Source organism: Hydrogenophaga taeniospiralis, from assembly GCF_020510445.1.
Taxonomy (GTDB): domain Bacteria; phylum Pseudomonadota; class Gammaproteobacteria; order Burkholderiales; family Burkholderiaceae_C; genus Hydrogenophaga.
Map to the genome: position 1 here is coordinate 2,344,289 of NZ_JAHBAG010000001.1, position 112,548 is coordinate 2,456,836.

The window sequence follows — 112,548 nt, forward strand, 5'->3', positions numbered from 1 at the left end:
GTGTCGGGCAACGGCCAGAGCGAGCTGCTGGTCTGTCTCTCGGGCGAAGACCGGCGCGCGCCGCCGGGCAGCATCCGCGTGGCCGGCAAGGACGCCTCGCGCTACGGGCCGGGCAAACGCCGCGCGCTCGGTTTGCATTTCGTGCCCGAAGAGCGCCTGGGCCGCGGCGCCGTGCCCACGCTTTCGCTGGCGCAGAACCTGCTGCTGTCCCGGCGCGACGCGCTGGGCGCGGGCGGCTGGATCAAGGTTGGCGCGCTCAGGGCCCAGGCGGCGGGGGTCATCGCGCGCTACAACGTCAAGGCCAACGGGCCGGACGCGGCCGCCAAGTCGCTCTCGGGCGGCAACCTGCAGAAGTTCATCGTCGGCCGCGAGATCGAAGCCAAGCCCAAACTGTTGATCGTGAGCCAGCCCACCTGGGGCGTGGACGTGGGCGCCTCGGCACAGATTCGCGGCGAAATCCTGGCGTTGCGCGACGCCGGTTGCGCGGTGCTGGTGGTGAGCGAAGAGCTCGACGAGTTGTTCGAGATCAGCGACCGCCTGCACGTGATCGCCAAAGGGCGGCTCTCGCCCAGCCTGGACCGTGCCGAGGCCACCATCGAGCACATCGGCGAGTGGATGTCGGGCCTGTGGGACGCCCAGGGCGCACCGAACAACAAGAACGAGGAGACCGCCCATGCTGCGGCTTGAAGTCCGTCCCCAGCCGTCCAAGGGCTGGGGCTACGCCTCGCCGCTGCTGGCGCTGGCCATCACGGTGGTGATCGGTGTGGTCCTGTTCGCCGTGCTCGGCAAGGACCCGGTGCGTGGCCTGCAGGTGTTTTTCTGGGAGCCCATCAAGAGCAGCTATGCCCTGTCGGAGCTGATGGTCAAGGCCACACCCTTGTTGATCATCGCGCTCGGGCTGGCCGTGTGTTTCCGCTCCAACGTGTGGAACATCGGCGCCGAGGGCCAGTACCTGATCGGCGCCATCTTCGCCGCCGGGGTGGCGCTCACGGCGGACAAGACCACCGGCCCCTGGATCGTGCCCGCCATCATCGCCGCCGGCGTGCTCGGCGGCATGGTCTGGGCCGGCATCACCGCGCTGCTGCGCGACCGCTTCAACGCCAACGAAATCCTGGTCAGCCTGATGCTGGTCTACGTGGCCGTGCAGGTGCTCAACTTCCTGGTCTACGGCCCCTGGAAAGACCCGCTGGGCTACAACTTCCCGCAGACCAAGACCTTCGAGGCCGTCACGCAGATCCCCAGGCTGATGCAGGGCTCGCGCGTCAACATCGGCCTGCTGCTGGCCCTGGCCGGCGTGGGCGCGGTCTGGGTGTTTCTGTTCCGCACCTACGCGGGCTACGGCCAGCTGGTGGGCGGGCTGGCGCCGGCCGCGGCGCGCTACGCCGGCTTTTCCTCGCGCAAGGCGCTGTGGATCGCGCTGCTGACCTCGGGTGGCATGGCCGGCCTGGCCGGTGCGCTGGAGGTGGCCGGCCCGATCGGCCAGCTCACGCCCTACGTGCCGGCGGGCTACGGTTTCGCTGCCATCATCGTGGCCTTCGTCGGGCGGTTGCACCCGGTGGGCATCGTGTTCTCGGCCATCCTCATGAGCATGTTCTACATCGGCGGCGAGCTGGCGCAGTCGCGCCTGGGCCTGCCGAAATCGATCACCGGCGTGTTCCAGGGCCTGCTGCTGTTCGCGCTGCTGGCCTGTGACACGCTCATCGCCTACCGGATCAGATACATCCCCGCCGCGCTGCGCGCGACCCCCTCCAGAGGTCGGAGCCTGCAGACCGGCCAAGCCGGTTCTGCGGCGCCTCTGGGTTCGGTTGCCGGCGCTCAGTCGCCAGTGGTGTCTGGTTCCGTTCAGGCTGGTCAGGAGTGAATATGGAATCCCTTGCCCTGCTCTTCGCTTCGTCGCTCAACGCCGGCACCGTGCTGGCCATCGCTTCGCTGGGCCTGCTCATCAACGAGAAGGCCGGCATCGTCAACCTGGGCGCCGAGGGCATGATGCTCTGCGCCGCGCTGGCCGGTTTCGCCACCGTGGTGCACACCGGCAGCACGCTGGCCGGTTTTGCCGCGGGCATGGCGGCGGGGGCTTTTCTGGCGGCCATCTTCGGCGGCCTGGTGATCTGGCTCAACACCAACCAGTACGCCACGGGGCTGGCGCTGTCGCTGTTCGGCGCGGGCTTCTCGGCCTTCGCGGGCACCCGCTACGTACAGGAAAAGCTGCCCGAGCAGATGCAGTTCAACATTCCCCTGCTGGGCGACATCCCGCTGCTGGGGCCGGCGCTGTTCCGCCACCACCCCATGGTCTACGTCTGCGTCGGCATCGTCTTCGGGCTGATCTGGTTCCTCTACCGCACGCGCGCCGGCCTGGTGCTGCGCAGCGTGGGCGAGAGCCCCGAGTCGGCCCACGCGCTGGGCTACCCGGTGCGGCGCATCCGGCTCATGGCGGTGATGGCCGGGGGCGCGCTCTGCGGGCTGGCCGGCGCCTATGTGTCCACCATCTACACGCCGCTGTGGGTCGAGGGCATGATCGCCGGCAAGGGCTGGATCGCGCTGGCGCTCACCACCTTCGCCACCTGGCGCCCGGCCCGGGTGCTGCTGGGGGCCTACCTGTTCGGCGGCGTCACCATGCTGCAGTTCCACCTGCAGGGTATTGGCGTGAATGTACCCAGCCAGTTCCTGACCATGATGCCTTACCTGGCCACCATCGTGGTGCTGGTGCTGATCTCGCGCAACCCAACCTGGATCCGCATCAACATGCCCAGCTCCATTGGGAAGCCCTTTTATCCCGGCGCATAATCTTTTTTCGGTTTTTGTCACTGTTTCCGTTACCACCAACTCTCCCAACAAAGAGGTTTCCATGACTGACCTGAGCAAACGTTCCCTGATGAAGCTCGCCGCGTTGACCGCGGTGGCCAGCGCCGTGCTGATCGGCTGCGGCAAGAAGGAAGAGGCGGCACCCGCGCCGGCTCCCGCACCCGCCGCGGTCGAGGCGCCCAAGGCCGAGCCGCTGAAGATCGCGTTTGCCTACGTCGGCCCGGTGGGCGACGGCGGCTGGACCTTTGCCCACGACAACGGCCGCAAGGCGGTCGAGGCCGAGTTCGGCGACAAGGTGGTGACCAGCTTCGTGGAAAACGTGCCCGAGAGCGCCGACGCCGAGCGCGTGCTGCGCGATCTGGCCGGCCAGGGCAACAAGCTGATCTTCGGCACCACCTTCGGCTACATGGAGCCCATGCTCAAGGTGGCGCCCGACTTCAAGGAGGTGAAGTTCGAACATGCCACCGGCTACAAGACGGCCGAGAACATGCGCACCTACGACAGCCGCACCTACGAAGGCGCCTACATGGCCGGCGTGATCGCGGGCAGCATGACCAAGACCAATACCTTGGGTGTGGTGGCCTCGATCCCAATTCCCGAGGTGATCCGAAACATCAACAGCTTCACGCTGGGTGCGCAGTCGGTCAACCCCAAGGTCAAGACCAAGGTGGTCTGGGTCAACGGCTGGTTCGACCCACCGAAGGAGACCGAAGCCGCCACCTCGCTGATCAACGGCGGCGCCGACGTGCTGATGCAGAACACCGACTCCTCGGCCGTGCTGCAGACCGCCGAAAAGCTGGGCAAGCGCGCCTTCGGCTGGGACTCCGACATGACCGCCTACGGCCCCAAGGCCCATCTGGGCTCGGCCGTGATCAACTGGGCGCCGTACTACATCAAGGCCACCAAGGACGCGCTGGAAGGCACCTGGACCACCGGTGGCGTGTGGTGGGGTCACAAGGAAGGCGCGATCGACATGGTGTCCATCGCCGAAGACGTGCCGGCCGAAACCAAGGCCAAGATCGACGCCGTCAAGGCCGGCCTGAAGGACGGCAGCTTTGCCATCTGGAAAGGCCCGATCGTGGACCAGAGCGGCAAGGAAGTGCTGGCCAAGGACACGGTCGCCGACGACGCGTTCCTGGGCGGCGTGAAGTTCTTTGTCAAGGGTGTTGAAGGCAAGGTGCCGAACTGACCCACCCCCGCCGCGCCGCTGGCGCGACCCCCTCAAGGGGGCGATGCGAGTGGACCGGCGGAGCCGGCTCCACCGCATCCTCGGGAAGGCCGTTCGCTCCGAATCGGGGTGGCCATCTCCGCCTGACCTGCGGGGCCCTCGGTCCAAGCCGCTGCACCCGCAGCGGCTTTTTTGCTTGAGGAGATTCGATGATCGAAAACCAGCTCTGGCACCCCGTGATCGCGTCCAACCAGGTGCGTGACACGCCGGTGTCGTGCATCCTGATGGGGGAGGCGCTGGTGCTGTGGCGCGAGCCGGGCCACGACGGTGCGCCAGGGGTGGTGCATGCCTGGGGCGACCGTTGCCCGCACCGCGGCGCGCGCCTCTCGCTCGGCCGGGTGCTCAACCACCTGCACGGTGCGCGGCTGGAGTGCCCGTACCACGGCTGGCAGTTTGGCGGCGATGCGGCGGCCGCGCAGGCGCAGGTGGCCAGCGGGCGCTGTGTGCATGTGCCGGCTGCGCCGGCTTTCGAGCCGCCCGCGTCCCATTGCGCCACGGTGTTCGAAGCCACCGAACGCCATGGCCTCGTGTGGGTGCGGCTGGAGTGCCCCGACCGCACCGAAGTGCCCGCCGCGCTGACCGAGCCGCCCGTGTTCGAGCCCTGGAGCGATCCGCTGTGGCGCCAGGTGCTCTGCGGGCCTTACGACGTGAACACCGGCGCGCCGCGCCTGGTGGAGAACTTCCTGGACCTGAGCCATTTCGGTTTCGTGCACGAAGGCTGGCTGGGCGCGCGCAGCCACGCACAGGTGGAGACCGGCAAGGTGCAGGAGGGGGCCGACGGCCTGGTGGCCGACGATTGCCGCGCCTGGCAACCGCGCGCCTACGCCGGCGCCAGCGAGGGCGGCTGGGTCGCCTACCACTACGCCGTGCCGCACCCGTTCGCCGCCATCCTGCGCAAGGACGGCAGCGTGGGCGATCCGGTGAGCAACGCGATCGCGCTGTTCATCCGGCCCGACACCACCGGCTCGTGCACCGCCTGGTTTGCCATGGCCACCCTGGGCGATCTGTCGGACGACGAAGAATTGCGTGCCTTCCAGGACGCGGTGTTCGCCCAGGACCGCCCGGTCGTGGAATCGCAACTGCCGCACGCCCTGCCGATTGGCCGGGACGGCCCCATCGCCGAGGTGCACAGCCCGGCCGACCGCATGTCCAGCGCCTACCGCCGCTACCTCGCGCGCCTGGGTGTGACGCTGGGCGTGTGCTGAGAGGAACCACCCCCGCCGCGCTTCGCGACCCCCTCTCAAGGGAGCGCCCTGCGGTGCCCAGGGCTTGGACCGTTCGGCGCTCCGGCGCCATGGAAAACTGATACCCTTTTTTATTTCCCTCGCTAGGAGTCAAAGCCATGAAAAACCCCGCCGTTGAACGCGCCGTGGCCCTGGCGCGTGCCATTCCCAAGGCCGAGCTGCACATCCACATCGAAGGCTCGCTGGAGCCCGAACTCATCTTCACCCTGGCCCAGCGCAACGGGGTCGTGCTGCCCTACGCCAGCGTGGAGGCGCTGCGCGCGGCCTACGCCTTCACCGACCTGCAGAGCTTTCTGGACATCTACTACGCGGGCGCCAGCGTGTTGCTGAAGGAAGCCGACTTCTACGACATGGCCTGGGCCTACTTCCTGCGGGCCAAGGCCGACCACGTGATCCACGCCGAGCTGTTCTTCGACCCGCAGACCCACACCGCGCGAGGCGTGCCCATGGGCACGGTGATCCAGGGCCTCTCACGCGCCTGCGCCGATGCCCGGTCGCAGCTGGGCATCAGCGCCTCGTTGATCCTGTGTTTCCTGCGCCACCTGAGCGAAGAGGACGCCGCCGCCACGCTCGAAGCCGCCTTGCCCTACCGCGAGCACTTCATCGGCGTGGGCCTGGATTCGAGCGAGGTCGACCACCCGCCCGAGAAGTTCATCCACGTCTTCGCGCGCTGCCGCGAGCTGGGCCTGCGCATCGTGGCGCATGCGGGCGAAGAGGGTCCGCCCGAGTACATCTGGGAGGCGCTGGAGCTGCTGCAGGCCGAGCGCATCGACCACGGCGTGCGTTGCCTGGAAGACCCGGTGCTGGTGGCCGAGCTGGCGAAGCGCCGCACGCCGCTGACGGTGTGCCCGCTGTCCAACCTGAAGCTCTGTGTGGTGGACGATCTGGCCGACCATCCCATGAAGCAGTTGCTCGACGCGGGCCTGTGCGCCACCGTCAACTCCGACGACCCGGCCTATTTCGGCGGCTACCTGAACGACAACTTCGAGCAGACCGTGCGCTCGCTCGCGCTGACCGAGGCCGAGGTGGTCACGCTGGCGAAAAACAGTTTCGAGGCGAGCTTTGTGAGCGACGCCGAGCGTGCCGCCTTGCTCGACGCGCTGGACCGGTCGATAGGACAAGCGGCGCTGGCCTGAACGGGCCACCCCCGCTGCGCTGTGCGCGGCTGCTAGGCGGTGGCGCGCAGCGCCCAGAAATGGGCAACCGCGTACAGGCCGCAGATCAGCGATGAACCCAGCATGAAAGGGGTGCGCATCGTCGCCATCCAGGGCGCCAGCCCCAACACCACGGCGGCGCGAGCGGCATAAACCCCGGCAATCCCCCACACCACCTCGCGGCGCCAGGGCAGTGCTTCGCAGCACCCGCCCAGCGACAGCGTGTAGAAGCCAAAGCCTGCCAGCGCCAATGCGATACCCGCTGTGAGCAAGGCGGGCCCGGGGTGGCCCTGCCCGGCCCGCCGCGCCATCCGCTCCCCCGCGCCAAAGAACCGGTACCAGGCCGGGCCGCCGACGATGATGGCGATGTGCAAGGCAGCGGCCAGAAAGTCCAGGCCAGCGGCCCATACCGGAGCGGTCACGGCGGCGTCCCCTGGGTCGGGAGCAGCAGCATGCACAGGGTGTGATCCATCTGCGCCGCGTCCTCGGGCGTGACCAGGGTCGGCAGGTGCTGGATGCCGATCAGTTGCGCGTAGCCCATCCTGGCGATCAAACGGGCCTGGGCCGGAGCCACCCCCATGCCTTGTGCGAGGTCCGTCAGGTAGGCGATGCGCTGGGCGTCAACGGCCTGCACCGTGGCGGCCACCTCGGCATGGCTGTTGCCCCACGCCCGCAAGGCCACTTCGGGCCTCATGTCCTTGCTGAACACCAACTGGCTCAGGCGCTCGCTGCGCAAGCGCGGGTCGTCGAACGCGGCCACCGCGTCAATGAGCTGCTGCGTGTAGGTGTTTTTCCAGTGGACGAGCAGGGCGCTCACGTAGGCGGGCTGACTGGCGAAGTGGTGATAGAACGACCCCTTGGTCACGCCCAGTGCGTTGCACAGGGTGTCGATCCGGAGTTGCTGCGGACCGCCATCGCCGAGCAGATGCAGGCCTTTTTCCAGCCAGTCGTTGCGGGTGAGGGGGGCGGCCATGTTTCAGGCGACGCGGCGGAGCTGGCGGGGCGGCCAGGCCATGCGCAGGCCCAGCGCGACAAACAGCCAGGCGCCCGAGACGGGCAGCACGTAGGCCACGAGCAGGCCCATGACCAACAGCGCCCAGCCCAGCGAGGCCGGTGCGGTGCCCAGGCGGTCCAGCCATTGCTGCGTCAGCCAGCCCAGCAACACCCAGGAAACGCCCGCCACCTGAAACCACAGGGCGGCGAACCGGTCCATGTGCATCACGCCCGGGCGCTCAATGCTGTGCCACCAGCCGGCTGCGCTCCACGCCGCCACGATGCCCCAGCTGAGCAGCAGGCCGATCGCACAATGGATCACGCCAATGGCCACGAGCAGCCAGCCACCACGTCGGTATGCCCACATGAAAACCTCCGGTTCAATGGTTTTTGGATGGCGAAACATACCATACCAAATGGTATGTTTCAATGTCATCAACGGCACAAGCCGGTGCCTGGGACGGGCCCGGCGGGTAGAATTCCAGTCTGCGAGCCGGTGCTTCCCCGGCTCGCTTTTTTTGTCCTTCGGAAGCCATGTAGAGGAACACCATGTACAAAAACCTCGTGGCCCGGCGCGTCTGCGTCCTGGCGGCCGCCAGTTTTTTCATCCCTTTTTCAACCCACGCCCAGACGCCCGCCCAGGCGCCGCTGAAGGCGGCCTTCGTGTACGTGGCGCCGCTCACCGAGGCCGGCTGGGTGCGTCAGCACGAGCAGGGGCGCCTGGCGGTGCAGGCCGCTCTGGGCAGCCGGGTGGAAACCCGTTTTGTCGAGAACGTGCCCGAGGGCCCGGACGCCGAACGCGTGATCCGCGACCTCGCTCAGCAAGGCCACAAGATCATCTTCACGCCCAGCTTCGGCTACATGGAACCCACGCTGAAGGTGGCGCGCGAGTTCCCGGACGTGAAGTTCGAGTCGATCACCGGCTACAAGACCGCGCCCAACGTGGCCACGGCCAACGCGCGGTACTACGAGGGCCGCTATCTGGCCGGCGTGGCCGCGGGGCGCATGGCCACGCAGGCCGGCTACGTCGCCGGTTTTCCGATCCCCGAGGTGGTGCAGGGCATCAACGCCTTCACGCTCGGCATGCGCTCGGTGAATCCGGCGGCCACGGTGCGCGTGGTGTTCCTCGGCGAGTGGTTCAACCCGCCGCGTGAGCGCGATGCCGCCATGACGCTCATGAACCAGGGCGCCGAGGTGCTGGCCTTCCACACCGGTTCCACCGCCGTCATGAGCGCGGCGCAGGAGCGCGGCAAGCTGGCCGTGGCCTACCACTCCGATATGCGCAAGTTCGCGCCCGACGCGCAGATCGCCGCCGTCACCCACCTCTGGGGCGAGTACTACACGCACCGCGTCAAGGCCGCGCTCGATGGCAGCTGGAAGAGCGGCAGCGTCTGGGGTGGCGTGAAGGACGGCATGATCCGCGTCGACGCCTACGGCAGCAAGGTGCCCGCCGCCGTGCGCGAGGAAGTGACGGCGCGCCAGGCCGACATGGCCGCCGGCAGGCTGCACGCCTTCGCCGCCAGCCACGGGGACGTGCGCGACAACGAAGGCCGGGTGGTGATCCCGGCGGGCAAGACGCTGGGCGACCCGGACATCCTGAACATGAACTGGCTGGCCGAGGGCGTGCTGGGCAAGCTGGCGCGCTGAAGGAGCGCCGCGGCCCGGCATCCGCATGGGCCTTATGGGCCTGGCGGTATGCCGGCGGCGCTGGAGCCCGGTAAGCTAGCGTCCATGCAAGCCTACCGCGCCGCCATCCTCCGTTTTTCCGACGACCACAGCCCGATCTACGACGAAGACGGGCTGCTGGTGACGGGGCCGGACGCCAGCGGCCGGCATGTGGTGCAGGCCGTGGGCGACCACCGGTCGCTGGCCGGCGCGTTCGCGGGCGTGCCGGTGGAAGACCTGCGCGGGCGCCTCATCGCCCCCGGTTTTGTGGACCTGCACATCCACTACCCACAGCTCGACGTGATCGGCGCGCCGGCCGACGGGCTGCTGCCCTGGCTGACGAACTACACCTTTCCGCACGAATCCCGTTTTTCCGATGGGGGCCACGCCAGCGAAGTGGCGGGTTTTTTCCTGGACGAGCTGCAGCGCCACGGGGTGACCACCGCGCTGAGCTTCGCCACCTCGCACCCCGCCTCGGTCAACGCCATCTTCGAGCAGGCGCACCAGCGCGGGCTGCGCTTCATCACCGGCAAGGTGCTGCAGGACCGCCACAGCCCCGACGGCGTGCGCGACGACACCGAACAGAGCCTGATCGACACCGAGGCGCTGATCCAGCGCTGGCACGGCGTGGACCGGCTGGGCTACGCGATCACGCCCCGTTTCGCGCCCACCAGCTCGCCCGAGCAGTTGCGCGGCGCGGGCGAACTGGCCGCGAAGTACCCGCAGGTGTGGATCCAGTCGCACGTGGCGGAAAACCTCGACGAAGTGCGCTGGGTGGCCGAACTGTTCCCGCACGCGCGCAGCTACCTGGGCGTGTACGGCGACCACGGCCTGCTGCGCGAGCGCGCCGTCTACGCCCACTGCATCCACTTCGACGCGGCCGATCGCGCGCTCATGGCCGAAACCGGTGCGGCCGCGGCCGTGAGCCCCACCAGCAACCTGTTTCTGGGCAGCGGCTTCTTCGACTTCGCCGCGGCCGAGGCTGCCGGCATGCGCCACGGCCTCGCCAGCGACGTGGGCGGCGGCACCAGCTTCTCGCCGTTCCACACCATGCTCGCGGCCTACTACGTGGGCCGCGAAGGCCACACCAAGACCGGCATGAGCCTCAGCCCAGGCCAGCTCTGGTGGCAACACACCGCGGGCGCGGCGCAGGCGCTGGGCCTGGGCGGTGTGGTGGGCAACCTGCGGCCCGGCAGCGAGGCCGACTTCGTGGTGCTCAACCCCAAGGCCACACCGCTGCTGGCGCGCAAGACCGATCAGGCGAACAGCCTGGACGAGCTGTTGTTTGCGCTGATCGTGTTGGGCGACGACCGGGTGGTCGAGCGAACCGTCATTTCCCAGGCCCTGTAGAGCGCGGGCCCCGCACTGATGGCGGCATGCCGCCAGGGCCTGTCTTTGGCAGACCCGTTCGCGTTCAATGAGCGTGCGCGGGCGCGACGGGAATCTCCAGGATGAACGATGCCCCTTGTCCGGGGCCGTCGCTGTGGACGTGCAGGCTGCCCCCCATTTCCTGGGCGGCCAGCACGCAACTGTGCAGACCAAAGCCATGCCCGTTCTTGCGTGTGGTGAAACCGTGGGAGAAAACGCGCGTCAGATTCTCCGGCGCGATGCCTTCTCCGTTGTCCGTCACGGTGATGCGCAGCACGGCCCCTTCCACCCCTTCCAGCAAAACAGCACTCAGTGTGATGAGCGGCCGCCTGTCTGAGACGCCGTGCAAGGCCTGCTTGGCGTTGCTGATCAGGTTCACCAGCACCTGCAACACACGATGCCGATCCAGCAGGAGAGCGGGCAAAGTCACGTGGCCTTTGTCAACGTCCACTTTGTGGCGTGTCAGCGCATCCGCGTGCATGCGCAGCGCGTCGTCCAGCAGCTCGTCCACATGGGCGGACTCGACCATACGCGGTGCGCCCGCGTAGGACTGCTGGGTGGCGATGACCTGTTTGATGTGGTCGACACTGCTGCACAGTGCACCGAGTTCCGTCGCCATGGCTTCGTGCTCGACCTCCAGCGCCCGGGCCAGTTCGCGCAGATAGGTGGGCAGCAGCTTGCCTTTGGGATCCTGCGTCAAGAACCCACCCAGATCCTCGGCATGTGCATCCATCAAGCCGATGGCGCGCGTGAGCCCCTTGAGTTTGGATGCCCGCAACTGGGCGGCCATCAGGTCGGCCGACACGTTGACGCTGTTGAGCACGTTGCCCACGTTGTGCAACACGTTGGTGGCGATCTCGGCCATGCCCGCCAGGCGCGCCGTGGTGAGCAGCTGGGCCCGAACCTCCTCGATTCGTCGCTCCGCTTCCTTCAGTTCGGAAATGTTTTTCGAGGTTCCAAAGGTCCCGATCAGGTTGCCGTTCCGGTCTCTCCAGGGGCCTTTGGTGGTGAGGTACCAGACGACACGCCCGTCCGGGTGAACGGTTTTTTCGCTCTTCTCGACAATGGGTTTCCCGGTCCGGATGATCTCTTTTTCATCGTTGCTGAATTCACCCGCCCGGTCTTCGCCATAGATATCCGCATCGGTTTTGCCGATCACAAATGTTTCAAAAGCGTCCTCGCTGGCCAGATGGGGCGGGAGGGCATCTTCACCGATGTCCGGATGCGCGGCACGGTAGCGGCTGATCGCCAGCCGCCGGAGGTTCTGAATTTCCGAACGGCTGGCCTTGACCAGGCGCGATTCCAGATCCTTGAAGAAGATGGAGTCCGGCGAGTTTTCCATCAACGTGCTCAACAGATCCTGCTCGTTGATCCGAGGCGTGTCCGCCAGAGCCTCCGTCTCTGGACCATGGTCGTTGTCTTCAATGGATCGTGTCTTCATGGGGGCGCCTTGCATGAAACGGCCTACACGGATCGGACCATGGCCCCGGCTTACGTGGGGGCCTGTCGAATGGGCAGCGTGACGCGGAATGTGGTGCCTTGATCGACCACACTGTCCACGTCAATCCGTCCATTGTGTTTTTGCACGATGCCGTAGGACAGCGACAGCCCCAGCCCCGTGCCTTTGCCGATGGGCTTGGTGGTGAAGAAGGGCTCGAAAATGCGTTTGAGCGTTTCAGGTGGTATGCCAGAGCCGGTGTCGCCCACCTCCAGCCACACGTGTTCCCCTTCGGTTCCCGTGCGAATGGTGATGCATCCACGCGTATCGCCCATGGCATGGGCCGCGTTGACCACCAGGTTCATGACCACCTGGTTGATCTGGGACGCCAGGCATTCGATGCTGGGAATGGCGCCGTACTCCTTCACCAGATCGGCCTTGTACTTGATTTCGCTGGCCACGATGTTCAGCGTCGAGTCGATGCCCTTGTGCAAATCGGCCCATTCCCACTCCTGCTTGGAGTCCACGCGGGAAAAATCCTTCAGATCCTGAACGATCTGACGCACCCGCACGATGCCTTGCTTGGATTCCCGCATGAGCACGGGAATGTCTTCTTTCAGGAAATCCAGTTCCACGCGTTCGCGCAAGGCCCGCAGGTGCTCGGCCACGTCGGGTGTGGGAATGCTGGACTCGGCATCTTCGTAGGCTGTGAGCAACTCAAACAATTGCTCGATATAGCCTTCCAACGTGCCGAAGTTTGAAAAGATATAGCCAATCGGGTTGTTGATCTCATGCGCAACACCGGCGGCCAGTTGGCCGATGGAGGCCAGTTTCTCCGACTGGACCAGTTGCCCTTCCAGGTGCTTGCGCTCGCCGATCTCGTTTTGCAAAGCTTCATTGACGGTGCGCAGCTCACGGGTGCGTTCCTGTACCGCGTCCTCCAAGCGCGTGCGTTGCGCCGCGGCATCGTGTGTCATTTGCCATTTGGTGGTGAGCGCCGTGGCCAGCTGGAAGACCTCAATCGCATCAAAGGGCTTTTTCAGGATGAGCAGCCGGTCACGTACCTCCAGTCGCGCCAAGATGTCGTCCCACGAACTGTCGGCATAGGCCGTGCAAATGACCACCTGCAAGCGCGGGTCGCTGCGCCACAGATGTTCAATGGTTTGCACGCCATCCCACCCCGGCGGCATGCGCATGTCCACGAAGGCCATGGCGTACGGCCGGTTTTCCTGGAGGGACGCCTCTATTTTTGACAGCCCTTCCTGCCCCTGGTAGGCCGAATCGAGTTCAAAGGCGGTCAGGTCGGGCGCTTGGGCATCATCGCCAAACAGGGCCGCCTCCACAGCGCTGAGTTCCCCATGTTCCAGCGCTTGGGGCATGAGGATTTTTCGAAAATCCTCATGGATGGCGGGCATGTCGTCAACCAGCAGGATGCGACGGTTTTGCGGAATCTTCATCGCGGGTCCTCCGGGGAGTCGACGGAATTCTTTTCAAAATTATTAGAGCAGATTTCTCCTGGTTGCCGGTCTTTTCGCTTTCAGCGGTGTGCGCCAAAACGTCAGTTGTACGTGAGCGCCCGCGCCTTGCCCCAGAACACGCGGTACATGAAAGCGGTGTAGACCACGATCACCGGCAGCGTGATCGCCACCCCGATGAACACCACCGTGAGCGACCCGGTGCCGATCGCCGCTTCCCACACCGTCATGCGGCCGATCACGATGTCCGGAAAGATGCTGTAGGCCAGCCCGAAGAAGGCCAGCACGAAGATCAGCACCGTGGCCACGAACACCACCCAGCCATGGCCCGCTTTCACCATGCCCGGGTGTGTCACCACCCAGCGCACCGCGAAAAAGGCCACGGCACAGCTCAGTGGGATCGGCATCAGCGCGAACACCTCGGGCACGCCGAACCACTTGTCCACCACCGCCGGGTTCACCAGCGGCGTGGCGGCCGAGATGGCCACCAGGGCCGCGCCCACGGGCCACAGCACGCGCCGTGCCCAGTGCACTGCACGCTCCTGCAAGGCGCCTTCGGTCTTCATGATCAGCCAGCCCGCGCCCAGCAGCACGTAGGCGGCGGGCAGCGTGAGCGCGATGCCCAGGCTGAAACCCAGCCCGAGCGGCCCGTTGTCGAAACCGGTGATGTAGCTGCCCAGCATCCAGCCCTGGGCCGCGCTGGCCAGCAGCGAGCCGCCGAAGAAGGCCCGGTTCCAGAACGGCTTCCAGACCAGCGGCGCCTTCACGCGGAAGTCGAACGCCACACCGCGCAGGATCAGCCCGATCAGCATCAGGGCCACTGGCAGGTACAGCGCCTGCAGCACCAGGCCATGGGCGAACGGGAACGCCACCAGCAACACGCCCACGCCCAGCACCAGCCAGGTCTCGTTGGCGTCCCAGAACGGGCCGATGCTGGCGATCATGATGTCCTTCTGCGCGTCGTCGGCCAGCGGCAGCAGCAGGCCCACGCCGAGGTCGTAGCCGTCGAGCACCACGTAGGCCAGCAGGGCCAGGCCCATCACGGCCAGAAAGATCAGCGGCAGCAGGTGGGCCCAGCTTGTGTCCATGGGATTCTCCGAAGGGGTGTCAGACGCCGGCCTTGCCGAGTTCGGCGCCGTGGGTGGGGGAGGGCGCGTGCTGGACGGGGTGCTCCGCCATGTACTTGAGCACGCCCACGTAGGTGACCAGCAGCAGGCCGTAGACCACCAGGTAGGCGGTGAGGGTGAGCGCGATCATGGGCGGCGCCGTGTGGGTGGCCAGCTCGCTGGTGCGCAGCAGGCCGTAGACCATGAAGGGCTGGCGGCCGATCTCGGTCACGTACCAGCCCGAGAGCGTGGCCAGCCAGCCCGAAAACGTCATGCCCGCGAGCACCCAGAGCCAGGGCCGGGGCCACGGGTGGTGGCCTTCTGCCGCGCCCTGGCGGCGCTGGCGCCAGAGCCGCCAGGCGCTGAACCAGGCCACCACCAGCATCAGGCTGCCCACACCCACCATCACGCGAAAACCCCAGAACACCGGCGCCACCGGTGGGTGTGCATCTTTGAAATCGTGGATGCCCTGGACCTCGCCATCGAGGTCGTGCGTGAGCACCAGGCTGGCCAGCCGGGGGATCTTGAGCGCGTGGTGGGTGGTGCCCGCGGCTTCGTCGGGGATGCCGAAGAGCGTGAGCGGCGCGCCCTTCTCGGTGTCCCAAATGCCTTCCATCGCGGCGATCTTGGCCGGCTGGTGCTCCAGGGTGTTGAGTCCGTGCAGATCGCCGGCCAGGAACTGCAGCGGCATGGCCACCGCGGCCGCCACGATGGCCGTGCGCATGGCCTTGTGGGTGCCGGCCGTGGCGCTGCCCTTGAGCAGTTGCCAGGCGCACAGGCCCGCGATCAGGAACGAGGCGGTCAGCGCCGAGGCCAGCAGCTTGTGCGCGAAGCGGTAGGGGAACGAGGGGTTGAACACCACCGCCCACCAGTCGGTGGGGATGAACTGGCCGTTGACGATCTCGAAGCCCGCGGGCGTCTGCAGCCAGGAGTTGAGGCTGAGGATCCAGAACGCCGACAGCGTCGTGCCCAGTGCCACCAGCGCGGTGGCGGTCAGGTGCACGCGCTCGGACACCCGGCCCCGGCCAAACAGCATGATGCCCAGGAAGCTGGCCTCCAGGAAAAACGCGGTCAGCACCTCGTAACCCAGCAGCGGCCCCGAGATGTTGCCGGTCTTCTCCATGAAGCCCTGCCAGTTGGTGCCGAACTGGAAGCTCATCACGATGCCCGAGACCACGCCCAGCGCGAAGCTGAGCGCGAACACCTTGGTCCAGAAGTAATACGCCTCCTCCCAGGCCGGGTCGCGGGTCTGGATGAAGCGCAGCCGGAAAAACAGCAGGAACCAGCACAACGCGATGGTGATGGTGGGGAACAGGATGTGGAAACTGATGTTGGCCGCGAACTGCATGCGCGACAGGATCAAGGCGTCCATGGGGGGTCCAGGTGGGGGGCGAAAAGGGCCGTCAGGCGGCGTCGGACAGCTTGTCGGAGCGGGCCGCGCGGGTGGCGCCCTTGCCGGTGAGCCGGTCCTTGAGTTCGAGCACGCGGGTCACGGTGGCGCCCATGCCCATGAGCTGCAGGGCGGTCTCGGGGGCGAGCTTCTGCACGTCGTCGAACCAGGTCATGAGCCGGTCGATCAGGTCGTGCATGTCGCGCATGCGGGCCTGGGCGTGGCGCTCCGCGTCGGTCGAGGGCGTCTCCAGCAGGGCCGTGCGCAGCATCGACAGCGTCGGCTCGATTTCGCGGCGGCGCCGCTCTTCGGCCAGCACGCGGAAGATCTCCCACACATCGGCGGGCGCTTCGAAATACTCGCGCCGGTCACCGGGCTGGTGGCGCAGCCGCACCAGGCGCCAGGACTGCAGCTCTTTCAGGCCCATGCTGACGTTGGAGCGCGAGAACTCCAGCTGCTCGGCGATCTCGTCGGCGTTGAGCGCCCGGGGCGAGATGAAGATCAGCGCGTAGATCTGGCCCACGGTGCGGTTGATGCCCCATTTGCTGCCCATCTCGCCAAAGTGGGCAACGAATTCGCGGTTCAGCGGGGGAAGGTGGTCTTGCAGCGGCATGGCCGGGAGTCTAGGTGGCCGTGTCTGAATTTTCAGGAAGTTCTGAAATTACATGAATGGCAACAGGGTCAATGGGGGGCCGCGGTGGGACGGCGCGCCCGGTGCGGTATGGGCGGGTGCCTACAATCGGACCCAACAACAGGACCCAACAACACCGCCCGGAGCACGCACGCATGAGCATCAAAAGCGACAAATGGATCCGCCGCATGGCCGAACAGCACGGCATGATCGATCCCTTCGAGCCGGGCCAGATCCGCCAGGACGCCGCCGGCCACAAGATCGTGAGCTACGGCACCAGCAGCTACGGCTACGACATCCGCTGCGCGCCCGAATTCAAGGTCTTCACCAACATCCACAGCACCGTGGTGGACCCGAAGAACTTCGACGAAAACAGCTTTGTGGACATCAACAAGGACGTCTGCATCATCCCGCCCAACAGCTTCGCGCTGGCGCGCACCATCGAGTACTTCCGCATCCCGCGCAACGTGCTTACCATCTGCTTGGGCAAGAGCACCTACGCGCGCTGCGGCATCATCGTCAACGTGACGCCCTTCGAGCCCGAGTGGGAAGGCTATGTGACGCTGGAGTTCAGCAACACCACGCCGCTGCCGGCCAAGATCTACGCCGGTGAAGGCTGCGCCCAGGTGCTGTTCTTCGAAAGCGACAAGGACGACGTCTGCGAGACCAGCTACAAGGACCGCGGCGGCAAGTACCAGGGCCAGGTCGGCGTGACGCTGCCCAAGACCTGAAACCTTCACCCCGCTCGCCACACAAGCGCTGCCCCACGGCAGCGTTTTTTGTTGGGGGCTTTGCATAATGGGTCTGGCTGTGTCGCCAGGCCCGAGGAGAATCCGCCATGAAATGGGAAAACAACCGCCAGTCGGACCAGGTGGAAGACCGCCGCTCCTCATCGGGGGGCGGCATGTTCGGTGGTGGTGGCGGCCGCCGCACCGGCGGACGGAACATCGGCCTGGGCACCATCGTGGTGGCGCTGATCGCCGGCTGGATCTTCGGCATCAACCCGATGACCATCCTCGGCTTCCTGGGCGGTACCGGTGAACTGGCCCCCAGTGCGCAGGTGGAGCCGGCCTCCACGCCGGCGAGTCTGCCCACCGACGACATGGGCCGGTTCGTGAGGGGCGTGCTGGGCGGCACGGAAGACGCGTGGGGCGAAGTGTTCCGCCAGGGCGGCGCCGAATACCACAAACCCACGCTCGTGCTGTTTCAGGGCTCGATGGCCACGGCCTGCGGCACCGGGCAGTCGGCCATGGGGCCGTTCTATTGCCCGGGCGATCAGAAGGTCTACATCGATCTGGGCTTCTACGACACGCTGCGCAGCCAGCTCGGCGCGCCCGGTGACTTTGCCCAGGCCTATGTGATCGCCCACGAGGTCGGCCACCACGTGCAGAACCTGCTCGGCACCACCGACAAGATGGAGCAGGCGCGCGGGCGCGTCAGCCAGCGCGAATACAACGCGCTGTCCGTGCGGCTGGAATTGCAGGCCGACTGTTTTGCCGGCATCTGGGCCAACCACAACCACCGGAGCAAGGCCATTCTGGAACCGGGCGACTTGGAGGAGGCGCTGAACGCGGCCGCCGCGATCGGCGACGACGCCCTGCAGCGCCGCAGCCAGGGGCAGGTCGTGCCCGACAGCTTCACCCACGGCACCAGCGAACAGCGCCAGCGCTGGTTCCACAAGGGGCTGGAGAGCGGCCGCGTCAAGGACTGTGATACCTTCAGCGCGCGCCAGATCTGAGGCCCCCGCGCGCCACCGCGGCGCGGCGCTTGGGTGAAAAGCGGTCAAAGTGAGACAATACCCGGCTATCGAGCCGTCCGCCGGGCCGCCCCAAGAACGACGGCACCCCTTGGGGGCCTGGCTCCGCCAGGGTCGGGGGCCCTTACCTGTACCGCAATGACGCAATCCTTTTCCCAACTCTCCCTCTCACCCTCGCTGGAGCGAGCCGTGGCCGAAATGGGCTACGAGAACATGACGCCGATCCAGGCGCAGGCCATTCCCGTGGTGCTGCAGGGACGTGACGTGATGGGCGCGGCCCAGACCGGCACCGGCAAGACGGCCGCTTTCACCCTGCCGCTACTGCAGCGCATGATGAAGCACGACAACACCTCCACTTCGCCCGCGCGCCACCCGGTGCGCGCGCTGGTGCTGTTGCCCACGCGCGAGCTGGCCGACCAGGTGGCCGAGCAGGTCAAGCTCTACGCCAAGTACACCAACCTGCGCAGCACCGTGGTGTTCGGCGGCATGGACATGAAGCCGCAGACCGCCGAGCTGAAAAAAGGTGTCGAGGTGCTGGTGGCCACGCCGGGCCGTCTGCTGGACCACATCGAGGCCAAGAACTGCGTGTTGAACCAGGTCGAGTACGTGGTGCTCGACGAGGCCGACCGCATGCTCGACATCGGCTTCCTGCCCGATCTGCAGCGCATCCTTTCGTATTTGCCCAAGCAGCGCACCACGCTGCTGTTCTCGGCCACCTTCTCGACCGAGATCAAGCGGCTGGCCAACAGCTACCTGCAGGACCCGGTGACGATCGAAGTGGCGCGCTCCAACGCCACCGCCTCCACCGTCGAGCAACACTTTTACCGGGTCGACGACGACGACAAGCGCGGCATGCTCAAGCAGATCCTGCGCGAACGTGGCCTCAAGCAGGCTTTCGTGTTCGTCAACAGCAAGCTCGGCTGTGCGCGTCTGGCGCGTTCGCTGGAGCGCGAGGGCCTGAACACCACGGCCCTGCACGGCGACAAGAGCCAGGACGAACGCCTGAAGGCGCTCGAAGCCTTCAAGAGCGGCGTGGTCGATCTGCTGGTGTGCACCGATGTGGCCGCGCGCGGCCTGGACATCAAGGACGTGCCGGCGGTGTTCAACTTCGACATCCCGTTCAACGCCGAAGACTATGTGCACCGCATCGGCCGCACCGGCCGCGCCGGCGCCTCGGGTCTGGCGGTGTCCTTCGTCAGCGGGCGCGACGCGCGCCTGATGGGCGATCTGGAAAAGCTGCTGGGCAAGAAGCTGGAGCTCGAAGCGCTGGAACTCGAAGCCGACCGCCGCCCGGCCGGCCGCTTCAACGACGGCCAGCGCGCCTGGCAGCAGCCCGAAGGCGAGGAAGCGCGCCGCGACAGCCGCCCGCCGCGCGAACCCCGGTCTGGCAGCCGCTACGAAGCGGACGGCCGCTCGGCCTCGGCCGGCCGCCCCGTGCGCGCTCCACGCGCCCCGGCCGATCCGTTGTTCGACAAGCCCTACGAGCCCAGCGCGCCCAGCGACGCCCCGCCGTCGTGGGAAGTGTCGCAACGGCCCGCGGTGCGCAGCGGTTCGCCCAACATCAAGACCCGCAAGAAAGTGCCGGCGCTGTTCAAGAGCGCCCCGGCCCCCACGCCGGACAACTGAGAGGCTGTCTCTCGCGTCGGTGTTTCAATCTTTGCCGGGTTTGCGCGCCTGGGCGCAGCGCACGGCGATGCGCTCGACGCGGCCCGCTGCATCGAGCATGCGCGCGGCCGTGAGACAACCGCCCCACACACAGCCCGTGTCCAGTGGCAACAGATCGTCGCGCCGCACCGTGCCCAGCGTGGACCAGTGGCCGAACGCCACCGGCACGCCGGCCGTGCGCCGTCCGGGCACGTCGAACCAAGGCATGAAGCCCGCGGGGGCGCTGTCCGCACTGTCCTTGGTGTCGAACTCCATCGCCCCCTGCGCCGTGCAGAAGCGCAGGCGCGTGAGCGCGTTGACGATCACACGCAGGCGCTCGGGGCCCTGCAGCGCGTCGCTCCAGCGGTCGGGCCGGTTGCCATACATGTCCTTGAGAAACACCGCCCAGTCCGGGCTGCGCAGCACCGACTGCAGTTCCTGCGCCAGCGCCAGCGTCTGCGCCACGTCCCACTGGGGCAGCACACCGGCGTGCACCATCAGCCAGCCGTGTTCGAACAGCGCCATGGGCCGCGCCCGCAGCCAGTCGAGCAGGGCGTCGCGGTCGGGCGCGTGCAGCACGTCGCCCACGGTGTCGCTGCGGTGGGGTTTGCGCACGCCGTGCGCGACCGCGAGCAGGTGCAGGTCGTGGTTGCCCAGCAGGCAATGCGCCGAGCCTTCGAACGCCATCAGCCGGCGCACCACCGCCAGCGACCCGGGCCCGCGGTTGACCAGGTCCCCCAGCAGGTACAGCGTGTCGCGGCTGGGTGAAAAACCGATTTCGTCGAGCAGACGGCCCAGGGCGTCGTCACAGCCCTGCACGTCACCGATCATGTAAAGTGCCATTCGCCGATTATGGACATCCTCATCATTGTTTTCCTCACGCTGCTCAATGGCGCTTTCGCCATGTCCGAGCTGGCGCTGGCTTCCAGCAAAAAGGCGCGTCTGGCGGCCATGGCGGAGTCCGGTGACAAGGGCGCGCAGACCGCCTTGAAGCTGCTGGAGGACCCGACCCGGTTCCTGTCGTCGGTGCAGGTCGGCATCACCTCCATCGGCATGCTCAACGGCATCGTGGGCGAGGCGGCCTTCAGCGATGGCCTGGCCGAGGGGCTGACCGGCCTGGGCATGGCCAGCACCACGGCCAGCATCACCGCCACCGCCGTGGTGGTGGTGGTCATCACCTTCATCACCATCGTGTTCGGTGAACTGGTGCCCAAGCGCATCGGCCAGCTCTACCCCGAAACCGTTTCGCGCTGGGTCTCGCGGCCCATGGCCTGGGTGGCGCGCATCGCGCGTCCGTTCGTGCTGCTGCTGTCGGTGACGACGCAGGGCACCTTGAAGCTGCTGCGCATCGACACCAACGCGGTCCAGCACGTGACCGAGGAAGAAATCAACGCCAGCCTGGAAGAGGGCGTGGACGCCGGCATCATCGAAGAGCACGAGCACCAGATGGTGCGCAACGTGTTCCAGCTCGACGACCGCCAGCTCACCTCGATCATGGTGCCGCACTCCGAGATCCAGTGGCTCAACGCCCAGGACACGATCAACGAGGCGGTGCAGAAGGCCTGGATCACCGGCCATTCCTGGTACCCGGTGTGCCGCGGCGGGCTGGAGGACGTGGTGGGGGTGATTCACCTGCCGCGCATGCTGGCGCTGCAGGCCGAAGGCCACAACGAGGTGCTGATGCGCCACGTGCAGCCGGCCGTGTTCGTGCCCGAAACGCTCAGCGGCATGGAGCTGCTGGAGCAGTTCCGCGAACGCTCCACGCGCATGGTGTTCGTGGTGGACGAATACGGCGTGGTGCAGGGCCTGCTGACCCCGCTGGACATGCTCGAAGCGATCACCGGCGAACTCTCGCCCCACGCGGCCACGAACGCCTGGGCCACGCAGCGCGAAGACGGCGCCTGGCTGGTCGACGGCGCCATGCCGGTGGCCGAGCTCAAGGCGCGGCTGGACATCGGGGAACTGCCCGACGAGGACAAGGGCCGCTACAACACCGTGGCCGGCCTGATGCAGACCGTGCAAGGCGATCTGCTGGAGCAGCACCAGCACGTGGACTGCGTGGGCTGGCGCTTCGAGGTGCTGGTGCTCGACGGCCGGCGCATCGACCAGGTGCTGATCTCGCGCCTGCCCGAAGACGAGGAAACGCTGGCCGAAGAGGCCCGCTGAGCGGGCGCCCGGGCCGGCTCAGGCGGTGGGCTGGGCGGGGCCCACGGGCCGGTGCTCGAACAGCCAGTCCTTGAACGCCAGCGCCGCGGCCGACAGCCGCTTGCCGCGCGGGTAGACCACGTGCCAGCGGCGGATCAGCGGGAAACCCACCACGTCCAGCATCACCAGCTCGCCCAGGGCGAGTTCGGACACCACCGTGGTGCTGGAGAGCACCGCCAGGCCCAGGCCGCCGGCCACGGTCTGCTTGATGGCTTCGTTGCTGCCCACTTCGAGCCGGTTCTTCAACGTCACACCCTGGCTGGCGAAGAACTTTTCGGCGGTCAGCCGCGTGCCCGAACCCGGCTCGCGCAGGATGAAGGGCTCGCTGGCGAGCCGCTTGGGCGCGATCTTCTTCTGGCCCACCAGCGGGTGGTCGGGCGGCGCCACCAGCACCAGCGGGTTGTCGGCGAAGTTCTCGCTGACCACGTCCATGCTCTCGGGCGGCTGGCCCATGATGTAGAGGTCGTCCTGGTTGGCGGCCAGGCGCTGCAGCAGGTTTTCGCGGTTGCCCACCAGCATCGCCACCTCGATGCCGGGGTGCGCCGCGCAGAAGCCGCCCAGCAGTTTGGGCACGGTGTATTTCACGGTCGTGAGGATCGCGAGCTTCAGGCTGCCGCGCTCCACGCCCTGCAGCGCGGCCAGGTCTTCCGACAGGCGCTCCATGCGGGTTTCGATGTCGTGACAGGCGTCGGCCAGGGTCTGGCCGGCGGCGGTGAGAAAGATCTTCTTGCCCAACTGCTCGAACAGCGGCTGGCCCACGGTTTCCGACAACTGCTTGACCTGCAACGACAGTGTGGGCGGCGACAGGTGCAGCGCCTCGGCGGCGCGCGCGAAACTGCCGTGGCGCGCCACCGCGTGAAAGATGCGCAGCTGGTGCAGGGTGGCGTGGCGCAGTTGCATGGCGTGCCTCATCTGTTGATTGATAAAACTCTACCGTAACAGTCTAAACATTTTACTTTTACTTATTCGTCCGCGGGCCAACAATCACCTCCATCAACAGCCCCTTATGGAGAGTCCCATGGACCAGAGCAACCGCTACGCCGACCTGAGCCTCAAAGAAGCCGACCTGATCGCCGGCGGCCAACACATCCTCGTGGCCTACAAGATGAAGCCCAAGGCCGGCCAAGGCTACCTGGAGGCCGCGGCCCACTTTGCGGCCGAGTCGTCCACCGGCACCAACGTCGAAGTGAGCACCACCGACGACTTCACCAAGGGCCTGGACGCGCTGGTGTATTACATCGACGAAGCCACGGAAGACATGCGCATCGCCTACCCGCTGGACCTGTTCGACCGCAACGTGACCGACGGCCGCATGATGATCGTCTCGTTCCTCACGCTGGTGATCGGCAACAACCAGGGCATGGGCGACATCCAGCACGCCAAGATCCACGACTTCTACATGCCCGAGCGCGCGATCCAGCTGTTCGACGGCCCGAGCAAGGACATCTCCGACCTGTGGCGCATCCTGGGCCGCCCGGTGAAAGACGGCGGCTACATCGCCGGCACCATCATCAAACCCAAGCTGGGCCTGCGTCCCGAGCCCTTCGCGGCGGCGGCCTACCAGTTCTGGCTCGGTGGCGACTTCATCAAGAACGACGAACCCCAGGGCAACCAGGTGTTTTCGCCGATGAAGAAGACGATTCCGCTGGTGGCCGACGCGATGAAGCGCGCCCAGGACGAAACCGGCCAGGCCAAACTGTTCTCGGCCAACATCACGGCCGACGACCATTACGAGATGTGCGCCCGCGCCGACTTCATCCTGGAGACCTTCGGCGCCGACGCCGACAAGGTGGCTTTCCTGGTGGACGGTTTCGTGGGCGGCCCGGGCATGATCACCACGGCGCGCCGCCAGTACCCCGGCCAATACCTGCACTACCACCGCGCCGGCCACGGCATGATCACCAGCCCGAGCGCCAAGCGCGGCTACACGGCCTTCGTGCTGGCGAAGATTTCCCGCTTGCAGGGCGCCTCGGGCATCCACGTGGGCACCATGGGCTACGGCAAGATGGAAGGTGAGAACGACGACCGCCTGATCGCCTACATGATTGAGCGCGACGAGTGCCAGGGGCCGGTCTACTTCCAGAAGTGGTACGGCATGAAGCCCACGACGCCGATCATTTCGGGCGGCATGAACGCGCTGCGTCTGCCGGGTTTCTTCCAGAACCTGGGCCACGGCAACGTGATCAACACCTCGGGTGGTGGCTCCTACGGCCACATCGATTCACCGGCCGCCGGCGCGATCTCGCTGCGCCAGTCCTACGAGTGCTGGAAGTCGGGCGCGGACCCGATCGAGTTCGCCAAGGACCACCAGGAATTCGCCCGGGCCTTTGCCTCGTTTCCGGGGGATGCGGACAAGCTGTATCCCGGCTGGCGCGAGAAGCTGGGGACTCACAGGTAATACCTGCTGCTTTCGTTGCCTTCGCTGCCTTCGGGCGGTGGCTGCTTCGGGATTGGGGCCGCTGGGCGCACTGCGACGCTCGTGTCCCCCGGCGGCGTTCCGCCGCCTCCTCCTTTACCTCGCTTTGCAGTACACCCATCGGCCCCAATCCCGAAGCAGCATGGGCGTGCAAAGGACAGATTGGAGCCCGGGTGCATGCGTTTGGAGCGCTGGGTGTCCGACGCAGCGAAGTAAAGGAGGAGGGCCGGGCGCAGCCCGGACCGGGGGACATGAGCGTAGTTGGATGCCCAGTGCTCCAAACGCGGAGCGAAGTGCCTTCATCACGGAGCCCAGCAAGGCCCCAGTCAATCGGAGACAAGAGATGACCACCGACTACCGCATCGACCAAGAACCCTACTACCAACCCCAGAGCAACGAAGTCGCGCTGTACGAAGCCGCCTACGCCGCGCGCTTGCCGGTCATGCTCAAAGGCCCCACCGGCTGCGGCAAATCGCGCTTCGTCGAATACATGGCCTGGAAACTCGACCGCCCGCTCATCACCGTCGCCTGCAACGAAGACATGACCGCGTCCGACCTCGTGGGCCGCTACCTGCTCGAAGCCGGTGGCACGCGCTGGCTCGACGGTCCGCTCACCATGGCCGCGCGGATGGGCGCCATCTGCTACCTCGATGAAATCGTCGAAGCGCGCCAGGACACCACCGTCGTGATCCACCCGCTCACCGACCACCGCCGCACCCTGCCGCTGGACAAAAAAGGCGAGCAGGTGCGTGCCCACCCCGACTTTCAGCTCGTCATCTCCTACAACCCCGGCTACCAGAACCTCATGAAGGACCTGAAGCCCTCCACCAAACAGCGCTTCGCCGCGTTCGATTTCGACTACCCGCCGCCCGAGCAGGAAGCGCGCATCGTGGCCAGCGAAACCGGCATCGACGTGGCGCTGGCCGAGCGGCTGGTGAAGATCGCCGTCGCCGCTCGCAACCTCAAGGGCCACGGCCTGGTCGAAGGCATCTCCACCCGCCTCATGGTCTACGCTGCCACGCTCATGCAGGGCGGCGTGGCGCCGCGCGACGCCTGCCGCATGGCGCTGGTGCGGCCGATCACCGACGACGCCGACATCCGCGAGACGCTGGACCACGCGATCGACGCCGTGTTCGAGACCGTGCCGGTCTGAGCCCGCCACGACACGGCGCCCACCCCACCCGACGCGATGACCGCCACCGAAACCGCGAGCTTCCTGGAGCGCCTGCCCGCGTGGCGCGCCCGGCTCGACACGCGTTTCCCCGAGGTGGACCCGGTGTTCGAGGCCTGCCTGGTCGATGCGGTGCGCGTGCTCAGCCCCGAGGGGCTGGACGCCTATCTCGATTACGCGCGCGTCCTCGGCAAGCTGGGCCGTGGCGTGGAGCCCATGTTGATCTTTCTGGCCGAGTGGCCGCAGGTCGCGCGCTCGCTGGGGGAAGACGCCTTGCCCGCCATCGCCGCCGCCATCCACACCCTCTACAAATCGCCCAACGGCAAAGCCATCACGCCGTTCCTGCAGAGCCTGGCTGCGGTGGCGCGGCGTCTGAGCCGCTCGCCGGGCCGCCCCAGGAACGACGGCGCGCCCCCTGGGGAGCTGGCGCAGCCGGGGTGGGGGGCGCTGTCCTCGCGCGAGCCGTTCCAGCGTTACCTCAGCCTCTCGCTCGACTTCATGGAGCGCACCACCGGCTCCATCCACGGCCACCACAAGACTTTTGCCAGCCCGGGGCTGCCGTTGTTCTTCGAGCGTGCGCCGCAGCTGCTGGGCCTGCTCAGCGTGGGCGGGCTGCAGCGCTGGGTGGAGTACGGCATTCGCAACCACCAGCACCACCCCGACCACCAGCGCGACTACTTCGGTCTGCGCAGCGCCGATGCCAAGGCCGTGCTGCAGCGCGAGCGCCGCGGCACCCTGCTGGCCGACCACAGCCGCGCGCTCGATCTGTACCTGCAGGCGCTGTGGCAACAGCAGGCGCTGCTCGTGCCCTACGCGACTGCCCAGCTGGGCGGCGACAGCGTGCCGGATGCGTCGGCGCAACTGCGCCCGTATGTCGACCACCTGGGCATGCGCCTGCCCGACGTGTACGACGACCGCGCCGGCGTGCGCGGCATCGACCGCTACCGCGCCGCGCTCGCCCACATGGCCGGTCACCGGCGCTGGAGTCAGCCGCAAGTGGCCGACAACTGGAGCCCGTTCCAGCGCCTGGCGGTGGAGACGTTTGAAGATGCGCGCATCGACACCCTGCTGCTGCGCGAATACCCCGGCCTGCGCGGCACGCTGCTGCGCCTGCACCCGCGCCCGACGGAGGGCGCCTGCGACCCGGCCAGGCACTCGTGCCTGCGGCACCGCCTGGCCATGCTCTCGCGCGCCATGCTCGACCCGCAGCACGGCTACACCGACCCGGACCTGCTTCATTTCCGCCAGCGCTTCCACCAGGCGCTGGCCACCGGCCCATCGAGCACACAAGAGATGGCCAGCCTCGCGCTCTCGTGCGTGGCGCGCATCCGCCGCCAGAGCGACCAGCTGCCCGATGTGTTTTTCACCGACACCGAGGTGGACTACCGCGACGACAACCGCCACCTGTGGATCTACATCGAGGCCGGCGACGAAGAAGAGAGTTTCCAGCCGCCGCGCCAGAGCGACACCCCGCCCGACGTGGCCGGCCTGCCGCCGCGCCACTACCCCGAGTGGGACCACCAGAGCCAGACCTGGCGGCCCGACTGGGTGAGCCTGTACGAGCGCCTGCAACCCAGCGGAAACCCGGCACAGATCCACGCCATCCTCGCGCGCCACGCCGGGCTGGCCAAGCAGCTCAAGCGCCTGCTCGATCTGCTCAAGCCGCAGGACAAGCAGCGCATCCGTTTCCAGGAAGAGGGCAGCGAGCTGGACCTGGACGTGGCGATCCGCTCGCTGATCGATTTCAAGAGCGGCGCCGCGCCCGACCCGCGCATCAACATGAGCCACCGCACCGACGGGCGCGACATCGCGGTGCTGCTGCTGCTCGACCTGTCGCAGTCGCTCAACGAACCGGCGGCAGGCAGTGAGCAGACCGTGCTCGACCTCAGCCGCGAAGCCGTCACCCTGCTGGCCTGGGCCATCGAACAGCTGGGCGATCCCTTCGCCATCGCGGGCTTTCACTCCAACACCCGGCACGACGTGCGCTACCAGCACATCAAGGGTTTTGACGAAGGTTTTGACGACGAGGTGAAGGGGCGGCTCGCAGGCATCGAGGCGGGGTACTCCACCCGCATGGGCGCGGCCCTGCGCCACGCCGGCCACTACCTGGGCGCGCGCCAGGCCGACAAGAAGCTGCTGCTCATCCTCACCGACGGCCAACCCAGCGACGTCGACACGCCCGACGAGCGAACGCTGATCGAAGACGCGCGCGAAGCCGTGCGCGAACTCGGGCGAGACGGCATCTACACCCACTGCATCAGCCTGGACCCGAAGGCCGACGCCTACGTGGGCGACATCTTCGGCGGGCGCCACACGGTGATCGAAAACGTGCAGCGCCTGCCCGAGCGGTTGCCGCAGCTGTTCATGTCGTTGACGCGCTAAGCACCGAATGGCTTATGGGGTTGGCGGCTCGCCACTGCGCACGTGCCACCACGCCGGCAGCAGCCGTCGCACCTCGGCGCGAGCGTAGCGGTCGTCGAGCAGCCAGACGGTGCCGTGGTCCTGCTCGCTGCGGATCACGCGGCCCGCGGCCTGCACCACCTTTTGCACGCCGGGGAACAGGTAGGTGTAGTCGTAGCCGCGGCCGAACTTCGCCTGCAGCCGGGCCTTGAGCTGTTCGTTCACGGGGTTCACCTGCGGCAGGCCCAGCGTGGCGATGAAGGCGCCGATGAGGCGGCGCCCGGGCAGGTCGATGCCTTCGCCGAACGCGCCGCCGAGCACGGCAAAGCCGATGCCCTGGCCACCCTCGGTGAAGCGGGCGATGAAGGCCTCGCGCTCGGGCTCGCCCATGCCGCGCGACTGCGACCACACCGGGATATCCGGATGGCGCTGCTGCAGCCGGTCGAGCGCCTGCGCCAGGTAGTCGAAGCTGCTGAAAAACGCGAGGTAGTTGCCGGGCTCGGCCGCGAACTGCGCCGCCAGGGTGTCGGCCATGGGCGTGAGCGAAGCGAGCCGGTCGGTCCAGCGGGTGGAGATGTGTGGCGCCACGCGCACCGCGAGTTGTTCGCCGGAAAACGGCGAGGGCACGTCCACGCGCAGCGCGTCGGCCGGCAGGCCCAGCAGGTCGGCCACGTAGTCCATGGGCGCGAGCGTGGCCGAGAACAGCGTGGCGCACCGCACGGCGCTCCAGCGGTCCTGCAGCAGCGGGCCGGGCACGAGGTTGCGCAGGCTGATCAGCGGTTGTGCCACGCGCGTGCCCGGGGCGGGGTGGGGCGTGCGCGTGAGGTCGCAGAGGCTGTGGTCACCGTGCAGCTCGGCCACGCGCTGGAAATGCAGCGCCTCGAAGAACCAGGCCTGCAGCGGGCCGCTGGCGGCGTCTTGCGGGTGCTGGGCCAGATGGTCGCCGATCTCGCCGCAGAGCTGCTGCAGCGCGGCGGTGAAGGCGCCCGGGGGCTCGGGCAGCACGGTGTAGTCCCCCGCCTGTTCCCGCGCCAGCGCGTTCCACTGGCGGTGCAACCGGTCGAGGCCTTTTTTCAGCGCGGCCGGCGCGCTGCGGCGCAGCGCCTGGAAGTCCGCCGGGTCGAGCCGGGCGCTGTACATGGCGCGGGCGCGTTCGATCAGGTTGTGCGCCTCGTCCACCAGCAGTGCGCTCTGCCAGCCGTGTTCGAGCGTGAGGCCGTGCCAGTGGGCGCCGAGGTCGAAGAAGTGGTTCACGTCGCCCACCGCCACATCGCTCCAGCGCAGCATCTCTTGCCCCAGGTAGTAGGGGCACACGCTGTGTTCCAGCGCCAGTTCGCGCAGCGCGGCTTTGTCCAGCCAGCCGGCCTGCGCCGCGGCGGCGCGGGCCGCGGGCAGGCGGTCGTAGAAACCGCGTGCGAGCGGGCAGGACTCGCCGTGGCAGGCCTTGTCCGGGTGTTCGCAAGCCTTGTCGCGCGCCACGCGTTCGAGCACGCGCAGCGGCAGCACCGGGCGCGCCGGCGCTTGGCCGGCGGCGCCGAGGCGGGCCAGCGCGTCCAGCGCGAGCTGGCGGCCGGTGGTGCGCGCGGTCAGGTAGAAGAGCTTGTCCAGCCCCTGCGCGGGCGCGGCCTTGAGCGCGGCGAACAGCGTGGCCGCCGTCTTGCCGATGCCGGTGGGCGCCTGCGCCATGAGCACGCGGCCGGCGGCGTGGGCGCGGTAGACCGACTCGGCCAGCGCCCGCTGGCCGGCGCGGAATTCGGGGAAGGGGAAGGCCAGGGCGCGCAGCGCGGCGTCGCGCGCGTTGCGGTGGGCGCGCTCCTGCCGGGCCCAGCCGCTGTAGCGTTCGCACAGGTCTTCAAAGTGCGCGCGCAGGGCGCTGGCGCTGTGGGTTTCCGTCAGCGGTGTCTCGTGGCCGGTGTCGATGTTGAAGTAGACCAGCACCAGCTCGATGCGCTCCAGCCCGAGCTGTTCGCACAGCATCCAGCCGTAGACCCGCGCCTGCGCCCAGTGCAGGGCGCGCGCGTTGTCCGCGATCAGCGCGGCGTCGCCCCGGTGGGTCTTGATCTCTTCCAGGCGCTGCGCGGCGGCGTCCCAGCCGTCGGCCCGGCCCTGCACGCGCAGGCCGCGCCACTGGCTGGACAGCGGCACCTCGCGCTGGTAGCCCGCGCCGCGCCGCGACGTCACCTCGCCATGGCCGGCCACGCCTTCGCTGCCGCTGGGCGAGGGCGTGAAGCGCAGATCGAGGTCGCCGCGGCGCGCCGCGAAATCGCACAGCGTGCGCACCGCCACGGCGCCCAGCGGGGCGTCGGCGGCGGCTTCGTCAACCAGTCGGGGTGTGGCGGTGTTCAAGGGTGGGCTCGGGTTGTGAGGGGCATCGTACTGGATATATAGTCAGTCCATGGAGCCCGCCCTGTCCCCCGAACCGCCCCCGCTCAACCGCCAGCACCACCGGCGCCTGCGCGACATCTACCGCTCGGCCGGCTGGCCTTGCGCCGACATGGTCGAGGTCGAGCTGCTGGCGGCCGGCTTGCTGGAGCGCCGCGTATCCGCCGATGGCCATGAAACCCTGCGCGTGACCGACGCCGGCATCCAGACGCTGGCGCGCGTGTTCGCCAGCAACAAGGCCGCGCGCACGCCGCACGAGGCGCTGGTGGAGCAGGTCGCGGTGGCCATGACACGCGCGGGCCGCCTGGCCTGGCGCGGGCTGATGCTGCGCGTGCCGCTGCCCCGGGCCCTGCTGACGGGCGAGGCCGAAACGCCCATGGCAGCGGAGCCAGCGCCCGGCTGGGCCGCGCAGATGGCGGCCTTTGAGTCCGAAGTGACCACCAACCCCACAGAACCCCAGCACGCCTGGTGCATGGCCTGCCCCGACGTGTTTTCCATCCGCCGCAGCTCGGTCGAGGCCTACCTGGAACCGGTGGTGCACGAGATCAAGGTCAGCCGCGCCGACCTGCTGGGCGACCTGAAGAAACCCGCCAAGCGCGCCGCCTACCTGGAGATGGCCAGCGCCTGCTGGTACGTGCTCGGCCACGACGCCAAGGGCCGGCCCATCGCCCAACCCGAAGAGGTGCCGCCCGAGTGCGGCGTGATGTACGCCCGCGACGGCGAGCTCAGCATCGCCCGCGAAGCGCCCCGCCGCGGCATTCAGCGCCTGCCGTTTCATGTGTGGATGACGCTGGCGCAGACCGAGCCGGCCGTGCGGCTGGAAGAGTCGGGCCAGGCGCGCTTTTGAACCATCCGGAATCACACCAGAAACACGGTGTATTCATGCGGGCGCTGAAGGTTTTTCGGAACGACTATTGCTTCAGAGCAAGGGGTTTCACAAATTCAATCACAGCACTGATAAATTCATCAACTTGGTCATGCATGATGAAGTGCCCACTGTCCCTGACAATGATATGACGTGAATTGCTGGATAGACGGGCCAGATCATTCTGCTCTGCCTGTTTGATTTGGGCAAGCGCCTTTTCTGCTTCAATATTCTTCCCCAATCTCTCCGCTTCTCGCTCGACCAGCTTCAGATCTATTGGATTACCGGCGGTCAAGGTCAATAAGGGAAGCGCTCCCAAACTGCCCGGTGGAGGTGTAGATGGATCAAGTCCGCGGCGCATGACAGTAATTTCATTGACAACCGCACGAGCGGTATCGGTGCGGTTCTGGACAGCCGTTTTCGCCATCACAACTTCCGCTGGTAGGGGCGAAGGTTGGCGATCGGCATTGGCAATCCCCATCAATCGAACGAGACCGACCCGTGCCAAGGGCTCGGCAGCTGCCATGAGCACGGCCTGTTTCTGATAGTCCCAAGCAGCATGGTGATACTGATGCATGGGACCTTGCTCATTAGCCGAATCGACAAGAACGATGCCCTGCGTCTCTTCAGGAAACTGATGATAGAAAGCGCGAACGTATATTCCACCACGGGAATGACCGACCAAGACATAAGGCGAAGGAATGTCCGCCTTATTCAACAATGCACGCAGGTTTTTGGCGACATGTTCAGGCTGGATAGGGGTGTCTATCAGATCGCTCCAGCCAAGCCCAGGACGGTCATAGGAGCAAACGCGCATGTTCTGCGCGAGCCTGGATTGAACCGGATGCCAACTCAAAGAATTTTCCCCAAGTCCCGCTTCAAGAATGAGCGTTGGAGAACCAGACCCCATGCAATTCAGGTGAAAATTGACGCCATTCACTGAGAACATGCGCCCTGGAGGTGGAAATTCAGCCAAATCTGCTGCAGTTCTTTTGGATTGATAGACTGCTCCTGCCAGCACGGCAAAGAACGCAATTCCAAAAACAAATACAACAAATCGGAATCGCCGCGATGAAGTGGGTTTCATGTCATCCAGTGTTTGACGTGATGGGTAGCCAAGGGCGATTGCCATGGGACATCTCTCTCGATGGATCTTGCACCGCATCCGCTCGTTGCTCTGCTCCGTGTTCTGAATGGGCACGGCAACCGTCTGGAGATCCCAGGTCCGCGACTGGGATCAAGCCATGCCCAGAACTGGTATTTACCAGCCTTCAGGGCCGCCGACCTCACGGCGTCAGGTTCTTGCAGGCCCGCCGCAGGCGCTGCTCCGCGTCCTGTGCGACAGCTTGCACCTCGGGCTTGTTGACCATCTCCATCATCACCAGCGGATCGATGAACGCCACCGTGACGCGGCCCTCGGCTTCCTGGCGGACGACCACGTTGCACGGCAGCAGCAGGCCGATGTCGGGCTCGGCCTGCAAGGCCTTGTGCGCCAGCGGCGGGTTGCAGGCACCCAGGTTGCGGTAGGGCGGCATGTCGACGCCGAGCTTTTCCTTCATCGCGCGCTGCACGTCGATATCGCTCAGGACACCGAAGCCCTCCTGCTTGAGCGCAGCCATGACGCGCTCAAGGGCGTCGTCGAACGACAGTTCGAGGGTGGCATTGAATCCGTACATCTGGCTTCTCCTGGGCGGTGGGTGGGCTGGTTCATTTGGCCGGTCCCTGTGTGGCGCCGTATTCGTTCGGCGCCGGCTGGTTGACCTCTGGCGCGGTGGGGTCCACCGGTGTCTTGTCACAGGCGCCCAACGTTGAGATCTCGGCTCCGGCGTCTGGACAATCGACCGAGCGCGCGGTCCAGGCCTACGGTTGCGAGATGCCGACCAGGGCGTCAGCGGTGGGCTGGATGTCGTCGGCTTCGACGGCGAAGTCGCCGAGCGAAACGATGCCCACCAGGCGCTTCTCGCGGTTCACGACCGGCAGGCGCCTGACCTGATACCGGCTCATCTTGTCGGCACCCGCCTCCACGGTGTCGTCCTCATAGCACCAGATCACATCTTCCGACATCACGTCGCGCACCAGCGTGTCGCCGCCCTTGCCTTCGGCGACGGCACGCACGGCGATGTCGCGGTCGGTCACCGCGCCGATCATCCGGTCGTTCTCGCCCACGGGCAGCATTCCGAAGCCTTCGTCCCGCATGCGGGCGGCGGCGTCCCGGAGCGTCGCGTCGGGGCTGATCACTTGCACGTCGGGGCTCATCACATCTTTGAGTCGTTGCATGTTCGTCTCCTGGTCAGGGTTTGTCGTGTGTGTGGCCACAGGGTTCGCGGGCTGGCCCGAATCCTCCGGGCTCGCCATGGCGCCTGCCGCTCCGCCGCCCAGTGCGCCGGCAACGGCACCCACCGTGCCACCCACCACCGCACCCACGGGGCCACCTACCACGCTGCCGATGGCGGCACCTGCTGCCGCACCGACCACAACGCCGCCTCCGGTCAGCACCGAGTTGGCCTCGCGCTCGGCCTCCTTGGGTTCCAGCAACGACTGGGCTGCGGGGTTCGGGTCCTGCGACGGAATGCCGTGGCCAGGACGGGCTTGCTCGGCGAGGTCGCCGTCAACCGGTGCCGACTTCGCCTGGGGAAAAGTAGATGGATTCATGATGGCTCCTTTGCGTCAGTGACGCGCTGGGGGTGAAAGGCGCGTGTCGGCGCTGAGGGGGGAATGAGGGCGCCTGGAGGGTGGTATCCGACGCTGGAAAAGTGATCATTCACTCGCTGTTGTCCCCGGTCTGTGCGGTTGCGCACGCCAGCGCGCGGAGGGAACGCATGAACGTTCATGAGGTTTCCTTTCTCAGGCAGGTGGGCTGGCTGGGCTTAATCGTTCGCTGGCGAACAGACAGACCGCCTCAAACCTGACCCCATGAGGGCTCTGCGATTGGCAGCCAAACGTTCCGCCCCCCAACCGAAAGGAAACACCATGACTCGCGAGAAAACGGCCCACATTGAGCCATCCAAGCACTCAACCGACGAAGTTGATGAATTTCTGGAGATGGTGGAGGCCAACGTCGATGACGCTCCAGGCGCCGGTTCGCCGGCCATCAAGCCGAACACGAATCTGGATGCCGACGGCAAGCCCACCACGGACACACCGAAGAACCCCAAAATCTGAACCAGCACATCGCCCCAGAGCACCAGCGCATCGCGACGGGCCACAGAAACCGGCAGAATGGCCCGGGTCAGACAGACCGGGGTGTGCCCGGTTTGAAAACGCGACGACGTCGAAGAAGGTGAGTGCTCATGAGACTGGTGGCTGTGTTGTTGGCGCTTCTGGTGGTGGGGCTTCTCGTGGCCCGTCAATTGGGCGGCGGCGCGCCGGCCCAGGTTCAAAAGCCGGAGGCCATTTCGGATGTGGCGGTTCCCGGCATGCCCACTGTTCCCACCAAGCCCCAGGACTTGCCCCAGTTCGAAAAGCAGGTCGAGGGCTACGTCAACGATCTGGCCGCCGAGCGGGCCAAACAGCTGGAGCAGGCGGAATCGGGGAAGTGACGGGGGCCAGCAAATTCTTTCGAATCTTGTCGATGGCCGGGAGGCTGCTTCGTCGTAAAGACAGCATCCACCAAAAAGGAGTCAGTCATGAAGTACCTCGGCCTTGCCTACTACAACCCTGAAAAATTCGCCGCGATGGCGCCAGACGACGTGCAGGCCTTGGTGAGCCAATGCCCGCCGATGGATGAGCAGATGCGAGCCACCGGAAAGGTGCTGGTTTCCGCGTCGCTTTCCGAGCCCAAGGACTGGATCACGCTGCGCCCGCAAGGGGGCAAGCCACGGATCAGCGACGGACCCTATACCGAGGCCAAGGAAATGGTGGGTGGTCTGTTCATCATCGAGGCTGAAAGCCGTGACGAGGCAACGCGCCTCGCGGCCATGCACCCCGCCGCCTCGTTGGGCGAGGCTGGCGGATGGGGCATCGAGTTGATTCCCATGGACTCCTTCCTGAGCTGGTGTTGAACCGGGCCGGGCGGCCCGTTGCGTATCTCGAACGGAGGACACCATGGGACTCTTGACCTTCAGTATGAACGTCACCCTGGACGGCTGCGTCGACCACCAGGAAGGAATCGCCGACGACGAGACACACGCCTTTTTCACCCGCCTCATGGACGAGGGCGGGGCGATGCTGTGGGGCCGCGTCACCTACGAGATGATGGAGAGCTACTGGCCAGCGGTCGCCCGCGGCGACGAAGAGGCGCCGCCAGCGATGCGCGAGTGGGCAGTCAAGCTGGAGGCCAAGCCGAAGTACGTGGTGTCATCGACGCGAAAGGACTTCCCATGGACCAACAGCCACCACATCGCCGGCGACCTGCGCACGGGCGTACAGAAACTCAAGGACGCGACCCCGGACGGCGTGCTCCTCGGTAGCGGCAAGCTCGCGACCGAGCTGGACCGGCTGGATCTGATCGACGAGTACCAATTGCTCGTCCACCCCAGGATCGCTGGCCACGGCCCGACCCTGTACGAGAGCGGGCTGCCCAGCACGCGACGGCTTGAGTTGATCTCGGCCAAGCCATTGCGCTGCGGCGCGGTCGCCATGCACTACCGGCGCGCGTGCTGACCCGGAGATGGGTCATGTCGCCTGACAACGCGCTGCACTCGGACGGCCTCGCGTTGCTCGGCTCGCCGGTGAGCGCGGGCGTTGAACGACTGCTTCGCCGACATAGCAACGGCCGCTCCTGGCCGGGACCTCCTGCTCGCGGTCAACGCCGGCACCAGCCGTTCAGCTCGACGCGGGCTGAACGGCTGGTCTTTGAGGCGACGAACTCAACATCGCGACCCGGAGCGGGCATCTGGCACGGCGTCGCAAAGCCGCCATTCCAGTTGCAGCGGTCGGCAGGTTCTGCCGCTACAACTGGATGCCCCCAAGTAAACTGCCCAACGGTTTTCGTGCCTGCCCCGTCAACCCGCTCGGGCGCCGAGAGACCAGTCGGGTTTGTCGGAACTGTTAAACCTGTTCGCACATCCAGCAGGTTGCGCTACAGGATTGATTTCAAACAGATTTTGAGGATGCTATGCGACTTTGTTTAACGACTGCGATTGTTGTTATCCGGCGTTTTGCCGGTTTAAATCAAAGTTAGGCCTCCTAAGCAATGTCTTCACTCTCCGCAGCAAATCTCGCCGACGCAACAGATCATCCGGTTCTAGCTGAGCCGTATACCTATGACATCACTGGTCTTGGCTATACGGTTGGAGATGCGCCATACGGATCACTTGAACTCACTCTCGAGAAGGGCGGAACGAAGGTCACGCTTCGCTTTGAGGGCGTGCATGAGTTAGAAATAGATGCTGGATTCCCGCACTCTTATATGGGCTTGGAAGTCCTAGATGTCACTTTTCTTGGTTGGGAGCATGCAAAGATTCGAGTTCAAAGCTTCGAAGACGCGCCGAGCATTCGATTTTGGGCACGCGATGTCAGTCGCATCGAGTGCGCGGCGGCCTAACCCTTCATATATGGACTCCCCCACAAGGGCAAGAAACTGATGGATGTTTTGGCTGTTGGGGAATCGCCTGCAGTCGTATATCCGGCATCTGAGGTGGACTCTGTTGTGGTCCGTGCCAGCATGGAATCTGCGGGACCGTCGCGCCACACAATACAAACGGCTGCGGATGAGCCGGAAGAGTTATCGGCGTCAGACGGTCTGGGGTGTGCCCGGTTGGCCATGTGGGTCAATCAATCTCGTCGCAAGCGGCGTGGGTAGAACAAAGCGCTTTTCTGGTGACGGCTGTTTCGTGGGGGCCAACCACTCAGGCTGGCATCACAAAGCTCTCTCGGGTGATCTTCTTGTTCAGTCGCTCGGTTTCACCGAACGGCGTCTTGTCTCTGAGCGTGGCATAGCAGATGCGAGCGAGCTTGTTGGCCAGCGCGCAGGCGGCCTTGTTGCGGTTCGATCGGCGCTGCACATCCAGTGCCCATCGGCGAACGCCACAGACCTCGCGCTCGGCCGCCTCAGCCACCTTGGCCGCTCGCAGCACACTCCTGGCGCCGTGCGTGAGCAACATGCGCAGGTAGCGGTCGCCACGCTTGGAGATCTTGCCCAGGAAGCGCGAACCGCCCGAAGAGTGCTCGCGCGGCGTCAGGCCAAACCAGCTGGCAAAGTGGCGCGCGTCCTTGAAGTGCGTCACATCGCCCGAAGTGGCCGCCACCAGCGCGGTGGCTGTGAGCAGACCGATGCCCGGGATCGAGAGCAAGGTTGTGCAGGCCGGGCTCAGGCGCGCCAATGCGGCGAGCTCGCGTTCGAGCTGCGCGATGCGCGCTTCGAGCAGGCGGATTTCTTCCACCAGCAAACGGGTGCTGCCACGGATCAGCTCGGGCACGGCAGAAGCTGGATCGGCCAGCACACGGCTGATCGCCTCCAGCCCGGTGCGCGCACCCCCAGGAACCGCGATCCCGAACTCGCGCAGGAAGCCGCGCAAGGCGTTGATGCGCGAGGTGCGCGTGTCCATCCAGAGCGAGCGAATGCGGTGCAGACCTTGCAGGGCTTGTTGTTCGACCGACTTGACGCGCACCGGGCGCATATCGGAAGCGCGGGCGGCTTCGAGCAGGGCAGCCGCGTCGCTGGCATCGGTCTTGTTGCGCCGGACGTAGGCGCGCACGTACTGGGCGGGCAAGAGACGAACCTCGATGCCCAGCGAATTCAACCAGCGCGCCCAATGGTGGGCGGACCCGCAGGCTTCCATGACCACCAGGCCGACAGAACGGTTGGCGAACCAGCGTTCGAACTGGGTGCGCGTCAGGCGCTGGGTTTCGACGATGCGCCAGTGCTCATCGGCCACGGCGAGCTGGAAGACGGACTTTGCCAAATCAACGGCGACGGTTGTAGCATTCATCTCGGACTCCTTTCGTTTGGATGAAGACCTGATCCCCACGCCAATGAAGACCAGAGCGCGTTTCTCGCGCAAACAAACGGGGGAGTCCATCCCATCAATCGAGAGGGACGTCCAAGGGCTATCGCCCTTGGCCGCCCCTCATGTCAAACGTTAGGGCGCTCATGAGCAGACCGGTGGATGCAGAAGTGGAGTTGTTCTTCCTGCCTATCACTCAGGGTGGTCGTAGTGCGCCCATCCAGCTCAACGAGTTCCAATACCGTCCACACCTCCAAGTCGAGGGCGGTGAGTATTTGGGTGTGGCCTGCAGCCAAGGCCCGGTCGAGCCCGTCGCTCCCGGTCAAACAGCCCGATGCCAGGTCGCGTTCGTCTATTCTCAGGGCGTCAACTACGATCAACTTACAGACGGTGTTCTATTCAAGGTCATGGAGGGCTCACGGTGCGTAGCAACAGGCCGAGTTGTCCGCCGCCATCGGTAGTCGGCCCAGTGCGCCTGCTTCAAGGCAGTCGCCTTGAGTCAGGTTTTGGTGGCCCTGTGCTCACTCAAGCCGGGCGCCCTAACCCCTCCGTCAAGGGGACGTCTTGCGGCAAGCCGCAAGCCGCCCCTTACGTCGAACGTTAGGCCTATGAGTACCGTCTTGGTCAAGGCTGTTAAGCCATACGCACCGGGCGACGAATCGGCGACCGTTACGCTGTCGAGTGCTTGCGGTGAGATCGTTGTCTTCTGCTACCCGTGTCATCTGAAAGCTGGCGATCAGGTTGAAAATCAACTGTCAGCGCTAGATGCCACTGTCCAGGCAGCGTACCTCTCCGACTGGCCGGAGCATGTTAAAGAAGAGAAGTCCCGCCCCAGGCTCGAGCGCGTTGGCCAGTATTCCTACAGAGGCCGCGGCCGCGTCATAGATCAAGCCGAGGGTGTAGTCGAAGTCTTTGGGTTCCACATCCATCTTGGAGAGGTTCCCTGCGATGGGAATGTCGATTTCGAATGCACCAGAATCGACATATGAGCCATCGGCCTAACCCCTCCGTCAAGGGGACGTCCACAAGCGGGCTTCGCCCACTTGTGGCCGCCCCTTACGTCGAACGTTAGGCGCTCGAAATGCCACTACAGAGAAACGTCGCGCAGCAGAATGCAGAAACAGAAGCAAAGGTACGACAGGCTGCCGAAATGTTTGCCTCACACCCTACCCGCCTTGCCTGGCTAAACGCAATACTTCTCTCACACGGTCTCGTTCCAAACTCAGGCATCCTGGCAAGACTTTCTGAGGTTCCAGAACAAGAAGGCAATCTGTTCAGCGGTGTCTGGCTAAGTCAAGCCGAAGAGTTCTGGGAGTTCGAAGTAGTCGTTTCCCGCGAAAGCGGCGAGTTGCTAAGCACGGAGCGCTTCGAGAACACGACAAACACGGTTTCGGTCAATCAGGCGCTCCGCGGCAGAGGTAAATCTTTCGGTCGCATAGCAATAGAAGTCCTCCGCGGTTCGAGCGCCTAACCCCTTATATGGACTCCCCCACAAGGGCAAGAAACTGATGGATGTTTTGGCTGTTGGGGAATCGCCCCAGCATGGAATCTGCGGGACCGTCGCGCCAATCAATCGAGCGGACAGGCGCCGGCAAGCCGGCGCCTGTCCGCTCATGTCGAACGTTAGCAATCAGGAAATTCCCACCATGCGATCACGCCCTTCCCTTCTTGCCGCGCTAGTCATCTTTACCGCATGTACTGCTGCTGCTGAGCTGAAGCCTTTTGAGTTTCAACCCGAAGCAAAGCAGCCGGATCGTGTCACGCAAAAACCAGCGTGTGGCTTCTCCGACCTGAAGCTACCCTCCGACTTTGCAGTTTTCGCTGCAGGCGCATATTCAGGGCGCAAAATTTCCTTCCAAGTTGACCAGAGCGGTCACGAAGGCACTCAAATAGATGTCGCAGTGAATAGCCCCAATAAGCCTGTAGTGCTGATGCTGGGTGCGTACGAACCAACCATTTGGAATATTGGATGGTCAACGGGGACAAGGATTTTGGCGGTTCTTGTGAGTGGGTACCACCGGCAAGCTGTCGCTGGCTTAGAGAAGAATGTCCCACAGTTAAATAGTTCTTATGACAATCACGGTCCATGTGGCTATTTCTACGTAACCAACAACACCCTTTCCGCACTAAACCCAATGGCAAAGCGCGTTTTCGGGCGGCCTGTCGAAATGGTTTTTCCTGCTGAGAAAGGCCGGGTAGTCATAGGGGTGCCATTACAAGTAGAAACCAAACTGGTCACGTCCCCTGAAACCACGCCAGCATCGTTCTACGATAAAAATGCTCCTATCGCTGGTCCTGCGGGGCTAGAAGATGCCGTTCGTAAAGGTTTACTGAGAAAGGCCACAGCAACTGATGCCGACGCTTGGGCAGATACAGTTATCCAGAATTCTCCGCAACGAGATATTCCTCCCGTGGCAGGTAAGGGCATTCCAAAACCGCCAAAGCCATCTTTTTATAACGCATACGTTGTCCTGAAATCGTTCACGTATCCCTCTGGGCTATACGGTGGCAACTCGGCCACTTTCATAATCCCTAAGGGCATACCGCGGCCAGACGGCAATCCCGGGCACTCGGCAGTTTATGACTTTAATACACTCAATTGCCAGGGTCCATTGTGCGGTGATCGCTAACCCTGCGTTCCAGCGGGCGCCCTGCAGGCGCCACGGAACTCCGCGGTTGAACGACTGCTTTCCTTTCGCGCTCCGACTGCTCCTGGCCTATTCTGTTGAAAAACTCGTCGACAGTGATGAAGACCTCTTTTTTGGGAGTGCTTGAACCCTTGGCAGGACTGTGATCGTCGATCCTCGATCGATCTGAGAGGTCGATTTTTCCGGTGGCGCGTGCGGAGTTGAGCGAGAAGAGTTTTTCAACAGAATAGGCCGGCACCGGCCCCATGCATCCAGCCTCCTTCAGCCACCAACAAGCAAACCATCTCAAGAAAAAAAACCCGGGCGCTCAAGGGCCGTTCCCCCGCTCCATGCCCCAGCCGCCCGTTCCCTTGGTAATATACGAACCAGCTACAAATCGTATACAAGGAGGCTCATATGGGCATCATCAAGATTTCAGAGCAGATGCATGAAAACCTGCGTCTGACCAGTGGGGCGCTGAGCCGCTCCATGAACGCGCAGGCCGAACACTGGCTGCGCGTGGGCATGTTGTCGGAGCTGAACCCAACGCTGTGCCACGGCGAGATCTGCCAGCTGCTGATCGAGTCGGAGCGGCAGGCGCCGGTGACACCCAGTCTCAGGAGCGTGCCGCCCGCCGGCCTGGAGAAGGCAGCATGACGGGCGGCAAGCGGGGGGTGACCATCAAGACGGCGGCCGAGATCGACATGGCCCGGCGCGCTGGGAATCTGGCGGCGGACGTGTTGCGCATGATCGGCGAACACGTGAAGCCGGGTGTGACCACGGACGAGCTGGACCGGCTCTGCCACGACCACATCGTGAACGAGCTGAAGGCGATTCCGGCCAACATCGGTTACCACGGCTACCCGAAGACGATCTGTGCTTCGGTGAACCACGTGATCTGCCACGGCATCCCGTCGGACAAGAAGCTGAAGGACGGCGACATCGTCAACATCGACGTGGCGCTGATCAAGGACGGCTGGTTCGGCGACACGAGCCGCATGTATTGCGTGGGCGAGCCGGGCATTCTGGCCAAGCGCCTGGTGCGCACGACCTACGAGGCGATGCGCGCGGGCATCCAGCAGGTGCGCCCGGGCGCGACGCTGGGCGATGTGGGCCACGCGATCCAGTCGGTGGCGCACGCGGCGGGGTTCAGCGTGGTGCGTGAGTACTGCGGCCATGGCATCGGGCAGATCTACCACGACGAGCCGCAGGTGTTGCACTACGGCCAGCGCGGCGCGGGCCTGAAGCTGGCGCCGGGCATGGTGTTCACGGTGGAGCCCATGATCAACGCGGGCAAGCGCGAGACCAAGGAGCTGTCGGACGGCTGGACGGTGGTCACGCGCGACCGTTCGCTTTCGGCGCAGTGGGAACACATGGTGGCGGTGACGGACACCGGTTTCGAGATCCTCACGCCCTGGCCCGATGGCCTGGGCGATTACGCGGCGATCGAGCCGGTGAGCGCCGCGCCTGCTGTGGGTGTGTTTGAGCCGGTCTGAGAGCGCGCGCCCGGTTCAGTAATGCGGTGGCAGTTCGTCGCGTGGGTTGCGAAACCCGGGTGAGCCGCCGTCGGCAGCGCCCTGGCGGCGCAACTGGCTCACTTCGCGCAGCAGCAGGTCGATCTGTTCCTGTTGGCGGGCAACCACCGCATTCAGCGTGTCGAGCAGGTCGTCGGCGTAGCTGGCCTTGATCTCCAGTTCGGTGAGGCGGTCTTCCAGGTGCACGGCGGCGGGGGCTGAGGGTGGGGTCGAAGCGGTGCTCATGGGGCTATTGGACACCACGCCGGCGCGTGATCCGCAGCGCATGAAACAACCCCAATCCCTCACTCCGGCCGATGTTCGAGCGAGGCGGAGTTCATGCAGTAGCGCAGGCCGGTGGGCGAGGGGCCGTCGTCGAACACGTGGCCCAGGTGCGCGCCGCACTGGCTGCACACGGTTTCCACGCGCACCATGCCGTGGCTGCGGTCGGTGATCTCGGTGATGGCGCCGGGCACGGCCTGCGAAAAGCTGGGCCAGCCGCAGCCGGCGTCGAACTTGGTGCTGGCGTCGAACAGGGTGTTGCCGCAGCAGATGCAGTGGTAGCTGCCGTCGGCCCAGACCTGCTCGTATTTGCCGGTGAACGGGCGCTCGGTGTGGGCGTGGCGGGTCACGTCAAAGGCGCCGCGTTCGGCGCCTTTCTCGGCGAGCAGGGCGCGCCATTCGGCTTCGGTCTTCTGGACGGGGAAGGTCATGGGGGGAACTCCTTCAGGACGAGCAACTGATCTCGATGTGGGCCGCCCAGTCGGGCGGGAAGCCGGCCAGGTCTTCGTGGCCGGGCAGGGCGGTGTACGGGGTTTCGAGCGCGGTCTGCAGCCGCCGCAGGGCCGAGAAATCGCCCTGGCGGGCGTGCTGGATCGCGATCTCGCCCAGGTGGTTGCGCAGCACGGTCTGGGGGTTGGTGGCCAGCATGCGCGCCTGCGTTTCGGTGGGGTCGAAGTCGGGCTGGCTCTGCAGGCGGCCGCGCCAGTGCAGGGCCCAGGCGTCGAAGGCTTCGCGCTGCAGGAACAGGTCGCGCACCGGCTCGATGGCCTGGCGCGCGGCGGTCTGGTCGGCCAGGGGTTCCGCAAAGCCGGCCACGGCGTGCGAGAGGCGGCGCCAGAAGATGGTGAAGTCCACCGCGTCGCGGGCCATGAGCTGCATCAGCTGGTCGACCAGCTCCGGGTCGCCGTCCTGCACGGTGGCCAGGCCGAGCTTGTCGCCCATGCGCTGCTGCAGCGCGGCGGGGAAGACGGCCTTGTAGGGCTCCAGCGCGTCCAGCGCCTGCTGCTGGTCGTCCATCAGCGGCAGCAGGGCCTGGCCCAGGCAGAACAGGTTCCAGTGCGCGATGTTGGGCTGGCGGTGGTAGGCGTAGCGCCCGCCGGTGTCGCTGTGGTTGCAGATGTGGGCGGGGTTGAAGGCGTCGAGAAACTGGAACGGGCCGTAGTCGATCGTCAGCCCCAGGATGCTCATGTTGTCGGTGTTCATCACGCCGTGGCAGAAGCCCACCGCCTGCCACTGCGCCACCATGGCCGCGGTGCGCGCGCTCACGGCTTCGAGCAGGTTGGCGTAGGGGTTGCCGTCGGCGATGCGGCAGCCGGGGTAGAACTGGTCGATCACGAAGTCGGCCAGCTGCTTGAGCGCGGCGTGTTGCCCGCTGTGCGAGAAGTGCTCGAAATGCCCGAAGCGGATGAAGCTGGGCGCCACGCGGGTGACCACCGCGGCGGTCTCGATCTCTTCGCGGCGCACGGGCTGGTCAGACCCGGTGACGCACAGCGCCCGGCTGGTGGGGATGCCCAGGGCGTGCATGGCTTCGCTGCAGAGGAATTCGCGGATGGAGCTGCGCAGCACGGCGCGGCCGTCGCCCATGCGCGAATACGGCGTGAGCCCGGCGCCCTTGAGCTGGATCTCCTGCGGCCCCTGTTCGCTGGGCAACTCGCCCAGCAGGATGGCCCGCCCGTCGCCCAGTTGCCCGGCCCACTGGCCAAACTGGTGGCCGCTGTACACACTGGCCAGGGGCCGCATGCCGGGCAACAGGCGGTTGCCGGTGAAGGCCTGCAGGGCGTCGTCGGATGCCGCCCAGGCCTCGTCCAGGCCGAGCTCGCGCGCCAGCGCCGGGCTGCTGCCCACGAGGTAGGGGGCCGGCAGCGGCGTGGGGCGCAGTTCGGTGTAAAACGCAGGGCCGAGGCTGGCGAAGCGGTGGCTCCAGCGGCCGGGCGCCAGGCTGGCCACCGTGTCGGCGCCCGCGGTTGCGGAGTGGGGAGGGGTCATGCGCCGCATTGTCACCGGGATGACTTGCACCCACGCCCGGGCGGGCTATCCGGGGCAACCCGCTGTGAATCGCGCCAGCGACTGCGGCATGATGCGAACGGCTGTTCTATTTCAGTGCAAGTGCAACTACACCAAGGAGACTTCCCATGCTGGGACAAATGCAAAGCCAACCGCTGCTGATCTCGTCGCTGATCACCCACGCCGAGCGCCACCACGCCAGCACCGAGATCGTCTCGCGCCGGGTCGAGGGCGACATCCACCGCAGCAACTGGGGCCAGATTGCCCGCCGCGCGCGCCAGGTGGCCAACGCCCTGGACGGCCTGCACCTGGCCGCCGGCGACCGTGTGGCCACCCTGGCCTGGAACGGCTACCGCCACCTGGAGCTGTATTTCGGCGTCAGCGGCACCGGCCGTGTGCTGCACACGCTGAACCCGCGCCTGCACCCCGAGCAACTGGCCTGGATCGTGAACCACGCCGACGACCGCGCGGTGTGTTTCGACATGAGCTTCCTGCCGCTGGTGCAGGCGGTGGCGGGCAAATGCCCGGGCGTCAAGCACTGGGTGGCGCTGTGCGACGCCGACAAGCTGCCGGCCGACAGCGGCGTGTCTGGCCTGCTGAGCTACGAGGCCTGGATGGGCGCGCAGCCCGACACCTACCTCTGGCCCGATCTGGACGAAAACAGCGCATCGAGCATGTGCTACACCAGCGGCACCACGGGCAACCCCAAGGCCGCGCTGTATTCGCACCGCTCCACACTGCTGCACGCCTACGGCGCGGCACTGCCCGACGCGCTGGGTTGCTCGGCGCGCGATTCCATCCTGCCGGTGGTGCCGATGTTCCACGTCAACGCCTGGGGCCTGCCGTACTCCGCTGCGGCGGTGGGCTGCAAGCTGGTGTTCCCCGGCCCGGCGATGGACGGCAAGTCGGTCTACGAACTGATCGAATCCGAAAAGGTGACGATGGCCGCGGGCGTGCCCACGGTGTGGCAGATGCTGCTGGGCCACATGCAGGCCGGTAGCCTGAAGTTCAGCACCATGAAGCGCACGGTGATCGGCGGCTCGGCCTGCCCGCCGGCCATGATCAACGCCTTCAACGACACCTACGGCGTGGAAGTGCTGCACGCCTGGGGCATGACGGAAATGTCGCCCCTGGGCACGGTCTGCACGCTGAAGAACGCGCAGCTCGCGCTGCCGCCCGAAGAGCAGACGCAGGTGCGCCTCAAGCAGGGCCGCGCGGTCTACGGCGTGGACATGAAGATCGTGGACGAACTGGGCGACGAACTGCCCTGGGACGGCAAGGCCTTTGGCGACCTGCTGGTGCGCGGCCCGTGGATCATCGCCAGCTACTTCAAGGGCGAGGGCGGCGACCCGCTGCGCTACGACGCGGCGGGCAAGGGCTGGTTCCCCACCGGCGACGTGGCCACCATCGACGCCGACGGTTTCATGCAGATCACCGACCGCAGCAAGGACGTGATCAAGTCCGGCGGCGAGTGGATCAGCTCCATCGACGTGGAAAACATCGCCATGGCCCACCCGGCCGTGGCCATGGCCGCTTGCATCGGCATGAAGCACCCGAAGTGGGACGAACGCCCCATCGTGGTGGTGGTGAAGAAGCCGGGCGCCGAGCTCACGCGTGAAGAGCTGCTGGCGTTCTACGAAGGCAGGACCGCCAAGTGGCAGATCCCGGACGACGTGGTCTTCGTGGATGCGATTCCCCTCGGCGCCACCGGCAAGATGCAGAAGATGACGCTGCGCCAGCAGCTCAAGGACTACGTGCTGAAGTGAAGCACCCCCTGCGCCGCTTCGCTCTGGTGGCCGCGCTGATGTGGCCGCTGGCGCTGTGGGCCCAGCAGGGCCAGACCGTGCGCATCGCCTTCATCGACCCGCTCTCGGGGCCGTCCGGCGACATCGGGCGCAACAGCCTCAAGAGCTGGCAGTTCATGGCCGAGCGCAAGAACGGCGCGGCCAACCCGGCCGGCGTGCGCTTCGTGGTGGCCGGCTTTGACAACAAGGGCTCGCCGCAGGAAAGCCTCAACGCGCTCAAGGCCGCCATCGACCAGGGCTTTCGCTACATCGTGCAGGGCAACGGCTCGGGCGCGGCGGCGGCCATTTCGGACGCGGTGACGCGGCACAACGCGCGCGACCCGGAGCACCCCGTGCTCTACATCAACTACGCGGCCATGGACCCGGCGCTGACCAACGAAAAGTGCAGCTACTGGCACTTCCGTATCGACGCCGATACCGGCATGAAGATGCAGGCGCTCACGCGGTTCATGGCCGTGCAGCCCGCGCTGCAAAAGGTCTTTCTGCTGAACCAGAACTACGCCCATGGTCAGCAGGTGTCGCGCTATTTCCGTGAGGCCATGGCGCAGCAGCGCCCGGACGTGCAGGTGGTGGGCGATGAACTGCACCCGCCGTTCCTGGGGATCGACTTCACCCCCTTCGTGCAGCGCATCCGCGACTCGGGCGCGCAGGCGCTGGTCACCGGCAACTGGGGCGCCGACCTGCGCGACATGATCCAGGCGATGCAGCGGCAGGGCCTGACCATTCCCCTCTACGCCTACTACCCCGGGCTCGTCGGCACGCCCACCGCGCTGGCCGAGAGTGGTGTGCGCCTGCCGGTCTACCAGGTGGCCTACAACCACTCCAACCAGGAAGGCCCCATCGGCGAGCTGGCCACGGCCTTTCGCCAGCGCTACGGGGAGGACCTGACGGTGTACGCCGCCTACGACGGCATCGAGATGCTGGCGCACGCCATGGCCCACGTGCGCTCGACCGAGCCCGCCCGCGTGGCCGCCCGGCTCAGCGGCATGATCTTTCGCGGCTTCAGCGGCCCGGTGCAACTGCGCGCGGACGACCACCAGCTGCAAAAAGGCATTTACATCTCGCGCTGGCAGAAGGTGGACCCGCGCCACCCGCGCAGCGCCGAGGACACCGGTTACACCTTTGCCCCGGTGCAATATTTCGAAGGAGCCGGGCTGACCGGCCCGTCGCGCTGCCAGATGCAGCGACCTTGAGGTGTTGGCAGAAGCTCGTACCGCTACGCATGTGCGAGCGCACAGTCACCTGCGCGATAGGTGCTAGGGGCAATCCCTGAGGGTCGGGAGGGGGCAAAGGCTTACGCTGGCGTTTTCCCCCCTACCCAAGGAGACCACCTGTGAAATTCGTTCTCAAATCCGTCGCCGTTGCCGCCCTGTCGCTGACCCTGGCGAGCGCCTTCGCCCAGAAGGGCGAGACGGTCAAGATCGCGCTGATCGATCCGCAGACCGGCCTGATGGGTCCGGTGGGCATGAACCAGATGCGCAGCTGGCAGTTCTTTGCCGAGAAGTTCAGTGCCAGCAACCCCGCGGGTGTGAAGTTCGAGATGGTGGCCTTCGACAACAAGCTCAGCCCGGCTGAGAGCCTCAACGCCTTCAAGGCCGCGCTGGACCAGGGCGTGCGCTACATCACCCAGGGCAACGGCTCCTCGGTGGCCGGCGCGCTGATCGACGCGGTCAACAAGCACAACGAGCGCAACCCCGGCAAGGAAGTGATCTTCCTGAACTACGCCGCGGTGGACCCCGATTTCACCAACAGCAAGTGCAGCTACTGGCACTTCCGCTTCGACGCCGACACCTCGATGAAGATGGAGGCCATGACCACCTTCATGAAGGACCAGAAGGACGTCAAGGCGGTCTATCTGCTCAACCAGAACTACTCGCACGGCCAGCAGGTGGCGAAGTTCGCCAAGGAAAACCTGGCCCGCAAGCGCCCCGATGTGAAGGTGGTGGGTGAAGACCTGCACCCGCTGGCCCAGGTGCGCGATTTCGCACCCTACATCGCCAAGATCAAGGCCTCGGGCGCCGACACCGTGATCACCGGCAACTGGGGCTCCGACCTGGCGCTGCTGATCAAGGCGGCCAACGAAGGCGGCTACACCGGCAAGTTCTACACCTACTACACCGGCGTCACCGGCACCCCGACCGCGCTGGGCACCGGTGGTGAAGGCCGCGTGTTCCAGGTGGCCTACCAGCACTACAACATGGGTGGCCAGATGGGCAAGTGGGCCGACGAGTTCAAGGCCAGGGTGAAGGACGACATGTACACCGGCGCCATCCCCACGGCGTTCAACGTGCTGAGCGCGGCCATGGCCAAGGCCAAGTCCACCGACCCGGTGAAGGTGGCCGCGGCCATGGAAGGCATCAAGGTCAACAACTTCAACGGCGAAGTGGAGATGCGCAAGAACGACCACCAGCTGCAGCAGCCGCTGTACCTCACGGTCTGGCAGAAGGCCGACAAGAAGTACCCCTACAGCCCGGAAAACACCGGCATGACGCTGGCGCCGGTGAAGGAATTCCCGTCCTACGTGTCGAGCACGCCGACCAGCTGTGAGATGAAGCGGCCTGGATAAGGAGTCACCCCCGCCGCGCTGCGCGCGACCCCCTCAAGGGGGCAGCGCGAGCGGCCCGGCGGAGCCGGTTCCGCCGCGCTCTGGGCTTGGGCATTTCGCGCCGGCTGTTCGCTATGTCTTCATGATGTGATGCCGGTCGCATGAGCGGGCCATACTCGGTCCGCTTCCGCTCATTCTTCTTCTCCCAACCGCTTCGCCCTCGAAAGGCCTGCTTCATGGAGTTCTTCATCATCTCCATGCTCAACGGCGTGAGTTACGGCTTGCTGCTGTTCCTGTTGAGCTCGGGACTGACCCTCATCTTTAGCATGATGGGGGTGCTGAATTTTGCGCACGCCAGCTTCTACATGTTGGGCGCCTACATCGGTTATTCGGTGGCGCAGCTGGTGGGTTTCTGGCCCGGGTTGATCGTGGCGCCGCTGGTGGTGGGCGCTCTGGGCGCGCTGTTCGAACGGCTGACGCTGCGGCGGGTGCACAAGTTCGGCCACGTGCCTGAGCTGCTGGTGACCTTCGGCCTGTCCTACATCGTGCTGGAGCTGGTGCAGCTGATCTGGGGCCGCACGGCGGTGGAGTTCGCGCCGCCCGAGCTGCTGCGCGGCCCGGCCTTCACCCTGGTGCACCACGCCAACGACACGCTGGAATGGTTCTGGGGCTCGGTGGATGGCGCGGTCTGCGCGGGCCAGGGCGTGATCTGCTCGCCGTTTCCGGCCACGCGCGGTTTCATGATGCTGGTGGCGCTGCTGATGCTGGTCTCGCTGTGGCTGCTGCTCACGCGCACGCGCATCGGCCTGATCATCCAGGCCGCGCTGACCCACCCCGAGATGGTGGAAAGCCTGGGCCACAACGTGCCGCGCGTGCTGATGCTGGTGTTCGGCGCCGGCACCGGCCTGGCCGGGCTGGCCGGCGTGATCGGCGGCAGCACCTTCGTGACCGAGCCCAACATGGCGGCCACGGTGGGCTCGGTGATCTTCGTCGTGGTGGTGGTGGGCGGCATGGGCTCGCTCTCGGGCGCCTTCCTGGCCTCGCTGCTCATCGGCGTGATCCAGACCTTCGCCGTCGGGCTCGACCATTCGTTCGTCAGCGTGGCGCAGCAGCTCGGCATGGAGGTGAGCGACGCGATGCGCGAGAACTCGGTGCTCAAGCTCACGCTGTCGCAGGTCGCGCCCATCCTGCCCTACCTGTTCCTGGTGCTGATCCTGATCTTCCGGCCCAAAGGTCTGTTGGGCACAAGGGAAGGTTGACCGACCATGTCAAAACCGTATTACGAATTCAAACCCTACAACGTCGGCCGCTGGATCGTGTGGTCGCTGTTCGCGCTGGTGCTGCTGGGCGCGCCGCTGGTGTTCAGTGGCAACCTGTCCATCACCATGCTCTCGCAGATGGGCATCGCCATCATCGCCTGCCTGTCCTACAACATCCTGCTCGGCCAGGGCGGCATGCTGAGCTTCGGCCACGCGGTCTACACCGGCCTGGGTGCGTACATGGCGATGCACGCGCTCAACGCGGCGGCCGACGGGCAATGGCCGATTCCGGTGAGCCTGATCCCCTTGGTGGGCGGTGTGGCCGGGCTGTTCTTCGCCATCCTGTTCGGCTATGTGACGACCAAGAAGGCCGGCACGCCGTTCGCCATGATCACGCTGGGCATGGCCGAGCTGGTGTTCGCCATGTCGCTGATGTTCTCCGAGTTCTTCGGCGGCGAGGCTGGCATCTCGGGCAACCGGGTGGTGGGCGAGGCCTTCATGGGCATCAGCTTCGGCCCGCCGCGCCAGGTGTATTACCTGATCGCGGCCTACACCTTCGTCTGCGTGGGCCTCATGTTCGCCTTCACGCGCACGCCGCTGGGCCGCATCCTGAACGCCGTGCGCGACAACCCCGAACGCGTGGAGTTCATTGGCTACAACACGCAGAAGGTGCGCTACCTGGCGTTCATGATCGCGGGCTTCTTCGCCGGCATCGCGGGCGGCCTGGGCGCGCTGAATTTCGAGATCGTCACCGCCGAGGTGGTGGGCGCGGCACGCTCGGGCGGCTATTTGCTGTTCACCTTCCTGGGCGGCGCCACCTTCTTCTTCGGCCCCATCATCGGCGGCATCCTGATGGTGCTGGCCGCGGTGCTGCTCTCGGAGCTGACCAAGGCCTGGCTGCTCTACCTGGGCCTGATCTTCCTGTTCATGGTGATGTACGCGCCGGGCGGCATCGCCAGCCTGATCATGATGAACCTGCGCGTGGCCTCGTTCGGCAAGCTGCGCGAGGTCTGGGTGGCCTACCTGGCGCTGGGCGTGACGGCGCTGGTGGTCTTGCTGGGTGGCGGTGCCATGGTGGAAATGATCTACCACCTGCAGCTCGACGCGGCCATGGGCGACGTGGTGAAGTACCTCGGCATGTCGCTGCACCCGAAAGACGCGGGCAGCTGGTTCGGCGCGGCCTTCGTCACGCTGACCGGCCTGGGCATCTTCGAGCTGACGCGGCGCCAGTTCAGCGCCCAGTGGGCCGAGATCCAGACCGAGATCGAAAAAGAAATCAAGCGCCGGGAGACGCAATGAGCGCAGCGCCGGGCCGTTCCCAAGCAAGCTCGCACCGCAGCCCGCAGGGCGGAGGAACAACGATGAGCACAGCGACCGCGAACCCCATGCAGCCGCACGACAAGACCATGAGCCATGTGCATGCCGGTGGCTACGCGCTGGAACTGCGCGACCTGCGCAAGCGCTTCGGCAAGACCGAGATCATCCGCGGGGTGGACCTCGCGGTGCGCCCCGGCGAGCGCGTGGCCATCATCGGCCCCAACGGCGCGGGCAAGTCCACGCTGTTCAACCTGATCTCGGGCCGCTTCGAGCCCAGCAGCGGCGAGGTGCTGCTCAACGGCCACCGCATCGACGGCAAGCGGCCGTTCGAGATCAACCGCCTGGGTCTTTCGCGCAGCTTCCAGATCACCAACATCTTCCCCAAGCTCAGCGTGTTCGAGAACCTGCGCTGCGGCGTGCTCTGGAGCCTGGGCTACAAGTACACGCTGTTCCGCTTCCTGGCCGGCATGGACGACGCGAATCAGCGTGCCGACGAGCTGATGAAGATGATCCGGCTCGACAAGAAGCACGACACCCTGGCCATGAACCTGACCTACGCCGAACAGCGCGCGCTGGAGATCGGCATCACCATCGCGGGCGGCGCCAACGTGATCCTGCTCGACGAACCCACGGCCGGCATGAGCAAGAGCGAGACCAGCCGCTTCATCGACCTGATCCGCGAGGTGACCGTGGGCAAGACGCTGCTGACCGTGGAGCACGACATGGGCGTGGTGTTCGGCCTGGCCGACAAGATCGCCGTCGTGGTGTACGGCGAGGTGATCGCCTTCGACACGCCCGAGGCGGTGCGCGCGAACCCGAAGGTGCAGGAAGCCTATCTGGGCTCGGTGCTCGCCGACGAGCAGGCAGCCTCCGCCGGCCACTGAGAAGGGACGCACCATGCTGAAAATCGAAAACCTCCACGCCTACTACGGCAAGAGCCACGTGCTGCACGGCGCTTCGTTCGACGTGGGCCAGGGCGAGATCGTGGCCCTGCTCGGACGCAATGGCTCGGGCCGCTCCACCACGGCCAAGGCCATCATGGGGCTGGTGGAGTGCGAGGGCTCCATCCGGTGGAAGGGGCAGGAGATCCGGGGCCGCAAGTCCTTCGAGATCGCGCATCTGGGCATCGGCTACGTGCCCGAGAACCGCGACATCTTCCCCAAGCTCACCGTGCAGCAGAACCTGCTGCTGGGCCAGAAGGGAAAGGGCAAGGATGCCCGCTGGAGCTTCGACGACATGTACGCCATGTTCCCGCGCCTGAAGGAGCGCCAGCACACCGAAGCCGGCGTGCTCTCGGGCGGCGAGCAGCAGATGCTCACGCTGTGCCGCACGCTCATGGGCGACCCGGACCTGATCATCATCGACGAGCCCACCGAGGGCCTGGCGCCCAAGATCGTGGAGCTGGTGGGCGAATATCTGCAGAAGCTCAAGGCCCGGGGCGTGTCGGTGTTGCTGATCGAACAGAAGCTCACCATCGCCATGGCCATCTCCGACCGCGCCTTCGTCATGGGCCACGGCAGCATCGTGTTCCACGGCACGCCGGAAACGCTCAGAGCCGACCCGTACACCAGAAAAGAGTGGCTGGAGGTCTGACCCGCTTGCGACAGGTGGCACTTGCCGCACCGCACAAATTCCCTAAAATCGCACGACCGTTCGTTTTTTGAACCGTTTTCCCCGTATCCAACAGAGGAGATTCCATGACCGCTGAGTACCAGGTCCACGGCGATGTGGCCGTCATCACGCTGAACAACCCGCCGGTCAACGGCCTGGGGCTGTCGACCCGGCAGGCCATCACCGCCGGGCTGGAGAAGGCCGAGAACGATGCCGCCGTCAAGGCCATCGTGCTCACCGGCGCCGGCAAGGCGTTTTCGGGCGGCGCGGACATCCGCGAATTCGGCTCGCCCAAGGCGATCCAGGAGCCCAATCTGCTGAGCGTGATCCTGGCGGTGGAAAACACCCGCAAGCCGGTGGTCGCGGCGGTGCACAGCGTGTGCATGGGCGGTGGCCTCGAACTGGCGCTGGGCGCGCATTACCGCATCGCGGCCCCCGGCTGCAACGTGGCCCTGCCCGAGGTGAAGCTGGGCCTGATCCCCGGCGCCGGTGGCACGCAGCGCCTGCCGCGTGTGCTGGGCGTGGAAGCCGCGCTGAACATGATCGTCAGCGGCGAGCCGGTCAAGAGCGAGATGCTGGCACAACTGCCCGGCCAGAAACTGTTCGACAAGCTGGCCGCCTCGCCCGAGTCGCTGGCCGAAGAGGCGCTGGCCTTTGCCCGTGAAGTGGCCGCCAAACACGCCGACGGCTCGGCCTTGCCGCTGGTGCGCAACCTGCCTTGCAAACACAAGGACGGCGACGCCTACTTCCAGTTCGCGCGCAACATGGTCAAGGGCATGGCGAAGAACTTCCCGGCGCCCGCCAAGTGTGTGGACGCGGTGGAAGCCGCGACCAAGAAGAAGTTCGCCGACGGCATGGCCTTCGAGCGCGAGACCTTCATCAACCTGATGTGGACGCCCGAGTGCAAGTCGCTGCGCCATTTGTTCACGGCCGAGCGCGCCGCGAGCAAGATCCCCGACGTGCCGGAAGACACGCCCAAGCGCGAGATCGCGTCCGTCGCCGTCATCGGCGCCGGCACCATGGGTGGCGGCATCACCATGAACTTCCTCAACGCCGGCATCCCGGTGAAGATCCTGGAAATGAAGCAGGACGCGCTGGACCGTGGCATCGGAACCATCCGCAAGAACTACGAAGCCCAGGTGAAGAAGGGCAAGCTGAAAGCCGACAAGTACGAGCAGCGCATGAGCCTGCTCTCCACCACGCTGAGCTACGACGAGATCGGCTCGGCCGACCTGGTGATCGAGGCCGTGTTCGAAGAGATCGGCGTCAAGGAAGCGGTGTTCAAGGAGCTCGACCGCGTGATGAAGCCCGGCGCGATCCTGGCCTCCAACACCTCCACGCTGGACGTCAACAAGATCGCCCATTTCACGAAGCGCCCGCAGGACGTGGTGGGCCTGCACTTCTTCAGCCCGGCCAACGTGATGAAGCTGCTGGAAGTGGTGCGTGGTGAAGCCACCGCCAAGGACGTGCTGGCCACGGTGATGGCGGTGGCCAAGAAGATCAAGAAGACGGCGGTGGTCTCCGGCGTCTGCGACGGCTTCATCGGCAACCGCATGATCGAGCAGTACGGCCGTCAGGGCGGTTTCCTGCTCGACGAAGGCTGCACGCCCGAGCAGGTGGACAAGGCGATGGAGAAGTTCGGCATGGCCATGGGCCCGTTCCGCATGGGCGACCTGGCCGGCAACGACATCGGCTGGGCGATCCGCAAGCGCCGCTACCAGGAAAAGCCGGACATGAAGTACAGCAAGACCGCCGACCTGCTGTGCGAAAAAGGCCGCTTTGGCCAGAAGGTGGGCAAGGGCTGGTACGACTACGTCGAAGGCAAGCGCGACGCAGTTCCGAACGCCGAGGTGGTGGCCATGATCGAAGACCACCGCAAGGCGTTGGGCATCACGCCACGCAAGATCTCCGACGAAGAGATCGTGCAGCGCCTGGTGTTCTCGCTGGTGAACGAGGCCGCGCACATCCTGGAAGAGGGCATCGCCAACAAGGCCAGCGACATCGACGTGGTCTACATCTTCGGCTACGGCTTCCCGGTGTACCGCGGCGGCCCGCTGAACTACGCCAACGAGGTCGGTCTGTTCAACGTGGTCCAGGCCATGAAGCGCTTTGCCAAGAACCCGCTGGACGACGCGAAGTTCTGGCAGCCCGCACCGCTGCTGGCCCGCCTCGCCGCCGAAGGCCAAACCTTTTGATGACCGCACGAACAACGAATTGAGGACTCCATCATGACCAACGCCGTCATCGTCTCCACCGCCCGCACGCCCCTGGCCAAGAGCTGGAAGGGCGCCTTCAACATGACCCACGGCGCCACGCTCGGCGGCCACGCCGTGCAGCATGCCGTGCAACGCGCCGGCATCGACGCCGCCGAAGTCGAAGACGTGATCATGGGCTGCGCCAACCCCGAGGGCGCCACGGGCGCCAACATCGCGCGCCAGATCGCGCTCAAGGCCGGCCTGCCCATCACGGTATCGGGCATGACCGTCAACCGTTTCTGCTCATCCGGACTGCAGACCATCGCCCTGGCCGCGCAACGCATCATCGCCGGCGAAGGCTCGGTGTATGTGGCCGGTGGTGTGGAGAGCATTTCCTGTGTCCAGCAGGAGATGAACCAGCACATGCTCAAGGACCTGGCGCTGGAAAAGCAGAAGCCAGAGATCTACTGGAACATGCTGCAGACCGCCGAGCAGGTGGCCAAGCGCTACGGCATCGGCCGCGACGCCATGGACGAGTACGGCGCCGCCAGCCAGCAGAAAGCCACGGCCGCGCTGGAAGCCGGCCTGTTCAAGGCCGAGATCGCCCCCATCACCGTGACCGCCGGTGTGGCCGACAAGGTCATGGGCCTGATGACCAAACAGGTCACGGTCGAGAACGACGAAGGCATCCGCGCCGGCACCACGTTCGACGGCATCCACGGCCTGCGCTCGGCGTTGCCGGGTGGCCTGGTGTCGGCGGGCAACGCCAGCCAGTTCAGCGACGGCGCCGGTGCCTGCGTGGTGATGGACGAAACCCTGGCCGAGAAGCGTGGCCTGCAACCGCTGGGCCGGTTCCTGGGTTTTGCGGTCGCGGGTTGTGAACCCGACGAAATGGGCATTGGCCCGGTGTTCGCGATTCCCAAGGTGCTCGCGCGCCTGGGTCTGAAGGTGAGCGACATCGACCTCTGGGAACTCAACGAAGCTTTCGCCGTGCAGGTGATCTACTGCCGCGACAAGCTGGGCATTCCGGGTGACCGCCTCAACGTGAACGGCGGCGCCATCGCCGTGGGCCACCCCTACGGCGTGTCGGGCCAGCGCCTGACCGGCCACGCGCTGATCGAAGGCAAGCGCCGCGGCGCCAAGCGGGTGTGCGTGACCATGTGCATCGGCGGCGGCATGGGTGCGGCGGGCATCTTTGAAGTTCTGTAAGGGCTTCTGGTGAGCGACGTCACCGTCAGCCCCGAGGTGTTTCTGGCGATGGGTCGCGAGGTCCTGGCCTCGCAGCCTTTTTCCACGCTCATTGGGGCCGAACTGGCGGCGCTCTCGCCGGGGCATTGCGAACTGCATGTCCCGATCACGGAGGTGATCAAGCAGCAGCACGGCTTCGTGCACGGTGGTGTGGTGAGCTACGCGGCCGACAACGCGCTCACCTACGCCGGCGGCACGGCGCTGCGCGTGCCGGTGGTCACCTCCGAGTTCAAGATCAACTACCTGCGCCCGGCCATCGGCGAGCGCCTGATCGCGCGCGCCCACGCGGTGCACACGGGCAAGTCGCAGGCGGTCTGCCGTTGCGATGTGTTCGTGGTGAAAGACGGGGAAGAAAAGCTCTGTGCCGTGGCGCAGGGCACCATCGCCGCGTTGCCTGCGGCCACGGCCTGAGCGAGCGGTGGCGCCGGGGTTCACCCCATGGCTCGCGCTCGCAAACCGAGACACACTGCCTTGATGACCCCCTACCGCATCGGCTCCGGTGCCGGCTACGCCGGTGACCGCATCGACCCCGCGCTGGATCTGGCCGAGCGCGGCGAGCTCGATGCCCTGGTGTTCGAGTGCCTGGCCGAGCGCACCATCGCCCTGGCCCAACTGCGCCGTGCCAGCGATCCGCAGGCCGGCTACGACCCCATGCTCCAGGCGCGCATGCGCGCCGTGCTGTCGGCCTGCGTGCGCAACGGGGTGACGGTGATCACCAACATGGGCGCCGCCAACCCGATGGCGGCCGGGCAGGCGGTGCTGGACGTGGCGCGCGAACTGGGCCTGTCGCGCCTGCGCGTGGCGGTGGTGACGGGCGACGACGTGCTGCCCTGGATGCAGGCGAACGACGCGCCGCTGATCGATTCGCCCGACACGGTGCGACGTCTGGACGGTCGCCTGATCTCCGCCAACGCCTACCTCGGCGCCGACGCCTTGCTGCCCGCGTTGCAGGCGGACGTGAACGTGATCATTACCGGCCGCGTGGCCGACCCTTCGCTGTTCGTTGCGCCGCTGATGGCGCATTTCGGCTGGGCTCCGGACGACTGGCACCGCCTGGGCCAGGGCCTGCTGGTGGGGCATCTGCTCGAATGCGCGGCCCAGGTCAGCGGCGGCTATCTGGCCGACCCGGGCCACGTGGACGTGCCCGACCTGCACCGCGTGGGCTTCCCGCTGGCCGAGGTGTCTGCCGATGGCAGCGTGGTCGTCACCAAACTGCCGGGCACCGGCGGGCGCGTGGACCGGCTCAGCTGCACCGCGCAACTGCTCTACGAAGTGGAAGACCCGGCGCATTATCTGCAGGCCGATGTGGTTGGGGACTTTTCTCAAGTGCGTTTCAGTGAGTTGGCACCCGACCGCGTGCAGGCACAGGGCGCCAGCGGTCAGGCGCGCCCTGAACATTTGAAAGCCACGCTGGGCTACCGCGACGGTTTCATCGGCGAGGGCCAGATCTCCTACGCCGGCCCGGGCGCCCGGGCGCGTGGCGAGCTGGCGCTGTCCATCCTGCGCCAGCGCCTGCAGGACGCCACGCTGTCCCATGGCCTCAGCGGTCTGGAGCACCGCGCCGAGCTGATCGGCGTGAACGCCATGCACGGCCCGCAGCTGGGCCTGGACCGCGAGCCATATGAGGTTCGTGTGCGTCTGGCGGTGCGCTGCGCCAACCGTGCGCAGGCCGAAGCGGTGGGGCAGGAGGTGGAGGCGCTCTACCTCAATGGCCCGGCCGGCGGCGGCGGTGTGACGCAGTCGGTGCGCGAGGTGATCGCCGCGGCCTCGGCCCTGGTGCCGCGTTCGGCCGTCCATGCCCGCTGCGACATTCTGGAGTGGACGGTATGAGCACGAGCGCCGCGCCGGGCCGCCCCAAGCAAGCTCGCGCCCCCTCGGGGGGCAGCGCAGTACACGAAGTGACAAGCGTGGGGGCAACATCTCGCCGCACCCTGCGCGACATCGCCCTGGCCCGCTCGGGCGACAAGGGCAACCGCGCCACGCTGAGCGTGATCGCGCTGAACCCGGCAGACTACCCTGAGCTGGAGCGCCTGCTCACCGCCGAGCGGGTGCGCGCGCACTTCGCGGGCGTGGTGCAGGGCGCCGTGCAGCGCTACACCCTGCCGCACCTGGGCGCCGTGCATTTCGTGATGTTCGATGCCCTGGGTGGCGGCGTCACGCGCTCGCTGGCGCTCGACGCCCACGGCAAGACCCTGAGCGCGGCCGTGCTGGACTTGCCGCTTTGAGAGACTTGAGACCGAACCTGTTTTCACAACCCACCAGAAGGAGACTCCGATGAAGCCTGTTGTCCGATTGATCGCCGCCACCGTGGCCGTGCTCGCGTTGTCATCCACCGCCTTCGCCCAGGCCTGGCCCGAGCGCCCCATCAAGGCGGTCGTGCCCTTTGCCGCGGGCAGCGCCACCGACACCATCGGCCGCGCCTTCGCGCTGAAGATGCAGGAGGTGCTGGGGCAGACCATCGTGGTGGACAACAAGCCCGGCGCCAGCGGCCTGCTGGGGGCCGACGCGGTGGCCAAGGCCGCACCCGACGGCTACACCATCCTGATCGGCACCAACAGCACCAACGCCGCGCTCAAGAGCCTGATGAAGAAGCTGCCCTACGACCAGGACACCGCGTTCGCGCCCGTGGCCTACATGGGCTCGGTGCCGCTGATCATGGCGGTCAACAACGACGTGCCGGCCAAGACGCTGAAAGAGCTGGTGGACATGGCCAAGGCCAAGCCCGGCAGCATCAACTTCGCCAGCGCCAGCACCTCGCAACTCGTGTCCACCGAGATGATGGCTGGCATGGCCGGCATCCAGCTCACCAACGTGTCGTACAAGAGCGGCCCCGCCGCCATGACCGACCTGATCGGTGGCGTGGTGCAGATGTTCAGCGCCGACTTCGCGGTGATGCTGCCGCAGGTCAAGGCCGGCAAGGTGCGCGGCCTGGCGGTCACCTCAAGCAAGCGCTCGCCGGCCGTGCCCGAGCTGCCCACCGTGAACGAGGCCCTGGGCCTGAAGGACTACGAGTTGATCGCCTATTTCGCGGTGTTCGCGCCCGCAGGAACGCCGCCCGATGTCGTGGCCAAGCTCAACAAGGCGGTGAACGCCGCAGCCAGCAGCAAGGAGATCCAGGACCGCTTCGCCGGCATCGGCTTCGCGGTCGAACCCGGCACCCCCGAAGACCTGGCCAAGCGCAGCGTGACCGAAACCGCCAAGTGGGCCAAGGCCATCAAGGACGCGAAGATCGAACCGCAATAAGAGCCGGTAGAGCCATGAGTCTTCGTCCCACCATCGACTTTCTGCTGCACGACTGGCTGGGCGCCGAATCGCTCAGCGAGCGCGAGCGCTTCAAAGACCACAGCCGCGAAACCTTCGACGCCGTGCTCGACACCTGCGAGCGCATCGCGCGCGAGAAGTACGCGCCCTTCAACCGGCTGGTGGACACGCAGGAGCCGCATTTCGATGGCGAAAAGGTGATCCTGCCGCAGGCCACGCACGACGCGCAGAAGGCCTATGCCGAGAGCGGCATGCTCAGCGCCGCGCAGGACTACGAGATTGGCGGCATGCAGCTGCCCTACACCGTGGAGGCGGCGGCCAACGCCTTCTTCGCCATGGCCTCGGTGAGCATCGGCAGCGGCATGCTCACCACGGGCAACGCCAACCTGTTGATGAAGCACGGCACCGAGGCTCAGAAGCGCGTGTTCGCGCTCAACGAGTTCAGTGGCCGCTTCTCCGGCACCATGTGCCTGAGTGAACCGCAGGCCGGCTCGTCGCTCAGCGACGTGACGACGCGGGCCGTGCCGGACGGCGAGGGCAGCGGAGCCGACCCGCTGGGCCCGCGCTACCGGCTCAAGGGCAACAAGATGTGGATCTCGGCCGGCGAACACGAGCTGACCGAGAACATCATCCACCTAGTGCTGGCCAAGATCCCCGACGAACACGGCAAGCTCATCCCTGGCGTGAAAGGCATCTCGCTCTTCATCGCGCCCAAGAAACTGGTGGACACCGAAGGCCAACTCACCGGCGAGCGCAACGACGTGGCGCTGGCCGGCCTGAACCACAAGTGCGGCTGGCGCGGCACGACCAACACCTTGCTGAACTTCGGCGAAGGCAAGTACCCGGTGCGGGGTGAAGCCGGCGCGGTGGGCTATCTGGTCGGCCAGCCCGGCAAGGGCCTGCAGTGCATGTTCCACATGATGAACGAGGCCCGCATCGGTGTCGGCATGGCGGCCACCATGCTGGGCATGGCCGGTTACCACGCGAGTCTCGACTATGCGAAGAACCGGCCGCAAGGACGCCCAGTTTCAGCTGGGGGAAAAGACGCGGCCGCACCCCAGGTGCGCATCATCGAACACGCCGATGTGAAACGCATGTTGCTGGCGCAGAAGAGCTACTGCGAAGGCGCGCTGGCCCTGGAGCTGTATTGCGCCCGCCTCGTGGACGAACAGCACACCGGGGCGCCCGAGGCCGCCGACGACGCACGCCTGCTGCTCGAAGTGCTCACGCCCATCGCCAAGAGCTGGCCCAGCGAATGGTGCCTGGAAGCCAATTCGCTGGCGATCCAGATCCACGGCGGTTACGGCTACACGCGCGACTTCCCGGTGGAACAATACTGGCGCGACAACCGCCTCAACATGATCCACGAAGGCACGCACGGCATCCAGGGCATGGACCTGCTGGGCCGCAAGGTGCTGATGGAAAACGGCAAGGGCCTGCAGCTGCTGGCCGGCCGCATCAACGCCACCATTCAACGCGCGATCCAGGTGCCCGAACTCGCGGCGCACGCCAGCGCGCTGGGCCAGGCGCTGGCGCAGGTGGGCGCGGCCACGAAAGCCGGCTGGGCCACCGGCGACCCGGGTGACGCGCTGGCCAACGCCGTGCCCTACCTGCAGGCCTTTGGCCACACCGTGCTGGCCTGGATCTGGCTCGACGTGGCGCTCGCGGCGCAGGCCTCGGCTGAATCGCCTGCGCGCACCGGGCGCCTGGGCGCCATGCGTTATTTTTTCCATTACGAACTGCCGAAAATCGGCGCCTGGCTGCAGGTGGTGAGCGCGCGCGACCAGACCTGCGCCAGCCTGCCCGAAGCCGCTTTCTGAACAACCATCCACAGGAGACACCACATGACCCGAAACATCCAGCAACTCTTTGACCTCAAGGGCAAGACGGCCCTCGTCACCGGCGGCTCGCGTGGCCTGGGCCTGCAGATGGCCCACGCGCTCGGCGAAGCCGGCGCCCGCGTGGTGATCAGCTCGCGCAAGGCCACCGACCTCGAAGAGGCCACGGCCGAGCTGCAGGCCGCCGGCATCGACGCGCGCTGGATCGCCGCCGACTGCTCGCTCGAAGAAGACATCCGCCGCCTCACCAGCGAAACCCTGCAGCGTGTCGGCGACGTGGACATCCTCGTCAACAACGCCGGCGCGGCCTGGGGCGCGCCCGCCGAAGACCACCCGCTCGAAGCCTGGGACAAGGTGATGAACCTCAACGTGCGCAGCTACTTCCTGCTCAGCCAGCTGATCGCCAAGGCCAGCATGATTCCGCGCCGCGCGGGCAGCATCATCAACACCGCCAGCATCGCCGGCCTGGGCGGCAACCCCTCCGGCATGAAGACCATTGCTTACAACACCTCCAAGGGCGCCGTGATCAACTTCACCCGCGCGCTGGCCGCCGAGTGGGGCGAACACGGCATCCGCGTCAACGCCATCTGCCCGGGCTTCTTTCCGAGCAAGATGACGCAGGGCACCTTGAAGGCCATGGGCGAAGAAAAGCTGGCTTCCCACGCCCCGCTGCGCCGCCTGGGCGACGACGAAGACCTGAAGGGCCTGACTGTGCTGTACGCGTCGGATGCGGGCAAACACATCACGGGGCAGTGGCTGGCCGTCGATGGTGGCGTGTCCGTGATCACCGGAGGTTGAGTGGAGTTCTCGGTCCATATCCCTTTTGTCGAGCTGCTCGGCTTCGAACTGCAGACGTTCGAGGGCGGCGAGGCGCAGATCGCTTTCGCGCCCCGGCCCGAGCATGAAAACTCCTTCAACGTGGTGCACGGCGGCGCCAGCATGACGCTGCTCGACGTGGTCATGGCGCACGCCGCGCGTTCGGTGGAGCCGGCCATGGGCTGCGTCACCATCGAGATGAAAACCAGCTTCATGCGCGCGGCCAAAGGGCCGCTGCTCGCCAAAGGCAAGCTGCTGCACCGCACCGCCACCATGGCCTTCACCGAAGGCAGCATCTTCGACGCCAGCGGCAAGCTCTGCGCCCACGCCACCGGCACCTTCAAGTTCGTGCCGCGCCTGCCCGTGGGGAAAACCACGCAGGGCTTGAACACCATCCAGACCGACTGAACGTCGATTCCCCTCAAACCACCGGAGACACCCATGCCCGCCAACCAACAGATCCTGCTCGACAACCGCCCGCAAGGCGAAGCCACGGTCGACAACTTCAAGCTCGTCACCACCGACACCCCGGCCCTCGCCGAGGGCCAGGTGCTGGTGCGCCACCACTTCCTGAGCCTGGACCCGTACATGCGCGGGCGCATGAACGACAGCAAGAGCTACGCGGCTTCCCAGCCGTTGGGCGAGGTCATGATCGGCGGCACCGTGGGCGAGGTCGCCGAGTCCAGGCACCCCAAGTTCCAGCCCGGCGACAAGGTCGTGGGCATGGGCGGCTGGCAGGAATACAGCGTGGTCAACGCCGGCGATCCCGGCGCCCTGCGCAAGGTGGACACCACGCACGTGCCGCTCTCGTACTACCTGGGCGCGGTCGGCATGCCGGGCGTGACCGCCTGGTACGGCCTGGTGAAGATCATCAACCCCAAGGCCGGCGACACCGTGGTGGTGAGCGCGGCCACCGGCGCCGTGGGCAGTGCGTTTGGCGCGCTGGCCAAGGCGCGGGGCTGCCGTGCGGTGGGCATCGCGGGCGGGCCGGACAAGTGCCAGTACGCGGTCGAAGAGCTGGGCTTTGACGCCTGCATCGACTACAAGCAGCACAAGGACATGTACTCCCTGGCCAAGGCCCTCAAGGAAGCCTGCCCGGATGGCATCGACGGCTACTTTGAGAACGTGGGCGGCATGATTCTGGACGCCGTTCTGCTGCGCATGAACGCCTTCGGCCGCATCGCGGTCTGCGGCATGATCGCCGGCTACGACGGCGCGCCGCTGCCGCTGACCAACCCGGCGCTGATCCTCATCAACCGCCTGAAGATCGAGGGTTTCATCGTCAGCGAACACATGGAAGTCTGGCCCGAGGCGCTGACCGAGCTGGGCACGCTGGTCGCCCAAGGCAAGCTGCGCCCGCGCGAAACCGTGGCGCAGGGCCTGGCGTCAGCCCCCGAGGCTTTCATGGGTTTGCTCAAGGGCCGGAATTTCGGTAAACAGCTGGTGAAACTGATTTGAACACCCTCCAGGAGCACACCATGTCACACACGCCCCTTGCCATCACCGTTCTCGCCGCTGCCCTCGCACTCGCGGGTTGCGGGCATCCCATGCAACGCGGTGAACACCACACCGGCAAGGGGTACGGCGCCATGTCGCCCGAAACCGCGCCTCCCGCACAGGCCAAGGTCACGGCGAGCATGCCCACCCTGTCGTCCGGCTACAAAAAGGTCGAGGCGCCTGCGGGGGCCAGGCTGTACTTCGTGAATCTGCGCAACGGCATGACCGTGGGCAGTCCGGTGAAGGTGGTGTTCGGCCTGAGCGGCATGGGGGTGGCACCGGCCGGCATCGAGAAGGTGGGCACGGGCCACCACCACCTGCTGGTGAACGTGAGCGAATGGGATGCCAATGCACCGCTGCCGGCCAACGAGCAGTTCCGGCATTTCGGCGCCGGCCAGACCGAAACCTCGCTCGAACTCAAGCCCGGTCAGCACACCCTGCAACTGGTGCTGGGCGACCAGAACCACATCCCGCACCACCCGGTGGTCATGAGCGAGCGCATCACGATCACGGTGAAGTGAGGTTTCGGTCCGGCGGTTCAGGAGACCCACCATGCAAGCCACCCACGAAGTCCTCAACCAGCCCGAGCCGCTGGTGGATGTGAACCTGTTCGATGGCAACCGGGCCATGCAGGACGCCTTGCGTTTCAACGCGCCGTCGCTGGACACGGCGCCATTGCAGGCGCTGGGCCAGCAGGTGGGCAGCGCCGAGATGCAGCAGCACGCCCGGCTGGCCAATGTGTTTACGCCGCAGCTCAAGAGCCACGACCGTTTCGGCCACCGCATTGATCAGGTGGAGTTCCACCCGAGTTACCACGCGCTGATGACGGCGGCCACGGCGGCTGGGTTGCATGGCACGCCTTGGGGTGAGGGTGCTGCGAACCCTCACCTCTCCCGCGCCGCCGGCTTCATGCTCTTCACCGAGCTGGAGCCCTCCACCTTGTGCCCCATCTCCATGAGCTACGCGGTCACGCCCGCGCTGCGCGACAACCCGGCCATCTACGCCGACTGGGCGCCGCAGCTCACCAGCCGCGCCTACGACCCGGCGCTCAAGCGCTGGAAAGACAAGGCCGGTGTGACCATGGGCATGGGCATGACGGAGAAGCAGGGCGGCTCGGACGTGCGGGCCAACACCACGCAAGCGGTGCCGGCTGGCAGCGATGACTGGGGCCAGCGTTTCAGCGTCACCGGCCACAAGTGGTTCTTCTCGGCGCCCATGTGTGACGCCTTCCTGGTCCTGGCGCAGACGCCGAACGGCCTCTCCTGCCTGTTCCTGCCGCGCGTGCTGCCCGATGGTTCGCTCAATCGGCTCTTCATCCAGCGCCTGAAAGACAAGCTGGGCAACAAGGCCAACGCCAGCTCCGAGGTGGAGTTCGCCGGCGCCACCGCCTGGCTGGTGGGCGAAGAAGGCCGGGGCGTGCCGCAGATCCTGGCCATGGGCACCATGACGCGGCTGGACTGCGCGCTCGGCACCAGCGGCCTGATGCGCCAAGCCTTGTCGATCGCGCTGAACCACACCTCGCAGCGCATGGCCTTTGGCAAGAAGCTGATCGACCAGCCGCTGATGAAAAACGTGCTCGCCGATCTGGCGCTGGAGTCCGAAGCCTCCACCGCGCTGGCCCTGCGGCTGGCGCGCAGCTTCGACCGCCCGGGCGACGCGCACGAGCAGGCCATGCAGCGACTGCTCACGCCCGTGGCCAAGTTCTGGATCTGCAAGCGCGGCAGCCATTTCGCCGAAGAGGCCATGGAGTGCCTGGGTGGCAACGGCTACGTGGAAGAGGGCGGCGAGGGCATCATGGCGCGCATCTACCGCGAGATGCCGGTCAACAGCATCTGGGAAGGCGCCGGCAACATCATGGCGCTGGACCTGCTGCGTGCATTGCGCAAGGCCGACGCCGCCGCCGCGCTCGCGCAGGAACTGGCGCCCGCCAAAGGCATGCACCCGGCGCTGGACCACATGGCTCAGAGCCTGCCCACCCGCGTGGAGCAGATGGCCACCGAAATGGAAGCGCGCCGCCTCGCGCAGGACGTGGCCCTGGCCGTGCAGGCCGCGCTGCTGGCGCAGACCGCGCCGGCCGCCGTGTTCAGCGCCTTCTGCGATTCGCGCCTGGCCGGTCATTGGGGCCACAGCTTCGGCTCGCTGGGCGCGGGCGTCGATTTCGATGCCATCATTGCCCGCGCTCAACCCCGCTGAAGTCCGGAGACACTCATGACCGACCTGATCCTGCACCACTACCCCATGTCGCCCTTCTCGGAAAAGGTGCGGCTGATCCTGGGCCACAAGCAGCTGGCCTGGAAGAGCGTGCTGATTCCCAGCGTGATGCCCAAGCCCGACGTGGTGGCGCTCACCGGCGGCTACCGGCGCACGCCCTTCCTGCAGATCGGTGCCGACATCTATTGCGACACCGCGCTGATCTGCGACGTGCTCGAACACCGCCAGCCCGCGCCCATGCTCTACCCCGAGCACAACAAGGGCATCGCCCGCGTGCTGGCCCAGTGGGCCGACAGCACGCTGTTCTGGGCCGCCATGGCTTACACCCTCAGCCCCAAGGGCGCAGCGGCCCTGTTTGCCAACCAGCCCGAAGTGGGCCAGGCCTTCGCGGCCGACCGTGGCGCCATGCGCGGCGGCATGACCAGCCTGCGCCCGGGCGATGCCACCGCCGCCTACAAGAGCTACCTGCGCCGCCTGGCCAACATGCTGCACGAGCAGCCGTTCCTGCTGGGTGCGGCGCCCTGCGTGGCCGACTTCGCCGCCTACCACCCGCTGTGGTTCACGCGCGTGATCAACCCGAGCATGGCCGGCATCCTGGAGGCGACGCCCGACGTGCTGGACTGGATGGACCGCATGGCCACCTTCGGCCACGGCCACCTGGCCAAGCTCTCGTCCACCGAGGCGATCGCCATCGCGGCGGCGGCCGAGCCGGTCCCCTTGCACGACGAAGCCTTCCAGGACGAACACGGCATCCCGTTGGGCAGCCGTGTCACGGTGGCGGCCGAGAGCTTCGGCCAGGAACCGACCGAAGGCATCCTGCGCGCGGCCTCGCGCACGCACTACACGCTGGAGCGCAGCGACGAGCGCGCCGGCCGGCTGCATGTGCATTTCCCGCGCATCGGCTTTGTACTGCGGGAAGTGCGCGCTTGAGCCGGCCTGCTTTGATGCCGGTGGCGTGGCGCTGCCTGCCGTTTGACGCGCTGCTGCCGCGCACGCTGTACGCGCTGCTCCAGCTGCGCAGCGCGGTGTTCGTGGTGGAGCAGGCCTGCGCGTTCCAGGACCTGGACGGCGCCGATGCCGACTGCATGCATCTGCTGGGCGAAGCTGTTGATCCAAATGGACAGCCGCAACTGCTGGCCTACACCCGCCTCGTCCCCGCCGGTCTCAAGTACCACGAGGCCAGCATCGGCCGCGTGGTCACCGCACCGGTCACGCGCGGCAGCGGCATGGGTCACGCGCTGATGGCCGAGTCCATCCGCATGCTGCACAGCCTGTGGGGCGTGCAGCCGATCCGCATCGGCGCGCAGGCGCACCTGGAACGTTTCTACAACGCGCACGGCTTCGTGTCCGACGACAAGCCCTATATCGAAGACGGCATCCCGCATCTGGAAATGCTTAGGCCAGAAGCCCCCCTGCGCCGCTTCGCGGCTTCCCCCCAGGGGGACCACGCCCTTGGACCGGCAGAGCCGGATCTTCGGCGTGTGCTGAATGGCTCCCCCTCAGACCCGCAGACCCCCGCCAGCCCATCAGGAGACAAGACGTGATTTCAGACTTCAAAGGCAAGACGGCGGTGCTGACCGGCGCCGGCTCGGGCTTCGGCCTCGAATGCGCGCGCATCGGCGCACAGCTCGGCATGAACCTTGTGTTGGTCGATGTGCAGCAGGACGCGCTGGACAAGGCCGAAGCGGAAATGAAGGCGGCCGGTGCGCAGGTGCTGGCCAGGCGCGTGGACGTGTCCAGCGCCGAACAGATGGAAGCACTCGCCGCCGACGTGGTGCAGCGCTTCGGCGCGCCGCATTTCGTGTTCAACAACGCCGGCGTGGGCTCCGGCGGCCTGGTCTGGGAAAACTCGGTGAAAGACTGGGAATGGGTGCTGGGCGTGAACCTCTGGGGCGTGATCCACGGCGTGCGCCTGTTCACGCCGCTGATGCTCGCCGCCGCAAAAGCCGACCCCGCGTTCCAGGGCCACATCGTCAACACCGCCAGCATGGCTGGCCTGCTCACGCCGCCCAACATGGGCATCTACAACGTGAGCAAACACGCGGTGGTGAGTCTCACCGAAACGCTCTACCAGGACCTCAAGCTGGTGAGCGACCAGATCAGCGCCAGCGTGTTGTGCCCGTACTTCGTGCCCACCGGCATCAGCCAGAGCCACCGCAACAAACCCGCCGAACTGGTCGACGAGAAAGCCACGCAGAGCCAGCTGATCGGCCAGGCCATGAGCGACAAGGCCGTGAGCTCGGGCAAGGTCACGGCGGCCGAGGTGGCGCAGAAAGTGTTCGACGCCATCGCGGCCGACCGGTTCTACATCTTCAGCCACCCCAAGGCGCTGGGCAATGTGCGCGCGCGCATGGAGGGCATCGTCAACCAGACCAACCCGGCCGATCCGTTCCTCGAACGGCCCGAGATCGGCGTGGGTTTGCGCGCGGCGCTGCGCGCCGTGTGAGACCGAGGCGGCCATGGCTGAGGGCGGTCACACCCTGTTCGACACCACCATCGGTGTCTGCGGCATCGCCTGGGGGCCGGAGGGTGTGGTCGCGGTGCAGCTGCCCGAGGCCGATGCCGCCCGCACCCGTGCGCGGTTGCTCATAGGACTGCCGCCACTGACCGAGGTGGCCCGGCCGCCGGCACCCGTGCAGGCCGCCATCGAAGGCATCCAGGCGCTGTTGAAGGGCGAGGCGCGGGACCTGCTCGAAGTGCCGCTGGACATGACCCGCCTCACGCCGTTCCAGCGCGAGGTCTATGCAATGGCCCGCGCCATACCGCCCGGCCAGACCCGCACTTACGGCGAGATGGCCCGGGCCCTGGGCGATGCCGGCCTGGCGCGCGCCGTGGGGCAGGCCCTGGGCCACAACCCGTTTGCCCCGGTCGTGCCCTGCCATCGCGTGCTCGCGGCGGGCGCCCGCTCGGGTGGCTTCTCGGCCCGCGGCGGCGTGGCGACCAAGTTGCGCATGCTGCAGATCGAAGGCGCGCAGATCGGTGGTGGGCCCGGTCTGTTCGATGGAGACGGCGCGTGATCACCGCCACCGAGCTGCTGACGGGCGCCATCCGGGTGGTGGATTACCGCTGCAGCGCCGGCCCCGCCGAGCAACCGTTCACCGAGCTGCACACAAGCCACTCGGTCTCCTACGTGCGCAAGGGGACCTTCGGCTACCGGGCGCGTGGCGCCTCGTACGAGCTGGTGGCCGGCTCGGTGCTGGTGGGTCACCCGGGCGACGAGTTCATGTGCACGCACGACCACCACGTCTGCGGCGACGAATGCCTGGCGTTTCACCTCTCGCCCGGCTTCGTCGATCTGGTCGGCGGCAACCAGGCCACCTGGCGCACCGGCGGTCTGCCGCCGCTGCCGGAACTCATGGTGCTGGGCGAGCTCGCGCAGGCGGTGGCCAGCGGCCGCAGCGATGCCGGTCTGGACGAAGTGGGCCTGTGGTTCGCGTCCCGCTTCGTGGACGTCGTGGCGGGCCGCCAGCGGGCGGCACAGACCGCGACCGGGCGCGACCGCCGCCGCGCCGTGGAGGCGGCGATGTGGATCGCCGCCCACTCGCACGAGGACATCGACCTGGACAGGGCGGCCGGCGAAGTGGCCTTGAGCCCGTTTCATTTCCTGCGGCTGTTCTCGCGCGTGCTGGGCGTCACGCCGCACCAGTACCTGGTGCGTTCGCGGCTGCGCCACGCGGCGCGGCTGCTCGCCGACAGCGAGCAACCGGTGACCGAGGTGGCCCTGGAGGTCGGGTTTGCCGATCTCAGCAACTTCGTGCGCAGCTTCCACCGCGCGGCCGGCGTCTCGCCGCGCGGCTTTCGCCAGGCCGCCCGAAACGGCCTGAAAAAGGACCGCAAGATTCTCCAAGACCGCGTGGCCGCCCTGATCGACGATGACCGCCTGATCAACCCATCAAGCAGGAAGCCATCGCCATGTACGACCACCTCGGACTGAAAGTCAAAGACCTCGCCGCGAGCATCCGCTTCTACGAAGTCGCGCTCGCCCCACTCGGCCACGAGCTGGGTTCCCACGACGACACCTGCGCCGGTCTGGGCCCGAAAGGCGCGCCCGCGCTGTGGCTCTATGCGACGAAGGGCGCCAAAGGCCCGGGCACGCACATCGCTTTCCGCGCCGCCGACCACCGGGCGGTGGACGCGTTCTACCAAGCGGGCCTGAAGGCTGGCGCCAAAGACAATGGCGGCCCGGGCCCGCGCCCCGACTACAGCCCGACCTACTACGCGGCCTTCTTGATCGACCCCGACGGCAACAACGTCGAAGCCGTCTGCCCCTGAAGAAGGGGGGGGAGAAGCGCCACGGCCACCGTCGGTGGCCAGCCCACGGGCTATCACCACACGCCACCGCATGCCAGCACCGCTGTTCGCCGACGGCGCACGGCGCAGCCGCTTCGTCTGGTGTCGATTCAGGGTGTATGTGTGAGAAAGTAGTCATTTAGTCGTTAATAAGTATTGCGAAAGATGTACAAATGATCACAATCGCTTTCGTGTGATGCAACTTTGTAAGTGCAAGCAAGGGAGGTGCAAGCAGTGCACCGCAAAGAGCACCTCACTCCGTCATTGGTCGCTCATGGGGGGTGGCCGATGTTTCAACCTTGCTTGGAGTGTCATCATGGAAAAGCTGCTGATCGCAACCCGCCGTTTCCTTCGCGACGAAGAAGGCGTGACCGCCATTGAGTACGGCCTGATCGCCGCGTTGATCGCTGTGGTGATCATCGTGGGGGCTGGTCTGGTGGGGACCAACCTCAACACCCTCTTTACCGATATCTCTGGCTGCCTGCAATCGCCGCCGGCGGGAGCCATCTGCGGCTGACCGGTGCTGGGTTGGCTGACCGAGAGGCCCAGCGATGGGCGGGCGGTCAGCCCACCCGCGGCGGGCGATGCTCTTTTCCCCGCTGACCCGGTGAACACATCCAAGGTTTCCACCATGCCAAGACCATCCCTCGGGTTTCGCCACTGGCAGCAAGGCGTGAGCGCCATCGAATATGGCTTGCTCGCCGCGCTGATCGCCTTGGTGGCCATCGTGGGCATGACGGCGCTGGGGAATGCCAATGAAGCGGGCTGGGATGCGTGGGTGGCACGTGTGCTCGCCGTGATTTCACCTCCCTGAACCGGGCAGGCCTGCTTGCAGGCCGGGAGCGGTGCAGACGGCAAGGTCTGCGCGCCCGAATGAGAAAAACCATCGGTCCAACCCTTGGAGGGTGGCCGAGAGAGCGATAGAGACGACCGTTACCGGTTTTGCCGCTGGCAAAACCCGAACTGGGAGTTGAACATGAACATCGGCATGGCACCTGGCGATTGGCAGGTAGGGGGCTTCGGCCTGCTGGCGTTGTGTCTCGCGCTGGCCGCGCTCTCCGATGGGCGGCGGCGCCGCATCCCGAACACGCTGGTGCTGGTGACCCTGCTGGTCGGCGTGTTGTTGAACACCTTCGGCCCCCAAGCTTTCCGCGACAACGACGGCCTGTTCTCGCTTTACCCCGGTGCCCTCGGCCTGGGGGCCAGCCTGCTGGGCGCGCTGGTGGCGCTGTTGGTCTTCCTTCCCTTTTACGCCTTGCGCGCCCTGGGCGCCGGTGACGTGAAGCTGTTTGCCGCCGTGGGCGCTTTCGCCGGCCCGGCCGCGAGCGTGAACCTCGCCCTGTGTGTGCTGCTGGCCGGTGGCCTGCTGGCGCTGGCCCGCATGGCCATGGCGCACAACGCCCGCCTGGTGGTGCGGAACACGCTGGCCGCACTGGGCCAGATGCTGCCGGGCTCGGTCGGTTCTTTCGATGCCGGCACCCAGACCGCCTGGCGCATGCCGTACGCGGTGGCCATCGCGCTCGGTGTCGTGGCCTACGCGGCCTGGCTGTTCAGCGGGCGCGAGCCCATCCTCAACTTTTGAAAGCCAGCCATGCAAGAGCTTTCACTTTCCAGCACCTCCCCACTGCTCAAGGCCGCCGTGGCCGAGCCCTTCGTCGACGCGGTGGATGTGGAGGGCCTGCCCGCGTCGTTCGTGATCGACCTGGCCCTGCGGCATTTCGCGCGCAAGGGCGAGCTCAAGCTGTTCGCCGTGGCGCAGCAGCTGGGCCTGCCGGTGCCGGTGATGGACAACCTGATGTCCCAGATGCGCGGCCTGGGCCTGCTGGAGGTGCCGCGGCGCGGCACGCTGGAGGGCGACATCAGTTTTGCGCTCACCGACGCTGGCCAGCGCATGGCGCGCATGGCGTTTGACAAGTGCCAGTACGTGGGCCCGGCGCCCGTGCCGCTGGCCGACTACGTGGCCCAGGTCCGGGAACAGGCCCAGCACCAGGCCCCGGTGCGCGCCGAGCGCCTGCAGCAGGTGCTCAAGGACATGGTCCTGCCGCCCGAGCTGCTGCCCACGCTGGGCAGCGCGCTCAACTCGGGCAAGGCGATCTACCTGCACGGCGACAGCGGCACCGGCAAGACCTACCTGGCCGAGCACCTGGTGCGCACCCTCGAGGGGCACATCTGGGTGCCCCACGCGCTGTACGTCGATGGCGAGGTGGTGCAGGTGTTCGACCCCATCGTGCACAAGCGGGTGACCCTGGCGCCGGTGCCCGATCGCACGCTCGCCCGCGATCTGTCGGCCGACGGCCGCTGGGTGCGCAGCGAGCGGCCGGTGGTGATCGCCGGTGGCGAGCTCACCCTGGACACGCTCGACCTGGAATACGACACCCACACCCGCCTGCACACGGCATCGCCCCAGTTGAAGGCCAACAACGGCATCTTCGTGATCGACGACCTGGGCCGCCAGCGCGTGAGCCCGAGCGAGCTCATGAACCGCTGGATCGTGCCCCTGGACCGCCACGTGGACTACCTGACGCTCAACACCGGCACCAAGTTCGCCGTGCCGTTCGACGTGCGGGTGATTTTCGCGAGCAACCTGCCGCCCGACGATCTGGTGGACCCGGCCTTTGCCCGCCGGCTGGGCTACAAGATCCGGATCGACGCGCTCGATGCCGCCCGCTACCGCAGCGTGGTGACGCAGGCCTGCGCGCGCACCGGCGTGCCCGAGGACCCGGCCGGGGTCGACCACCTCATCCACTTGCTGCACCCGCGCGACGGGCGGCCCTATTACCCCTGCATTCCCTTTGACGTGATCAGCAAGATCGCGGACCTCGGCCGCTACCTGGAGCAGCCCGCCCGCATGACCCCCGAGCGGCTGGAGTGGGCCTGGAACACCTACTTCGGCCGTGAGGATCACCACGGCATGGCCGCCATTCCTACGCATTCAGGAGAATGAAAATGCAAAGCAAACGCGCCTTCGTGATGCTGGCCCTGTCGGTGCTGGCCGGTGTGGCCGCCGTGATCCTGGCCGCCCGCTGGATGGGGCAACAGGCTTCGGGCGAACGGACCACCGTGCTGGTGGCCACGAGCGATCTCGATCTCGGTCAGGCGATCACCGCCCAGATGCTGCGCCCTGTTGCCTGGCCGGCCGGCGCGCAGCCGGAGGGGGCGTTCAACGACGCCACCAAGCTCGAAGGCCGGGTGGTGCGCACCAGCATCTACAAGGGCGAGCCGGTGCTGGAGCCCAAACTGGCCCCCGAAGGGACCAAGGCCGGCCTGGACTCGGTCATCAAGCCGGGGCACCGCGCCATCACCGTCAAGGTCAACGAGGTGGTGGGCGTGGCCGGCTTCCTGGCACCGGGCAGCCATGTGGACCTGCTGGTGAACATCAAGGACGACCGCGAAACGACCATTTCGCGGGTGGTGCTGGAACGCATCATGGTGCTGGCCGTGGCCCAGGAGGCCCGGCGCCCGGAAGAAACCAAGGCCCGCGTGGTCAACGCCGTCACCCTGGAGGTGACCCCCGAGCAGGCCGAAAAGATCGACCTGGCCCGCAATGTGGGCACCTTGTCGCTCATGTTGCGCAACCAGGTGGACACGCAGGACAGCGCCACCGAGGGCATCACCCGCAAGGACCTGTTCGGCGATGAACCGCCCGTGGTGAGCCCCCCGGCGGCCGTGGCCGTCGTCAAGAAGGCCGCACCGGTGCGCCGCGCCACCGCGCCGCGCAAGCCCGCACCCAGCGCCCCGGCCGAGCCCACCAACACGGTGGAGTTGATCCGCGGCATCCAGAAGTCTTCGTCCCCCTACTGAGGAAGCATCATGAAAACACCCGTTCTGCATGCACTGAGCGCTTCCATCTGGGCAGCGGGCCTGCTCACCGCGACCACCTGGGCGCAAACCCCCCAAACCCCCGTGACCAAGGGCGTGACCACCACCAAGGTGGCCGCGGCGCCGATGTCGGTCGATGTCGGCACCGATCTGGCCGCCATCGGGCCATCGCTGAACCTGACCATCGGCAAGTCGACCCTGCTGCGCATGCCGTCGGCCGTGACGCGGATTTCGCTCGGCAACCCCAGCGTGGCCGACGTGACGCTGATCAGCGCGACCGAGCTGTACCTGCTGGGAAAGACCTACGGCTCGACCAACCTCATCGTCTGGCGCAAGGGGAGCGGGCCGACCGCCATCGACGTCAACGTGAACATCGACCACCAGCGCATGGAGGCCAAGCTGCGCGAGTTGCTGCCGAATGAAAAGGGCATCCAGGTGCGCCCGGCGGCCGACTCGGTGATCCTCACCGGCATGGTGTCGAGCGCCGTCAAGGCCAAGGCGGCCGAGGAGATCGCCGCGGCCTTCGTGCGCGACGTGAACAAGAGCCTGGTGCTGCCGGTGGTGGCGGGCGACAACCGGGCCGAGTCGGGCACCAAGCTGGCGGTCAGCAGCGGTGGCGGCGGCGGCGCGGCGGCGGCCAACACGGCGGGCGCCAAGGTGGTCAACCTGCTGAGCATTGCCGAGGCCCAGCAGGTGATGCTGGAAGTGACTGTGGCCGAGGTGTCCAAGACGCTCATGGACAAGATGGGCGCCAACCTGCTCTTCACCCGCACCAACGGCAGCTGGACGTATGGCATCTCGTCGGCTTTTGGCGGCGATGGCCGCGGCCTGCTCAGCGCCCTCAAGAGCAACGGCAATGGCATCGATATCGACGCCGAGAAGAGCAACGGCCTGGTGAAGATCCTCGCCGAGCCCAATCTGGTGGCCATCAGCGGCCAGGAAGCCAGCTTTCTCGCGGGCGGCAAGATATTCATCCCGGTGGCGCGCAGCAACGACGCGACCGGTGGCACCACCATCACGCTGGAAGAGAAGGAGTTTGGCGTGGGCGTGAAATTCACCCCCACGGTGCTCGAAGGCGGCCGCATCCACCTGAAGGTCGCGCCCGAAGTGTCCGAGCTGTCGCAGACCGGCACGCCGTTCACCACGGTGAATGGCCAGACGGCGATCCTGCCCAGCTTCACCACCCGCCGCGCACAGACCTCGGTGCAGCTCATGGACGGCCAGAGCCTGGCGATTGCCGGCCTGATCAAGAACAACGTGCGCCAGGCCATGGACGCGTTGCCCGGCCTGGGTGAGGTGCCGGTGCTGGGCGCCCTGTTCCGCAGCAACGAGTTCCAGGGCGATCGCAGCGAACTCATGTTCGTGATCACGCCGCGCCTGGTCAAGCCGATCGACCCGGGCTACATCCTGCCCACCGACGGCTACAAGCCGCCCAGCCGGTCCGAGTTCTACCTCGGCAACCAGCTCGAAGGTTCGGGCCGTGTCGACGTGCCCGCCGACCGACCCGCCGCCATGCCACCGGCCCCGGCCGCGGGCAGCGGCGGCATGGAAGTGAAGTAAGGAGCATCAACATGTCCACCACCACCTTGTCCCTTCGCCTGGCCTCTGTGTTGGCCACCGCCAGCCTGCTGGCGGCCTGCGCCAGCACCACGCCGCAGCTCGACGCCGCGTTCGGCGACGCGGTGCGCGAGGCCCGCGCGGCCCAGACCCTCAACCCCAAGGCTTCGGAGAACACCGATCCGGTGCTGGGCATCGACGGCAAGGCCGGGGCCGCGGCGCAGCAGCGCTACCAGGAGTCGTTCCAGGCGCCGCCCAAGACCTTCGAGATCATCAACATCGGCGGGACCATCACGGGCAACTGAGCCTCGATGGCCCAGGCCCGGTCCCGTTTTCTGGAGAGAAGCATGCAACTGCACCATCGCCGCGCAAAGCTTCGCCACCAGCGCGGTGCGGTGGCGATCATCCTGGGCCTGACCATCGTTGTGCTGATCGGGTTTGCCGGGCTGGCCATCGACCTGGGCCGCTTCTTCACGATCAAGACCGAGTTGCAGAACGGGATGGACGCCTGCGCGCTGGCCGCTGCCTCGCAACTGAGACCCGGGCAAAACAACCCCACCGCGTTGACCAAGGCCATTGCCTACGGGCGCGTCTTTTCCACCGGGGGTGTGGACGATCCGGCCACCCCGGCGGGGGAGGGCAACACCGATGCGATCAAGAACCGGGCCAATTTCCAGAGCCTGGTGATCGACATCGCGGCCAGCCAGATCACGTTTTCGGACACCCTGGCAGGCCCGTACGAAGTGGCCGCTGAGGCCAACTACAACACGGCCGCCTTTGCCAAGTGCACCTATCCCCTGGCCGGGCTGCCCATCCTTTTCATGCGGGTGCTCAACCCCTTGTTGAGCACGCAGACCGTCTCGGCCATGGCGGCCGCCACCTTGGCGCCTTCGGCGTCGGCCTGCGCGATACCGGTGGCCGTGTGCAAGGAGCCCGGAAGCACGGCATCGTCCAACTTCGGGTTGACGGTCGGACAGTGGATGAGCCCGCCGGAGGGGGCCGGCTCGCCCTACGGGACCGGCAACTTCGGCTGGATCGACTTCACCCCGCCTGGCGGGGGCGCCTCCGAGCTGGCGGATCTGTTGACGGGGCCGGGGCAGTGCAGCATCACCGTCGGTGCCGAGGTGGGAGAGCCGGGTTCGATCGCTTCGCTGGACGTCGCCTGGAACTCCCGGTTTGGCCTGTACAAGCCTGGCGCCGGGAACCCCCAGACGGGTACAGCACCACCGGACGTGACGGGTTACGGCTACACCATCACCAACTGGACACTGGGCGCCAACGCCTACACCGGGACGGTGGCGGGGCAGTTCAACTACGGAAACGCCGCCGCGAACTACCGGCCCTACCAGGTCGATCCGCCCAACCCCTACAACCGGTTGACCTCTACCCAGCACAACGAGCTGGGCCGTTTCCGGCGGGTGGTGGTGGCCCCCATCGTGGACTGCACCACGTGGAACACCGGCGGTGCGAACCCCGTGGTGGACGGCTGGGCCTGCGTGCTGATGCTCAGCCCGATGCTGGCGGTGGGGGATGTCCCCGGTCTCGAATTCCTGGGGCTGAGCACCACGGCTGGCAGCCCCTGCTCGACCAACGGCGAGCCCGGCATCTTCGGGCCGCTCGTGCCCCAACTGGTGCAATGACCATGCGCAGCCCAATCCATTCACAACGGGGCGTCGCGGCCGTGGAGATGGCGATCATCCTCATCCCGATGCTGGTGCTCTGTTTCGGCATCACCGAGCTGGGGCGCGCGCTGTACCAGTACAACGGTCTGGTGAAGGCCACGCGCGGCGCGGCGCGATACCTGTCGCAGCAGAGTCTGGCCAGTCCGCCGGCCGGGGAGACGGTGGACGGCATCCGCCTCAAGGCCCGTTCACTGGCGCTGTGCGGGGCCTTCGATTGCGACGGCTTGCCCGCCCTGGTGCCCAACCTCACGCTGGCCATGATTTCCGTGTGCGATCCCGTGGCCTGCGCGGGCACCCATGCCAATGTGCTGACCGGCGAGGGCACCACCAGCCTGGTGACGGTGACCGTCGGCGCCGGGGACGCCGGTTACGGCTTCCTCTCCGTGGTGCCCTGGGTGGTGCCGGACATCACCTTCGGCCCGATCAGTATCACCATGGCGTCGAGCACGAACTGAGGCCACTGCCGTGAAACTCACCCGCCACCCCTTTTTCCAGCGTGCCAGGCGCCGCGCCCAGCGCGGTGTGGCCGCGGTCGAGTTCGCGCTGATCGCGATCTTTTTCCTGACCCTGTTGCTGGGCATCATGGAGTTCGGTCGCTGGCTCTTTCTGCTCAACGGGGCCAACGAGGCCACCCGCCTCGGTGCCCGGCTGGGGGTGGTGTGCAGCGTGGAGGCGCCAGGGGAGCTCACGCTCATCAAGGCGCGCATGAGCGCGATGACCGGGGGCGGCATTCCGGCCGCCAACATGGTGCTCGACTACGTTCCGGTGAACTGCGACGCGTCGAATTGCCAGACCGTGACGGCGCGCATCGTCGGGGCCAACTTCACCCCGGTCAGCCCCTTCTTTGGCGGTGCTTTTCCGATCCCCCAGTTCCCCACCAGCCTGCCGCGCGAGTACATGACCAGCGCGGGCAATCCCGTGTGCCCATAAGACCCAAACACCATGTCCCACAACGTTTCCCTCATTTTCGAAACCACCGAGGAGCGCGACCAGCTCATCGGGACGTTCAAGCCCCTGACCAATGTGAGCGTCAATGCCCACGTGGGAGGGCCCCGAAACCTGCAGGCCGTGATGCACAAGGACAAGCCCGACCTGGTGCTGCTGGCCCTGTCGCGCCCTGACGATGCGGCTTTCGAGCTGATCGAGGCGGCAACCCTGCGTCACCCGACGGTGATGCTGTTGCTGGTGAGCTATGAAACGGGCATGGCCACACTCAAGCGCGCCATGCGGGCCGGGGTGCGCGATGTGTTGCCCGGGCCGCTGAGCGCCGCGTCCGTCAAGGCGGGCGTGGCCTACGTCGAGGAATCCAAGTCGATCACCTCGCAGTTCGTGGACAACGAGGGAACGCTGTACGCGTTCATGCCGGCCAAGGGCGGCTGTGGCTGCACTTTTCTCGTCACCAACCTGGCCTATCTGCTCGCCGAGGCATCCAAGCGGGTGCTGATCGTGGACCTGAACCTGTACTTCGGCGACGCGGTCAGCTACCTCACGAGCCGCAAGCCCGAGGCCAGCGTGGTCGACATGGCGCGCCAGAGCCACCGGCTCGACGCCGCGCTGCTGGCGGTGAGCGTGCTCAAGGTGCGGGACAACCTGCACGTGCTGTGTGCGCCGGAGCTGCCCTACCAGCTCGAAGCGGTGACGCCCGAGACCGTGGCGGCCATCCTGGGCCTGGCGCGCACCGAATACGACTTCGTGCTGCTCGACATGGCACGGGTCATGGACCCGGCGGCGGTGAAGGCGCTGGATCTGGCCGAGCGCATCCACGTGGTGGCCGGGCAGACCTTGCCCGCCCTGCGGGATGCCCAGCGAATCATCGGCGTGTTCGAAGGCCTGAGCTACCCCCGCGAAAAAATCCAGCTGGTGCTCAACCGCTACAGCAAGGGCGGCCAGATCCCCCTGGGCGAAGTGGAGCGGGCCACGGGGCACAAGGTGGCCCGGGTCCTGCCGGCCAGCGATGAAGCGGTGCTGGTCTCCATCAACCAGGGCATTCCACTGGCCAAGCTGGCGGCGCGCGATCCGGTGGCGCGCGCGCTGCAGGAGTGGGTACAAGAGCTTTCGCCGGTCGCGGTGAACGCGGGCAAGCAGAGCTGGTTTTCGACGATCGCAGGACGGCTGTGACCTTCATCGCTCCACCCCATCCTCTCCATTTTTTACCGAGCACCAACACCATGAACATGAGAGTCACCACCCCCGAATTGCGCAGTCCCACCCGCCTGAACGGTTCGGAGGAAGACCGATCCCTTCCTGGCGGCGCGATCCCGCTCCACAACGCCCTCAAGGACCGGCTGCACACCCAGTTGCTCGGGCGCATCGACCTGGAGGTGATGGGCAGCATGAAGCCCGAGCGCCTGCGCGAGGAGCTGGGCGTCCTGACCGAGCGTCTGCTGGTGGAGTCGGGCGCCGCGCTCAACGCGCAGGAACGCAAACGCATGATCCAGGACATCCAGGACGAGATCATGGGCCTGGGCCCCCTGGAGCCGCTGCTGGCGGACCCCACGGTGTCGGACATCCTGGTCAATGGCCCGAACCAGGTGTTCGTGGAGCGCCGGGGTCGGCTCGAACTCACCGAGGTGACGTTCTCCGACAGCGATCACCTGATGAAGATCATCGACAAGATCGTTTCGCGCATCGGGCGTCGGGTCGACGAGTCCAGCCCCATGGTGGACGCCCGCCTGCCCGACGGCTCGCGGGTGAACGCCATCATCCCGCCGCTGGCCCTGGACGGGCCGGTGCTCTCGATCCGCCGGTTCGCGGTGGTGCCACTGACCGTCAACGACCTGATCGACAGGCGCTCGCTGCCGCCTGTGGTGGCCGCGCTGCTGCAGGCCATGGTCAAGGCCAAGATGAACATCCTGATCTCGGGGGGCACCGGCACCGGCAAGACCACCTTGCTCAACGTGCTCTCGGCCGCGATCCCCGCCAGCGAGCGCATCGTGACCATCGAGGACGCGGCCGAGCTGCAGTTGCAGCAGCGGCACGTGGTGCGGCTGGAGACACGGCCACCCAACATCGAGGGCAAGGGCGAGGTGAGCCAGCGCGCGCTGGTGCGCAACAGCCTGCGCATGCGGCCCGACCGCGTGATCCTGGGCGAGGTGCGTGGCGCCGAGGTGCTGGACATGCTGCAGGCCATGAACACCGGCCACGAGGGGTCGATGGCGACCGTGCACGCCAACTCACCGCGCGACGCGCTGACCCGGCTGGAGAACATGGCCGGCTACGGCGGCGCGGTGATCTCGGAAGACGCCATGCGCCAACAGGTCAGCTCCGCCATCAACGCGGTGATCCAGCTCTCGCGCCTCAACGACGGACGGCGCAAGCTGATCAGCCTGATGGAGATCACCGGCATGGAGGGCAGCGTGATCACCATGCAGGAGATCTTCCACTTCCGCCAGACCGGCATCGATGCCGAGGGCAAGGTCGTGGGCCACTTCCGCGCCACCGGTGTGCGGCCCAAGTTCATGGAACGCCTCAAGGCCTTCGGGCAAACCGTGACCGACGACACGTTCGACCCCAATCTGATCTACGAGTAGCGTATGAACATCGGCCTGACTCTGTTTGTGGTGATGGGGTTTCTGGCGGTGGTGCTGCTGCTGGAGGGCCTGTACGTCTACTGGAGCGACACCAAGAGCCCCGAGGTGCGCCGCCTGGAGCAGCGCCTGCGCGCCATATCGGCGGGCGGTCAGGTCGACAACACCGCGCTCAAGCTGCTCAAGCAGCGCATGCTCAGCGACAGCCCGGCCATGCAGCGCCTGCTGCAGAGTCTGCCGCGGATGCACCACCTCGATCGGCTGATGCTGCAGGCCGGGGACAACAACACCGTGTCGCACCTGCTTTCCATCAGCGCCTTGCTGGCCGTGGCGGGCCTGCTGGGTGGCCTGGTGCTGCGCTTGCCCTGGTTCGCGTTGATCGTCCTGTGCCCGATCCTGGCGGCCTTGCCCATTGCGCTGCTGCTGCGCCGGCGCACCAAACGCCTGCAGAAGATCGAAGGGCAATTGCCCGATGCGATGGACCTGATGTCGCGCGCGCTGCGTGCGGGCCATGCCTTTCCGTCGGCCCTGTCCATGGTGGGCAGTGAGGCCCCCGATCCGATCGCGACGGAGTTCCGCATCGCCTCCGACGAAATCGCCTATGGCGTGGCCACCGATGCCGCGCTGGGCAACCTGGCCGCGCGCGTGCCCAGCCCCGACGTGCGGTATTTCGTGATGGCGGTGGTGATCCAGCGCGAGACCGGGGGCAACCTGTCCGAGCTGCTGGGCAAGCTGTCGGAGCTGGTGCGCGAGCGCTTCAAGCTCTTCGCCAAGGTGCGGGCCCTGGCGGCCGAGGGCAAGCTCTCGGCCTACATCCTCGTGGGCCTGCCGATCGTGGTGGGGGCGGTGATCCAGCTGCTCAACCCCAAATACCTCTCGGTGCTGTTTTCCGACCCGGTGGGGCTGATGCTGGTCTACGGCGCGATCGGCCTGATGCTGCTCGGCATTTTTGTGATGTGGCGGATTATCGATATCAAGGTCTGAGGTGACGTCATGAATCAGCAAACCCTTGTTCTGGTGCTCGTGTTCCTGGCGGTGATGGGCATGACCATGGGCGTCGCGCTCTGGCTGAACCGGCGGGAGGGTCTGCAGCAGCGCGTCGAGCAGATCGGTGGCGACGCCGCTGGCGCTCGCGCCGATGAAGGGCTGGAGGGCAATGCCCAGTGGCACGCCAAGGTGGTCAAGGCCGTGGGGCCGGTGGCCAAGCTCTCGGCGCCCAAGGAGGGCTGGGAAAATTCGAGCCTGCGGGTGCGTTTCATGCAGGCGGGCCTGCGCGAGGCGAGCTGGCCGGTGGTGTTCTTCGCGGCCAAGACCCTGCTGGCGCTCGGCATGCCCATGCTGTTCATGCTCTACCGTGGATTGACGAAGCTGGAGGCGGGCGCCGATGTCAACCTCCTGTGGCTCCTGTTGCTGGCGGCCTTGGGTTACTACCTGCCCAACATGATCCTGGCGCGCATGGTGGCGTCCCGCAAGGAGCAGGTGGGCAACGCTTTGCCCGACGCGCTGGACCTGATGACGGTGTGCGTGGAGGCGGGCCTGGGCCTGGACGCCGCGATGGCGCGCGCCGGCAGCGAGATCGGCCTGCGCAGCCCCGAACTGGAAGAGGAACTGGGCCTGCTGGCGCTGGAGCTGCGCATGGGCGTGAAGCGCGAGAGCGCCTTGCGCAACCTGGCGCTGCGCACCGGGGTGGAGGAGGTGGCCTCTTTCGTGGCGATGCTGGTGCAGGCCGACCGTTTCGGCACCAACGTGGCCGAGGCGCTGCGCATCCAGGGCGAGACCATGCGGGTGCACCGGCGCCTGCGCGCCGAGGAGCGCGCGGCCAAGATCCCGCTCAAGCTGCTGTTTCCGCTGATCTTCTTCATCTTCCCGTCGTTGATGCTGGTGCTCATGGGGCCGGCCATGATCAGCATCTACCGTGTGCTTCTGCCGACCTTGGGAGGCGGTCGTTGAGTCCGTTCAACCAGGAGATCAAGACCATGAAACTCAAGACATTGGCCTCGTTGTCGGTGCTGGGCAGCCTGATGGGCTGTTCAAGCCTCATGCCGGGCGCCTTGCACGGCACCCAGATTCCGCGCGCCGGTGGTGGTGCGGCGGTCCCGGTGAAGATGGCGCCCTTGCCCGCGCCCGGCCCGGCCATGGCCGAGCACGAGGTGTTGTACGCGACCGGGCGCTCCGCGCACGGCGCGGGGCACTTCGCCCGGGCGGTGGCGTATTACGAACGAACGCTGGCCCTCAAGCCGGACCACGTGGGCGCCCTGAATGCGCTGGGCGTGTTGCGTGCGCAGGCGGGGCGGACCGCCGAGGCCCTGGCCTTGTTTGACCGGGCGGTCGTGCTCGAACCCCTGGCCGCCCATGTCTACAACAACATGGGTTTCACACTGCTGAACGCCCACCGGCTCCAGGAAGCCGAGCTCAGGTTGCGCACGGCCCGCGCACTGGACCCGGACAGTCGGCAGATTCGGGAGAACCTCGATCTGCTGGCGAAAGCCCAGGTCGAGCACGACGAGCGCAACCGGCCGGCCCTGCAAGGGGCGCCGGCGGGTGGGGCCTACGTGGTGCAGGAGGTGGACCGCCGATCCTCGGGGCCGCAACTGGTGGCCGTGGCGCCCCAGGTGTTTGAACTTCGCACCGCCGGGCCACAGGCCATCGAAGCGATGGCCAGGGCACAAGCCCCGGCGGTGGACCCGCCCGCGAACGGCCCGGCGGTGGCGCCGCAGCCCCTGGCCCCGAGCCGGGAAGTGGCTGCCGCCCCGGCGGTGGCGCAGGCGGAGCCACCCCGCCCGGCGCGGATAGAGGTCTCGAACGGCACAGGCGCGCCCCGCCTGGCCCGGCGCACGGCGGACAGGCTGGCACCGGCGGGCATCCTGGCAAACCGGCTGACCAATGCCAGCTCCTTCCAGCAGCCACAGACCCTGCTCCAGTACCTGGCCGGGCAGGAGGTGGCGGTGAACGCGCTCCAGGCCTCGCTGCCCACGCCGGTGCTGGCCGTGAAAGTGGGCACGCTGGGGGGCGGGACGCAGGTTCGCCTGGTGCTCGGGCATGACGGCGCGGGCAAGGCGATCACACGGTGGGCCCAACCCGAACCCGACCGTCTGGCAACGGCAGGGCTGAAACCTCGCAGCTGAGAGGAAACACCCACCGCCGCGCTGCGCGCGACCCCGCTCCGGCGTCGTGAGCTTTCACCGGATGCGGCTGCGCCAGCTCTCGGGCATCCAGTCGAACAGCGGCGATGGCTCGCGCTGCAGCCGGTAGCCCGCGGCGGCGTTGCCCAGGGCGGGGATGACCTGGGAAAGGTCCACGTAGGCCAGTTGTCTCATCCACTCGATGTTGACGCCGCCGTCCGGCGCGGGTCGGGACGAGATCAGCGCCAGCATCCGGCCCGCCTCGTCGCTGCCGGCCGCCTCGGCCTGGCGGTACAGGCGCAGCGCCTCGCTGTAGTTGGCGGTCACACCTTCGCCCCGGTGTTGCCTTCTGGCCTCCAGCAGCAGCTGTCGGGCCTGCTGAGCGCTGCCTGCGTTGGGCGATTGTTCCCGGGCGAGTATGTCGCGGACCACGGTCACATTGGCGGCGGCCGCCGCCGAGCGGGGCGCCGCCAGCTCCAGCAGCGCGAGCGCCGCCGCCCACTGGCGGGCGGCCGCCAGCCCCATGGCCATTTCAATGCGCGCATGGGGATCTCCGGCATTGGCCGCCCGGGTCAGAAGGTCTTGCTCGGGCAAGGCGACCGTGGCGCTGGTGCCCGGTTCCTGGCCCGGGGTGAAGGTGATGGGAGAGAGCCGGTACGCCACCAGCCACTCCAGGAACAGCGCACGCGACGCGTCGGTGCGTCGCAGCTGCTGTATCCAGGGCGTGGCGGCGCGGGGATTCGCGGGCCCCGTGCAGCCGTCGATCTCGCACAGGGCCAGACCGGCGCTGGCCAGCGGATGGCCCAGATGCTGGGCTCTCGTGAACCATTGTTGGGCCTGCGCCAGGTTTTGCTGCACCCCGGCACCGTGAAAGTGGATCAGGCCCAGATGCCAGGCGGCCTGCGCCGCGTTGCGCCGTTGCCGGGCCGTGCTCTTTCCCTGGGCGGCCAGATCCACGCCCATGGCCTGTGTCTTCAGGCGTTCGATCTCCGCGGTGACCCAGGGGTCGTTCAGTGGAGACACGCGCAGGGGGGCGGGCGCCTCGTTCCGAACGGGCGGAACGGCCAGGGGGGGCAGCAGGCGGATGTCCGGGTTCTGTGGGGGCGGCGTCTGAATGGCGTCTTCGCCAGAGGGGGCGATTCGGATGGGCTGGGTCGGCGGGATTTCGACCGCGGTTGCCGCACCGGCGGCCATCGCCAGCAGCATCCAGACGGTGCGGACCGGGCGCGGCGGGGCCATGGCACCACCCGCCTCAGCGGGCCGCTGCCGTCGCCGCCGCGCGCCTGGGCACCACCCGCCACTTCAGCGTCTGCTCGGTGACGCCCTGATTGCCCGCGGCCGTGCGGTAGGCCTCCCGGATGCTCTGCAGACCGACAAACCCGGTGATCGGGCGCAGGCCCGGAGTCTGCAGACCCGCCGGCAGCTTCGCCTGCAGATCGGTGTCGGAGGTCAGGCACATGACCGACTCTTCGCCCAGTCCGCCCGCATCCAGCACGAAGCCGGGGTTGGGCACCATCCAGTCCGGGATGCGCACCGCCTGGTTGGCCGACACCTGCGAGCTGCTGTTGGTGGGGTTGGGCAGCAGCCGCATCACGGCACCCTGCGCCTGTTCCATGTAGCAGTACAGGTGGGCGTTGCGGGACACGGTGGCCGAGAGGAATATCTGCGTCCCTTGCTCGAACACCGTCTTGTCCGCCGCCAGGTTCTCGATCTGGAGGTCCAGCTCAAGGGGGCCGGTCTCGGTGCCAAGGGGCGGGCCCATCGGGGCGGCGGTGACCTGCCCGTCGAAGACCGTGGGCACCGGGGGCCGCGACGAATCGGGGCTCCAGCCCACGCGAATGAACTGCCCGTTTTCGCCCAGCATCACGTAGTTGCGCAGGGCGCGCTCGTAGGTGGCGAAGTTCAGCTCGCCCGAGGCCACCATGCCCTGATCGACCTGGTACCTGGCCAGGGCCGAGCGCACCGTGGGGTGGTTGATCGGCAGCTGCGCGGTCTGGGCCGTGAGGTAGCCACTGCCGGTCAGGGACTTCTTGACCAGGGTCTGGTGCACGTTGGCGTCGCCTTCGTCGTACCAGTCGCGCAGCTGGCGCTGAAAGCCGGGGTGGGTCTGGTCCAGCGTCAGGCATTGCCAATAGGGAACCCGGGCCCACTTGCCGGCCAGCTCGATCATGGCCAGCTCGATGAGGGTGCGCATCGCCGCGCCCGATCCCTGGGTGTAGTTCCGCCCGACGTTGAACTGCCAGCCGTAGTCCGAGATGCGGCCCGCCAGGTCCAGGCCTTGGCCGCCGGTGCCGATGATGACTTCGTTGGCCGAATCCAGGCCCGGAATCAGGGTGCGGGTGCGGAAGTCGCCAAGATGGAGTTCCATGCCGATGATGGTCGCGTTCTTGTCCCGGCTGTAGCCCGTTTCCAGGCGGGACGCCGACGTGCCCACGTCGAACCGGTTGTTGATCACGTTCTGGTCCACGAAAGCGACCGCGCCCGAGACATACAGCGCAGGGCGCTGCAGCTGGATCTGGTTGCTGTTGAGCAGCAGGGTCGTCAGGTTCTGGACGGTGTCCTGCCTGGCAATGTCCACTTCGAAATCGACGTAGCGGAACGCGTTGCTCAGTCGGGACATCTGGGAAATGGCGGTGACGATCATGTCCTTGGTCGCCACGGGAATGCGGCCCGAAAAGTCGGGGATCTGCTTGCTGGTGATCAGCGTGGTGGGAATCTGCGCGTCCCGGAAAAGGCGGTCCATGCACACGAGGGAGTCCGAAAAGCTCGACAGCGATCGCATGGGGCGATGGGTCGGCCGGTCGGCCATGTGCGCATAGGACTGGAATGACGTGTCCTTGCGGGCGTCCATCGGTGTGGAGCACCCTGCGGCAAGCACGGACGCGGCCAACAAGGTCCACCCCAGAATGCCTCGACGTGGATGTGTGGCTTTGATGCCTGGACGCAGGATGTTCATGATGCCCTCACCTATTTCTTTGTTGTTTCAGCGGCAGACGTTGACCAGGTCGCCGCGCAGGACCACGACCTGTTCTCGTGTGTCGGGTCCGTACCGGGTACCCAGCGCATCGGCAGCCTGGGTGTTGCTGCCCACCTCCTGCACGCAGGTCTTCCTGAATCCATCGGTCTCGACGGTCGTGACCACATCGCTGTCGGTGTAGATCGTGCCGTCCTCGCCGGCGATCCCATACGCCTTCGCCACGTAGCGGGTCATGCGTGCGCGCATCCAGGCGGGCAGGTCGGTGGGGCCGTCCATGCCGCCCGATCGTTGCGGCGGCGCGGTCGGCATGCTCAGGTACTTCACCGGTCCCTTGAGCTCGATGGTGTCCTCGCCCGGGGCGCCGTGCGCCAGCTGGAGGGACAGCAGGGGGACCACGGCCATGGCAACGCCCAGTTTCCGCGCCTGTATCAGATACCTCTTCATGGGGGACCTCCTGAGGTCATGTGATCAGAAGACAGCGCCCCCTGAAAAGGGGTTCAGGGGGCGTGCTGGGCCAGGGCCGTTCAGTGGTGGCCAGACTTGGGCGCGCAAGCCACGCAGCCGTTGTTGCTGGCGAGGTTCTGCACCGCCTGGGTGTCTTCCCCGGCGATGTTGTACACGCCCGAGTTCTGCAAGGCGGTCATCTGCAGCGAGTAGCCAGCGATGGTGACGTCGCCGATGTTGGACGACACGTTCTGGCTGGCGTAGGCGTCTTCGCCAGCCGCGTAGTTCGCCACAAAGGAGCCGGAGGCGGCGGTCAGCTGGTAGGAGGTGCCTGCGCCCGTGACAGTGACGTTGCCCGAGTTGCTCGAGACGTTCTGCTGCGCATAGGCGTCTTCACCCGAGGCGGAGTTGTAGAAGATCGTCGAGGTGGCGGCCACGGCCTGGACCGAGGTGCCGTCGATGACGATTTCCGGATCGGCGAAAGCCGACGTGGAGGCGATGGCTGCGAAAGCGATGATGGCGAGCTTTTTCATGATGGTTCCTCAAAAAGTTGGTTCACATTTCCCCGGTGAACCGGAGGATTCCGGGATCACCAGCCTGATCGACGCCGCTTGGTGCAGAGGCTCGCCCTTTTGGGGCTTTGCCTCACGTCCTGCTTTGTCTGGCTCCAGTTTCGTGAGGGAACGCACACCGGCCAATGACCTGAACTGTGTACCGAAGATGGACGACCACAAATGAGGTAAATCGGGTGACTTCACTGGCTGTTTCCGAGGGAAACGAACCGCTTGGTGCTATGGAATTTGAGTACTTTTGGGTGTGAAAACTGGGTAGTTACAAATTGTCAATTGGCAAACAGAATGCAAAGTAGTCAAAATCCGTCCAAGTTCTGTATCAAATTTGCAGCGTCAGCGGGCTTTTCGCACGACTTGACAGGGGCTCGGATCGCCGATTTGTGATATCGGAAAGTTTCCGTCACACAGCGACATGTTGCGCAACAGTCGAAACGATTGGGGTACTTGATGCGTTCCTTCAGGGAGGATTCATGGAAAAACAGATGAACATGGATGGGCTCGTCAGCACATCCTCGACCGCGGTGCCGACGCTCAACCGTCAGTTCGCGATGCACACCAACCAGCCCTCTGTGTGGCCCGACTTCATGGTGGGGCAAAGCATGCAGCCCGTGCGCGTGCTGCTGGTGGACGACGACCCCCACATCCGGCACGTGATCGCGCAGGAGCTGCTGGCCGACGATCGCATCAACCTGGTGGCGCAGGCCGGTGGCCTCAAGGAGGGCCGGCGCAAGGTGGCGATGCACGACTTCGACGTGCTCGTGGTCGATCTCAACCTGGGCGACGGCAATGGCTACGACCTGATCGAGCAGGTCAAGTCGGTGCGGCCGCAGGCCGAGGTGGTGGTGATCTCCGCCAGCGAAGACGACGAGCATGCGATGCACGCCTTCGGGTTGGGGGCCAATGGCTACCTGATCAAGAACTCCTGGTTCGGCAACTTCCCGCAGGCGGTGCTGCAGGTGGTCAACGGCGGGGCTTCCATCACACCGAATCTGGCCAGGCGCCTGCTGCACCGGCTCGAGCCCACCAAGTCCTCGGGCAACATGATTCGCGGCAGCCGCGACCGGCTCTCAGAGCGCGAGCGCGAGGTGTTGAAGATGGTCGCGGCCGGCTACACCAGCGGCGAGATCGGTGCGCGGCTGGCGATCAGCGGTCAGACGGTGAACACACACATCCGCAACATCTACCGCAAGCTCAACGTCAGGACCCGCGCGCAGGCGGTCAGCTGCGCCACGGATCGCGGCCTTTTATAGACACCCGCTTGCGCGTTGGCCCCACCATGCTGTCGAGTTTTCTACACCCCGGCAGAATGGTCTGGACCGCGCTGGGCCTTGTTCTGGGACTGGCCGCGCTGTTCCTGATCGCCCTGCCCGAACTCCCGTTCGGGGAGGGCGATTCCGAGCGTCTCCTGCGTCTGGTCACCGGCGTGTTTGGGGCCATGGCGGTGATCGTGGTGGCCGCGGTCCTGGTGTGGGTGGGTGTGATCGGCCGAAGCCCATCGAGTGCGTCCGTGGACCAGGCATTCCTGCTGGCCGCGCTGTGCTGGTTGCTCCTGGTGGGCTCGGGCGCTGTGTGGGCGGGCAATGACCCTGTGGCGCGCCTTGCCGCGCATGCGGTCTACCAGTTGGCGGTCGCCGGTGTGGTGTTCCTGTTGCTGGTGTGCGTGTCCTCCGTGTCGGTCGGCAGCGCTGTGCTGAGTGGGCTGCAGGCGGTGCTGGCGCTGGGGCTGCTGGGCTGGTATTTCCAGGGCGGCCCCGAACTGGCCTACCTCGCCTGGAAAGTGCTCAATGTGCTGTGGGTCACGACCGTGTTCCTGATGCTGGGCGTGACCCTGCGGCAGGGTCCGCATGGCCGTTCCTGGCTGGTGTCGGGCGCGGGCCTGATCGGGCTGGGCATCCTGCTGCGCGACATGGTGCAGGCCGACGGCCTGCACGTGCCCATCACGACCATCCACCACGTCTATGCCGCCTACCTGGCCGTGCTCTGGTTGCTGGTCACGGGCCGCATCGGGGACCTCGACAGCCTGTCATCCATGGCCCCTGTGCGCTCCGAAAACAGCGTGCTGGCGAACGACTTCGCGCACACGGACCTGATCGTCGACGAGCCGGAGACGGTGCCCTCGACACCCGAGGTGACGGTGAGCCAGGAGCGCCGCCGCATCGCGCAGGACCTGCACGACGGCGTGGGTTCGCAGCTCGTGAGCATCCTGTCGTCGCTGGACCGCGGCATCCCGCAGCAGCGCTCGCTGTCGTTCGCGCTGGAGCAATGCCTGCTCGATGTGAAGATCCTCGTCGATGCGATCGACGAAAGCAGCGAGAGCGTGACCGACGCGCTGGGCCGGCTGCGCTACCGCGTCCAGCATTCGCTGGACAAGCTGGGCATCCAGATGGTTTGGGACGTGGACGTGGATGGCCCGCTTCAAACGCTGCGGGACGACCGCAGCCGGCAGGTTCTGCGCATCGCGCAGGAGTCGATCGCCAACGTGATGCGCCACTCGAAGGCCCGCACGGTCTGGCTGTCGTGCCACTGCCTGGCCGATCAGCAGACCCTGGCGCTGGAGGTCCGCGACGACGGGGTTGGATTCGAGCAGTGTGCCGGCGGGCCTGGCCGGGGCAAGGGCCTGGAGGGCATGCGCCGGCGGGCCGAGGCCTGTGGCGGGCGGTTCGACATCGAGAGCGCGCCCGGGCGGGGGACGCGGGTGCGCGTCACGATGGCGGTGGGCGAGCGGCGTCCGGCGGGCCCGAACGGCACCCCCGACAGCCGGTACGCCCGGCCGCGAAAGGCCTGAGGGTGGGGGTGCCGTGGAGCCGCTGGACGGCGGCGCCACGGTGCCCTTCATCGCCGCTGTCGCAGGAAGTCACAGACGGGTTGGACGACATCCAGCTGAGCCGGGGGCCTTGCTGCCCGAAGCGGTAGTCTCCGCGCTGCGGGTCACCAGCAGGCCAGGACGCAGAAGGTGGTTGCCAACTTGTGACAAAACGTTGCAGAATGGCCGCTGGAACGGACAACAACCAACAACGTTCTAGACCAGAGGGAGGCTATGGTCCACCAACATCCGACACCACAGCGAAGCCGCGCCGAATCATCGGGCTGCCAGGCTTCGGCATTCGAGTTCACCCAGGAGCTTTCATTCGATTCGCCACACGGGCGCACGAGAGTCCCGTGGTTGGCGTTCAGATCGCATTTGCTGAAAAGGGCCATCGGTCCCGTGCCCGCGCCGTTGGTGCGACGTGAGATTCGTCAGCCCGCCAGTGGAAAACGCCACTCCAGTCGGTCGAGATGCTCGGCTTGATGGAGCAGATACGCAAGCTCGACCAATGAGTTGGATGAATATGGATTCCATATCTATCCAGAAAATCTGCATCTATCCAAATGTGGATACATGTGGCTTGCGGTCGAGTCGTTTAAATCAAAGTTGGAACTCTCCAAAGGAACCCGATGAAGGTATTTATTAGTTGGTCAGGGACCGTTAGCCACAAGGTTGCCACTGTATTTCGTGATTGGCTTCCGTCGGTAATACAGAGCATAGAACCATATGTATCATCGGAAGACATCGACAAGGGGGCTCGATGGTCTACGGACATAGCAGGCGAACTCAATGCTTCGAGTTATGGACTTGTATGCATGACCAAAGACAACCTTGATGCTCCATGGATCAACTTCGAGGCTGGCGCACTTGGGAAGAGCATTGAGAAAAGTCGTGTCAGTCCATTCCTGTTTAGGCTTAAGCGATCTGAAGTTGAAGGCCCAATTCTGCAATTCCAGTCCACAGTGTTCGAACGCGATGACGTTCTAAAGCTGCTCAAGTCGATTAATGCTGCTTGCACCCAAGATGCTTTGGAGGACGCTCGTCTTGAAAAAGCTTTTGAAGTTTGGTGGCCTCAGTTGGAAGCGCAACTGTCAGCAATCGTTGATGCCCCGACTACCGAGCCTGATGAAAAATCGGTTCCAGTTGAGAATGGTGTGTCCGACAAATCTGCTCGCGTTCTAGAAGAAATTCTTGAACTGACCCGTAATAACCACAAACTACTTCGCGACCCGACCTCACTGTTGCCTCCGGACTATGTGGAGCATGTAATTCGTCGTCGCCCTCCACGCGATCACGAGCCTCTAGGGATTCGTGGGTTTGAGGGAGAAATCGAGCCCGAAGCGATCCGTGATGTAGTTGAGCGCTACAGAGATGCACTGAAATTCTTCGCTCGTGCTCGTCCATTACTCGATCGCCATCCTGAGTACATGGAGCTTTACGAAATCATGGAACGGATGGATGCCCCTCTTCGATACATCAGTAGCAAGATGAACATGCGAATTCCGAAGGAGCCATTCAATGACAAAGGACAGTTCTAACATGGCGGTCAACCGGACCTGAGCGAAAAGCCGCGCAGGCCGGTTACCTTCACGTTAGATCACAGCAGCACCCGCTATCGCACCTAAGGAGCGAGTAAATGAGCGATCTAATACCGAAGCCCCAGATGCAGTTGGTTGACCCGCAAGCACAGATTGTTGTCGACTTCTTGAGGAACGTCGGGCTGCCGCACGACAACATAATTGCCGCGCATGATCAGAGGGCGATCATCGGACAAAACCTACCGAACTTCATTGAGTCGTTGCCTGCCGAAGTAAAGCAAGGCGCCCGATATCTTTCGAAGTTCGTTGTCGGAGCCGGCTTCGGCTTATTCGACTATTCGCTGAATGCTATTTGGAACGAGGTTGTTCTCGATCTACACAAGAAGGCGATAGCCTACGGGCTTGATATTTTCTACGACGCCGCAATTGGTGGAAAGGCCAGAGAGTTTTATCAGACTGAGGACGATCTTCGTTCCCTCAAGGATGCAGTGCTTCTTGATACGTGCAGAAAGCTCGAACTAATCAGCGATACAACGCATAAGAAGCTCAAGCATATTCTTGACATGCGAAACGATATTGGTATTTCGCATCCAACCAACTACACCATCAATGCCTTTGAACTGTTGGGCTGGCTGCAAACATGCATTCAAGACGTACTAAACGATCGCCCGACAGAAGCCGCCCTTCAGGTGCAAGCGTTCATACAAAACCTGAAGACATACACTCAGCTACTAGACCCAGCTAATCTAGCGAGTATCTCGAACAAAATAGGTGCGCTGGCCTCGCACCACTGCGGCAACATTCTTCGAACAATGTTCGGGATCTACGTCGCTCCCGACACAGATCCACAAGTGCGCAAGAACATTTCTCTCTTGGCCGTGTCGGTCTGGAAAGCGAGCAGCGATGACACCAAATACAGGCTGGGCTTGACTCTAGAAGGCTACAACACCAATCTCTACCGCGAGAAATATCAACTTGGTGAACAGTTCTTCCAGTCAGTTGGAGGGAACGCCTTTCGCTCAAATGCCGAGCGGGCCATTATTGTCGATGGTCTTATTGATCAGCTTCTGGAAAAGCACAATGGCTGGGACAACTTCCATCACGAGGCGCCAGTTGCCGATAGCATCTCTTCATACATAAATGGCCAACAAGACATTCTGCCGAATTTTGCACCCAAGCTAATCAAGGTCGTCCTCATGTGCCGCATAGGTCGCGGTATGTCGTACTGCAATGGTGTATCTCCACGCGGCCGCTCATACTATGACCGAATTATTGGCTTGCTCGGCGACCAGTTCACTCCGACAGCGCTTGCCGCTCTTACTCAATATGAGATTCAGGCAAGGCTAGACCGTGATATTTGTCGCCAGCAAGCATGTTTGGCTCTGGGCGTCTTAAAGGCCAGCATCGTGAACCAGCGATTACAAGAGTGCATCGACTTCCTAATTGCCAATCTTCCAGCCACAGGAAAAGCCGTCTTTGATAGTCGCTTTAAGACACTATCGTCTGGCTACATTACGTGGCCGTGATCTAACCTCTCGTCCGAGAGGACCTGCGAGAAAAGCCGCGCAAGCCCTCAACTCAAACGTTAGACCTATTTCGAAGGATATGCCAATGAACGAGAAGAAATACGAAGAAGTCGGTCATGCTTATCGCTTCTTCCTTGGCTGGAGGCATGCGGCATTCGCCGGGAACATTGTCGTGCTTTACGGGGTCGTTTCGCTCTGCGTTTCTTTGGCAAAAGATGCGCCGCTCCAATTGTGGGTAGTTCCTCTCGGCGCCTCACCACTTGGGGTCTTCTTCTGGTGGATAGACCGCAGAACTAGAGATCTCTACCACGCCGCAATGAACGCTGGGAAAGAACTCGAAGGGGAAGAAGGTGGCTTCTATACCCACCTCAGCAAGATTGCTCTCCCCGCCGGTTCGTCGGCGTTCTCTCGGGCCAGTCAGTCAGGGGCACTAAGCACATTTTTCCTTGGCTCCTCGGCGGTGCTGCTAATCACAGGCATAAGTTTGTGTATTCGTCAGTTCTGCCGATGACGTCTAACATCTCGCTCCAGGGAACCTGCCGGCTACGCCGGCAGGTTCCCTCCGGCCTTCGGCCTCCGATCGTCCCTGAGCTAGCACGTTAGCCACAATCCACAGAAACATGTCGCCGACGAAATTAGCCAAATTAAAGCGAGAAGATATATGTATTACCATGCAATAGTAGAAACCACGGACAAGAACAAAAAAGGTGACTATGAACGCTGCTATGAACTGGACTGCGAAAATCTTGACGAGATTATTGATCTGATTGTTCGACCATTTTCAAGAAATGAACAGATTTACGTTAGTGGTATGCACATCGACCGGCAAAAGGTTAGGCTGCTAAAGATCAAGTCCTCCGAAAGACCATTGGCAGAGTTACGCGATATTGCTCAGAGCACCGTAGGTCTAGGTGTTATTTTTGGGGTCACACACACACAACACACACAATGGGGTCAGGTCTGGCCTTTTGCCTATTGGTTCTCATTGGGGCAAGACGCAAGACTTGACCCCATTTCTGCTCCGTCCGGATCAAGCGAACTCTTTGACGCATCCGCACGAGGGGGGAGGTATAGCGGAAACACTACGTTCATCTCTTAATGTTCACGTCCAACTAATCTCAGGAGAACTTATGAAATCAGGTGCGAGCAAACCGGCCCAATTGATCGCAATCTCGATCATGATGGTCACATCGTCAGTGGCTGTCGGGCAGAACCTTCAGTGCCCAGATATAGCCAAGACGCTAAAAGAGTACTCGATCGATTCTTCATCTAGCAGCTACCTAAACGCCGTATTTAGTCAACATTGCCAGCAAGACGGGAGTCGCAAGTCCGACGGTGGTGGAATTGGTCTGGAAGCAGTCGTCAAAGCCATTCCCATCAAGTTCACTGGTAGCTACTCCAACTCAGAAGAGGCAGTGTCAAATTTTTGCAAGACATACGCCTCGCAGACAGCTGCCACGGCCGCCAGCGACAGCTACAAGGAAACGATCTCGTTGAAGGCGCTAGAAACGATTCAGCAATGCAACGCGCTTCAGGGGAGTGGTGTGACCATCATTCATCAAGTGAACAACGTAGAGGCAGCAAACTTCTACCTCCGAAGGTCTGTGATACAACCCCTTGAGTTGCAGGGCGTTGCCGCTACTGGCAATGTTACCTGCGAGGGCCTAGTTGGAGGAAAGAAAAAGGTGTTCGACTCTTCCATCAGCGTTTCCGTAAAGACCACTCAAAGTTTTGCCTGCAAGCGAGTAGGTCAGCGTCAAGCAGCGGGAAGCCCCCTCTTTTTTTCTGAATCCATTATTACTGTCTTGACAAATCAAGGGAACTATTCGCTCTTTTGGCCCAGGGATGAGCGGCAAAGCGAAAACATGGCGACGCAGATCGATCGTCGAATCACGTTGGCTGAAGGCGAACTCGCGGTAACCAAGGCAAACGTTGTCCCGCTTGTAAAGGCGTCCTCTCTGGCTATCTACAAATGTCCATCAGGCGCTGCAGTTTCCTACAACGCAGCCTGGATGTATCTAGGTTGCAACGGCCAGCTGTCTGCAGAAAGCACATGTAGCAACGTTTGGTACAACAAACCGGTCGAAGTTCGCCAATGCGCACCGGCCGGAAATTTGCGACTTTTCCAATAGACAAGCTTAGTCGAGGCTGCTTGGCGCGGCCTGACCCGCGCCAAGCCACTGGCCGATTGGCTGTTCCGTACCTAAGCGTCCCGCTAGCGGCCCCGGTAGCCGCGCACCCCTGTGGCAAACTCGCCCGCTTCGTTTGAAACCGGGCCGCAGGCCCCCGAGGGACATGCAGAAAATCATCGCGCAGATCGCGCAAGAGATCCGGGTGCAGGAGCGGCAGGTGCTGGCAGCGGTGGAGTTGCTGGACGGGGGGGCCACGGTGCCCTTTGTCGCACGTTACCGCAAGGAGGCCACGGGCGGCCTGGACGATGTCCAGCTGCGTGAGCTGGAGGCCCGCCTGGGCTACCTGCGCGAGCTGGAAGACCGCCGCGCCGCGGTGCTCAGAAGCATCGACGAACAAGGCAAGCTCACCGACGCTCTGCGCGCGGCCATCGCCGCCGCGCCGACCAAGCAGGAGCTGGAAGACCTCTACCTGCCGTTCAAGCAGAAGCGCCGCACCAAGGGCCAGATCGCGCGCGAGTTCGGCATCGAGCCGCTGGCCGACAAGCTGTTTGCCGACCCGACGCTGGACCCGATGGCGGAGGCCGCGGCGTTCACGAAACCGCCCGAGGTGCTGGACGATGGCAAACCGGGCGCGGACTTCTCGACGCCGCAAGCCGTGCTGGACGGCGTGCGCGACATCCTGAGCGAGCGCTGGGCCGAAGACGCGGCGCTGCTGCAGAACCTGCGCGAATGGCTCTGGGCCGAAGGCCTGCTGCAGAGCAAGCTGGTGGCTGGCAAGGACGAGAACCAGCCCGAGGTGGCCAAGTTCCGCGACTACTTCGACTACGACGAACCGATCAGCCGCGTGCCCTCGCACCGCGCGTTGGCCGTGTTCCGCGGCCGCGCGCTGGAGATCCTGGACGCCAAGCTGGTGCTGCCGGAGCCTCTTGGTGCAGGGGCTTCGACAGGCTCAGCCCGAACGGAAGGGGGCTCGGCTCGACCGGGTGCCGTGCCCTCGCTGGCTGAGGGCCGCATCGCGCTGCACCTGGGCTGGAGCCACCAGGGCCGCAAGGCGGACGACCTGCTGCGCAAGTGCGTGGCCTGGACCTGGCGCGTGAAGCTCAGCCTGTCCAGCGAGCGCGACCTGTTCGCCCGCCTGCGCGAGAGTGCCGAAGCGGTGGCGATCAAGGTGTTTGCCGACAACCTGCGCGACCTGCTGCTGGCCGCGCCGGCCGGCCCGCGCGTGGTGATGGGGCTGGACCCGGGCATCCGCACCGGCGTGAAGGTGGCGGTGGTGGATGCCACCGGCAAGCTGGTGGACACGTCCACCGTGTACCCGCACGAACCCCGGCGCGACTGGGACGGCTCGCTGCACACCCTGGCCCGGCTGTGCGAGAAGCACGGCGTGAACCTGATCGCCATCGGCAACGGAACGGCCAGCCGCGAAACGGACAAGCTGGCCGCAGACCTCATCAAGCTGGTGCAAAAAGGCACCGACGCCAGCCACCCTTGCCACGGCCTGCAGAAGGTGGTGGTGAGCGAGGCCGGCGCGTCCGTCTATTCCGCCAGCGAATTCGCCAGCCAGGAAATGCCCGACGTGGACGTGAGCCTGCGCGGCGCGGCGTCGATTGCCCGCCGCCTGCAGGACCCGCTGGCCGAGCTGGTGAAGATCGACCCCAAGAGCATCGGCGTGGGCCAGTACCAGCACGACGTGAACCAGAGCGAACTCGCGCGCACGCTGGATGCGGTGGTGGAAGACTGCGTGAACGGCGTGGGCGTGGACCTGAACACCGCCAGCGTGCCGCTGCTGTCCAAGGTGTCGGGTCTGTCGGCCAGCGTGGCCAAGGCGGTGGTGCGCTGGCGCGAAGCCAACGGCGCTTTCAAGAGCCGCCAGCAGCTGCTGGACGTGGCCGGTCTGGGCGCCAAGACGTTTGAGCAGAGCGCGGGCTTCCTGCGCATCCGCGGGGGCGACAACCCGCTGGACATGACCGGCGTGCACCCGGAGACCTACCCGGTGGTCGAGCAGATCATCGCCAGGACCGGCCAGCCCGTGGCCGCGCTCATGGGCCGCGCCGACATGCTCAAGACCCTGCGCCCGGAGCTGTTCGCCAACGAGAAATTCGGCGTCATCACGGTCAAGGACATCCTGACCGAGCTGGAGAAACCCGGCCGCGACCCGCGCCCGGACTTTGCGGTGGCGCGCTTCAACGACGGCGTGGACGACATCAGCGATCTGCGCGAAGGCATGATCCTGGAGGGCACGGTGAGCAACGTCGCCCAGTTCGGCGCCTTCATCGACCTCGGCGTGCACCAGGACGGCCTGGTCCACGTGAGCCAACTGGCCAACAAGTTCGTGAACGACGCGCGCGAGATCGTCAAGACCGGCGACATCGTGAAGGTCAAGGTGATGGAGGTGGACGTGGCGCGCAAGCGCATCGGCCTGTCCATGAAGCTGGGCGATGCGCCCGCGCGCAGTGGCCGCGAGGGCGGGGCGCCGCGCGACAACCGCTTTGAGCCGGTGCGCCAGGGCCAGCGCCCGGGCCGCCCCGGTGGGCAGGGGGGCGACTCGGCGGCGCCCGCTTCGGCCATGGCCTCCGCGTTCGCCAAGCTGCAGGGTCTGGGCAAGCGCTGAAGGGGGGCGCAACGCCCCCAGGGTTTCCCCGAATCGCGGGCGATTTCGGGGCTCAAGTTGGAGGGGGAGCCTGCCGATATCTGGTGCAGTCACACCCCCTTTTTTCCATCACGGACTTCATCCTCCTCCCATGCAACTTGAAGCCCTGCTCAACTATCCCCGCGCCCTGCCGGCCATGCCGCGCGCCGTCTCGGACCTGTTGGCCGAGATGAACAAGGAAGACCCCAGCCCCAAGCGGGTGGGGGAACTCATCGGGCACGACCCGGCGCTCACCACGCGTGTGCTGCGCCTGTCCAACTCGGCCTTTTTCCGCGTCAGCCGCAAGGTCGGCAGCGCCGACGAAGCGGTGGCACTGCTCGGCATGACCCATGTGCGTTCGCTGGTCATGGCCGCCGCCCTGGGGGCGAGCTTCAAGAACGTGCCCGGCATGGACCTGCAGCAGTTCTGGCGCTACAGCCTGCGCGTGGCCGAGATCTCCCGCTCGCTCGCGGGGCTGTTGCACCAGAACCCCGGCAACGCCTTCACCGCCGGCCTGATCCACGCGATCGGCATTCTGGTGATGCACATCGCCATGCCCGACGAGATGGCCCTGGTGGACATGGGCACTCCGCCGCTGGATCTGCAAAGGGCGCTGGCCGAGCGCAACCACCTGGGCTACACCTACGCCGAGGTGGGTGCCGGCATGGCGGAGAAATGGCAGTTTCCCCAGGAAATGGTGACGGCGCTGGCCTGCCAGAACGAGCCCTTCGAAGGCGACAACTACGACCGCCTGGCGGGCCTGCTGCACCTGGCGTCGTGGCGCGCACGGGCCGAGGAAATCCAGCTCGACAACGCCGGCCTGGTCGCGACCTTTCCAGACCTGATCGGCCTCACCCTGGGCCTGGATCTGGACAACGTGCTGGAGAAGGACCCCTCCGAGTGGTCGTTCAGCCAGGCGCTGGGGGCCTTCATCGAATAGGTACCCGAAAGCGCTCAAGTCCATGGCCACCGGGACGATGTATTTCCTGCAGATACCGCTCATTTTGAGTCCCACCCGATTGGCAGGCACCCCATGCAGCTCGACAAACTTCTCCGGCAGCCGAACGCGCTTCCGTCCGCGCCCAAGGTGGTGCGCAAGCTGATCGAGACTTTTGACCAGGAGGATGTCGATCTGCTCAAGGCGGCCGACCTCGTCGAAGACGATCCGGTGCTCACGGTCAAGCTGCTCAAGATGGCCAACTCGGCGTTTTTCGGCCTGCACCGCGCGGTGACCAACGCCCGCGACGCGATCAGCGTCATGGGCCTGATCAAGGTGCGCGCACTCGTCATCGGCGCCGCGCTGGGCGACGGCTTCCACAGCGTGGGCGGCATGAACCTCAACCAGTTCTGGCGCTACAGCATCAACACCGCCAACCTCTCACGCTACATCGCGCTGCCGATCAAGATCGACGAGAACACCGCGTTCACCGCCGGCCTGATCCACTGCATCGGTGAGCTGGTGATGCACGCCGGCATGCCCGAGGCCATGATCGACCTGGACCGAAGCATCCCCATGCTCGACCTCAAGCGCGCACGCGCCGAAAAGGGCATGTTCGGCTACAGCTATGCCGAGGTGGGCGCGGCCCTGGCGCGCGAATGGCGCTTTCCGAAGCGGATGGTCGACGCCATCGGGCACCAGATCGCGCCCTTCGACAACGACGTGTACGAACCCATCGCCGGCGTGATCCACATCGCCTCGTGGCGCGCCCGTGCCGAAGAGCTGTCGCTGGGCAGCGAGGGCCTGATCAACACCTACCCCGACCCGATCGGCCTGGTGCTGGGCATCGACCCGGACACGGTGATCGGCGAAGAGATCCCTGCGCTGACGCGGCAGGACGCGGTGCTGGAACACGCCTGAGGCCTCCTGGAGGCCCTGGATCGGGTGGTCCGCGGGGCGGTCAGGCCTTGAGCTTGAGCATCATCGCCACGGCGCTGGCCATGGCCTGCTCGATCATCAGCACCTTGGTGAATTCGTCGCCGTGCATCAGGGCATTGGTCCACTTTTCCTTTTGCAGCGATTGCTTCCAGGAGGGGGTCTGGGTGGCGGTGATCACAATGTTGCGCAGGTTGGACCGATCCGCCTCCGAGATCTGGCCGGGGCCGAACACGGCCCGCCAGTTGCCCAGATCGGTGTTGACGCCCAGTTCGTAGAGTGACGGAATGCCGTGCAGCGACTTGCGCGACGACACGGCCAGCGGGATGAGTCTTTTGCTCTCGATCGCGGTCTGAAACTCGCTGTAGCTGGAGATGGCGATCTGGGCCTCGCCCTTCTCCAGCAAGTCCATGGCCTCGCGACCGCTGCTCGTGGGCAGGTATTTCAGCCGACCGACATCGAGGCGCAACTGGCGCGCGATCATGCCGGCGAGCATGTGATCGACCCCACCCGCCGAGCCCCCCGTGAACCCCACCGCCGACAGGTCTTTGCGCATCGCTGCCGTGAGCGCGTTCATGTCGGGGAAGCGGCCGCCACTGGGCGCCACCAGCACCATGAAGTCGTTGGTCAGGCGCGCGATCGGACTGACCTGCGCCAGCGTGACCGCCGGGCGGTTCACCGCAATGGCTCCCAGCATGACCATGCCACCGATCAGCAGCGCTGCGGGGTCGCGGTTGAACCGCTCCACGAAGTCGGTCAGGCCGATCGTGCCCCCCTTGCCGCCCTTGTTCTCGTAGACAACTTCGCGGGCCAGGCCGGCCGACTGGATCGCGGCCCCGAGGGCCCGCCCGGTCTGGTCCCAGCCTCCGCCCGCGCCACCCGGGATGTAAAGGCTGAGCTTCGTCAGCGGCGTGGCGGCGTTCGCCGGACTGGCTGCGACGGGCGCATCCGCATCCTTCTGAGCGAACGACGGTGCCGCCCACAGTGCCGTGGCGGCGCCACAGGTCTTCAGCAAACTTCTGCGGAACATGGGCGGTGCCTTTGGGGTGAGGGGGGAACTGGAATTCCACCGTCGAAGGCTGTCATTTTGCTGTCAATCTTGTCGGGGAAAACCCGAGCGCCGACGGAACGCGGGACGGCGGGCGCAGCCGGTCGCTTACGGCTGGCGCCCACCCGCCCCCCAGCGGATCAGCCGCGCACGCCGCTGGTTGGCATCGGTGCCTTCGTGACCGAGGCCTGGAATCAGCTTCTGAGCTTGAGCATCATGGCCATGGCGTTGGCCATGCCCTGCTCGATGACCAGCCTGCTGGCGAAGTCCGGCCCGTGCAGCAGGGCGTTGAACCACTTGTTTTTCTCCAGCGCCTGCGCCCAGGTGGGGTGCTGGGTGGCCGCGACCACGATGCGGCGCAGGTTCTCGCGTTGCGCCGCGCCAATGCCACCGGGCGCGAACACCGCACGCCAGTTGCTCAGGTCGGTCTGCAGGCCCTGCTCATGCAGGGAGGGCACCCCATAGAGCGAGCGGCGGGAGGAGATCGCCAGCGGCGTGAGCAGCTTCTTTTCGATGTCGGCCTGGAACTCGCTGTAGCCCGATATCGCCACCTGCGCTTCGCCCTTCTCCAGCAGCGCCGCGGCTTCGGGGCCGCTGCTGGTGGGCAGGTACCTGAGTTGCGTCACGTCCTGCCGCAGCTGCAGGGCGATCATGCCCGCGAGCACATGATCGACCCCGCCGGCCGAACCGCCCGTGAACCCGACCGCGCCAAGGTTGGCGCGCATGGCCGTGGTCAGCGCCGCCATGGAGTCCAGCGCTTGCCCCGTCCGGGACACCATCACCATGAAGTCGTTGGTCAGCCGGGCGATCGGGCTGACCTGTTTCAGCGTGGCCTTCGACTGCCCGAGCGCAATCGCGCCGAGCATCACCATGCCACCGATCAGCAGCGCGGCCGGGTCGCGGTCGTAGCGGGCGACGAAGTCGGCCAGCCCGATGGTGCCGCCCTTGCCGCCTTTGTTCTCATAGGTCACCCGCTCGGCCAGGCCCGCGGCCTGGATGGCCGCACCCAGGGTTCGCCCGGTCTGGTCCCAGCCACCGCCGGCACCGCCGGGAATGTAGATGTGCAGTTCGGGCAAGCGGGTGGGGGCCGGTGATGCGGCGGGTGCCGGGGCGGCTGTCTGGGCGAACGCTGCCGGCCCCATGCCCAGCAACGCGCTGGCCCCACACGCCGTCAGCAGGCTTCGTCGATCCATGTGCAAACTCCCTTGAGTATCGGTTCCAATCGGGGGTCCATTACATTGGCGCCAGCTGTCAATCGGCTGTCAGCCGCCGGTTCATTTCGAGGCCCCGATACCGGCCGCCCCATCTTTCCCGTTCGTCTGCATCGCGTTCCCATGTCTTCCTTGCGCTTCTACGCCGGCCCCGCGGCCCGCTCCCACATCGAACAGCACGGCCTGCGCGCGCGGGACGTGGGCATCATTCCCGCTGCGGCCGGCGGCCCCAAGGGCCTGATCCTCGGGCCGCTGGACCGCTTCATCTTTGGCCACTGGCTGACGCACAGCGCCCAGCCGGTGCACCTGGTGGGCGCGTCCATCGGGGCCTGGCGCATGGCCACCGCCTGCCTGGACCAGCCCCTGGCCGCGCTGGCGCGGCTGGAGCGCGACTACATCGCCCAGCACCACGAGCTGCCGCCCGGCCAGAAGCGGCACAGTCCCGACCAGATCAGCGCGGGCTTTGGCGCCGACCTGCGGCGCTTCTTCGGCGGACGCATCGACGAGGTGCTGCACCACCCGCGTTACCGGCTGCACCTCGTGGCCTCGCGCGGGCGGCACGTGCTGGCGCAGGACGGCCGGTGGCGCACGCCGCTGGGCTACCTGGGGGCCTTCGCGGCCAACGCCGTGCACCGCAAGGCGCTCGGGGCCTGGCTGGAACGGGTGGTGTTCTCGTCCCGCGACAGCGACATGGAGAGCGATGGCGCCACCAGCGACAAGGCCACCCCGCTACCGTTTTCCACGCAGGACCTGCGCACCCGCCAGGTCGCGCTGCGTGGCGACAACTTCATGGACGCGCTGCAGGCCAGTTGCTCCATTCCCTTCATGCTGCGGCCGGTGCGCGGCATTGCCGGCGCGCCACCCGGCGCCTATTGGGACGGCGGCATCACCGACTACCACCTGCACCTGCGCTACCAGCCCGACGCCGCGTCGCCCATCGTGCTCTACCCGCACTTCCAGAAGAACGTGGTGCCCGGCTGGCTCGACAAGGCGTGGAAGCGCCGCCACCGCAGCAGCCCCGCGCTGGACCACATGCTGGTGATTGCGCCCGACCCGGCCTGGGCCCAGACCCTGCCCAACGGCCGCCTGCCGGACCGCAGCGACTTCGCCCGCTACGGCCAGGACATCGCCGCGCGCATGAAGGTCTGGAGCGCCGCCACCGCCGCGAGCCAGCGTCTGGCCGACGAGTTCGCACAGTGGCTGGAGCGGCCCGACCTCTCGCGCGTGGAGGCGCTGTGAACGCCGGCGTGCGTATTTTTGCGGCCCAGCGCTACCGGCTGAGCACGCTCACCCTGCGGTCCGACGCGCTCATCCTCGTGCTGAGGGGCCGCAAATCGCTGCATGCGCCGGGGCAACGTTTCGATGCCGGTCCAGGGCAGGCGGTGCTGATCGCGCGGGGCTCGCAGTGGGACGTGGTCAATGACCCACGCGGGCAAGCTTGCTATGAGGCCCTGGTGCTGGCTTTCGACGACGACATGGTGCGCGATGTCGAGTCGCTCACCCATGCGCCGGGCAACGCTGCCGTGGTGGGGGCGAGGGTGGTCCGCGTGGACGGCGAGCTGGACGATGCCGTGCGCCGCTGTCTGCCCGCGCCCAACGTGAAGCTGTCCGATGCGTTGATGCGCCACCGAGCGAAGGAGGTTCTGTTGCTCTTGGCGGAGCGCGGGCACCGGCTGGTGTCCACACTCGGGCTGGACTGGGGCGAGCGCGTGCGCCGGCTGGTGTCGCAGCGTCCCGATGCCGACTGGAATGTGGCCGCGCTCGCCGACGCGTTTCACCTGAGCGAATCCACCTTGCGCCGCCGCCTGCAAAGCGAAGACCTCTCGCTGGCGGCGCTGGTGCGAGAGGTGCGGCTGGAGACCGCCTTGGGCCTCCTGCAAACCTCGGCCTTGTCGGTGGGCGAGGTGGCGCAGCGCTGTGGCTGGGCATCGCACAGCCGCTTCAGTGCGGCGTTCCGCGCGCGCTGGGGTGTGCCGCCTTCCGTCGTTCGCACCTGACCGGTCGCGCACAGGGATTGACCGAAATCGGGCAGCGGTCGGCCCGAGAAGGGGCGAGCATTCAGCTCTGTTCACACCTTCATGGAGCTTGCTTTTGAAACCCGTCCTCATTCTTCTTCTTCTTGCTGGTCTGGCCGGCACCGCCGGTGCCGCCGACTTCACCCTGACCAGCCCCACGGTGGAACCCAATGGAACGCTGGGAACGTCCCAGGTGTTCAACGGTTTTGGCTGTACGGGAGGCAATGTGTCGCCGGCGCTCGCGTGGCAGAACCCGCCTGCGGGTACACGCAGTTTCGCCCTCACCGCCTACGACCCCGACGCGCCCACGGGCTCGGGATGGTGGCACTGGGTGGTCTACAACATCCCGGCGACGGTCAGCGCATTGCCCGAAAACGCCGGTCGCGTCGACGGATCGGGCCTGCCCGCTGGCGCCCAACAGGGCCGCACCGACTACGGTGTCGCTGGCTTTGGCGGTGCCTGCCCACCGGTGGGAGACAAGCCGCACCGCTACCGGTTCACCTTGCACGCGCTCAAGACCGACCGGTTGGACGTGCCAGCCGACGCCTCGGCGGCCCTGATCGGTTTCATGATCTCGGGCCAAAGGTTGGGCAGCGTGACGCTGCAGGCCACCTACGGGCGCTGAGGGCACAAAGGCGGAAGGCCGTACTGAGGCGCGGATAATCGCGCCATGTCCCGCTACCTCACCGCCGCTCTCTACAAGTTCGTCGATCTGCCCGACTTCGCCACGCTGCGCGAACCCCTGCTGGCGGCGTGTGAGGGCCATCAGGTCAAGGGCACGCTGCTGCTGGCCTGCGAAGGCATCAACGGCACCATCGCCGGCCCCGAGGCCGGCGTGCGCGCGGTGCTCGCGCACCTGCGCGCCGACCCGCGCCTGGCCACGTTGCAGCACAAGGAAGCCTGGGCCAGCCGCCCGCCGTTCCTGCGCATGAAGGTGCGGCTGAAGAAGGAGATCGTCACCCTGCAGGTGCCCGGGCTCGACCCGAACAAGACCGTGGGCCAGTACGTGAAACCGCAGGCCTGGGACGCCCTGCTGGCCGATCCGGATCTGCTGCTGATCGACACCCGCAACGACTACGAGGTCGCCATCGGCACGTTCAAGGGCGCGATCAACCCGTCCATCAAGACCTTCACCGAACTGCCCGCCTGGCTCGACGCCCAGCCCGCGCTGCAGGGCGACAAGAAGCCCCGGGTGGCCATGTTCTGCACCGGCGGCATCCGCTGCGAAAAGTCCACCGCGCTGCTGAAGATGCGCGGCTTCGACGAGGTCTACCACCTCGAAGGCGGCATCCTCAAATACCTCGAAGAGATCCCGCCCGCGCAGAGCAGCTGGGAGGGCGAGTGCTTCGTGTTCGACGAACGCGTGAGCGTGGGCCACGGCCTGCGGCCCGGCCCCCACGAACTCTGCCGCTCCTGCCGCTGGCCGCTGGCCGACGCCGACAAGGCCTCGCCGCACTACGTCAAGGGCGTGAGCTGCCCGCACTGCCACGACCAGCGCACGCCCGAAGAAAAGGCCGGCCTGGCCGAACGCCAGCGCCAGGTGGAGCTGGCCGAAGCCCGTGGCGAGGTGCATGTGGGCGCGCGCATGCCGGAGCACGAGCCACCCCATTGATGCGGTGGCGCAGGCCGGCTCACTGCGCCTGCGGCAGGCGCAGCAGGCTCCCGTACTTTTCCGCCAGGTGGCTTTCGGCCCGCTCCAGCATGAAGTAGCGGAACGCCTCGGCCGCGGGTGAGAGCAGCTTGGACAGGGTGTGCACCACGTTCCAAGCGCGCACGATGGGCGTGCCTTCCACGTCGAGCGTGGCGATGAGCCCGTGTTCGAGTTCCAGGCCAATGGTGTGCAACGAGAGGAAGCTGATGCCCATGCCGGCCATCACGGCCTGTTTGATGGTCTCGTTGCTGCCCATCTCCATCACCACGCGCGGCTCCATGCGCGATTTCTCCAGAAAGTTTTCCATCGCGGCGCGCGTGCCCGAGCCGCGTTCGCGCAGGATGAAACCGTAGGGCCGCAGGCTGTCCACCGTGGGGTGGCCCACCTTGAGCAGCGGGTGGTCGGTGGGGGCCACGAACACATGGGGGTGCGCGGCAAAAGGCTCGGCGCGCGTGGCCAGTTCTTTGGGCGGGCGGCCCATGATGGCGATGTCCACCTCGTTGCCGTGCAGCATCTTCACCAACTGTTCGCGGTTGCCCACCGCGAGGCGGATTTCCACGCCCTCGTGTTCGCGCTGGAACTCGGCCAGCAGCCGCGGCAGGAAGTACTTGGCGGTGCTGACCATGCCGATGGTGAGCGTGCCCACCTCCAGCCGCTGCAGGCGCGCGGCGGCGTCTTCGGCGTCTTTCAGCGTGGCGAGCACCTTGCGCGCGTACACCAGCATGTATTCGCCCGCCGTGGTCAGCGCCACCTGGCGCCCGGTGCGCTCGAACAGCGGCAGGCCCACATGGCCTTCGAGCTCCTTGACCTGCATGGTCACGGCCGGTGGCGAGAGGTGCAGCACCTCGGCCGCGCGGGCAAAGCTCAGGTGCTTGGCGACCTCGACGAAAACCCGGAGCTGGCGAAAGGTGGCGTTCTTCATTAAGAAATAACTTAACTGAAATTGAATAAATCGTGAATTTACCTTATTTAAGTCCGTGCCTATAGTCCGTTCATCCCCCCGACCACCCGGTCTTTGAAAAGGTGAACGGACATGTTGAAGGCCCTGATTTTTGATGTCGATGGCACCCTGGCCGACACGGAAAGCGTGCACCTGGAAGCGTTCAACCACGCTTTCAGAGAAGAGGGCCTGGACTGGCACTGGACGGTGGAGCAGTACACGCGGCTGCTCGACATCTCGGGCGGCAAGGAGCGCATGCTGCACCACTGGCGCACGGTGGACCCGGACATGACCGAGGTGGACGCCGGCGCGGTGAACGACACCATCCACCGCCTGCACGAAACCAAGACCGCGTACTACGAAAACGCGGTCAACAACGGCGCGGTCACGCTGCGCCCGGGCGTGCTGGCGCTCATGAGCGAAGCGCGGGGCCAGGGCCTGCAGCTGGCCATTGCCACCACCACCTCGCCGGTCAACATCGCCGCGCTGCTGCGCTCGGCCATCGGCCTGGACTGGCGCTCGCACTTCCTGTCGGTGGGCGACGCGAGCAACGCGCCGATGAAGAAGCCGCACCCGCAGGTCTACATGAAGGTGCTCGCCGACCTGGGCATCCGCGCGGCCGACTGCGTGGCCTTTGAAGACTCGGCCAATGGCCTGCGCGCCGCCACCGCGGCCGGCCTGCCCACGGTGATCACCCCGAGCAGCTTCACGGCGCACCACGACTTCACAGGCGCCCTGCGCGTCGTGCCCGATCTGGGCGCGCTCGACGTGGCCCGTCTGCGCCAGTGGCACGGGCGCTGAACCCTTTTCCTTCCTCTTTCCAGCAGGCGTCGTCCATGACCATCCGCATCGCACCGTCCATCCTCTCCGCCGACTTCGCCCGCCTGGGCGACGAGGTGCGCGCCATTGAAGCCGCCGGGGCCGACCTGGTGCACTTCGACGTGATGGACAACCACTACGTGCCCAACCTCACCATCGGCCCGCTGGTCTGCGAAGCGATCCGCCCCCACGTGAAGATCGGCATCGACGTGCACCTGATGGTGGAGCCGGTGGACGCGCTGATCCCGCTGTTCGCCAAGGCCGGCGCCAACCTCATCAGCTTCCATCCAGAGGCCAGCCGCCATGTGGACCGCACGCTGCAGCTGATCCGCGACCACGGCTGCAAGGCCGGCCTGGTGTTCAACCCCGCCACACCGCTGGCGCTGATGGACCATGTGATGGACCGGCTCGACCTGGTGCTGCTCATGAGCGTGAACCCCGGTTTCGGCGGGCAGGCGTTCATCCCCAGCACCTTGCCCAAGCTGGCCGAGGCGCGCCGCCGCATCGACGCCCACATGGCCACGGGCGGCCAGCCCATCTGGCTCGAAGTGGACGGCGGTGTGAAGGTGGACAACATCGGCGGCATCGTGGCCGCGGGTGCCGACACCCTGGTGGCCGGCAGTGCCGTGTTTGGCGCGCCCGACAACGACGGTGGCTACAAGACCGTGATGAAAACGCTCAGGACGAACGCGTCCGCACACTGAATTCCAGCAACTCCCCGAAAGCCTCCCATGACCACGCGCCGCCGCTTCACGCTCACGCAATACCTGATCGAACAACGCCGCCGCTTCCCCGGCGCCAGCGGCGACTTCAACGCGCTGCTGCTCGACGTCGCCCTGGCCTGCAAGGCGATCGCGCGCACGGTGGCCTTTGGTGAGCTCGGCAGCGTGCTCGGCCAGCCGGCGCCCGAGGTCACGACCAGCGTCAACGTGCAGGGCGAAGAGCAGAAGAAGCTCGACGTGATCAGCAACGAGTACTTCACGCAGATGACGGAGTGGGGCGGCCACCTGGCGGGCATGGCGTCCGAAGAGATGGACCACCCGTACCAGATCCCGGCCACCATGCAGCGCGGCAAGTACATGCTGGTGTTCGACCCGCTGGACGGCTCCAGCAACATCGACGTGAACGTGACCGTGGGCAGCATCTTCAGCGTGCTGCGCGCGCCGCAGGACGTGATCGACAGCGGGCGCGACGTGGTCGAAGCCGACTTCCTGCAGCCCGGCACCCAGCAGCTCGCCGCCGGCTACGCGCTCTACGGCCCCACCACCATGCTGGTGCTCACGGTGGGCAACGGCGTGGCCGGCTTCACACTGGACCCGAACCTCGGCCAGTTCATGCTCACGCACCCGAACCTGCAGATTCCTGAGGATACGCACGAGTTCGCCATCAACGCGTCCAACAGCCGCTTCTGGGAAGCACCGGTCAAGCGCTACGTGGACGAGTGCCTGGCCGGCAAGACCGGCGCGCGCGGCAAGGACTTCAACATGCGCTGGATCGCCAGCATGGTGGCCGAGGCGCACCGCATCCTCATGCGCGGTGGCGTCTTCATGTACCCGCGCGACACCAAGGACCCGAGCAAGAACGGCCGCCTGCGCCTGCTCTACGAAGCCAACCCGGTGGGCATGATCATCGAACAGGCCGGCGGTCGCGCCAGCACCGGCCGCGAACCCATGTTGTCCGTGCAGCCGACCGCGCTGCACCAGCGCATCGGCCTGGTGTTCGGTAGCAAAAACGAAGTGGAGCGCATCGAGCGCTACCACCGCGAGCCGGGTGCCTACAAGGACGACAGCAATCCGCTGTTCGCCGAGCGCTCGCTTTTCCGGGCCTAGAGGCCACCCCGCGCCGCGCCCAAGGGCGCGTCACCCCTCAAGGGGGCGGCACTGGCGGCCCGGCAAAGCCGGTTCCGCGGTGCCCTCGGTGGGACCTTCTTCGGTCGAATTGATTTGTTTTTTGGAGATACAAATGTCTGAACGCCATCCCATCATCGCGATCACCGGTTCATCGGGAGCCGGAACGTCCACCGTCACCCGCACCTTCCAGAACATCTTCCGTCGCGAGAACGTGACGGCCGGCATCATCGAGGGCGACAGCTTCCACCGCTACGACCGCAAGGAAATGAAGGTCAAGGCGGCCGAGGCGGAGAAGGCGGGCAACAACAACTTCAGCCACTTCGGTGCCGAGGCCAACCTGTTTGGCGACATCGAGAACCTGTTCCGCACCTACAGCGAAACCGGCCAGGGCAAGTGCCGCAAGTACCTGCACAACGCCGAAGAGGCCGCGCCTTACAAACAGGACCCGGGCACCTTCACCGCCTGGGAAGACCTGCCGGCCAACACCGACATGCTGTTCTACGAAGGCCTGCACGGCGCCGTGGTCACGCCCGAACACAATGTGGCGAAGTACCCGGACCTGCTGGTCGGCGTGGTGCCCGTGATCAACCTGGAATGGATCCAGAAGCTCTATCGCGACAAGAACATGCGCGGCTACAGCGCCGATGCGGTGACCGACACCATCCTGCGCCGCATGCCCGACTACGTGAACTACATCACCCCGCAGTTCCAACACACGCACGTGAACTTCCAGCGCGTGCCCATCGTGGACACCAGCAACCCCTTCGTGGCGCGTGACGTGCCCACCGCCGACGAGAGCATGGTGGTGATCCGTTTCGCCCAGCCCAAGGGCATCGATTTCCAGTACCTGCTGAGCATGATCAACGGCTCCATGATGAGCCGCGCCAACACTATCGTGGTGCCGGGCGGGAAGATGGAGTTGGCGATGCAGCTGATCTTCACGCCCTTTATTTGGCGCATGGTTGAGCGGAAAAAACGGGCCATGGGAGTGGCCTGAACTTTTGATCGGCGCTGCTTCACGCGGGCCCCCATCCCCGCCTTCCCCCAGAGGGGGAAGGAGTGAAAGCCCGAATGCCATGGCTTCCCCGCATAGCTCCCTCCCCCGCTGGGGGAGGGCAGGGGTGGGGGCCCGCCAGAAGACACCTCCGTAAGAAACCCGAACCTCCAAAGGTCACCCATGAACAACCCCTCTCCCGAACTCGCCCGCCAGATGGCCAACGCCATCCGCATGCTCGCCGTGGACGCGGTGGAAAAAGCCAAGAGCGGCCACCCCGGCGCACCCATGGGCATGGCCGACATCGCAGAGGTGCTGTGGAACCGCCACCTCAAGCACAACCCGAGCAACCCCCACTGGCCCGACCGCGACCGCTTCGTGCTGTCCAACGGCCACGGCTCGATGCTGATCTACGCGCTGCTGCACCTGACCGGCTACGACCTGCCGATGAGCGAGCTGAAGAATTTCCGCCAGCTGCACAGCAGGACTGCGGGCCACCCCGAGGTGGGCATCACCCCCGGCGTGGAAACCACCACCGGCCCGCTGGGCCAGGGCATCAGCAACGCGGTGGGCATGGCGCTGGCCGAGAAGTTGCTCGCCCAGGAGTTCAACCGCGAAGACGAAGACGTCACGCACACCATCGTCGACCACTTCACCTACGCCTTCCTGGGCGACGGTTGCATGATGGAAGGCATCAGCCACGAAGCCTGTGCACTGGCCGGCACGCTGCGCCTGTCCAAGCTGGTGGCGTTCTACGACGACAACGGCATCTCCATCGACGGTCACGTTGAAGGCTGGTTCACCGACGACACGCCCAAGCGCTTCGACGCCTACGGCTGGCACGTGATACCGAACGTGGACGGCCACAACCCGGCCGCGATCGAGGCCGCGCTGGTGGAAGCGAAAAAGCAGGGCGCCCGCGCCGACGGCAAACCCACGCTGATCTGCTGCAAGACCGTGATCGGCATGGGTTCGCCCAACAAGGCCGGCACGCACGACGTGCACGGCGCCGCACTGGGCGCCGCCGAGGTGCAGGCCACGCGCGACGAGCTGGGCTGGACCGCGCCACCGTTCGAAATCCCCACCGAGATCGCGCAGGCCTGGAACGCCGTGGAGCGCGGCGCCGAGGCCGAACGCGCCTGGCGCCAGCGCTTCGAGGCCTACCGCACGCAGTACCCGCTGGAAGCGGCCGAGTTCGAGCGCCGCATGGCCGGGGACCTGTTGCCCGACTTCGCGCAGAAGCTGCCCGAGGTGCTGGAGGCCATCGCCGCCAGGG

Annotated in this window: 109 protein-coding genes (2 of these 109 only partly in view); 84 read left to right on the forward strand and 25 right to left on the reverse strand. The window is 65.9% G+C overall.

All coding sequences use genetic code 11. The features are described from left to right. From KIH07_RS11215 to KIH07_RS11240, 6 genes are all read left to right on the forward strand, one after another. Positions 1 to 687 carry the final stretch of an ABC transporter ATP-binding protein gene (locus KIH07_RS11215; RefSeq protein WP_226492044.1) on the forward strand. The gene continues 861 nt to the left of window position 1, outside the view, so 687 of the gene's 1,548 nt are visible here — the last part of the coding sequence; its start codon lies off the left edge, out of view; it ends in the stop codon at positions 685 to 687. Beyond that, positions 674 to 1,861, forward strand: coding sequence for an ABC transporter permease (locus KIH07_RS11220; protein ID WP_226492045.1), 1,188 nt, complete (start codon positions 674 to 676; stop codon positions 1,859 to 1,861). Before KIH07_RS11215 ends, KIH07_RS11220 begins: the two co-directional genes overlap by 14 nt. 2 nt (positions 1,862 to 1,863) lie before the next feature. Beyond that, positions 1,864 to 2,784 (forward strand): ABC transporter permease, encoded by a 921-nt coding sequence (locus KIH07_RS11225; RefSeq protein ID WP_226492046.1) that lies wholly within the window; start codon positions 1,864 to 1,866, stop codon positions 2,782 to 2,784. 61 nt (positions 2,785 to 2,845) lie between these two features. Next, on the forward strand, positions 2,846 to 3,991 hold the full coding sequence (locus tag KIH07_RS11230) for a BMP family ABC transporter substrate-binding protein (protein ID WP_226492047.1): 1,146 nt from the start codon (positions 2,846 to 2,848) through the stop codon (positions 3,989 to 3,991). 188 nt (positions 3,992 to 4,179) lie between these two features. Then, positions 4,180 to 5,235 carry an aromatic ring-hydroxylating oxygenase subunit alpha gene (locus tag KIH07_RS11235; protein WP_226492048.1) on the forward strand — a complete coding sequence of 352 codons (1,056 nt, stop codon included), beginning with the start codon at positions 4,180 to 4,182 and terminating at the stop codon, positions 5,233 to 5,235. A 137-nt stretch (positions 5,236 to 5,372) separates the two neighbouring features. After that, positions 5,373 to 6,410 (forward strand): adenosine deaminase, encoded by a 1,038-nt coding sequence (locus KIH07_RS11240; protein WP_226492049.1) that lies wholly within the window; start codon positions 5,373 to 5,375, stop codon positions 6,408 to 6,410. A 32-nt stretch (positions 6,411 to 6,442) separates the two neighbouring features. On the opposite strand, the gene KIH07_RS11245 is transcribed toward KIH07_RS11240, so the two are convergent. The 3 genes from KIH07_RS11245 to KIH07_RS11255 are packed head-to-tail and all read right to left on the reverse strand — an operon-like array spanning position 6,443 to position 7,788. After that, positions 6,443 to 6,850 (reverse strand): hypothetical protein, encoded by a 408-nt coding sequence (locus KIH07_RS11245; RefSeq protein ID WP_226492050.1) that lies wholly within the window; start codon positions 6,848 to 6,850, stop codon positions 6,443 to 6,445. After that, positions 6,847 to 7,401, reverse strand: a complete 555-nt coding sequence (locus KIH07_RS11250) for a TetR/AcrR family transcriptional regulator (protein WP_226492051.1) — start codon at positions 7,399 to 7,401, stop codon at positions 6,847 to 6,849. The genes KIH07_RS11245 and KIH07_RS11250 overlap by 4 nt, the downstream gene beginning before the upstream one ends. A 3-nt stretch (positions 7,402 to 7,404) precedes the next feature. After that, positions 7,405 to 7,788 carry a DUF6463 family protein gene (locus tag KIH07_RS11255; RefSeq protein WP_226492052.1) on the reverse strand — a complete coding sequence of 128 codons (384 nt, stop codon included), beginning with the start codon at positions 7,786 to 7,788 and terminating at the stop codon, positions 7,405 to 7,407. A gap of 182 nt (positions 7,789 to 7,970) precedes the next feature. Between KIH07_RS11255 and KIH07_RS11260 the strand changes: the two genes are divergently transcribed. After that, positions 7,971 to 9,068: a BMP family ABC transporter substrate-binding protein gene (locus KIH07_RS11260; RefSeq protein ID WP_226492053.1), complete on the forward strand. Its 1,098-nt coding sequence runs from the start codon at positions 7,971 to 7,973 to the stop codon at positions 9,066 to 9,068. A gap of 84 nt (positions 9,069 to 9,152) precedes the next feature. Beyond that, entirely contained in the window at positions 9,153 to 10,436 is a 1,284-nt protein-coding gene (guaD, locus tag KIH07_RS11265; RefSeq protein WP_226492054.1) for a guanine deaminase, read from the forward strand. A 64-nt stretch (positions 10,437 to 10,500) separates the two neighbouring features. Here guaD and KIH07_RS11270 read toward each other — a convergent pair whose 3' ends face one another. The 5 genes from KIH07_RS11270 to KIH07_RS11290 form a co-directional block, all read right to left on the reverse strand. Further along, on the reverse strand, positions 10,501 to 11,895 hold the full coding sequence (locus tag KIH07_RS11270; RefSeq protein ID WP_226492055.1) for an ATP-binding protein: 1,395 nt from the start codon (positions 11,893 to 11,895) through the stop codon (positions 10,501 to 10,503). Between the two features lie 50 nt (positions 11,896 to 11,945). Beyond that, entirely contained in the window at positions 11,946 to 13,349 is a 1,404-nt protein-coding gene (locus KIH07_RS11275) for an ATP-binding protein (RefSeq protein WP_226492056.1), read from the reverse strand. A 101-nt stretch (positions 13,350 to 13,450) separates the two neighbouring features. Then, positions 13,451 to 14,455: a cytochrome d ubiquinol oxidase subunit II gene (locus tag KIH07_RS11280; protein ID WP_226492057.1), complete on the reverse strand. Its 1,005-nt coding sequence runs from the start codon at positions 14,453 to 14,455 to the stop codon at positions 13,451 to 13,453. A gap of 19 nt (positions 14,456 to 14,474) precedes the next feature. Then, positions 14,475 to 15,845: a cytochrome ubiquinol oxidase subunit I gene (locus tag KIH07_RS11285; RefSeq protein ID WP_226492058.1), complete on the reverse strand. Its 1,371-nt coding sequence runs from the start codon at positions 15,843 to 15,845 to the stop codon at positions 14,475 to 14,477. Between the two features lie 31 nt (positions 15,846 to 15,876). Further along, entirely contained in the window at positions 15,877 to 16,476 is a 600-nt protein-coding gene (locus tag KIH07_RS11290) for a GbsR/MarR family transcriptional regulator (protein WP_226492059.1), read from the reverse strand. Between the two features lie 173 nt (positions 16,477 to 16,649). Here KIH07_RS11290 and dcd point away from each other — a divergent pair, with 173 nt between their 5' ends. From dcd to KIH07_RS11305, 3 genes are all read left to right on the forward strand, one after another. Beyond that, positions 16,650 to 17,225, forward strand: coding sequence for a dCTP deaminase (dcd, locus tag KIH07_RS11295; RefSeq protein ID WP_068172500.1), 576 nt, complete (start codon positions 16,650 to 16,652; stop codon positions 17,223 to 17,225). Between the two features lie 107 nt (positions 17,226 to 17,332). Then, positions 17,333 to 18,232, forward strand: coding sequence for a neutral zinc metallopeptidase (locus KIH07_RS11300; protein WP_226492060.1), 900 nt, complete (start codon positions 17,333 to 17,335; stop codon positions 18,230 to 18,232). A 156-nt stretch (positions 18,233 to 18,388) separates the two neighbouring features. Continuing rightward, positions 18,389 to 19,876 carry a DEAD/DEAH box helicase gene (locus KIH07_RS11305; protein WP_226492061.1) on the forward strand — a complete coding sequence of 496 codons (1,488 nt, stop codon included), beginning with the start codon at positions 18,389 to 18,391 and terminating at the stop codon, positions 19,874 to 19,876. Between the two features lie 24 nt (positions 19,877 to 19,900). On the opposite strand, the gene KIH07_RS11310 is transcribed toward KIH07_RS11305, so the two are convergent. Continuing rightward, positions 19,901 to 20,737: a symmetrical bis(5'-nucleosyl)-tetraphosphatase gene (locus KIH07_RS11310; RefSeq protein ID WP_226492062.1), complete on the reverse strand. Its 837-nt coding sequence runs from the start codon at positions 20,735 to 20,737 to the stop codon at positions 19,901 to 19,903. A 9-nt stretch (positions 20,738 to 20,746) separates the two neighbouring features. Between KIH07_RS11310 and KIH07_RS11315 the strand changes: the two genes are divergently transcribed. Beyond that, positions 20,747 to 22,060 (forward strand): hemolysin family protein, encoded by a 1,314-nt coding sequence (locus KIH07_RS11315; RefSeq protein WP_226492063.1) that lies wholly within the window; start codon positions 20,747 to 20,749, stop codon positions 22,058 to 22,060. An 18-nt stretch (positions 22,061 to 22,078) separates the two neighbouring features. On the opposite strand, the gene KIH07_RS11320 is transcribed toward KIH07_RS11315, so the two are convergent. Further along, positions 22,079 to 22,999 carry a LysR family transcriptional regulator gene (locus KIH07_RS11320; protein ID WP_226492064.1) on the reverse strand — a complete coding sequence of 307 codons (921 nt, stop codon included), beginning with the start codon at positions 22,997 to 22,999 and terminating at the stop codon, positions 22,079 to 22,081. A 118-nt stretch (positions 23,000 to 23,117) separates the two neighbouring features. Between KIH07_RS11320 and KIH07_RS11325 the strand changes: the two genes are divergently transcribed. From KIH07_RS11325 to KIH07_RS11335, 3 genes are all read left to right on the forward strand, one after another. Further along, positions 23,118 to 24,497 (forward strand): ribulose-bisphosphate carboxylase, encoded by a 1,380-nt coding sequence (locus tag KIH07_RS11325; RefSeq protein WP_226492065.1) that lies wholly within the window; start codon positions 23,118 to 23,120, stop codon positions 24,495 to 24,497. Positions 24,498 to 24,858: 361 nt separating this feature from the next. Further along, entirely contained in the window at positions 24,859 to 25,668 is an 810-nt protein-coding gene (locus tag KIH07_RS11330; protein ID WP_226492066.1) for a CbbQ/NirQ/NorQ/GpvN family protein, read from the forward strand. A gap of 36 nt (positions 25,669 to 25,704) precedes the next feature. Beyond that, positions 25,705 to 28,068, forward strand: coding sequence for a nitric oxide reductase activation protein NorD (locus KIH07_RS11335; RefSeq protein WP_226492067.1), 2,364 nt, complete (start codon positions 25,705 to 25,707; stop codon positions 28,066 to 28,068). Positions 28,069 to 28,080: 12 nt separating this feature from the next. On the opposite strand, the gene KIH07_RS11340 is transcribed toward KIH07_RS11335, so the two are convergent. Continuing rightward, on the reverse strand, positions 28,081 to 30,432 hold the full coding sequence (locus tag KIH07_RS11340; RefSeq protein ID WP_226492068.1) for an ATP-dependent DNA helicase: 2,352 nt from the start codon (positions 30,430 to 30,432) through the stop codon (positions 28,081 to 28,083). A 49-nt stretch (positions 30,433 to 30,481) separates the two neighbouring features. Between KIH07_RS11340 and KIH07_RS11345 the strand changes: the two genes are divergently transcribed. Beyond that, entirely contained in the window at positions 30,482 to 31,315 is an 834-nt protein-coding gene (locus tag KIH07_RS11345; RefSeq protein ID WP_226492069.1) for a hypothetical protein, read from the forward strand. Positions 31,316 to 31,379: 64 nt separating this feature from the next. On the opposite strand, the gene KIH07_RS11350 is transcribed toward KIH07_RS11345, so the two are convergent. The 3 genes from KIH07_RS11350 to KIH07_RS25545 all read right to left on the reverse strand — a co-directional run bounded on the left by KIH07_RS11350 (position 31,380) and on the right by KIH07_RS25545 (position 33,985). After that, entirely contained in the window at positions 31,380 to 32,465 is a 1,086-nt protein-coding gene (locus KIH07_RS11350) for an alpha/beta fold hydrolase (RefSeq protein WP_226492070.1), read from the reverse strand. A 154-nt stretch (positions 32,466 to 32,619) separates the two neighbouring features. Beyond that, the gene (locus KIH07_RS11355) at positions 32,620 to 33,009 is read right to left on the reverse strand and encodes a DUF302 domain-containing protein (RefSeq protein WP_226492071.1); all 390 of its coding nucleotides are present in this window, start codon (positions 33,007 to 33,009) and stop codon (positions 32,620 to 32,622) included. A 184-nt stretch (positions 33,010 to 33,193) separates the two neighbouring features. Next, positions 33,194 to 33,985 (reverse strand): CBS domain-containing protein, encoded by a 792-nt coding sequence (locus KIH07_RS25545; RefSeq protein ID WP_413465736.1) that lies wholly within the window; start codon positions 33,983 to 33,985, stop codon positions 33,194 to 33,196. Between the two features lie 318 nt (positions 33,986 to 34,303). On the opposite strand from KIH07_RS25545, the gene KIH07_RS11370 reads away from it, so the two are divergent. The 5 genes from KIH07_RS11370 to KIH07_RS11390 all read left to right on the forward strand — a co-directional run bounded on the left by KIH07_RS11370 (position 34,304) and on the right by KIH07_RS11390 (position 36,818). After that, positions 34,304 to 34,495, forward strand: coding sequence for a hypothetical protein (locus KIH07_RS11370; RefSeq protein WP_226492072.1), 192 nt, complete (start codon positions 34,304 to 34,306; stop codon positions 34,493 to 34,495). A 128-nt stretch (positions 34,496 to 34,623) separates the two neighbouring features. Continuing rightward, a complete protein-coding gene (locus KIH07_RS11375) occupies positions 34,624 to 34,872 on the forward strand; it encodes a hypothetical protein (RefSeq protein WP_226492073.1) in 249 nt (82 codons plus the stop codon). An 87-nt stretch (positions 34,873 to 34,959) separates the two neighbouring features. Next, positions 34,960 to 35,334 (forward strand): YciI family protein, encoded by a 375-nt coding sequence (locus KIH07_RS11380; protein WP_226492074.1) that lies wholly within the window; start codon positions 34,960 to 34,962, stop codon positions 35,332 to 35,334. 64 nt (positions 35,335 to 35,398) lie between these two features. Further along, positions 35,399 to 35,935 carry a dihydrofolate reductase family protein gene (locus tag KIH07_RS11385; RefSeq protein WP_226492075.1) on the forward strand — a complete coding sequence of 179 codons (537 nt, stop codon included), beginning with the start codon at positions 35,399 to 35,401 and terminating at the stop codon, positions 35,933 to 35,935. A 532-nt stretch (positions 35,936 to 36,467) separates the two neighbouring features. Further along, positions 36,468 to 36,818: a hypothetical protein gene (locus KIH07_RS11390; protein ID WP_226492076.1), complete on the forward strand. Its 351-nt coding sequence runs from the start codon at positions 36,468 to 36,470 to the stop codon at positions 36,816 to 36,818. 304 nt (positions 36,819 to 37,122) lie between these two features. On the opposite strand, the gene KIH07_RS11395 is transcribed toward KIH07_RS11390, so the two are convergent. Then, positions 37,123 to 38,205: an IS110 family transposase gene (locus tag KIH07_RS11395; protein ID WP_226492077.1), complete on the reverse strand. Its 1,083-nt coding sequence runs from the start codon at positions 38,203 to 38,205 to the stop codon at positions 37,123 to 37,125. Positions 38,206 to 38,828: 623 nt separating this feature from the next. On the opposite strand from KIH07_RS11395, the gene KIH07_RS11400 reads away from it, so the two are divergent. The 5 genes from KIH07_RS11400 (at position 38,829) to map (ending at position 42,343) form a co-directional block, all read left to right on the forward strand. After that, positions 38,829 to 39,209, forward strand: coding sequence for a hypothetical protein (locus KIH07_RS11400; RefSeq protein WP_226492078.1), 381 nt, complete (start codon positions 38,829 to 38,831; stop codon positions 39,207 to 39,209). Between the two features lie 92 nt (positions 39,210 to 39,301). Further along, a complete protein-coding gene (locus KIH07_RS11405) occupies positions 39,302 to 39,691 on the forward strand; it encodes a hypothetical protein (RefSeq protein ID WP_226492079.1) in 390 nt (129 codons plus the stop codon). A 175-nt stretch (positions 39,692 to 39,866) separates the two neighbouring features. Then, positions 39,867 to 40,850, forward strand: coding sequence for a hypothetical protein (locus tag KIH07_RS11410; protein ID WP_226492080.1), 984 nt, complete (start codon positions 39,867 to 39,869; stop codon positions 40,848 to 40,850). 414 nt (positions 40,851 to 41,264) lie between these two features. Beyond that, on the forward strand, positions 41,265 to 41,504 hold the full coding sequence (locus KIH07_RS11415; protein ID WP_226492081.1) for a ParD-like family protein: 240 nt from the start codon (positions 41,265 to 41,267) through the stop codon (positions 41,502 to 41,504). Then, a complete protein-coding gene (gene map / locus KIH07_RS11420) occupies positions 41,501 to 42,343 on the forward strand; it encodes a type I methionyl aminopeptidase (protein ID WP_226492082.1) in 843 nt (280 codons plus the stop codon). The genes KIH07_RS11415 and map overlap by 4 nt, the downstream gene beginning before the upstream one ends. 15 nt (positions 42,344 to 42,358) lie before the next feature. Here map and KIH07_RS11425 read toward each other — a convergent pair whose 3' ends face one another. From KIH07_RS11425 to KIH07_RS11435, 3 genes are read right to left on the reverse strand one after another with little or no spacing between them, the layout of a single operon-like run. After that, on the reverse strand, positions 42,359 to 42,607 hold the full coding sequence (locus tag KIH07_RS11425) for a SlyX family protein (RefSeq protein ID WP_226492083.1): 249 nt from the start codon (positions 42,605 to 42,607) through the stop codon (positions 42,359 to 42,361). Between the two features lie 59 nt (positions 42,608 to 42,666). Then, positions 42,667 to 43,074 carry a peptide-methionine (R)-S-oxide reductase MsrB gene (gene msrB, locus KIH07_RS11430; protein WP_226492084.1) on the reverse strand — a complete coding sequence of 136 codons (408 nt, stop codon included), beginning with the start codon at positions 43,072 to 43,074 and terminating at the stop codon, positions 42,667 to 42,669. A gap of 13 nt (positions 43,075 to 43,087) precedes the next feature. Beyond that, positions 43,088 to 44,629: a protein adenylyltransferase SelO gene (locus KIH07_RS11435; protein ID WP_226492085.1), complete on the reverse strand. Its 1,542-nt coding sequence runs from the start codon at positions 44,627 to 44,629 to the stop codon at positions 43,088 to 43,090. Positions 44,630 to 44,775: 146 nt separating this feature from the next. Between KIH07_RS11435 and KIH07_RS11440 the strand changes: the two genes are divergently transcribed. The 40 genes from KIH07_RS11440 to KIH07_RS11635 all read left to right on the forward strand — a co-directional run bounded on the left by KIH07_RS11440 (position 44,776) and on the right by KIH07_RS11635 (position 84,250). Continuing rightward, entirely contained in the window at positions 44,776 to 46,413 is a 1,638-nt protein-coding gene (locus KIH07_RS11440; protein WP_226492086.1) for a 3-(methylthio)propionyl-CoA ligase, read from the forward strand. Then, positions 46,410 to 47,645, forward strand: coding sequence for a branched-chain amino acid ABC transporter substrate-binding protein (locus KIH07_RS11445; protein ID WP_319004796.1), 1,236 nt, complete (start codon positions 46,410 to 46,412; stop codon positions 47,643 to 47,645). The genes KIH07_RS11440 and KIH07_RS11445 overlap by 4 nt, the downstream gene beginning before the upstream one ends. Positions 47,646 to 47,785: 140 nt before the next feature. Beyond that, positions 47,786 to 49,018: a branched-chain amino acid ABC transporter substrate-binding protein gene (locus tag KIH07_RS11450; protein WP_226492087.1), complete on the forward strand. Its 1,233-nt coding sequence runs from the start codon at positions 47,786 to 47,788 to the stop codon at positions 49,016 to 49,018. A 215-nt stretch (positions 49,019 to 49,233) separates the two neighbouring features. After that, entirely contained in the window at positions 49,234 to 50,256 is a 1,023-nt protein-coding gene (locus KIH07_RS11455) for a branched-chain amino acid ABC transporter permease (protein ID WP_226492088.1), read from the forward strand. A gap of 6 nt (positions 50,257 to 50,262) precedes the next feature. Further along, positions 50,263 to 51,555 carry a branched-chain amino acid ABC transporter permease gene (locus tag KIH07_RS11460; RefSeq protein ID WP_226492089.1) on the forward strand — a complete coding sequence of 431 codons (1,293 nt, stop codon included), beginning with the start codon at positions 50,263 to 50,265 and terminating at the stop codon, positions 51,553 to 51,555. 107 nt (positions 51,556 to 51,662) lie between these two features. Then, positions 51,663 to 52,457 carry an ABC transporter ATP-binding protein gene (locus tag KIH07_RS11465; protein ID WP_226494688.1) on the forward strand — a complete coding sequence of 265 codons (795 nt, stop codon included), beginning with the start codon at positions 51,663 to 51,665 and terminating at the stop codon, positions 52,455 to 52,457. Between the two features lie 13 nt (positions 52,458 to 52,470). Then, complete coding sequence (locus KIH07_RS11470; RefSeq protein ID WP_226492090.1) at positions 52,471 to 53,166, forward strand: ABC transporter ATP-binding protein; 696 nt, start codon at positions 52,471 to 52,473, stop codon at positions 53,164 to 53,166. 104 nt (positions 53,167 to 53,270) lie between these two features. Continuing rightward, a complete protein-coding gene (locus KIH07_RS11475; RefSeq protein WP_226492091.1) occupies positions 53,271 to 55,379 on the forward strand; it encodes a 3-hydroxyacyl-CoA dehydrogenase NAD-binding domain-containing protein in 2,109 nt (702 codons plus the stop codon). Between the two features lie 33 nt (positions 55,380 to 55,412). Further along, the gene (locus KIH07_RS11480; RefSeq protein WP_226492092.1) at positions 55,413 to 56,588 is read left to right on the forward strand and encodes an acetyl-CoA C-acyltransferase; all 1,176 of its coding nucleotides are present in this window, start codon (positions 55,413 to 55,415) and stop codon (positions 56,586 to 56,588) included. Positions 56,589 to 56,636: 48 nt separating this feature from the next. Further along, positions 56,637 to 57,038 carry a PaaI family thioesterase gene (locus KIH07_RS11485; protein WP_226494689.1) on the forward strand — a complete coding sequence of 134 codons (402 nt, stop codon included), beginning with the start codon at positions 56,637 to 56,639 and terminating at the stop codon, positions 57,036 to 57,038. Between the two features lie 63 nt (positions 57,039 to 57,101). Then, positions 57,102 to 58,457: an acyclic terpene utilization AtuA family protein gene (locus tag KIH07_RS11490; RefSeq protein ID WP_226492093.1), complete on the forward strand. Its 1,356-nt coding sequence runs from the start codon at positions 57,102 to 57,104 to the stop codon at positions 58,455 to 58,457. 77 nt (positions 58,458 to 58,534) lie between these two features. Further along, positions 58,535 to 58,852: a hypothetical protein gene (locus tag KIH07_RS11495; protein ID WP_226492094.1), complete on the forward strand. Its 318-nt coding sequence runs from the start codon at positions 58,535 to 58,537 to the stop codon at positions 58,850 to 58,852. 49 nt (positions 58,853 to 58,901) lie between these two features. Next, positions 58,902 to 59,870: a Bug family tripartite tricarboxylate transporter substrate binding protein gene (locus KIH07_RS11500; RefSeq protein ID WP_226492095.1), complete on the forward strand. Its 969-nt coding sequence runs from the start codon at positions 58,902 to 58,904 to the stop codon at positions 59,868 to 59,870. A 14-nt stretch (positions 59,871 to 59,884) separates the two neighbouring features. Then, positions 59,885 to 61,708: an acyl-CoA dehydrogenase gene (locus KIH07_RS11505; protein ID WP_226492096.1), complete on the forward strand. Its 1,824-nt coding sequence runs from the start codon at positions 59,885 to 59,887 to the stop codon at positions 61,706 to 61,708. Positions 61,709 to 61,732: 24 nt separating this feature from the next. Next, entirely contained in the window at positions 61,733 to 62,524 is a 792-nt protein-coding gene (locus KIH07_RS11510) for an SDR family oxidoreductase (RefSeq protein ID WP_226492097.1), read from the forward strand. After that, positions 62,525 to 62,950, forward strand: coding sequence for a PaaI family thioesterase (locus KIH07_RS11515; protein WP_226492098.1), 426 nt, complete (start codon positions 62,525 to 62,527; stop codon positions 62,948 to 62,950). A 33-nt stretch (positions 62,951 to 62,983) separates the two neighbouring features. Then, entirely contained in the window at positions 62,984 to 64,000 is a 1,017-nt protein-coding gene (locus tag KIH07_RS11520; RefSeq protein WP_226492099.1) for an NADP-dependent oxidoreductase, read from the forward strand. A gap of 20 nt (positions 64,001 to 64,020) precedes the next feature. Continuing rightward, positions 64,021 to 64,560: a DUF4399 domain-containing protein gene (locus KIH07_RS11525; protein ID WP_226492100.1), complete on the forward strand. Its 540-nt coding sequence runs from the start codon at positions 64,021 to 64,023 to the stop codon at positions 64,558 to 64,560. A gap of 31 nt (positions 64,561 to 64,591) precedes the next feature. After that, positions 64,592 to 66,232 carry an isovaleryl-CoA dehydrogenase gene (locus tag KIH07_RS11530; protein ID WP_226492101.1) on the forward strand — a complete coding sequence of 547 codons (1,641 nt, stop codon included), beginning with the start codon at positions 64,592 to 64,594 and terminating at the stop codon, positions 66,230 to 66,232. A gap of 15 nt (positions 66,233 to 66,247) precedes the next feature. Continuing rightward, positions 66,248 to 67,180: a glutathione S-transferase family protein gene (locus KIH07_RS11535; protein WP_226492102.1), complete on the forward strand. Its 933-nt coding sequence runs from the start codon at positions 66,248 to 66,250 to the stop codon at positions 67,178 to 67,180. Further along, a complete protein-coding gene (locus KIH07_RS11540; RefSeq protein ID WP_319004798.1) occupies positions 67,177 to 67,794 on the forward strand; it encodes a GNAT family N-acetyltransferase in 618 nt (205 codons plus the stop codon). The genes KIH07_RS11535 and KIH07_RS11540 overlap by 4 nt, the downstream gene beginning before the upstream one ends. Further along, entirely contained in the window at positions 67,791 to 68,696 is a 906-nt protein-coding gene (locus tag KIH07_RS11545) for an SDR family oxidoreductase (RefSeq protein WP_226492103.1), read from the forward strand. Before KIH07_RS11540 ends, KIH07_RS11545 begins: the two co-directional genes overlap by 4 nt. A 13-nt stretch (positions 68,697 to 68,709) precedes the next feature. After that, complete coding sequence (locus KIH07_RS11550; RefSeq protein ID WP_226492104.1) at positions 68,710 to 69,267, forward strand: methylated-DNA--[protein]-cysteine S-methyltransferase; 558 nt, start codon at positions 68,710 to 68,712, stop codon at positions 69,265 to 69,267. Then, positions 69,264 to 70,184 (forward strand): helix-turn-helix domain-containing protein, encoded by a 921-nt coding sequence (locus KIH07_RS11555; RefSeq protein ID WP_226492105.1) that lies wholly within the window; start codon positions 69,264 to 69,266, stop codon positions 70,182 to 70,184. Before KIH07_RS11550 ends, KIH07_RS11555 begins: the two co-directional genes overlap by 4 nt. Further along, on the forward strand, positions 70,163 to 70,522 hold the full coding sequence (locus KIH07_RS11560; RefSeq protein WP_226492106.1) for a VOC family protein: 360 nt from the start codon (positions 70,163 to 70,165) through the stop codon (positions 70,520 to 70,522). Before KIH07_RS11555 ends, KIH07_RS11560 begins: the two co-directional genes overlap by 22 nt. Positions 70,523 to 70,856: 334 nt before the next feature. Further along, a complete protein-coding gene (locus KIH07_RS11565; protein ID WP_226492107.1) occupies positions 70,857 to 71,057 on the forward strand; it encodes a Flp family type IVb pilin in 201 nt (66 codons plus the stop codon). 114 nt (positions 71,058 to 71,171) lie between these two features. Then, on the forward strand, positions 71,172 to 71,354 hold the full coding sequence (locus KIH07_RS11570; RefSeq protein ID WP_226492108.1) for a Flp family type IVb pilin: 183 nt from the start codon (positions 71,172 to 71,174) through the stop codon (positions 71,352 to 71,354). Between the two features lie 162 nt (positions 71,355 to 71,516). Next, positions 71,517 to 72,122 (forward strand): prepilin peptidase, encoded by a 606-nt coding sequence (locus KIH07_RS11575; RefSeq protein ID WP_226492109.1) that lies wholly within the window; start codon positions 71,517 to 71,519, stop codon positions 72,120 to 72,122. A gap of 9 nt (positions 72,123 to 72,131) precedes the next feature. After that, positions 72,132 to 73,484, forward strand: coding sequence for an ATP-binding protein (locus KIH07_RS11580; protein ID WP_226492110.1), 1,353 nt, complete (start codon positions 72,132 to 72,134; stop codon positions 73,482 to 73,484). Positions 73,485 to 73,486: 2 nt separating this feature from the next. After that, positions 73,487 to 74,341 carry a Flp pilus assembly protein CpaB gene (gene cpaB / locus KIH07_RS11585; protein ID WP_226492111.1) on the forward strand — a complete coding sequence of 285 codons (855 nt, stop codon included), beginning with the start codon at positions 73,487 to 73,489 and terminating at the stop codon, positions 74,339 to 74,341. Positions 74,342 to 74,350: 9 nt separating this feature from the next. Then, complete coding sequence (locus KIH07_RS11590; protein ID WP_226492112.1) at positions 74,351 to 75,919, forward strand: type II and III secretion system protein family protein; 1,569 nt, start codon at positions 74,351 to 74,353, stop codon at positions 75,917 to 75,919. Positions 75,920 to 75,930: 11 nt separating this feature from the next. Next, a complete protein-coding gene (locus tag KIH07_RS11595) occupies positions 75,931 to 76,221 on the forward strand; it encodes a hypothetical protein (protein ID WP_226492113.1) in 291 nt (96 codons plus the stop codon). Positions 76,222 to 76,263: 42 nt separating this feature from the next. Beyond that, positions 76,264 to 77,556, forward strand: a complete 1,293-nt coding sequence (locus tag KIH07_RS11600; protein ID WP_226492114.1) for a TadE/TadG family type IV pilus assembly protein — start codon at positions 76,264 to 76,266, stop codon at positions 77,554 to 77,556. Positions 77,557 to 77,558: 2 nt separating this feature from the next. Further along, positions 77,559 to 78,053, forward strand: a complete 495-nt coding sequence (locus KIH07_RS11605) for a TadE/TadG family type IV pilus assembly protein (protein WP_226492115.1) — start codon at positions 77,559 to 77,561, stop codon at positions 78,051 to 78,053. Between the two features lie 10 nt (positions 78,054 to 78,063). After that, the gene (locus KIH07_RS11610; RefSeq protein WP_226492116.1) at positions 78,064 to 78,528 is read left to right on the forward strand and encodes a TadE/TadG family type IV pilus assembly protein; all 465 of its coding nucleotides are present in this window, start codon (positions 78,064 to 78,066) and stop codon (positions 78,526 to 78,528) included. Positions 78,529 to 78,540: 12 nt separating this feature from the next. Continuing rightward, entirely contained in the window at positions 78,541 to 79,716 is a 1,176-nt protein-coding gene (locus tag KIH07_RS11615) for an AAA family ATPase (RefSeq protein WP_226492117.1), read from the forward strand. 50 nt (positions 79,717 to 79,766) lie between these two features. Further along, a complete protein-coding gene (locus KIH07_RS11620) occupies positions 79,767 to 81,128 on the forward strand; it encodes a CpaF family protein (RefSeq protein ID WP_226492118.1) in 1,362 nt (453 codons plus the stop codon). Between the two features lie 3 nt (positions 81,129 to 81,131). After that, a complete protein-coding gene (locus KIH07_RS11625) occupies positions 81,132 to 82,109 on the forward strand; it encodes a type II secretion system F family protein (protein WP_226492119.1) in 978 nt (325 codons plus the stop codon). 9 nt (positions 82,110 to 82,118) lie between these two features. Further along, positions 82,119 to 83,075: a type II secretion system F family protein gene (locus KIH07_RS11630; protein WP_226492120.1), complete on the forward strand. Its 957-nt coding sequence runs from the start codon at positions 82,119 to 82,121 to the stop codon at positions 83,073 to 83,075. A 26-nt stretch (positions 83,076 to 83,101) separates the two neighbouring features. Further along, positions 83,102 to 84,250 (forward strand): LytR C-terminal domain-containing protein, encoded by a 1,149-nt coding sequence (locus KIH07_RS11635; RefSeq protein ID WP_226492121.1) that lies wholly within the window; start codon positions 83,102 to 83,104, stop codon positions 84,248 to 84,250. 54 nt (positions 84,251 to 84,304) lie between these two features. Here the strand turns inward: KIH07_RS11635 and KIH07_RS11640 are convergent, their stop codons facing one another. The 4 genes from KIH07_RS11640 to KIH07_RS11655 form a co-directional block, all read right to left on the reverse strand. Then, positions 84,305 to 85,486 (reverse strand): hypothetical protein, encoded by a 1,182-nt coding sequence (locus tag KIH07_RS11640; protein ID WP_226492122.1) that lies wholly within the window; start codon positions 85,484 to 85,486, stop codon positions 84,305 to 84,307. Positions 85,487 to 85,499: 13 nt separating this feature from the next. Continuing rightward, on the reverse strand, positions 85,500 to 86,990 hold the full coding sequence (locus tag KIH07_RS11645) for a DUF4384 domain-containing protein (protein ID WP_226492123.1): 1,491 nt from the start codon (positions 86,988 to 86,990) through the stop codon (positions 85,500 to 85,502). Between the two features lie 240 nt (positions 86,991 to 87,230). Continuing rightward, complete coding sequence (locus tag KIH07_RS11650; RefSeq protein ID WP_226492124.1) at positions 87,231 to 87,668, reverse strand: hypothetical protein; 438 nt, start codon at positions 87,666 to 87,668, stop codon at positions 87,231 to 87,233. A gap of 80 nt (positions 87,669 to 87,748) precedes the next feature. After that, entirely contained in the window at positions 87,749 to 88,201 is a 453-nt protein-coding gene (locus KIH07_RS11655; protein ID WP_226492125.1) for a hypothetical protein, read from the reverse strand. A gap of 587 nt (positions 88,202 to 88,788) precedes the next feature. Between KIH07_RS11655 and KIH07_RS11660 the strand changes: the two genes are divergently transcribed. From KIH07_RS11660 to KIH07_RS11700, 9 genes are all read left to right on the forward strand, one after another. Then, on the forward strand, positions 88,789 to 89,490 hold the full coding sequence (locus tag KIH07_RS11660) for a response regulator (RefSeq protein WP_226494690.1): 702 nt from the start codon (positions 88,789 to 88,791) through the stop codon (positions 89,488 to 89,490). A 56-nt stretch (positions 89,491 to 89,546) separates the two neighbouring features. Then, complete coding sequence (locus KIH07_RS11665) at positions 89,547 to 91,025, forward strand: sensor histidine kinase (RefSeq protein WP_226492126.1); 1,479 nt, start codon at positions 89,547 to 89,549, stop codon at positions 91,023 to 91,025. 836 nt (positions 91,026 to 91,861) lie between these two features. Next, positions 91,862 to 92,584, forward strand: coding sequence for a hypothetical protein (locus tag KIH07_RS11670; protein ID WP_413465737.1), 723 nt, complete (start codon positions 91,862 to 91,864; stop codon positions 92,582 to 92,584). Positions 92,585 to 92,682: 98 nt separating this feature from the next. Beyond that, complete coding sequence (locus KIH07_RS11675; RefSeq protein WP_226492128.1) at positions 92,683 to 94,110, forward strand: hypothetical protein; 1,428 nt, start codon at positions 92,683 to 92,685, stop codon at positions 94,108 to 94,110. Between the two features lie 85 nt (positions 94,111 to 94,195). Next, positions 94,196 to 94,621, forward strand: coding sequence for a hypothetical protein (locus KIH07_RS11680; RefSeq protein WP_226492129.1), 426 nt, complete (start codon positions 94,196 to 94,198; stop codon positions 94,619 to 94,621). Between the two features lie 619 nt (positions 94,622 to 95,240). Further along, entirely contained in the window at positions 95,241 to 96,242 is a 1,002-nt protein-coding gene (locus tag KIH07_RS11685; RefSeq protein ID WP_226492130.1) for a hypothetical protein, read from the forward strand. Positions 96,243 to 96,405: 163 nt separating this feature from the next. Then, positions 96,406 to 98,853 carry a Tex family protein gene (locus tag KIH07_RS11690; protein ID WP_226492131.1) on the forward strand — a complete coding sequence of 816 codons (2,448 nt, stop codon included), beginning with the start codon at positions 96,406 to 96,408 and terminating at the stop codon, positions 98,851 to 98,853. A 130-nt stretch (positions 98,854 to 98,983) separates the two neighbouring features. Then, the gene (locus KIH07_RS11695) at positions 98,984 to 99,811 is read left to right on the forward strand and encodes an HDOD domain-containing protein (protein WP_226492132.1); all 828 of its coding nucleotides are present in this window, start codon (positions 98,984 to 98,986) and stop codon (positions 99,809 to 99,811) included. Positions 99,812 to 99,904: 93 nt separating this feature from the next. Then, positions 99,905 to 100,729 (forward strand): HDOD domain-containing protein, encoded by an 825-nt coding sequence (locus KIH07_RS11700; RefSeq protein WP_226492133.1) that lies wholly within the window; start codon positions 99,905 to 99,907, stop codon positions 100,727 to 100,729. 40 nt (positions 100,730 to 100,769) lie between these two features. Here KIH07_RS11700 and KIH07_RS11705 read toward each other — a convergent pair whose 3' ends face one another. Then, positions 100,770 to 101,774, reverse strand: a complete 1,005-nt coding sequence (locus tag KIH07_RS11705) for a Bug family tripartite tricarboxylate transporter substrate binding protein (protein WP_226492134.1) — start codon at positions 101,772 to 101,774, stop codon at positions 100,770 to 100,772. 212 nt (positions 101,775 to 101,986) lie between these two features. After that, complete coding sequence (locus KIH07_RS11710) at positions 101,987 to 102,985, reverse strand: tripartite tricarboxylate transporter substrate-binding protein (protein WP_226492135.1); 999 nt, start codon at positions 102,983 to 102,985, stop codon at positions 101,987 to 101,989. 141 nt (positions 102,986 to 103,126) lie between these two features. On the opposite strand from KIH07_RS11710, the gene KIH07_RS11715 reads away from it, so the two are divergent. The 4 genes from KIH07_RS11715 to KIH07_RS11730 all read left to right on the forward strand — a co-directional run bounded on the left by KIH07_RS11715 (position 103,127) and on the right by KIH07_RS11730 (position 106,630). Beyond that, positions 103,127 to 104,242, forward strand: coding sequence for a patatin-like phospholipase family protein (locus KIH07_RS11715; protein WP_226492136.1), 1,116 nt, complete (start codon positions 103,127 to 103,129; stop codon positions 104,240 to 104,242). Continuing rightward, complete coding sequence (locus tag KIH07_RS11720) at positions 104,239 to 105,000, forward strand: helix-turn-helix transcriptional regulator (RefSeq protein ID WP_226492137.1); 762 nt, start codon at positions 104,239 to 104,241, stop codon at positions 104,998 to 105,000. Before KIH07_RS11715 ends, KIH07_RS11720 begins: the two co-directional genes overlap by 4 nt. 94 nt (positions 105,001 to 105,094) lie before the next feature. Beyond that, complete coding sequence (locus KIH07_RS11725) at positions 105,095 to 105,643, forward strand: YbhB/YbcL family Raf kinase inhibitor-like protein (protein WP_226492138.1); 549 nt, start codon at positions 105,095 to 105,097, stop codon at positions 105,641 to 105,643. A gap of 45 nt (positions 105,644 to 105,688) precedes the next feature. After that, positions 105,689 to 106,630: a rhodanese-related sulfurtransferase gene (locus KIH07_RS11730; protein ID WP_226492139.1), complete on the forward strand. Its 942-nt coding sequence runs from the start codon at positions 105,689 to 105,691 to the stop codon at positions 106,628 to 106,630. 19 nt (positions 106,631 to 106,649) lie between these two features. Here the strand turns inward: KIH07_RS11730 and KIH07_RS11735 are convergent, their stop codons facing one another. Beyond that, positions 106,650 to 107,591 (reverse strand): LysR family transcriptional regulator, encoded by a 942-nt coding sequence (locus KIH07_RS11735; RefSeq protein WP_226492140.1) that lies wholly within the window; start codon positions 107,589 to 107,591, stop codon positions 106,650 to 106,652. A gap of 111 nt (positions 107,592 to 107,702) precedes the next feature. Between KIH07_RS11735 and KIH07_RS11740 the strand changes: the two genes are divergently transcribed. The 5 genes from KIH07_RS11740 to tkt form a co-directional block, all read left to right on the forward strand. Beyond that, on the forward strand, positions 107,703 to 108,410 hold the full coding sequence (locus tag KIH07_RS11740) for an HAD-IA family hydrolase (protein WP_226492141.1): 708 nt from the start codon (positions 107,703 to 107,705) through the stop codon (positions 108,408 to 108,410). 35 nt (positions 108,411 to 108,445) lie between these two features. Then, positions 108,446 to 109,132, forward strand: a complete 687-nt coding sequence (rpe, locus tag KIH07_RS11745) for a ribulose-phosphate 3-epimerase (protein WP_226492142.1) — start codon at positions 108,446 to 108,448, stop codon at positions 109,130 to 109,132. A 27-nt stretch (positions 109,133 to 109,159) separates the two neighbouring features. Beyond that, positions 109,160 to 110,257, forward strand: a complete 1,098-nt coding sequence (locus KIH07_RS11750) for a class 1 fructose-bisphosphatase (RefSeq protein ID WP_226492143.1) — start codon at positions 109,160 to 109,162, stop codon at positions 110,255 to 110,257. Between the two features lie 133 nt (positions 110,258 to 110,390). Further along, positions 110,391 to 111,275, forward strand: coding sequence for a phosphoribulokinase (locus KIH07_RS11755; protein ID WP_226492144.1), 885 nt, complete (start codon positions 110,391 to 110,393; stop codon positions 111,273 to 111,275). A 180-nt stretch (positions 111,276 to 111,455) separates the two neighbouring features. Beyond that, positions 111,456 to 112,548, forward strand: partial view of a transketolase gene (gene tkt, locus KIH07_RS11760; protein ID WP_226492145.1) — the 5' portion only. Its footprint extends 986 nt past the window's final position; only the first 1,093 of its 2,079 coding nucleotides appear in the window; it begins with the start codon at positions 111,456 to 111,458; its stop codon lies beyond the right edge, outside the window.

Excerpts from the sequence above, each read along its gene's own strand:
- KIH07_RS11330 (WP_226492066.1), top strand. The coding sequence starts at position 24,859 with ATGACCACCGACTACCGCATCGACCAAGAACCCTACTACCAACCCCAG.
- KIH07_RS11655 (WP_226492125.1), bottom strand. The coding sequence starts at position 88,201 with ATGAAAAAGCTCGCCATCATCGCTTTCGCAGCCATCGCCTCCACGTCG.
- KIH07_RS11530 (WP_226492101.1), top strand. The coding sequence starts at position 64,592 with ATGCAAGCCACCCACGAAGTCCTCAACCAGCCCGAGCCGCTGGTGGAT.
- KIH07_RS11410 (WP_226492080.1), top strand. The coding sequence starts at position 39,867 with ATGCGATCACGCCCTTCCCTTCTTGCCGCGCTAGTCATCTTTACCGCA.
- KIH07_RS11550 (WP_226492104.1), top strand. The coding sequence starts at position 68,710 with ATGGCTGAGGGCGGTCACACCCTGTTCGACACCACCATCGGTGTCTGC.
- map (WP_226492082.1), top strand. The coding sequence starts at position 41,501 with ATGACGGGCGGCAAGCGGGGGGTGACCATCAAGACGGCGGCCGAGATC.
- KIH07_RS11620 (WP_226492118.1), top strand. The coding sequence starts at position 79,767 with ATGAACATGAGAGTCACCACCCCCGAATTGCGCAGTCCCACCCGCCTG.
- KIH07_RS11425 (WP_226492083.1), bottom strand. The coding sequence starts at position 42,607 with ATGAGCACCGCTTCGACCCCACCCTCAGCCCCCGCCGCCGTGCACCTG.
- KIH07_RS11325 (WP_226492065.1), top strand. The coding sequence starts at position 23,118 with ATGGACCAGAGCAACCGCTACGCCGACCTGAGCCTCAAAGAAGCCGAC.
- KIH07_RS11345 (WP_226492069.1), top strand. The coding sequence starts at position 30,482 with ATGGAGCCCGCCCTGTCCCCCGAACCGCCCCCGCTCAACCGCCAGCAC.
- KIH07_RS11565 (WP_226492107.1), top strand. The coding sequence starts at position 70,857 with ATGGAAAAGCTGCTGATCGCAACCCGCCGTTTCCTTCGCGACGAAGAA.
- KIH07_RS11240 (WP_226492049.1), top strand. The coding sequence starts at position 5,373 with ATGAAAAACCCCGCCGTTGAACGCGCCGTGGCCCTGGCGCGTGCCATT.
- KIH07_RS11615 (WP_226492117.1), top strand. The coding sequence starts at position 78,541 with ATGTCCCACAACGTTTCCCTCATTTTCGAAACCACCGAGGAGCGCGAC.
- guaD (WP_226492054.1), top strand. The coding sequence starts at position 9,153 with ATGCAAGCCTACCGCGCCGCCATCCTCCGTTTTTCCGACGACCACAGC.
- dcd (WP_068172500.1), top strand. The coding sequence starts at position 16,650 with ATGAGCATCAAAAGCGACAAATGGATCCGCCGCATGGCCGAACAGCAC.
- KIH07_RS11535 (WP_226492102.1), top strand. The coding sequence starts at position 66,248 with ATGACCGACCTGATCCTGCACCACTACCCCATGTCGCCCTTCTCGGAA.
- KIH07_RS11670 (WP_413465737.1), top strand. The coding sequence starts at position 91,862 with ATGACCAAAGACAACCTTGATGCTCCATGGATCAACTTCGAGGCTGGC.
- msrB (WP_226492084.1), bottom strand. The coding sequence starts at position 43,074 with ATGACCTTCCCCGTCCAGAAGACCGAAGCCGAATGGCGCGCCCTGCTC.
- KIH07_RS11320 (WP_226492064.1), bottom strand. The coding sequence starts at position 22,999 with ATGCAACTGCGCCACGCCACCCTGCACCAGCTGCGCATCTTTCACGCG.
- KIH07_RS11580 (WP_226492110.1), top strand. The coding sequence starts at position 72,132 with ATGCAAGAGCTTTCACTTTCCAGCACCTCCCCACTGCTCAAGGCCGCC.
- KIH07_RS11275 (WP_226492056.1), bottom strand. The coding sequence starts at position 13,349 with ATGAAGATTCCGCAAAACCGTCGCATCCTGCTGGTTGACGACATGCCC.
- KIH07_RS11470 (WP_226492090.1), top strand. The coding sequence starts at position 52,471 with ATGCTGAAAATCGAAAACCTCCACGCCTACTACGGCAAGAGCCACGTG.
- KIH07_RS11380 (WP_226492074.1), top strand. The coding sequence starts at position 34,960 with ATGAAGTACCTCGGCCTTGCCTACTACAACCCTGAAAAATTCGCCGCG.
- KIH07_RS11465 (WP_226494688.1), top strand. The coding sequence starts at position 51,663 with ATGAGCCATGTGCATGCCGGTGGCTACGCGCTGGAACTGCGCGACCTG.
- KIH07_RS11370 (WP_226492072.1), top strand. The coding sequence starts at position 34,304 with ATGACTCGCGAGAAAACGGCCCACATTGAGCCATCCAAGCACTCAACC.
- KIH07_RS11700 (WP_226492133.1), top strand. The coding sequence starts at position 99,905 with ATGCAGCTCGACAAACTTCTCCGGCAGCCGAACGCGCTTCCGTCCGCG.
- KIH07_RS11595 (WP_226492113.1), top strand. The coding sequence starts at position 75,931 with ATGTCCACCACCACCTTGTCCCTTCGCCTGGCCTCTGTGTTGGCCACC.
- KIH07_RS11590 (WP_226492112.1), top strand. The coding sequence starts at position 74,351 with ATGAAAACACCCGTTCTGCATGCACTGAGCGCTTCCATCTGGGCAGCG.
- KIH07_RS11300 (WP_226492060.1), top strand. The coding sequence starts at position 17,333 with ATGAAATGGGAAAACAACCGCCAGTCGGACCAGGTGGAAGACCGCCGC.
- KIH07_RS11635 (WP_226492121.1), top strand. The coding sequence starts at position 83,102 with ATGAAACTCAAGACATTGGCCTCGTTGTCGGTGCTGGGCAGCCTGATG.
- KIH07_RS11600 (WP_226492114.1), top strand. The coding sequence starts at position 76,264 with ATGCAACTGCACCATCGCCGCGCAAAGCTTCGCCACCAGCGCGGTGCG.
- KIH07_RS11645 (WP_226492123.1), bottom strand. The coding sequence starts at position 86,990 with ATGGACCGCCTTTTCCGGGACGCGCAGATTCCCACCACGCTGATCACC.
- KIH07_RS11630 (WP_226492120.1), top strand. The coding sequence starts at position 82,119 with ATGAATCAGCAAACCCTTGTTCTGGTGCTCGTGTTCCTGGCGGTGATG.
- KIH07_RS11385 (WP_226492075.1), top strand. The coding sequence starts at position 35,399 with ATGAACGTCACCCTGGACGGCTGCGTCGACCACCAGGAAGGAATCGCC.
- KIH07_RS11250 (WP_226492051.1), bottom strand. The coding sequence starts at position 7,401 with ATGGCCGCCCCCCTCACCCGCAACGACTGGCTGGAAAAAGGCCTGCAT.
- KIH07_RS11735 (WP_226492140.1), bottom strand. The coding sequence starts at position 107,591 with ATGAAGAACGCCACCTTTCGCCAGCTCCGGGTTTTCGTCGAGGTCGCC.
- KIH07_RS11740 (WP_226492141.1), top strand. The coding sequence starts at position 107,703 with ATGTTGAAGGCCCTGATTTTTGATGTCGATGGCACCCTGGCCGACACG.
- KIH07_RS11335 (WP_226492067.1), top strand. The coding sequence starts at position 25,705 with ATGACCGCCACCGAAACCGCGAGCTTCCTGGAGCGCCTGCCCGCGTGG.
- KIH07_RS11355 (WP_226492071.1), bottom strand. The coding sequence starts at position 33,009 with ATGTACGGATTCAATGCCACCCTCGAACTGTCGTTCGACGACGCCCTT.
- KIH07_RS11685 (WP_226492130.1), top strand. The coding sequence starts at position 95,241 with ATGAAATCAGGTGCGAGCAAACCGGCCCAATTGATCGCAATCTCGATC.
- KIH07_RS11475 (WP_226492091.1), top strand. The coding sequence starts at position 53,271 with ATGACCGCTGAGTACCAGGTCCACGGCGATGTGGCCGTCATCACGCTG.
- KIH07_RS11680 (WP_226492129.1), top strand. The coding sequence starts at position 94,196 with ATGAACGAGAAGAAATACGAAGAAGTCGGTCATGCTTATCGCTTCTTC.
- KIH07_RS11575 (WP_226492109.1), top strand. The coding sequence starts at position 71,517 with ATGAACATCGGCATGGCACCTGGCGATTGGCAGGTAGGGGGCTTCGGC.
- KIH07_RS11390 (WP_226492076.1), top strand. The coding sequence starts at position 36,468 with ATGTCTTCACTCTCCGCAGCAAATCTCGCCGACGCAACAGATCATCCG.
- KIH07_RS11500 (WP_226492095.1), top strand. The coding sequence starts at position 58,902 with ATGAAGCCTGTTGTCCGATTGATCGCCGCCACCGTGGCCGTGCTCGCG.
- KIH07_RS11510 (WP_226492097.1), top strand. The coding sequence starts at position 61,733 with ATGACCCGAAACATCCAGCAACTCTTTGACCTCAAGGGCAAGACGGCC.
- KIH07_RS11660 (WP_226494690.1), top strand. The coding sequence starts at position 88,789 with ATGCACACCAACCAGCCCTCTGTGTGGCCCGACTTCATGGTGGGGCAA.
- KIH07_RS11490 (WP_226492093.1), top strand. The coding sequence starts at position 57,102 with ATGACCCCCTACCGCATCGGCTCCGGTGCCGGCTACGCCGGTGACCGC.
- KIH07_RS11435 (WP_226492085.1), bottom strand. The coding sequence starts at position 44,629 with ATGACCCCTCCCCACTCCGCAACCGCGGGCGCCGACACGGTGGCCAGC.
- KIH07_RS11230 (WP_226492047.1), top strand. The coding sequence starts at position 2,846 with ATGACTGACCTGAGCAAACGTTCCCTGATGAAGCTCGCCGCGTTGACC.
- KIH07_RS11285 (WP_226492058.1), bottom strand. The coding sequence starts at position 15,845 with ATGGACGCCTTGATCCTGTCGCGCATGCAGTTCGCGGCCAACATCAGT.
- KIH07_RS11375 (WP_226492073.1), top strand. The coding sequence starts at position 34,624 with ATGAGACTGGTGGCTGTGTTGTTGGCGCTTCTGGTGGTGGGGCTTCTC.
- rpe (WP_226492142.1), top strand. The coding sequence starts at position 108,446 with ATGACCATCCGCATCGCACCGTCCATCCTCTCCGCCGACTTCGCCCGC.
- cpaB (WP_226492111.1), top strand. The coding sequence starts at position 73,487 with ATGCAAAGCAAACGCGCCTTCGTGATGCTGGCCCTGTCGGTGCTGGCC.
- KIH07_RS11560 (WP_226492106.1), top strand. The coding sequence starts at position 70,163 with ATGTACGACCACCTCGGACTGAAAGTCAAAGACCTCGCCGCGAGCATC.
- KIH07_RS11260 (WP_226492053.1), top strand. The coding sequence starts at position 7,971 with ATGTACAAAAACCTCGTGGCCCGGCGCGTCTGCGTCCTGGCGGCCGCC.
- KIH07_RS11290 (WP_226492059.1), bottom strand. The coding sequence starts at position 16,476 with ATGCCGCTGCAAGACCACCTTCCCCCGCTGAACCGCGAATTCGTTGCC.
- KIH07_RS11525 (WP_226492100.1), top strand. The coding sequence starts at position 64,021 with ATGTCACACACGCCCCTTGCCATCACCGTTCTCGCCGCTGCCCTCGCA.
- KIH07_RS11485 (WP_226494689.1), top strand. The coding sequence starts at position 56,637 with ATGGGTCGCGAGGTCCTGGCCTCGCAGCCTTTTTCCACGCTCATTGGG.
- KIH07_RS11480 (WP_226492092.1), top strand. The coding sequence starts at position 55,413 with ATGACCAACGCCGTCATCGTCTCCACCGCCCGCACGCCCCTGGCCAAG.
- KIH07_RS11755 (WP_226492144.1), top strand. The coding sequence starts at position 110,391 with ATGTCTGAACGCCATCCCATCATCGCGATCACCGGTTCATCGGGAGCC.
- KIH07_RS11665 (WP_226492126.1), top strand. The coding sequence starts at position 89,547 with ATGGTCTGGACCGCGCTGGGCCTTGTTCTGGGACTGGCCGCGCTGTTC.
- KIH07_RS11605 (WP_226492115.1), top strand. The coding sequence starts at position 77,559 with ATGCGCAGCCCAATCCATTCACAACGGGGCGTCGCGGCCGTGGAGATG.
- KIH07_RS11270 (WP_226492055.1), bottom strand. The coding sequence starts at position 11,895 with ATGAAGACACGATCCATTGAAGACAACGACCATGGTCCAGAGACGGAG.
- KIH07_RS11415 (WP_226492081.1), top strand. The coding sequence starts at position 41,265 with ATGGGCATCATCAAGATTTCAGAGCAGATGCATGAAAACCTGCGTCTG.
- KIH07_RS11710 (WP_226492135.1), bottom strand. The coding sequence starts at position 102,985 with ATGGATCGACGAAGCCTGCTGACGGCGTGTGGGGCCAGCGCGTTGCTG.
- KIH07_RS11675 (WP_226492128.1), top strand. The coding sequence starts at position 92,683 with ATGAGCGATCTAATACCGAAGCCCCAGATGCAGTTGGTTGACCCGCAA.
- KIH07_RS11315 (WP_226492063.1), top strand. The coding sequence starts at position 20,747 with ATGGACATCCTCATCATTGTTTTCCTCACGCTGCTCAATGGCGCTTTC.
- KIH07_RS11440 (WP_226492086.1), top strand. The coding sequence starts at position 44,776 with ATGCTGGGACAAATGCAAAGCCAACCGCTGCTGATCTCGTCGCTGATC.
- KIH07_RS11220 (WP_226492045.1), top strand. The coding sequence starts at position 674 with ATGCTGCGGCTTGAAGTCCGTCCCCAGCCGTCCAAGGGCTGGGGCTAC.
- KIH07_RS11640 (WP_226492122.1), bottom strand. The coding sequence starts at position 85,486 with ATGGCCCCGCCGCGCCCGGTCCGCACCGTCTGGATGCTGCTGGCGATG.
- KIH07_RS11235 (WP_226492048.1), top strand. The coding sequence starts at position 4,180 with ATGATCGAAAACCAGCTCTGGCACCCCGTGATCGCGTCCAACCAGGTG.
- KIH07_RS11625 (WP_226492119.1), top strand. The coding sequence starts at position 81,132 with ATGAACATCGGCCTGACTCTGTTTGTGGTGATGGGGTTTCTGGCGGTG.
- KIH07_RS11730 (WP_226492139.1), top strand. The coding sequence starts at position 105,689 with ATGTCCCGCTACCTCACCGCCGCTCTCTACAAGTTCGTCGATCTGCCC.
- KIH07_RS11455 (WP_226492088.1), top strand. The coding sequence starts at position 49,234 with ATGGAGTTCTTCATCATCTCCATGCTCAACGGCGTGAGTTACGGCTTG.
- KIH07_RS11690 (WP_226492131.1), top strand. The coding sequence starts at position 96,406 with ATGCAGAAAATCATCGCGCAGATCGCGCAAGAGATCCGGGTGCAGGAG.
- KIH07_RS11460 (WP_226492089.1), top strand. The coding sequence starts at position 50,263 with ATGTCAAAACCGTATTACGAATTCAAACCCTACAACGTCGGCCGCTGG.
- KIH07_RS11225 (WP_226492046.1), top strand. The coding sequence starts at position 1,864 with ATGGAATCCCTTGCCCTGCTCTTCGCTTCGTCGCTCAACGCCGGCACC.
- KIH07_RS11650 (WP_226492124.1), bottom strand. The coding sequence starts at position 87,668 with ATGAAGAGGTATCTGATACAGGCGCGGAAACTGGGCGTTGCCATGGCC.
- KIH07_RS11310 (WP_226492062.1), bottom strand. The coding sequence starts at position 20,737 with ATGGCACTTTACATGATCGGTGACGTGCAGGGCTGTGACGACGCCCTG.
- KIH07_RS11520 (WP_226492099.1), top strand. The coding sequence starts at position 62,984 with ATGCCCGCCAACCAACAGATCCTGCTCGACAACCGCCCGCAAGGCGAA.
- KIH07_RS11715 (WP_226492136.1), top strand. The coding sequence starts at position 103,127 with ATGTCTTCCTTGCGCTTCTACGCCGGCCCCGCGGCCCGCTCCCACATC.
- KIH07_RS11505 (WP_226492096.1), top strand. The coding sequence starts at position 59,885 with ATGAGTCTTCGTCCCACCATCGACTTTCTGCTGCACGACTGGCTGGGC.
- KIH07_RS11280 (WP_226492057.1), bottom strand. The coding sequence starts at position 14,455 with ATGGACACAAGCTGGGCCCACCTGCTGCCGCTGATCTTTCTGGCCGTG.
- KIH07_RS11705 (WP_226492134.1), bottom strand. The coding sequence starts at position 101,774 with ATGTTCCGCAGAAGTTTGCTGAAGACCTGTGGCGCCGCCACGGCACTG.
- KIH07_RS11395 (WP_226492077.1), bottom strand. The coding sequence starts at position 38,205 with ATGAATGCTACAACCGTCGCCGTTGATTTGGCAAAGTCCGTCTTCCAG.
- KIH07_RS25545 (WP_413465736.1), bottom strand. The coding sequence starts at position 33,985 with ATGAATCCATCTACTTTTCCCCAGGCGAAGTCGGCACCGGTTGACGGC.
- KIH07_RS11305 (WP_226492061.1), top strand. The coding sequence starts at position 18,389 with ATGACGCAATCCTTTTCCCAACTCTCCCTCTCACCCTCGCTGGAGCGA.
- KIH07_RS11400 (WP_226492078.1), top strand. The coding sequence starts at position 38,829 with ATGAGTACCGTCTTGGTCAAGGCTGTTAAGCCATACGCACCGGGCGAC.
- KIH07_RS11255 (WP_226492052.1), bottom strand. The coding sequence starts at position 7,788 with ATGTGGGCATACCGACGTGGTGGCTGGCTGCTCGTGGCCATTGGCGTG.
- KIH07_RS11695 (WP_226492132.1), top strand. The coding sequence starts at position 98,984 with ATGCAACTTGAAGCCCTGCTCAACTATCCCCGCGCCCTGCCGGCCATG.
- KIH07_RS11570 (WP_226492108.1), top strand. The coding sequence starts at position 71,172 with ATGCCAAGACCATCCCTCGGGTTTCGCCACTGGCAGCAAGGCGTGAGC.
- KIH07_RS11350 (WP_226492070.1), bottom strand. The coding sequence starts at position 32,465 with ATGGCAATCGCCCTTGGCTACCCATCACGTCAAACACTGGATGACATG.
- KIH07_RS11750 (WP_226492143.1), top strand. The coding sequence starts at position 109,160 with ATGACCACGCGCCGCCGCTTCACGCTCACGCAATACCTGATCGAACAA.
- KIH07_RS11405 (WP_226492079.1), top strand. The coding sequence starts at position 39,302 with ATGCCACTACAGAGAAACGTCGCGCAGCAGAATGCAGAAACAGAAGCA.